116 protein-coding genes, 2 tRNA genes, 1 pseudogene and 1 riboswitch (1 of these 120 running past the window's edge) are annotated in these 109394 nt (G+C 66.0%); of the genes and pseudogenes, 38 read left to right on the top strand and 81 right to left on the bottom strand.

Annotated elements, in window-relative coordinates:
• Nucleotides 1–1153: the 3' portion of a ribonuclease D gene (rnd, locus tag BCY78_RS10855; protein ID WP_068301336.1), read on the top strand. The gene continues 11 nt to the left of window position 1, outside the view; only the last 1153 of its 1164 coding nucleotides appear in the window; its start codon lies beyond the left edge, outside the window; the stop codon is at nucleotides 1151–1153.
• A 70-nt stretch (nucleotides 1154–1223) separates the two neighbouring features.
• Here the strand turns inward: rnd and BCY78_RS10850 are convergent, their stop codons facing one another.
• The 12 genes from BCY78_RS10850 to BCY78_RS10795 form a co-directional block, all read right to left on the bottom strand.
• Nucleotides 1224–4982, bottom strand: a complete 3759-nt coding sequence (locus BCY78_RS10850) for a hypothetical protein (RefSeq protein WP_068301333.1) — start codon at nucleotides 4980–4982, stop codon at nucleotides 1224–1226.
• A 153-nt stretch (nucleotides 4983–5135) separates the two neighbouring features.
• Complete coding sequence (locus BCY78_RS10845) at nucleotides 5136–6419, bottom strand: O-acetylhomoserine aminocarboxypropyltransferase/cysteine synthase family protein (protein ID WP_068301330.1); 1284 nt, start codon at nucleotides 6417–6419, stop codon at nucleotides 5136–5138.
• Between the two features lie 523 nt (nucleotides 6420–6942).
• The gene (locus tag BCY78_RS10840; protein WP_068301327.1) at nucleotides 6943–7440 is read right to left on the bottom strand and encodes a hypothetical protein; all 498 of its coding nucleotides are present in this window, start codon (nucleotides 7438–7440) and stop codon (nucleotides 6943–6945) included.
• A gap of 376 nt (nucleotides 7441–7816) precedes the next feature.
• Nucleotides 7817–9079 (bottom strand): S8 family serine peptidase, encoded by a 1263-nt coding sequence (locus tag BCY78_RS10835; protein ID WP_068301325.1) that lies wholly within the window; start codon nucleotides 9077–9079, stop codon nucleotides 7817–7819.
• On the bottom strand, nucleotides 9066–9689 hold the full coding sequence (locus BCY78_RS10830) for a hypothetical protein (protein ID WP_068301323.1): 624 nt from the start codon (nucleotides 9687–9689) through the stop codon (nucleotides 9066–9068). Before BCY78_RS10830 ends, BCY78_RS10835 begins: the two co-directional genes overlap by 14 nt.
• Nucleotides 9686–10240, bottom strand: a complete 555-nt coding sequence (locus tag BCY78_RS10825) for an RNA polymerase sigma factor (protein ID WP_068301320.1) — start codon at nucleotides 10238–10240, stop codon at nucleotides 9686–9688. Before BCY78_RS10825 ends, BCY78_RS10830 begins: the two co-directional genes overlap by 4 nt.
• Nucleotides 10241–10312: 72 nt before the next feature.
• Entirely contained in the window at nucleotides 10313–11119 is an 807-nt protein-coding gene (hpaH, locus tag BCY78_RS10820; RefSeq protein ID WP_068301317.1) for a 2-oxo-hept-4-ene-1,7-dioate hydratase, read from the bottom strand.
• Nucleotides 11116–11976 (bottom strand): fumarylacetoacetate hydrolase family protein, encoded by an 861-nt coding sequence (locus tag BCY78_RS10815; protein ID WP_068301314.1) that lies wholly within the window; start codon nucleotides 11974–11976, stop codon nucleotides 11116–11118. The genes hpaH and BCY78_RS10815 overlap by 4 nt, the downstream gene beginning before the upstream one ends.
• A gap of 61 nt (nucleotides 11977–12037) precedes the next feature.
• Entirely contained in the window at nucleotides 12038–13018 is a 981-nt protein-coding gene (gene hpaD / locus BCY78_RS10810; protein WP_068301311.1) for a 3,4-dihydroxyphenylacetate 2,3-dioxygenase, read from the bottom strand.
• 10 nt (nucleotides 13019–13028) lie between these two features.
• Nucleotides 13029–13880 carry a 3,4-dihydroxyphenylacetate 2,3-dioxygenase gene (gene hpaD / locus BCY78_RS10805; protein WP_068301308.1) on the bottom strand — a complete coding sequence of 284 codons (852 nt, stop codon included), beginning with the start codon at nucleotides 13878–13880 and terminating at the stop codon, nucleotides 13029–13031.
• Between the two features lie 17 nt (nucleotides 13881–13897).
• Nucleotides 13898–15406 carry a 5-carboxymethyl-2-hydroxymuconate semialdehyde dehydrogenase gene (gene hpaE, locus BCY78_RS10800; protein WP_068301306.1) on the bottom strand — a complete coding sequence of 503 codons (1509 nt, stop codon included), beginning with the start codon at nucleotides 15404–15406 and terminating at the stop codon, nucleotides 13898–13900.
• The gene (locus BCY78_RS10795; protein WP_068301303.1) at nucleotides 15403–15798 is read right to left on the bottom strand and encodes a 5-carboxymethyl-2-hydroxymuconate Delta-isomerase; all 396 of its coding nucleotides are present in this window, start codon (nucleotides 15796–15798) and stop codon (nucleotides 15403–15405) included. The genes hpaE and BCY78_RS10795 overlap by 4 nt, the downstream gene beginning before the upstream one ends.
• Nucleotides 15799–15948: 150 nt before the next feature.
• Here BCY78_RS10795 and hpaR point away from each other — a divergent pair, with 150 nt between their 5' ends.
• Complete coding sequence (hpaR, locus tag BCY78_RS10790; protein WP_068301300.1) at nucleotides 15949–16395, top strand: homoprotocatechuate degradation operon regulator HpaR; 447 nt, start codon at nucleotides 15949–15951, stop codon at nucleotides 16393–16395.
• 3 nt (nucleotides 16396–16398) lie between these two features.
• Here hpaR and ruvB read toward each other — a convergent pair whose 3' ends face one another.
• From ruvB to ruvC, 3 genes are all read right to left on the bottom strand, one after another.
• Nucleotides 16399–17430, bottom strand: a complete 1032-nt coding sequence (gene ruvB / locus BCY78_RS10785) for a Holliday junction branch migration DNA helicase RuvB (RefSeq protein WP_068301299.1) — start codon at nucleotides 17428–17430, stop codon at nucleotides 16399–16401.
• An 86-nt stretch (nucleotides 17431–17516) separates the two neighbouring features.
• Nucleotides 17517–18197: a Holliday junction branch migration protein RuvA gene (gene ruvA, locus BCY78_RS10780; RefSeq protein ID WP_068301294.1), complete on the bottom strand. Its 681-nt coding sequence runs from the start codon at nucleotides 18195–18197 to the stop codon at nucleotides 17517–17519.
• Between the two features lie 10 nt (nucleotides 18198–18207).
• Nucleotides 18208–18714: a crossover junction endodeoxyribonuclease RuvC gene (gene ruvC, locus BCY78_RS10775; RefSeq protein ID WP_068301290.1), complete on the bottom strand. Its 507-nt coding sequence runs from the start codon at nucleotides 18712–18714 to the stop codon at nucleotides 18208–18210.
• Between the two features lie 332 nt (nucleotides 18715–19046).
• On the opposite strand from ruvC, the gene BCY78_RS10770 reads away from it, so the two are divergent.
• Nucleotides 19047–19256 carry a DUF1127 domain-containing protein gene (locus BCY78_RS10770; RefSeq protein WP_068301287.1) on the top strand — a complete coding sequence of 70 codons (210 nt, stop codon included), beginning with the start codon at nucleotides 19047–19049 and terminating at the stop codon, nucleotides 19254–19256.
• 134 nt (nucleotides 19257–19390) lie between these two features.
• On the opposite strand, the gene BCY78_RS10765 is transcribed toward BCY78_RS10770, so the two are convergent.
• The 19 genes from BCY78_RS10765 to folK form a co-directional block, all read right to left on the bottom strand.
• Nucleotides 19391–19762 carry a hypothetical protein gene (locus BCY78_RS10765; protein ID WP_139103141.1) on the bottom strand — a complete coding sequence of 124 codons (372 nt, stop codon included), beginning with the start codon at nucleotides 19760–19762 and terminating at the stop codon, nucleotides 19391–19393.
• 59 nt (nucleotides 19763–19821) lie between these two features.
• The gene (locus BCY78_RS10760; RefSeq protein WP_068301282.1) at nucleotides 19822–20691 is read right to left on the bottom strand and encodes a 50S ribosomal protein L11 methyltransferase; all 870 of its coding nucleotides are present in this window, start codon (nucleotides 20689–20691) and stop codon (nucleotides 19822–19824) included.
• 45 nt (nucleotides 20692–20736) lie between these two features.
• Entirely contained in the window at nucleotides 20737–21384 is a 648-nt protein-coding gene (msrA, locus tag BCY78_RS10755) for a peptide-methionine (S)-S-oxide reductase MsrA (protein WP_068301279.1), read from the bottom strand.
• Between the two features lie 164 nt (nucleotides 21385–21548).
• Complete coding sequence (locus tag BCY78_RS10750) at nucleotides 21549–23372, bottom strand: methyl-accepting chemotaxis protein (protein WP_068301276.1); 1824 nt, start codon at nucleotides 23370–23372, stop codon at nucleotides 21549–21551.
• Nucleotides 23369–23677 carry a hypothetical protein gene (locus tag BCY78_RS10745; RefSeq protein WP_068301272.1) on the bottom strand — a complete coding sequence of 103 codons (309 nt, stop codon included), beginning with the start codon at nucleotides 23675–23677 and terminating at the stop codon, nucleotides 23369–23371. Before BCY78_RS10745 ends, BCY78_RS10750 begins: the two co-directional genes overlap by 4 nt.
• 105 nt (nucleotides 23678–23782) lie before the next feature.
• Nucleotides 23783–24118 carry a DUF1491 family protein gene (locus tag BCY78_RS10740; protein ID WP_068301270.1) on the bottom strand — a complete coding sequence of 112 codons (336 nt, stop codon included), beginning with the start codon at nucleotides 24116–24118 and terminating at the stop codon, nucleotides 23783–23785.
• Nucleotides 24119–24121: 3 nt separating this feature from the next.
• Complete coding sequence (era, locus tag BCY78_RS10735; RefSeq protein ID WP_068301268.1) at nucleotides 24122–25033, bottom strand: GTPase Era; 912 nt, start codon at nucleotides 25031–25033, stop codon at nucleotides 24122–24124.
• 63 nt (nucleotides 25034–25096) lie between these two features.
• Nucleotides 25097–25960 carry a DMT family transporter gene (locus BCY78_RS10730; protein ID WP_255402858.1) on the bottom strand — a complete coding sequence of 288 codons (864 nt, stop codon included), beginning with the start codon at nucleotides 25958–25960 and terminating at the stop codon, nucleotides 25097–25099.
• On the bottom strand, nucleotides 25957–26652 hold the full coding sequence (gene rnc / locus BCY78_RS10725) for a ribonuclease III (RefSeq protein WP_068301259.1): 696 nt from the start codon (nucleotides 26650–26652) through the stop codon (nucleotides 25957–25959). Before rnc ends, BCY78_RS10730 begins: the two co-directional genes overlap by 4 nt.
• Entirely contained in the window at nucleotides 26649–27395 is a 747-nt protein-coding gene (lepB, locus tag BCY78_RS10720) for a signal peptidase I (RefSeq protein ID WP_233499385.1), read from the bottom strand. The genes rnc and lepB (BCY78_RS10720) overlap by 4 nt, the downstream gene beginning before the upstream one ends.
• A 184-nt stretch (nucleotides 27396–27579) precedes the next feature.
• On the bottom strand, nucleotides 27580–28377 hold the full coding sequence (lepB, locus tag BCY78_RS10715; protein WP_068301256.1) for a signal peptidase I: 798 nt from the start codon (nucleotides 28375–28377) through the stop codon (nucleotides 27580–27582).
• A gap of 206 nt (nucleotides 28378–28583) precedes the next feature.
• Nucleotides 28584–28985: a holo-ACP synthase gene (acpS, locus tag BCY78_RS10710; RefSeq protein ID WP_068301253.1), complete on the bottom strand. Its 402-nt coding sequence runs from the start codon at nucleotides 28983–28985 to the stop codon at nucleotides 28584–28586.
• 21 nt (nucleotides 28986–29006) lie between these two features.
• Entirely contained in the window at nucleotides 29007–29468 is a 462-nt protein-coding gene (locus BCY78_RS10705) for a hypothetical protein (RefSeq protein ID WP_068301251.1), read from the bottom strand.
• Between the two features lie 77 nt (nucleotides 29469–29545).
• Nucleotides 29546–30169 (bottom strand): LysE family translocator, encoded by a 624-nt coding sequence (locus BCY78_RS10700; RefSeq protein ID WP_068301244.1) that lies wholly within the window; start codon nucleotides 30167–30169, stop codon nucleotides 29546–29548.
• Between the two features lie 107 nt (nucleotides 30170–30276).
• The gene (locus BCY78_RS10695) at nucleotides 30277–31023 is read right to left on the bottom strand and encodes a pyridoxine 5'-phosphate synthase (protein ID WP_068301241.1); all 747 of its coding nucleotides are present in this window, start codon (nucleotides 31021–31023) and stop codon (nucleotides 30277–30279) included.
• On the bottom strand, nucleotides 31020–31667 hold the full coding sequence (locus BCY78_RS10690) for a DUF2062 domain-containing protein (RefSeq protein WP_068301239.1): 648 nt from the start codon (nucleotides 31665–31667) through the stop codon (nucleotides 31020–31022). Before BCY78_RS10690 ends, BCY78_RS10695 begins: the two co-directional genes overlap by 4 nt.
• A gap of 43 nt (nucleotides 31668–31710) precedes the next feature.
• On the bottom strand, nucleotides 31711–33873 hold the full coding sequence (locus BCY78_RS10685; protein WP_068301237.1) for a bifunctional (p)ppGpp synthetase/guanosine-3',5'-bis(diphosphate) 3'-pyrophosphohydrolase: 2163 nt from the start codon (nucleotides 33871–33873) through the stop codon (nucleotides 31711–31713).
• 24 nt (nucleotides 33874–33897) lie between these two features.
• On the bottom strand, nucleotides 33898–34254 hold the full coding sequence (gene rpoZ / locus BCY78_RS10680) for a DNA-directed RNA polymerase subunit omega (RefSeq protein WP_068301234.1): 357 nt from the start codon (nucleotides 34252–34254) through the stop codon (nucleotides 33898–33900).
• 103 nt (nucleotides 34255–34357) lie between these two features.
• The gene (gene folK, locus BCY78_RS10675) at nucleotides 34358–34909 is read right to left on the bottom strand and encodes a 2-amino-4-hydroxy-6-hydroxymethyldihydropteridine diphosphokinase (protein WP_233499384.1); all 552 of its coding nucleotides are present in this window, start codon (nucleotides 34907–34909) and stop codon (nucleotides 34358–34360) included.
• Between the two features lie 150 nt (nucleotides 34910–35059).
• Between folK and BCY78_RS10670 the strand changes: the two genes are divergently transcribed.
• The gene (locus BCY78_RS10670; RefSeq protein ID WP_225298333.1) at nucleotides 35060–35686 is read left to right on the top strand and encodes an NYN domain-containing protein; all 627 of its coding nucleotides are present in this window, start codon (nucleotides 35060–35062) and stop codon (nucleotides 35684–35686) included.
• 41 nt (nucleotides 35687–35727) lie between these two features.
• The gene (locus BCY78_RS10665; protein WP_233499383.1) at nucleotides 35728–36120 is read left to right on the top strand and encodes a YqaA family protein; all 393 of its coding nucleotides are present in this window, start codon (nucleotides 35728–35730) and stop codon (nucleotides 36118–36120) included.
• 6 nt (nucleotides 36121–36126) lie between these two features.
• Here BCY78_RS10665 and BCY78_RS10660 read toward each other — a convergent pair whose 3' ends face one another.
• The gene (locus BCY78_RS10660; protein WP_233499390.1) at nucleotides 36127–38316 is read right to left on the bottom strand and encodes an ATP-binding protein; all 2190 of its coding nucleotides are present in this window, start codon (nucleotides 38314–38316) and stop codon (nucleotides 36127–36129) included.
• Between the two features lie 257 nt (nucleotides 38317–38573).
• Here BCY78_RS10660 and ispH point away from each other — a divergent pair, with 257 nt between their 5' ends.
• Genes ispH through BCY78_RS10635 form a run of 5 tightly spaced genes read left to right on the top strand, consistent with a single transcriptional unit; the run spans nucleotide 38574 to nucleotide 41843 of the window.
• Nucleotides 38574–39524 carry a 4-hydroxy-3-methylbut-2-enyl diphosphate reductase gene (gene ispH, locus BCY78_RS10655; RefSeq protein WP_068301223.1) on the top strand — a complete coding sequence of 317 codons (951 nt, stop codon included), beginning with the start codon at nucleotides 38574–38576 and terminating at the stop codon, nucleotides 39522–39524.
• A complete protein-coding gene (locus BCY78_RS10650; RefSeq protein ID WP_068301221.1) occupies nucleotides 39521–40132 on the top strand; it encodes a LysE family translocator in 612 nt (203 codons plus the stop codon). Before ispH ends, BCY78_RS10650 begins: the two co-directional genes overlap by 4 nt.
• The gene (locus BCY78_RS10645; protein WP_068301215.1) at nucleotides 40129–40716 is read left to right on the top strand and encodes a class I SAM-dependent methyltransferase; all 588 of its coding nucleotides are present in this window, start codon (nucleotides 40129–40131) and stop codon (nucleotides 40714–40716) included. The genes BCY78_RS10650 and BCY78_RS10645 overlap by 4 nt, the downstream gene beginning before the upstream one ends.
• Before the next feature lie 18 nt (nucleotides 40717–40734).
• On the top strand, nucleotides 40735–41187 hold the full coding sequence (rnhA, locus tag BCY78_RS10640; protein WP_068301212.1) for a ribonuclease HI: 453 nt from the start codon (nucleotides 40735–40737) through the stop codon (nucleotides 41185–41187).
• Nucleotides 41188–41213: 26 nt separating this feature from the next.
• On the top strand, nucleotides 41214–41843 hold the full coding sequence (locus BCY78_RS10635; protein WP_068301210.1) for a trimeric intracellular cation channel family protein: 630 nt from the start codon (nucleotides 41214–41216) through the stop codon (nucleotides 41841–41843).
• A gap of 4 nt (nucleotides 41844–41847) precedes the next feature.
• On the opposite strand, the gene BCY78_RS10630 is transcribed toward BCY78_RS10635, so the two are convergent.
• Nucleotides 41848–42414 carry a TetR/AcrR family transcriptional regulator gene (locus BCY78_RS10630; RefSeq protein WP_068301503.1) on the bottom strand — a complete coding sequence of 189 codons (567 nt, stop codon included), beginning with the start codon at nucleotides 42412–42414 and terminating at the stop codon, nucleotides 41848–41850.
• Nucleotides 42415–42497: 83 nt separating this feature from the next.
• Here BCY78_RS10630 and BCY78_RS10625 point away from each other — a divergent pair, with 83 nt between their 5' ends.
• Both BCY78_RS10625 and trxC read left to right on the top strand, forming a co-directional pair.
• The gene (locus BCY78_RS10625) at nucleotides 42498–42899 is read left to right on the top strand and encodes a hypothetical protein (protein ID WP_068301207.1); all 402 of its coding nucleotides are present in this window, start codon (nucleotides 42498–42500) and stop codon (nucleotides 42897–42899) included.
• A gap of 56 nt (nucleotides 42900–42955) precedes the next feature.
• Nucleotides 42956–43402 (top strand): thioredoxin TrxC, encoded by a 447-nt coding sequence (gene trxC / locus BCY78_RS10620; protein ID WP_068301205.1) that lies wholly within the window; start codon nucleotides 42956–42958, stop codon nucleotides 43400–43402.
• 86 nt (nucleotides 43403–43488) lie between these two features.
• Here the strand turns inward: trxC and BCY78_RS10615 are convergent, their stop codons facing one another.
• The 8 genes from BCY78_RS10615 to BCY78_RS10580 all read right to left on the bottom strand — a co-directional run bounded on the left by BCY78_RS10615 (nucleotide 43489) and on the right by BCY78_RS10580 (nucleotide 51180).
• Nucleotides 43489–44340: an ABC transporter permease gene (locus BCY78_RS10615; protein ID WP_068301202.1), complete on the bottom strand. Its 852-nt coding sequence runs from the start codon at nucleotides 44338–44340 to the stop codon at nucleotides 43489–43491.
• Nucleotides 44341–44346: 6 nt separating this feature from the next.
• Complete coding sequence (locus BCY78_RS10610) at nucleotides 44347–45615, bottom strand: ABC transporter permease (protein ID WP_068301199.1); 1269 nt, start codon at nucleotides 45613–45615, stop codon at nucleotides 44347–44349.
• Nucleotides 45616–45711: 96 nt separating this feature from the next.
• A complete protein-coding gene (locus BCY78_RS10605) occupies nucleotides 45712–46827 on the bottom strand; it encodes an extracellular solute-binding protein (RefSeq protein ID WP_083194958.1) in 1116 nt (371 codons plus the stop codon).
• Nucleotides 46828–46952: 125 nt separating this feature from the next.
• Nucleotides 46953–48050 (bottom strand): ABC transporter ATP-binding protein, encoded by a 1098-nt coding sequence (locus BCY78_RS10600; protein WP_068301196.1) that lies wholly within the window; start codon nucleotides 48048–48050, stop codon nucleotides 46953–46955.
• A gap of 290 nt (nucleotides 48051–48340) precedes the next feature.
• Complete coding sequence (locus BCY78_RS10595; protein ID WP_068301193.1) at nucleotides 48341–49729, bottom strand: 5'-nucleotidase C-terminal domain-containing protein; 1389 nt, start codon at nucleotides 49727–49729, stop codon at nucleotides 48341–48343.
• A gap of 185 nt (nucleotides 49730–49914) precedes the next feature.
• Complete coding sequence (locus BCY78_RS10590) at nucleotides 49915–50145, bottom strand: Flp family type IVb pilin (RefSeq protein WP_068301190.1); 231 nt, start codon at nucleotides 50143–50145, stop codon at nucleotides 49915–49917.
• Between the two features lie 386 nt (nucleotides 50146–50531).
• Nucleotides 50532–50618, bottom strand: a tRNA-Leu gene (locus tag BCY78_RS10585).
• Nucleotides 50619–50682: 64 nt separating this feature from the next.
• Entirely contained in the window at nucleotides 50683–51180 is a 498-nt protein-coding gene (locus BCY78_RS10580; protein ID WP_068301189.1) for a DUF2306 domain-containing protein, read from the bottom strand.
• 88 nt (nucleotides 51181–51268) lie between these two features.
• Here BCY78_RS10580 and BCY78_RS10575 point away from each other — a divergent pair, with 88 nt between their 5' ends.
• The gene (locus tag BCY78_RS10575; RefSeq protein ID WP_083194956.1) at nucleotides 51269–52057 is read left to right on the top strand and encodes a LytTR family DNA-binding domain-containing protein; all 789 of its coding nucleotides are present in this window, start codon (nucleotides 51269–51271) and stop codon (nucleotides 52055–52057) included.
• Nucleotides 52058–52087: 30 nt separating this feature from the next.
• On the opposite strand, the gene BCY78_RS10570 is transcribed toward BCY78_RS10575, so the two are convergent.
• The gene (locus BCY78_RS10570) at nucleotides 52088–53722 is read right to left on the bottom strand and encodes a peptidoglycan-binding protein (RefSeq protein WP_068301188.1); all 1635 of its coding nucleotides are present in this window, start codon (nucleotides 53720–53722) and stop codon (nucleotides 52088–52090) included.
• 336 nt (nucleotides 53723–54058) lie between these two features.
• Between BCY78_RS10570 and lipB the strand changes: the two genes are divergently transcribed.
• Nucleotides 54059–54727 carry a lipoyl(octanoyl) transferase LipB gene (lipB, locus tag BCY78_RS10565; RefSeq protein ID WP_068301185.1) on the top strand — a complete coding sequence of 223 codons (669 nt, stop codon included), beginning with the start codon at nucleotides 54059–54061 and terminating at the stop codon, nucleotides 54725–54727.
• Here lipB and BCY78_RS10560 read toward each other — a convergent pair.
• Nucleotides 54688–55221: a hypothetical protein gene (locus tag BCY78_RS10560; protein WP_068301182.1), complete on the bottom strand. Its 534-nt coding sequence runs from the start codon at nucleotides 55219–55221 to the stop codon at nucleotides 54688–54690. The two genes, lipB and BCY78_RS10560, sit on opposite strands and share 40 nt — an antisense overlap.
• A gap of 21 nt (nucleotides 55222–55242) precedes the next feature.
• On the bottom strand, nucleotides 55243–56484 hold the full coding sequence (locus BCY78_RS10555) for a PLP-dependent aminotransferase family protein (protein WP_068301495.1): 1242 nt from the start codon (nucleotides 56482–56484) through the stop codon (nucleotides 55243–55245).
• 386 nt (nucleotides 56485–56870) lie between these two features.
• On the opposite strand from BCY78_RS10555, the gene ctaD reads away from it, so the two are divergent.
• Genes ctaD through BCY78_RS10540 form a run of 3 tightly spaced genes read left to right on the top strand, consistent with a single transcriptional unit; the run spans nucleotide 56871 to nucleotide 59757 of the window.
• Entirely contained in the window at nucleotides 56871–58526 is a 1656-nt protein-coding gene (ctaD, locus tag BCY78_RS10550) for a cytochrome c oxidase subunit I (RefSeq protein ID WP_068301181.1), read from the top strand.
• A 47-nt stretch (nucleotides 58527–58573) separates the two neighbouring features.
• Nucleotides 58574–59248 carry a glutathione S-transferase family protein gene (locus BCY78_RS10545; protein ID WP_255402856.1) on the top strand — a complete coding sequence of 225 codons (675 nt, stop codon included), beginning with the start codon at nucleotides 58574–58576 and terminating at the stop codon, nucleotides 59246–59248.
• An 8-nt stretch (nucleotides 59249–59256) separates the two neighbouring features.
• Complete coding sequence (locus BCY78_RS10540; protein WP_068301178.1) at nucleotides 59257–59757, top strand: DUF2244 domain-containing protein; 501 nt, start codon at nucleotides 59257–59259, stop codon at nucleotides 59755–59757.
• Nucleotides 59758–59772: 15 nt separating this feature from the next.
• Here BCY78_RS10540 and BCY78_RS10535 read toward each other — a convergent pair whose 3' ends face one another.
• Complete coding sequence (locus BCY78_RS10535; RefSeq protein WP_068301175.1) at nucleotides 59773–60231, bottom strand: GatB/YqeY domain-containing protein; 459 nt, start codon at nucleotides 60229–60231, stop codon at nucleotides 59773–59775.
• Nucleotides 60232–60392: 161 nt separating this feature from the next.
• On the opposite strand from BCY78_RS10535, the gene BCY78_RS10530 reads away from it, so the two are divergent.
• Nucleotides 60393–60468: transfer RNA gene (locus BCY78_RS10530), tRNA-Ala, on the top strand.
• Nucleotides 60469–61272: 804 nt separating this feature from the next.
• On the opposite strand, the gene BCY78_RS24600 is transcribed toward BCY78_RS10530, so the two are convergent.
• The 9 genes from BCY78_RS24600 to BCY78_RS10490 all read right to left on the bottom strand — a co-directional run bounded on the left by BCY78_RS24600 (nucleotide 61273) and on the right by BCY78_RS10490 (nucleotide 69300).
• Nucleotides 61273–62094, bottom strand: a complete 822-nt coding sequence (locus BCY78_RS24600) for a Stf0 family sulfotransferase (RefSeq protein WP_158515918.1) — start codon at nucleotides 62092–62094, stop codon at nucleotides 61273–61275.
• Between the two features lie 320 nt (nucleotides 62095–62414).
• Entirely contained in the window at nucleotides 62415–62867 is a 453-nt protein-coding gene (locus BCY78_RS24595) for a helix-turn-helix transcriptional regulator (RefSeq protein ID WP_139103138.1), read from the bottom strand.
• A 516-nt stretch (nucleotides 62868–63383) separates the two neighbouring features.
• Complete coding sequence (locus BCY78_RS10515; protein ID WP_233499389.1) at nucleotides 63384–64832, bottom strand: DUF3987 domain-containing protein; 1449 nt, start codon at nucleotides 64830–64832, stop codon at nucleotides 63384–63386.
• A 71-nt stretch (nucleotides 64833–64903) separates the two neighbouring features.
• Nucleotides 64904–65788, bottom strand: a complete 885-nt coding sequence (locus tag BCY78_RS10510) for a toprim domain-containing protein (RefSeq protein ID WP_068301171.1) — start codon at nucleotides 65786–65788, stop codon at nucleotides 64904–64906.
• The gene (locus BCY78_RS10505; RefSeq protein WP_068301168.1) at nucleotides 65781–66359 is read right to left on the bottom strand and encodes a DUF3102 domain-containing protein; all 579 of its coding nucleotides are present in this window, start codon (nucleotides 66357–66359) and stop codon (nucleotides 65781–65783) included. Before BCY78_RS10505 ends, BCY78_RS10510 begins: the two co-directional genes overlap by 8 nt.
• A 91-nt stretch (nucleotides 66360–66450) precedes the next feature.
• Nucleotides 66451–66750, bottom strand: a complete 300-nt coding sequence (locus BCY78_RS10500) for a hypothetical protein (RefSeq protein WP_068301165.1) — start codon at nucleotides 66748–66750, stop codon at nucleotides 66451–66453.
• 106 nt (nucleotides 66751–66856) lie between these two features.
• Nucleotides 66857–67039, bottom strand: coding sequence for an AlpA family transcriptional regulator (locus BCY78_RS24590; RefSeq protein WP_083194952.1), 183 nt, complete (start codon nucleotides 67037–67039; stop codon nucleotides 66857–66859).
• A gap of 512 nt (nucleotides 67040–67551) precedes the next feature.
• On the bottom strand, nucleotides 67552–68748 hold the full coding sequence (locus tag BCY78_RS10495) for a site-specific integrase (RefSeq protein ID WP_068301489.1): 1197 nt from the start codon (nucleotides 68746–68748) through the stop codon (nucleotides 67552–67554).
• Between the two features lie 201 nt (nucleotides 68749–68949).
• Nucleotides 68950–69300: a helix-turn-helix domain-containing protein gene (locus tag BCY78_RS10490; protein WP_068301162.1), complete on the bottom strand. Its 351-nt coding sequence runs from the start codon at nucleotides 69298–69300 to the stop codon at nucleotides 68950–68952.
• 81 nt (nucleotides 69301–69381) lie between these two features.
• Between BCY78_RS10490 and BCY78_RS10485 the strand changes: the two genes are divergently transcribed.
• Nucleotides 69382–70377, top strand: coding sequence for a saccharopine dehydrogenase family protein (locus BCY78_RS10485; protein ID WP_068301161.1), 996 nt, complete (start codon nucleotides 69382–69384; stop codon nucleotides 70375–70377).
• A 36-nt stretch (nucleotides 70378–70413) separates the two neighbouring features.
• Here BCY78_RS10485 and BCY78_RS10480 read toward each other — a convergent pair whose 3' ends face one another.
• The 11 genes from BCY78_RS10480 to BCY78_RS10430 all read right to left on the bottom strand — a co-directional run bounded on the left by BCY78_RS10480 (nucleotide 70414) and on the right by BCY78_RS10430 (nucleotide 79258).
• Nucleotides 70414–70857 carry a 6,7-dimethyl-8-ribityllumazine synthase gene (locus BCY78_RS10480; protein WP_068301158.1) on the bottom strand — a complete coding sequence of 148 codons (444 nt, stop codon included), beginning with the start codon at nucleotides 70855–70857 and terminating at the stop codon, nucleotides 70414–70416.
• A 76-nt stretch (nucleotides 70858–70933) separates the two neighbouring features.
• A riboswitch (FMN riboswitch) is annotated at nucleotides 70934–71079 on the bottom strand.
• Between the two features lie 56 nt (nucleotides 71080–71135).
• Complete coding sequence (locus BCY78_RS10475; RefSeq protein WP_068301157.1) at nucleotides 71136–72935, bottom strand: acetate/propionate family kinase; 1800 nt, start codon at nucleotides 72933–72935, stop codon at nucleotides 71136–71138.
• A gap of 63 nt (nucleotides 72936–72998) precedes the next feature.
• A complete protein-coding gene (locus BCY78_RS10470) occupies nucleotides 72999–74210 on the bottom strand; it encodes an MFS transporter (RefSeq protein ID WP_068301155.1) in 1212 nt (403 codons plus the stop codon).
• Nucleotides 74211–74311: 101 nt separating this feature from the next.
• Nucleotides 74312–74470, bottom strand: coding sequence for a DNA gyrase inhibitor YacG (locus tag BCY78_RS10465; protein ID WP_068301153.1), 159 nt, complete (start codon nucleotides 74468–74470; stop codon nucleotides 74312–74314).
• The gene (locus tag BCY78_RS10460; RefSeq protein WP_068301151.1) at nucleotides 74467–75501 is read right to left on the bottom strand and encodes a ribonuclease E/G; all 1035 of its coding nucleotides are present in this window, start codon (nucleotides 75499–75501) and stop codon (nucleotides 74467–74469) included. The genes BCY78_RS10465 and BCY78_RS10460 overlap by 4 nt, the downstream gene beginning before the upstream one ends.
• Complete coding sequence (locus tag BCY78_RS10455; RefSeq protein ID WP_068301150.1) at nucleotides 75498–76070, bottom strand: nucleoside triphosphate pyrophosphatase; 573 nt, start codon at nucleotides 76068–76070, stop codon at nucleotides 75498–75500. The genes BCY78_RS10460 and BCY78_RS10455 overlap by 4 nt, the downstream gene beginning before the upstream one ends.
• Nucleotides 76070–76288: a translation initiation factor IF-1 gene (infA, locus tag BCY78_RS10450; protein WP_068301149.1), complete on the bottom strand. Its 219-nt coding sequence runs from the start codon at nucleotides 76286–76288 to the stop codon at nucleotides 76070–76072. Before infA ends, BCY78_RS10455 begins: the two co-directional genes overlap by 1 nt.
• A gap of 89 nt (nucleotides 76289–76377) precedes the next feature.
• Nucleotides 76378–77289, bottom strand: coding sequence for a carbon-nitrogen hydrolase family protein (locus BCY78_RS10445; RefSeq protein ID WP_068301141.1), 912 nt, complete (start codon nucleotides 77287–77289; stop codon nucleotides 76378–76380).
• A complete protein-coding gene (locus BCY78_RS10440) occupies nucleotides 77286–77870 on the bottom strand; it encodes a GNAT family N-acetyltransferase (protein ID WP_068301138.1) in 585 nt (194 codons plus the stop codon). Before BCY78_RS10440 ends, BCY78_RS10445 begins: the two co-directional genes overlap by 4 nt.
• Nucleotides 77867–78283 (bottom strand): ketosteroid isomerase-related protein, encoded by a 417-nt coding sequence (locus BCY78_RS10435; protein WP_255402855.1) that lies wholly within the window; start codon nucleotides 78281–78283, stop codon nucleotides 77867–77869. Before BCY78_RS10435 ends, BCY78_RS10440 begins: the two co-directional genes overlap by 4 nt.
• A 111-nt stretch (nucleotides 78284–78394) precedes the next feature.
• The gene (locus BCY78_RS10430) at nucleotides 78395–79258 is read right to left on the bottom strand and encodes an SDR family oxidoreductase (protein ID WP_068301135.1); all 864 of its coding nucleotides are present in this window, start codon (nucleotides 79256–79258) and stop codon (nucleotides 78395–78397) included.
• Between the two features lie 110 nt (nucleotides 79259–79368).
• On the opposite strand from BCY78_RS10430, the gene BCY78_RS10425 reads away from it, so the two are divergent.
• Nucleotides 79369–79818, top strand: coding sequence for a helix-turn-helix domain-containing protein (locus BCY78_RS10425; protein ID WP_068301132.1), 450 nt, complete (start codon nucleotides 79369–79371; stop codon nucleotides 79816–79818).
• Here the strand turns inward: BCY78_RS10425 and BCY78_RS10420 are convergent.
• The 3 genes from BCY78_RS10420 to BCY78_RS10410 all read right to left on the bottom strand — a co-directional run bounded on the left by BCY78_RS10420 (nucleotide 79778) and on the right by BCY78_RS10410 (nucleotide 82476).
• Nucleotides 79778–80170, bottom strand: a complete 393-nt coding sequence (locus tag BCY78_RS10420; RefSeq protein WP_233499387.1) for a low molecular weight phosphatase family protein — start codon at nucleotides 80168–80170, stop codon at nucleotides 79778–79780. The genes BCY78_RS10425 and BCY78_RS10420 overlap by 41 nt on opposite strands.
• 65 nt (nucleotides 80171–80235) lie before the next feature.
• Nucleotides 80236–80715, bottom strand: coding sequence for a UPF0262 family protein (locus tag BCY78_RS10415; RefSeq protein ID WP_068301126.1), 480 nt, complete (start codon nucleotides 80713–80715; stop codon nucleotides 80236–80238).
• Between the two features lie 141 nt (nucleotides 80716–80856).
• Nucleotides 80857–82476, bottom strand: a complete 1620-nt coding sequence (locus BCY78_RS10410; RefSeq protein ID WP_068301124.1) for a bifunctional UDP-sugar hydrolase/5'-nucleotidase — start codon at nucleotides 82474–82476, stop codon at nucleotides 80857–80859.
• Nucleotides 82477–82653: 177 nt separating this feature from the next.
• Here BCY78_RS10410 and BCY78_RS10405 point away from each other — a divergent pair, with 177 nt between their 5' ends.
• From BCY78_RS10405 to arsC, 3 genes are read left to right on the top strand one after another with little or no spacing between them, the layout of a single operon-like run.
• Nucleotides 82654–82992: a DUF952 domain-containing protein gene (locus BCY78_RS10405; RefSeq protein WP_068301123.1), complete on the top strand. Its 339-nt coding sequence runs from the start codon at nucleotides 82654–82656 to the stop codon at nucleotides 82990–82992.
• Nucleotides 82992–84044 (top strand): quinone-dependent dihydroorotate dehydrogenase, encoded by a 1053-nt coding sequence (locus BCY78_RS10400; protein ID WP_068301119.1) that lies wholly within the window; start codon nucleotides 82992–82994, stop codon nucleotides 84042–84044. Before BCY78_RS10405 ends, BCY78_RS10400 begins: the two co-directional genes overlap by 1 nt.
• Nucleotides 84035–84376, top strand: coding sequence for an arsenate reductase (glutaredoxin) (gene arsC / locus BCY78_RS10395; protein WP_068301117.1), 342 nt, complete (start codon nucleotides 84035–84037; stop codon nucleotides 84374–84376). Before BCY78_RS10400 ends, arsC begins: the two co-directional genes overlap by 10 nt.
• On the opposite strand, the gene BCY78_RS10390 is transcribed toward arsC, so the two are convergent.
• The gene (locus BCY78_RS10390; protein WP_233499381.1) at nucleotides 84373–85209 is read right to left on the bottom strand and encodes a lytic transglycosylase domain-containing protein; all 837 of its coding nucleotides are present in this window, start codon (nucleotides 85207–85209) and stop codon (nucleotides 84373–84375) included. The two genes, arsC and BCY78_RS10390, sit on opposite strands and share 4 nt — an antisense overlap.
• 338 nt (nucleotides 85210–85547) lie before the next feature.
• On the opposite strand from BCY78_RS10390, the gene BCY78_RS10385 reads away from it, so the two are divergent.
• From BCY78_RS10385 to BCY78_RS10315, 15 genes are all read left to right on the top strand, one after another.
• Complete coding sequence (locus BCY78_RS10385) at nucleotides 85548–85754, top strand: Flp family type IVb pilin (RefSeq protein WP_068301480.1); 207 nt, start codon at nucleotides 85548–85550, stop codon at nucleotides 85752–85754.
• Between the two features lie 618 nt (nucleotides 85755–86372).
• On the top strand, nucleotides 86373–86585 hold the full coding sequence (locus BCY78_RS10380; RefSeq protein WP_068301116.1) for a Flp family type IVb pilin: 213 nt from the start codon (nucleotides 86373–86375) through the stop codon (nucleotides 86583–86585).
• 191 nt (nucleotides 86586–86776) lie between these two features.
• Entirely contained in the window at nucleotides 86777–87610 is an 834-nt protein-coding gene (cpaB, locus tag BCY78_RS10375; RefSeq protein ID WP_068301113.1) for a Flp pilus assembly protein CpaB, read from the top strand.
• 280 nt (nucleotides 87611–87890) lie between these two features.
• On the top strand, nucleotides 87891–89300 hold the full coding sequence (locus tag BCY78_RS10370; protein ID WP_068301110.1) for a type II and III secretion system protein family protein: 1410 nt from the start codon (nucleotides 87891–87893) through the stop codon (nucleotides 89298–89300).
• Between the two features lie 4 nt (nucleotides 89301–89304).
• The gene (locus tag BCY78_RS10365; RefSeq protein WP_083194948.1) at nucleotides 89305–89958 is read left to right on the top strand and encodes an OmpA family protein; all 654 of its coding nucleotides are present in this window, start codon (nucleotides 89305–89307) and stop codon (nucleotides 89956–89958) included.
• 231 nt (nucleotides 89959–90189) lie between these two features.
• On the top strand, nucleotides 90190–91431 hold the full coding sequence (locus tag BCY78_RS10360; protein WP_068301108.1) for an AAA family ATPase: 1242 nt from the start codon (nucleotides 90190–90192) through the stop codon (nucleotides 91429–91431).
• 10 nt (nucleotides 91432–91441) lie between these two features.
• Entirely contained in the window at nucleotides 91442–92926 is a 1485-nt protein-coding gene (locus tag BCY78_RS10355) for a CpaF family protein (protein ID WP_068301105.1), read from the top strand.
• Nucleotides 92927–92930: 4 nt separating this feature from the next.
• Nucleotides 92931–93902 (top strand): type II secretion system F family protein, encoded by a 972-nt coding sequence (locus tag BCY78_RS10350; RefSeq protein WP_068301102.1) that lies wholly within the window; start codon nucleotides 92931–92933, stop codon nucleotides 93900–93902.
• A gap of 12 nt (nucleotides 93903–93914) precedes the next feature.
• Nucleotides 93915–94901 (top strand): type II secretion system F family protein, encoded by a 987-nt coding sequence (locus BCY78_RS10345; protein WP_068301100.1) that lies wholly within the window; start codon nucleotides 93915–93917, stop codon nucleotides 94899–94901.
• Nucleotides 94898–95446, top strand: coding sequence for a tetratricopeptide repeat protein (locus BCY78_RS10340; RefSeq protein ID WP_068301097.1), 549 nt, complete (start codon nucleotides 94898–94900; stop codon nucleotides 95444–95446). Before BCY78_RS10345 ends, BCY78_RS10340 begins: the two co-directional genes overlap by 4 nt.
• A gap of 26 nt (nucleotides 95447–95472) precedes the next feature.
• The gene (locus BCY78_RS10335; RefSeq protein WP_068301094.1) at nucleotides 95473–96315 is read left to right on the top strand and encodes a lipopolysaccharide assembly protein LapB; all 843 of its coding nucleotides are present in this window, start codon (nucleotides 95473–95475) and stop codon (nucleotides 96313–96315) included.
• Nucleotides 96316–96323: 8 nt separating this feature from the next.
• Nucleotides 96324–96821 (top strand): prepilin peptidase, encoded by a 498-nt coding sequence (locus tag BCY78_RS10330; RefSeq protein WP_068301091.1) that lies wholly within the window; start codon nucleotides 96324–96326, stop codon nucleotides 96819–96821.
• 18 nt (nucleotides 96822–96839) lie between these two features.
• Nucleotides 96840–98159, top strand: coding sequence for an ATPase (locus tag BCY78_RS10325; RefSeq protein WP_068301088.1), 1320 nt, complete (start codon nucleotides 96840–96842; stop codon nucleotides 98157–98159).
• An 86-nt stretch (nucleotides 98160–98245) separates the two neighbouring features.
• Nucleotides 98246–98674, top strand: coding sequence for a PaaI family thioesterase (locus tag BCY78_RS10320; RefSeq protein ID WP_068301085.1), 429 nt, complete (start codon nucleotides 98246–98248; stop codon nucleotides 98672–98674).
• A gap of 65 nt (nucleotides 98675–98739) precedes the next feature.
• Complete coding sequence (locus BCY78_RS10315) at nucleotides 98740–99213, top strand: SRPBCC domain-containing protein (RefSeq protein WP_068301082.1); 474 nt, start codon at nucleotides 98740–98742, stop codon at nucleotides 99211–99213.
• Nucleotides 99214–99281: 68 nt separating this feature from the next.
• Here BCY78_RS10315 and folD read toward each other — a convergent pair whose 3' ends face one another.
• From folD to BCY78_RS25555, 9 genes and pseudogenes are all read right to left on the bottom strand, one after another.
• Nucleotides 99282–100172, bottom strand: coding sequence for a bifunctional methylenetetrahydrofolate dehydrogenase/methenyltetrahydrofolate cyclohydrolase FolD (folD, locus tag BCY78_RS10310; RefSeq protein ID WP_068301080.1), 891 nt, complete (start codon nucleotides 100170–100172; stop codon nucleotides 99282–99284).
• Between the two features lie 2 nt (nucleotides 100173–100174).
• Nucleotides 100175–101056 (bottom strand): bifunctional 5,10-methylenetetrahydrofolate dehydrogenase/5,10-methenyltetrahydrofolate cyclohydrolase, encoded by an 882-nt coding sequence (locus BCY78_RS10305; protein ID WP_139103136.1) that lies wholly within the window; start codon nucleotides 101054–101056, stop codon nucleotides 100175–100177.
• A 102-nt stretch (nucleotides 101057–101158) separates the two neighbouring features.
• Entirely contained in the window at nucleotides 101159–102835 is a 1677-nt protein-coding gene (locus BCY78_RS10300; RefSeq protein ID WP_068301077.1) for a formate--tetrahydrofolate ligase, read from the bottom strand.
• A 128-nt stretch (nucleotides 102836–102963) separates the two neighbouring features.
• On the bottom strand, nucleotides 102964–103563 hold the full coding sequence (locus tag BCY78_RS10295; protein WP_068301074.1) for an MOSC domain-containing protein: 600 nt from the start codon (nucleotides 103561–103563) through the stop codon (nucleotides 102964–102966).
• An 80-nt stretch (nucleotides 103564–103643) separates the two neighbouring features.
• The gene (ftsH, locus tag BCY78_RS10290; RefSeq protein ID WP_068301071.1) at nucleotides 103644–105551 is read right to left on the bottom strand and encodes an ATP-dependent zinc metalloprotease FtsH; all 1908 of its coding nucleotides are present in this window, start codon (nucleotides 105549–105551) and stop codon (nucleotides 103644–103646) included.
• A gap of 67 nt (nucleotides 105552–105618) precedes the next feature.
• A complete protein-coding gene (gene tilS, locus BCY78_RS10285) occupies nucleotides 105619–106860 on the bottom strand; it encodes a tRNA lysidine(34) synthetase TilS (protein WP_139103135.1) in 1242 nt (413 codons plus the stop codon).
• A gap of 127 nt (nucleotides 106861–106987) precedes the next feature.
• Entirely contained in the window at nucleotides 106988–107494 is a 507-nt protein-coding gene (gene pal / locus BCY78_RS10280; RefSeq protein WP_068301064.1) for a peptidoglycan-associated lipoprotein Pal, read from the bottom strand.
• Between the two features lie 133 nt (nucleotides 107495–107627).
• A complete protein-coding gene (tolB, locus tag BCY78_RS10275) occupies nucleotides 107628–108950 on the bottom strand; it encodes a Tol-Pal system beta propeller repeat protein TolB (protein WP_068301061.1) in 1323 nt (440 codons plus the stop codon).
• Nucleotides 108947–109394: pseudogene (locus BCY78_RS25555) on the bottom strand (energy transducer TonB); the annotation flags it as partial. The gene tolB and the pseudogene BCY78_RS25555, both read right to left, overlap by 4 nt.

Below are 109394 nucleotides of genomic sequence, written 5' to 3'. Positions count from 1 at the left end.
TACCACGACCGAGGCCCTTGCCGCAGTTTGCGACGAGGCGGCGAACGAGCCCTACGTCACCCTCGACACCGAATTCCTCCGCGAACGCACCTATTACGCCAAGCTCTGCCTCGTGCAGATGGCGCTGCCCGGCAAGGGGCCCGATCGCGCCTATATCATCGACCCGCTGGCCGAGGGCCTGTCCCTCGATCCGCTCTTGGAGTTGATGCGCAATCCTGACGTGGTGAAGGTGTTCCACGCCGCCCGTCAGGATCTGGAGATCTTCTTCATCGACGGTGGCGTGATCCCGCAGCCCCTGTTCGACACCCAGATCGCCGCGATGGTTTGCGGCTTCGGTGAACAGGTCGGCTACGAGACGCTGGTCAAGAAGATCGCCCGCGCGCCCTTGGACAAGACCTCGCGCTTCACCGACTGGTCGCAGCGCCCCTTGTCCGACGCCCAGCTGCGCTATGCGCTGGATGACGTGACCCACCTTCGCCAGATCTACGAGCATCTGAAGAAGGATATCGAGAAGAGCGGCCGCGCCGCCTGGGTGGCCGAGGAAATGGCCGTCCTGACCTCGCCCGACACCTATGTGACCCATCCCGAGGACGCCTGGCAGAAGGTCCGCACCCGCGGCCAGTCCGGCAAGTTCATGGCGATGGTCAAGGAACTGGCCCGCTTCCGCGAGGATTACGCCCAGACCCGCAACGTGCCGCGGTCCCGCGTGTACAAGGACGATGCGCTGCTGGAACTGGCCTCGACCAAGCCCGACAGTCTCGAAGCCCTGGGCCGTTCGCGGCTGCTTCTGCGGGAGGCCCGTCGCGGTGAGATCGCCGATGGCATCCTTGAGGCGGTGCAGCATGCGCTGGCGCTGAACCCCAAGGACTGGCCCCGCACCACGGCCGAGGAAGCGCCGCTGCAGGTGAACCCGGCCCTGGCCGACCTGCTGCGCGTCCTGCTGAAGGCCAAGGCCGACAGCGCGGGCGTGGCGCAGAAGCTGATTGCCCCGACCTCAGATCTGGATGCGATTGCCGCGGGCAAGCGGGATGTCGATTGCCTGAAAGGCTGGCGGCGCGAGCTGTTCGGGGCCGATGCCCTGCGCCTCTGCGCCGGTGAGCTGGCCCTCGCGGCTAAGGGGCAGCAGGTCCAGGTCATCGAACTGCAGGCCTGACCCTGCCCATCACCCATAGAAAAAGGGCGCCCCGCAAGGAGCGCCCTTTTTCCATGACCTGTGACACGGATCAGCCGCCGATGCGCAGAACCTCGTTGCGGCCCCGGACGACGTAGCGCAGCTCGCTCTCACCGATAGCGGCGACCTGACCGCCTTCCAGCCGGTCGCCGACGCGCAGACGTACCACGCGACCACTGGCCAGACGCACCAGCGCCCGACGGTCGTTCTCGGATCCGAAGACGCCGATGAGGTTCACGTCGCGCAGGCGGATCGCGTTCTCATCGGTCGCCTGTTCGGCCACGCTGGCTGAGGTCGGGATCGACGGCTCACGCGAGCCGGTTGCGGCCGGCGCGGCAGGTGCCGGCGCGGTGCTGGCCGCCGAGGCGAGGATCTCACGCGCGCGCTCGGCGATGTCGCCCGGACGCTCGCCCGGCACCGGCGAGGCGGCAACAGCCTCAGGCGTGGCACCGGCGAGGTCGATTTCCGGCTCGCTGTCCGCCTCGGTTGTGTCGGTCGCAGCGGCCGGCGCGCCCTCAGGCACCAGGTCCGTGGGACGGCGCTGCGGGCGGAAGCCCGACAGGGCCAGACCACCCGGCGTGGTGCCATCGACGGCGGTCTCGTCCAGCGCGGCGCCATCCAGCGCGGCCAATTCGGTCACCGGCGTGCTGTCGCTGGCCCGCGTCGCGGCGGCATTCGCAGGCGCAATGGCGCCGGCGGTCGAGGCCGCGGCGATCAACGTCGCGTCGTCGCCCCCCGTCAGCGCGGCTTGGTCGCCATCGATCGTCGGCTCGTCGGGCAGCGCCGGGGCGGGTTCCTCTTGCGGCTGCTGCGCGGCGCGCTCGGCCTCAAGCTGTTCACCGATGGCGCTGATCCGCTCAGGCCGCGGCAGCGGGCGGAACTCGGCCAGCGCGGGATCGGCACGCGGGGTGTCATCGGGGACAGCAGGCGTCTCGGGCGCGGCCACGGCGCCGGCAGCATCTCCACCCACCGCTTCGGCAATCGCGCTCTCAATGGCGGCGGCGACCGGTTCGGTCGAGGGTTCCGGGGCGACCACGGCTTCCGGCGCGGCTTCAACCGTTTCCGCGGGGGCCGTTTCCTCGGGCGCGGGCGCAGGCTCAGCCACCGGGGCCAGCACGGTGCCCGGACGCGGCGCCGGGGCCACCTCGGGACGACCGGCGTAGACGGTGACACCCGACGGGGTCAGCGCGCCGTCCGGCGTGGCCTCGACCAGACCGCGGTCATCGAAGGTGAATTCGGTGCCATAGGGCGGCGGCGGAGCCGGGGTGACGAAGGCGGTTTCGCTGACCGACGGAACCGAGATCTGGCTCGGCAGCGACAGGCGCTGTTCCGGCGTTGCGGCACTGGCCAGATCGGGCGCTTCGCTGGCCGGGGTTGCGGCCACGGCCTCGGGCGCGCCACCGGCCTGTGGTTCCCCCTCGACGGCGGTGCCCGCATCAGGCTCGGCCTGTGCGAGAGCCGTTTCAGCCGCCGCATCAGCGGTTTCCGTCGCCGGGGCTTCGACAACCTCGGGCGCAGCCGTTTCCGGGGCGGTTTCGGTCGCGGCAACCTCTGCCGGGGCGCCACCATCGGGCAGCGCATCGGCCGGCAGCGCTTCTTGCAGCGCTTCCTGCACCAGCGTTTCCAGCATCTGGTCCGGATCGGTGGTTTCCGGCGCGGTCACAGGCTCTTCGGGTTCCGTCGCGGCCAGTTCGCCAACGGTCTCGTCACCCGCCACTACTCCAGCGTCTTCCGGCGTGGCCGGGCCCGACAGAGCAGGCGGCACGATGCTGTCCGAAGACCCGGCCTCGGCCAGAGTCGACGGCGCCTCGATCTGCGCCAGAGCCCCCTGTTCAAGCGGGGCCTCGACAGGCGCATTGGCGGCAAGCTGCGTGTTGTCGGTGCCGCCCGAGAAATAGACGGCCCAGATCGCCACGGCGACCAGCAGGAGCAATGCGCCCCCGGCCGCCATCAGGCCCCGGCGCGCCATCCCGCCCGAGCTGCGCTGCGTTCCGCGCGCGCCGAAGATGGTCAGCGCTTCGGCTTCGCGGTTCTTCTCGCTTTCGGTCGCAGGCGGGCGCGAGGAGGCGACGATGGCCTCGGGCGGTGCGGGACGGCGGTTCTTGCCTCCAGCAGCCAACGGCGCCGTGGTCGCATCCTCGGTCGGGGTAACCGGCGCGGCGGCCTTTTCGGCGCGGCGCGCTTTCAGCGTCGCAGCCCCCGCCGCGGCGCTGGCGCCGGCACCGGCGAAGGCCGCACGGGCGCGCGCCATCAGGCGGTTCGGGCCGGTTTCTTCCTTGCTGCCGGGCAGCACGGCGATGCGGCCGCCCGGGTTGGCCTCGGCCTTCGGGGCGTCGCTGGTCGAGGCGATGACGGGACGCGGCACCGGACGGGCCGCAGGCGTCGCGGCGGTCGGTGCCGGGCGCGGTGCAGGCTCGCTCGGGGCGCGGCGGCGGGTCGAGAAGGCGACGGCACCGTCGGATTTGGAGACGTCGGACTTTGCGCCTTCCTGCTCGGGCTTCGGATCGGCAGCCTTCGCCTCGGACGCGGGAGCGTCGGCCTTGGCGTCGACCGGCTTCGGCGTCTCGACCTTCGGAGCCACGCCGGGCGCCGGGCGCGGGGCGGGCGTGGTCGAAGCCTTGCCGGGCTCGGTCTTGGCTGCGGTCGGCGCACGATGGCTGAAGGCCGGAGCCGGGGTGTCATCGCCCGTGGGCACCGGCTTTGCGGACAGCACCGGAGACGGCCCCGCACCGGCCGGACGGGCCGGCGGCGTGTCGGAGGGCTTGGCGGGCGAGAAGGTCGCGGCGCCTTTCAGACCCGGCGGGGCGGGCGGGATATCATCGGGCAGAGGCCCGGCGGCAGCAGGGCGCTGCGGGACGGCGGCAGCCTCTTCCCGCGCGGCTTCGGCCTGTTCGCGGCGCAGGCGGGTGCCCATCCGACGCACGAGGCTGCCAACGCGGGCGCCCATGCCCTCGGGCTCGGCCGGGACGGGAACCCCGCCGAGGCCGGGAATGCCGTTCGGGATGGCGCGCGGCGACGGACGACGCTCGGTCGCCGCGGCGGCGGATCCGATGGCGACCTTCGGCTGCGCGGGTGCGGTGGCGGGAGTGCTCGTCGGGGCTTCGGCTTTCGGCTCGGCCTTGGGGGCCTCAGGCGTGGCCGGTTTGGCTTCAGGCTTGGCGACCTCGGCCTTCGGGGCCTCAGCCGGCTTGGGCTCAGGCGTCGGTTCCGCCTTGGGCTCAGCTTTCGGCACTTCCGCGACCGGGGCTGCGGCCTTGGCGGGCTTGTTGCGCAGGATGCGGATCGGCTCGGCATCCGGCTGCACGTGCTTGCCCGCGGGCAGCAGCGTCGGCGCCACCATCGTCTCGCCGAAGAAGGGCTCGCCGCCGAACTGGCCGGGCTCGGGCTGCGCCACGAAAGCCACCGGGTTAAACCCGTAGCCATCGGCGAAGGTCTCGGCCTCGATCAGGGTCTCACGCGCGGCGATCACCACCAGCGCGTAATCGTCCTCGACCGACCAGTCATAGGCCAGTTCCTCGATCCGATAGGGCGTCAGGCGCTCGATCTCGTCTTCGATCTGGAAGCGCCGGGCTTCATCGGTCGGTCCGGGCGCGACGATCGAGGTATAGCGGACCTCTGAGTCAGGCAGCACCAGCTTGGTGCGCAGGCCACCCGGCTCCAGCGATTCGGCTTTGGCAACCAAATCGGCACAGGCCTGGGCCACATCGTCATTCTCGAAATCCACCGACCCCACCGGGGACCAGCCGCCGGAGGCACGATGGAGCAGCTCGACGCCGTCATTGGACAGCTTCAGGGCGAAATTTGGTTTCATACCGCGCGTTTATCACAGCCACCGGGGATGAGCCGAGTCACCGGCTCGTGCTTAACCATGCGTATAGCAGGAATCCGCCGATGAAAACAAAAAGCCCGGCAGTGATGCTGCCGGGCCACAATTCATCGGTCAAAAAGCTGTCAGCACGCGGATTTAAGCCGAGGCTTTGTCCAGCGCCTGTGCCAGATCGGCGATGATGTCCTCGCCATCCTCGATCCCGATGGACAGACGCACCACGTTCGGCGCGGCACCGGCAGCCACCTGCTGTTCCGGCGTCAGCTGGCGGTGCGTGGTCGAGGCCGAATGGATGATCAAACTACGCGCATCGCCGAGGTTGGCGACATGGCTGAACAGCTCCAGCGAATCGACCATCTTCACGCAGGCCTCGTAGCCCCCCTTCAGCGCCACGGTGAACAGCGCGCCCGCGCCTTTCGGCAGCAGCTTCTCGGCCCGCGCCTTGTAGGGCGAGCTGTCGAGGCCGGGATAGGTGACTGCTTCGACCGCCGGATGCGTCTCCAGCCAGGCCGCGACCTTGCCGGCGTTGGCGACGTGCTTTTGCATGCGCAGGCTCAGGGTCTCGATGCCCATCAGCGTGTAATGCGCGGCCTGCGGGTTCATCGTCATGCCGAGGTCGCGCAGACCGATGGCGATGCCGAAGAAGGTATAGGCCAGCGCGCCGAAGGTCTCATGGAACTTCAGGCCGTGATAGGCGGGCTCCGGCTCGGCCAGCGAGGGGAATTTGCCGTTCGACCAGTTGAACTTGCCCGAATCGATGATCGCGCCGCCGGTGACCGTGCCATTGCCGGTCAGGTATTTGGTGGTCGAATGCACCACCAAGGTCGCGCCCATCTCGATGGGCTTGGCCAGATAGGGCGTCGCGGTGGTGTTGTCGACGACGAGCGGGATGCCGTGCTTGTCGGCAATCGCCGCCAGCGCCGGGATGTCCGAGACATAGCCGCCGGGGTTGGCGATCGTCTCGCAGAACAGGGCGCGGGTGTTGTCGTCGATGGCGGCCTCGACAGCGGCGAGGTCATCGGTGTCGACGAAGGTGCAGGACCAGCCGAAACGTTTGAACACCTGCGTGAACTGGGTGATCGTGCCCCCATAGAGGCGGGTCGAGGCGACGATGTTCTTGCCCGGCCCCATCAGCGGGTACAGCGCCATCAGCTGCGCGGCATGGCCCGACGAGGTGCAGACCGCGCCCACGCCGCCTTCCAGCGCGGCCAGACGCTCGCCCAGCGCGGCAACGGTCGGGTTGGTGAGGCGGGAATAGATGTAGCCCACCTCCTGCAGGTTGAAAAGCGCGGCCGCGTGATCGGCATCGCGGAAGACATAGGCGGTGGTCTGGTAGATCGGCACCTGACGCGCGCCGGTGGCCGGATCGGGCCGTGCGCCGGCGTGGATCTGAAGGGTGTCGAAACCGATATCCTGAGTCATGAAATGCCTCCCTCTGACAAACTGCGCCGGACGCTAAGCCATCGCAGGAGGGCAAGCAACAGAGCCGGATAGCCGCGCCGTGCGAGGCCGATGAACAGGGTTTCGTCCTGGCGACATCCGGCGGGAGGGCGTTCGCGCGGGCCGGCGCCGTCAGGGTGATCTTTCCGGTGCGAGACGCCTTGGTCGACAGATCGTCCTTCCCGTCGGACAAAAAGACGCCCCGGTGGAAACCGGGGCGCCGTGGGTGCTTAAACGATCAGATCTAAGGTTTGGTCATGAAATCCCGTGAAAGAATGCCGGGAAAATCGTACGTCACTTCAATGTCTTGCGCGGATCGTCCGCTTTCTATGTTGGTAGGTCGGACAAGCCGCCTGATGGGTTCAAAGAAAATGCGAGAAGCGTGATCTTTTTTCAGTCGGGTCGCAGGCTCTGCCACTCTGGCGTCATGCTCATGCAGATCGCCGCCATCAAGGTTGATGGCGGCGGATCGTATCAAGACAGCCCTGTCTCAGTTGGTTGAGGTTCAAACGGCGGCGGAATCCGAGTTATTGCCGCCATTGCACTCATTGTTCCGCAGATTACCGTCGGTACGGGTGATAGGGCTCATGTACAGGCTCGCCTGCCCTTGCCAGCCGCTGCCTTGACGCGCGACGCTCCAGGTACGGGACTGACCCGCGTTAAGCTGGGTGAAAGGCAGCTGCACCGCTTCGGTCGCACCAAAAGCGCTGGTGATAGACACATCGACCCATTGCAGCCCGTTCGAACTGACAAAATTGATCGACGAAGTATTGGTCAACGTGACTGTAAAGGTCGACTGCCCGTCACGGTCGTGCGCCGCATTGACGCTCATGTCGACGCCGAGGTCGACGCAAGCGCGCACGCCGGGCACCAACACTTGCGGACCGGGTTGGATGGCATGCTGACCGGGCAGCAAAAGGCGAGGGGTCTGGGCCGACACGAACGAAGTGGCGACAGGCGACAGGGCTAGGGTAGCGACGAGGGCAACGAGGCGGGCTTTCATGATCTGGCTCCTATAGAATTGCGTGGTTGAAAAGATTGAGCGTTGGGAACTGATCATGGGTCGCGCGGCTGCCCCCTCGGGTTCAAAAGAAAATTGCCGGCAGGAGAAGCGCAAAAAAAGACCCCGGAGCAAGCTCCGGGGCAGGTATGGGACAGTCGGACAATGGCAGCGCCGGCACCGACGGAAACGAGGGAAAATCCGGGGTCAGGCAGCTGTCCTGAGCCTGCGGGCCCTGCGCATTGTAGCTATAGGTCGCACGAGGGTACGCCCCGGTTCAAAGATTCTCCGAACAGATGACAGACGCGCGACAGGGGCAGGAAAAAGGGCCGCGGGAGTCCCTCCCACGGCCCCTATCGGCAAGATCATGCGCGCGGCCTCAGCAGCCGCCCTGCACCAGCCCGTAACCGAAATCGGTGTTGCGCGCGCCTGGGCCGAGGGGTTCGACGCCGGCCCGCAGCGCCCCCCGGATGGCCGCAGCGGAACCACGGCCCGCCGCCATGTGGCGCGCCGCCAGCGCGGTGACGATCGGCGCGGCGAAGGATGTGCCGCTGACATAGCCAGCCCCGCGCGCCCGGGCGGCGTAGATGTCGACGCCGGGGGCCGAGAATTCCAGTTCTGCCCCGGTGTTGGCCCGACGGAACAAGCGTCTGCCCGCGTCCACGGCGGTGACGGCGATCACCTCGGGCGCGGCCGCCGGCCAGGCGACGACCGGGCGGCGATCATTGCCCGAGGCCGCGACCAGCACGATCCCCCGCGCCGCCGCAGCGGAAATGGCCCGGCCCAGCGCCGCATTCTCAGGCCCGGCAATCGACAGGTTGATGAGACGAACGCCCCGCCCCGCCAGCCGGTCGATGGCCTGAGCGATCCGTTCGACCGAGGCTTCCTCGCCCTGCTCACGCTCGGCAAAGACGGAAATCGCGTGCAGACGAGCGCCGCGGGCAAAGCCGGACAACAGCCCGGACGGGTCTTCGCCAACCAGCAGGGCAGCGACGGCCGTTGCGTGATCCTCGGACGGCAGGTTGTTGCTGGTGACCAAGGTCTCGAAGGTGACGTTGACGCCACGCAAGGCCGGGTGGTCGGTGTTGACCGGGCCGTCGATCATGCCGATGGTCATCGGCCGCGGCAACCGGCAGCGCCCTGCACCCGTCGCTGCGTCAGGCGCCGTATCGCCGATCAGCGCCGGTGCGTAGATGCGCGGGGTCGACTGGGCGAAGTTATACAGATGGTGCCAGGAAAGCGATGAGTCCGGCGCCTGCAGCGTGAGCTCCGCCTGCGCCTGCCGACGTGCGGCTTCGGTGGGGAAGGTTGCGATGGTTGTGGTGTCACCAAGGTTCGGCAACTCGGTCGCGCGGATGACCGATCCCCCTGCGGCGTCGATGACGGCGGCCACGGCAGCGCCCTCGCCGGCGGGCCCGACCACGATCCATTCATAGCGCGCGCCTTCCGTGCGTTGAACGCGCGGTGCGCGGCCTTGACCAGGCACCTGGGGCCGCTCGTAACCGCCGGGTTCGTCATAGCCGTATTCCGGATACTCTGGATACTCGCCGTTCTGCGCCGAAGCAGACACGACCGACGCCACCACCAGCAGCCCCGCCGCGATCAGCCCCCGGCCTGCCGCCCGTAGGTCAGTTCTGAACATTCTCCACACTCTCCACAATATCGTCGGCCGCGCGCAGCGAACGGGCCGCCGCATCCAGCGCCGCGCCATCCAGCACATCCAGACGGTACAGCCCCAACGAGGACGGGCCGGCGACGATCTCCAACTCGGCTCTCAGCAAAAGGTCACGGATCTGCGCCTCAGTGGCGCCGGGGCGGAAGGCCACCAGCAGCGCACCCGCGCTCTCGGCCCCGGCCATGACATAGCCGGCGGGCGCGACGTTGATCTCCACATTTGCAGGCGGGCGAACGAAATAGGCCTGTGCCACAAGACCGATCACGGCCACGGCAGCCACGGCCTGCCACATCCGGTTGCGGCCGGGGAAGCGGGCGACAGTCGACGCCGGGGCGACAGGCGCAGCTGCCGTTTCACGGTCGACATCGCGCATCAGCCGGGCCAGGCCGAACTCACCGGGCGAGCCAATGTCCTCGGCCTGCATCTCGGCGCGGATCACGGCCAGCGCATCACGCTCGGCGGCCAGTTGCGGGTCTTCGGCCAGCAGGAATTCCAGCTCGGCCCGCTCGGCGTCGGACAGAGTTCCATTCACCAGGAACGGCAGATCCAGTTCCATCTCTTCGCGCGACCGGGTCATGCCACCGCCCTCCCCTTCAGACGGCCGGACAGGCAGTGCAGGAGCAGCTTCTTGGCATGGTGCAGGCGCGACTTGATCGTGCCCTCGGGCACACCGGCGATCTCGGCGATCTCGGCGCAGGTCATGTCCTCGTAGAAGGCCAGCGAGATGGCGCTGCGATGCTCGTCGGACAGGGTGGTCATGCAGACGCGCAGATGTTCCGCTTCCTGCTGGGCCGCATAGCCCGCATCAGCCGCATCCGCGACATCGCCGGTTTCCGGGACTTCATCGGTGAGCGTCACGCGCCCGCGCTTGCGATGGGCGTCGATCACCTTGCGATAGGCTATGCCAAAGATCCAGGTACGCACTTGACTTCTCCCCTCGAAGCTGGCGGCGACCCGCCAAATGTCCATGAAGACTTCGTGGAGTATGTCGGCGGCCTCGTGGGGATCGTTCAATCGCGAGCAGATAAATTTGTAGACCGGGCGTTCATAGGCGCGATAAAGCGCCGCGAGGGCCTGCTTGTCCCCCCCGGCGATCTGCTGAACCAGAAAATGGTGGTTCTCGGACATCTGCCAACGTGCCTTAAGTCAATGATCCGGACGCTACACCATCGCTTTGCGGCAGGGAAGCGCCCGAACCGATCAACCTTTGGCAAAGCTGACGGAAACCTGTCCGAAGCCTCCGAAATCAGCATCGAAGCGGCTGCCCGGAGGCGCCTCGACCGGCCGCACGAACGAGCCCGACAGCACAACCTCGCCCGCCGACAGCCCCTGCCCGTATTGCGCAAGCCGCCGCACCAGCCAGACGATGCCCGTCACCGGGTCGTCGAGCACCCCGGCGCCGAGGCCCGTTTCCTCGACCACACCGTCGCGCTTCAGGATCGCCCCCGCCCAGCGCAGGTCAACGTCGCGCGGGTCATGGCGCTGCTGGCCCAACACGATGCCCGCATTCGCCGCATTATCGCTGATCGTGTCGGTGATGATCCGCGCCCTGCCCGTCACTGGGTCGGCGCGCAGGATACGGGTGTCGAGGATCTCCAGCGAGGGCGCGACGCTCTCGGTCGCGTCCAAGACCTGCTCGCGGGTCACATCGGCGCCCGAAAGGGGCGCCTTCATCAGAAAGGCGATCTCGGCTTCGATGCGCGGCTGGATATAGCGGCCGGCCGGCACCTCGGCCCCGTCGGCAAACAACATGTCGTCGAACAGCACCCCCGAATCCGGTGTGTCGATCTTCAGCGCGTCCTGCATGGCGCGACTGGTGAGGCCGATCTTCCAGCCGATCACCCGCCCCCCGGCGGCCTTCCGATGCGCGACCAAGGCCGCCTGCACGGCATAAGCGTCGTCCAGCGTCATGCCCGGATAGGCGAGCGACAGAAGCCCGATCTGCCGCCCGTCCCTCTCGGCCTCGAACAGCGCGAGGCCGGCGGCTTTGTGATCCTCGGGCGTCATTCGTCCACCACTCCGTTCGTGAGCGTGCCGATCCCCTCGACCTCGACCTCGACCACATCGCCGGGCTTGAGGTATTTCGGCGGATCGAACCGCGCCCCCGCGCCCGTGGGCGTGCCGGTGATGATGATGTCGCCGGGCACAAGGGTGGTGAAGGTCGAGATATAGGCAATCTCCTCGCGGATGGGGAACATCATCCGGGACAGCACATCGTCCTGCCGCACCTCGCCATTCACCCGGGTGACGATCCGCGCCTCATCGAGCTGCGCGGCGTCTTCGAACGGCACCAGCCAAGGCCCGATGGCGCCCGAGTTGTCCCAGTTCTTGCCCTGCGTCACGTTGAACTTCGCGTGCCGCACCCAGTCGCGGATCGTGCCCTCGTTGCAGAGCGTCAACGCGGCGATGTGGTCATAGGCGTCCTCGGGTTTAATCCGCCGCCCGCCCTTGCCGATGACAATCGCCACCTCGCCCTCGTAGTCGAGCGTGTGGTTCTCCGGCGGCCGCACCAGCGGGTTGCCATGCCCGGTGAAGCTGCGCGCGAAACGGGGGAACAGCGACATGTATTTCGGCTGATCCGAGCCATCCTTGTACTCGGCGTTGCGGTCGGGGAAGTTCACCCCGACGCAGAGGATTTTCTCGGCATCCGGCACCGGAATCGCATGGGAAAAACTCCCCTCAGGATGCGTCACCGCCCGCCCCGCGCCCGCCTTGACCAGCTCCGGCAGCGCCCCCGCCGCGATCACCGCCCGCAGGCTCGGCCATTGCGGAAAGTCATCCGACAGCGCCACGAAGCCGCCCTCGACCACCAGCCCATATACCTGCCGCCCCCCGGCCTCCACCGTTGCGATCCGTGCTCTCATCTTTACTCTCCAAATATCCCGGGGGTCCGGGGGCTGGCCCCCGGTCCGACGCCTGCCAAACTCACGGCGCGATGATCGGCTGCGCCTTCAGCGCGCTCTCGACCAGTTCCGCCCCCTCGAACACCGACCCTTCCTCGAACCACGAGCGCGGCGCGGGCGAACCCCAGAGCGTCTGGCGCTGGGGATCCTTGAGGTCCCATTTGATCGGCTCCAGATCCGGATCGACGGTCATGTAATCCGAGCAATAGATCTCGATCCGATGCCCGTCCGGGTCGCGGATATAGAGGAAGAAGGCGTTGGAGATGCCATGCCGCCCCGGCCCGCGCTCGATATTGCCGACATAGCCGGTGGTCGCCATCAGATCCAAAAGGTCGATGATGTTCAGCGGCGTCGGCACCCAGAAGGCAGTGTGGTGCAGGCGCGGTCCGGTGCCGTTGGTAAAGGCCACGTCATGCACGCCACCCTTGCGGTGCATCCATGCCGCCCAGCATCTGCCGGTCTCGGCATCCTCGGTGTATTCCGTCACCCGGAAGCCGATCGAATTGTAGAACGCGACCGAGGCATCGACGTCCGACGAGAACATGTTGAAATGGTCGATGCGCAGGGGCTTCACGCCCCGGTACAGCTTGTATTGCTGATGGATCGGCGGCAGGCGGTCCATGCGGCAGTAGAATTCCAGCGGGATGCCATAGGGATCGCGGGTGCGGAAGCAGCGGCCGATGAAGGGCCGCTCGACCCATTCGACGCCCAGCCCCTGCCCGTCGAACCAGGCGGCGGCCTTGTCCAGTTCGGCCTCGTCATAGACCTTGAAACCGAGACACCCGACCGAGGCCGCGTCGGCCTTCACCAGCGCGATGCAATGATGGCCGCGCTCCTCCATCGCCCGCAGGTAGATGGCCGTGTCGTCCTCATCGGTGACCTGCAGGCCCAAGGTGTCGACATAGAAGGCGCGCGAGGCGGCGAGGTCGGTCACCCGGTATTCGACATGGCTCAGGCGCACGATGTTGAAGGGCGGGTAGAGATTTGCTTCGGGGATCGGCATCGGGCCCTCCTCAGACCGGGAAAATCACGTTGACCTGTCCGGTGCCGGACGAGGGGAAATAGGGCGTCACGATCTCGCATCGGCCGGAGTATTGATCCCAGCCCAGCGCGCCGTACAGCATCGCCGTGTCATGCATCGAGCCCTCGCCCGAGCAGTGATGCGCGTAATCGCCCAGCATCTTCAGGAAGGTCGCATGGTCGCCGCGCTGCCACATCTCCAGGACCATCAGATCCACCTGCCGGTTGAACTCCGAGCTGATGGTGAAGGTGCCGTTGTTGGGCGCATACTCCTTGTTCGACCAGATTTTATGGCTCAGCGAGCCCGAGGCGACCAGCAGCACGCGGCTGTCGCTCTCCTCGATCGCCTTGCGGATCGCCTGGCCCAGAACCCGGCTCTCGTCATGGCCATGCACGGTGCAGAAGGCCGCGACCGAGACGACCTTCATGTCGTGTTCGCGCGCCATGAAGCTCATCGGCACCAGCGTGCCATATTCCAGATCCAGACTGTCGAGGTGATGCGCCAGCGTGTAGACGCCCATGTCGGTCGCGGCCTTGGCGATGGCGTCGCCCAGCTCGGGATTGCCCCGGTGGGAATAGGGCATGTCCTTGATGAACTGCGGAAATTCCGACGAAGTCAGCAGCCCTTCGAAATGGTCATTGGCGTTGACGTGGAAGCCCGCGTTCACCAGCCAATGCGTGTCGCAGATCACCACCGTGTCGACGCCCAAGGCCTTTGCCCGGCGCGCGATCTCCAGATGGCCGTCGATGGCCGGCTGACGCTTGCCCTTCAGCGCCCCTTCCTGCTCCGACATCTGCAACGTCGGCACATGCGTCATCTTCGCGGCGAGAACCAGCTCTCCCATGCTCCTCCCCTTCCCGCTCAGGCGCCGAGGCGCTGGATCTTGTGGGCGCCCAAGGCGAACGAGGTGTTCTTCGTCTCCATGTAGAAGTCGAAGGACCAATCCCCGCCGTCACGCCCCACGCCCGAGGCCTTCACGCCACCGAACGGCGTCGGCAGGTGGCGGACGTTCTCCGAATTCACCCAGATCATCCCGGCCTCCAGCTTGTCCGAGAAGTTCAGCGCGCGGGTCAGGTCGTTGGTCCAGAGATAGCCGGTCAGACCGTAGGCCACGTTGTTGGCGATGCTCAGTGCCTCGGCATCGTCCTTGAAGCGGATCGAGGTCAGGAAGGGCCCGAAGACTTCTTCCTGCGCGATGCGCATGTCGGGCGTGGCGTCGGTGAACAGCGTTGGGCGCACGAACCAGCCCTCCTCGCCCACCCGCGAGCCGCCGGCGCGGCAGGTCGCGCCCTCGGATTTGCCGATTTCGACATAGGACATGACCTTGTCGTAGTGGACCTTGTGGATCAGCGGCCCGATCTCGGTCGCCGGGTCCAAGGGATGGCCGACCTTGAGGTTCTTGACGCGCGCTTCCAGCTTCGCGTGGAAGTCGTCGGCGATGCTGTCATGCACCAGAAGCCGCGAGGACGAGGTGCAACGCTCGCCGTTCAGCGAGTAGATCATGAAGACCACCGCATCGAGGGCGCGCTCGATCTCGGCATCCTCGAAGACAATGACCGGGTTCTTGCCGCCCAGTTCGAAATGCACGCGCTTCAGCGTATCGGCGCCCTGCTTCATGATCATCGAGCCGGTCTTCGACTCGCCCACAAAGGCAATCGCCTTGATATCCGGGTGCTCGGTCAGGGCCTTGCCCGCATCCTCGCCAAAGCCGTTGACGAGGTTCAGCACCCCGTCCGGCAGGCCCGCGTCGCGGCAGATCTCGGACAGAACGCGCGCGGTCAGGGGGCTGAACTCGGCCGGCTTGTGAACGACCGTGCAACCCGCGGCCAAGGCGGGCGCGATCTTCCAGGTCGAGAGCATAAAGGGCGTGTTCCAGGGCGTGATCACCCCCACCGGGCCGATCGGATGGCGCGAGGTCACGTTCAGCTGGCCCGGCGCATGCAGGGTCTGGCCGTCGCGCGCGCCCGGGGCCTGATCGGCGAAGAAGCGGAAATTCTCGGCCCCGCGCAGGGCGGCCTTGGACATGAAGCGCCAGGCCTGGCCGGTGTCCCAGCATTCGCAGAGCGCGATTTCCTCGGCCCGTTCGACGATCAGATCGGCGATGCGGTGCAGGATCGCCTTGCGCTTGGTGCCGTCCATTGCGGCCCAGGCGGGGAACGCGGCCTTGGCGGCCTTGGCGGCGGCGTCCACATCGGCGGCGGTCGAGCGCGAGACGGCGCAGATCAGGCTGTCATCGACCGGCGAACGGGTCTCGAACGAACCGCCCGAGCCCGGGACATCCTGCCCGTTGATCAGGTTGACGATGCCACCCTCGCGGAACCGGGCGAGATGGGCGTCGAGCTGCGAGAGGCGGGTGGCGAGGTCACTCATGCTTGCATGTCCTTCGGCAGGAAACGGCGGATGGAGCTGGTCTTGGGGCTCAGCTCCGGGTCGATGTCGCGCATTTCCAGCGAGAGCATCAGCGAATTCTGGGCGAGGTCTTCGGCGCAGAAGGCCTCGGCGGCGGCGAAGACATGGGCGGTGGCGCGGGCCTTGTCCTCGGGCGAGCGGCCGCCGCGCAGGCGGATGCCGATGTCGATGAAGGCGTGCTTCGGATCACCATCGGCGATCAGCACATGATCGGCTGCAAAGGCCCGGACGCGGATGCCGGCCGCCGGGAACACCCCCGTCTCGACCGCCGCATCGCGCAACACGCGCAGGAAGCCGGGCATGTCGAGGCGCGCCTCAAGGTTGCGCGAATATTGGATGTCGAGATGCGGCACCGAACCCCTCCCCGGCTGGCTATTGATTGCTTTGTTAAGCGTTATGGCGAGACCTGTCAATCGCTCAATCGACAGGCGCTTCGGAATCCGGGGACGCCGGCGGGTGCAAATCGCTTGATTTGTTCAGCGTGATCGGTGACAGGATCGGCAATGAGCAAGACAACCATGCGCAAAACCGGCCGCTCGCTGCCCATCACCCTGCTACGGGCGCGGGAAACGGTGATGGGACCGGTGCGGGAGATGCTCGCCGCCTCAGGCGTGAACGAGCAAAAATGGCGCGTGCTGCGCGTGCTGGATGAAACTGGGCCGATGGACCAGAGCTTGCTGGCCGAAAAGGCCTGCCTGCAGCTGCCGTCCCTGACCCGCATCCTGCGCGCGATGGAAGAGCAGGATCTGGTGAGCCGGGCGACCGATCCCGCCGATCGCCGCCGTTCGATCGTGACGATTTCCGACACCGGCCAGAAGGTGATCGAGGATCATGCCGACGCGAACCGGCACCTCTTCGCCCGGCTTGAGACGGCTTATGGGGCCGAGCGGCTGGAAACGCTGCTCGACCTGCTGGAAGACCTCACCCAGACGGATTTCCGCGAAGGCTGAAGCTCAATCGGGATCGAAAAGTTCGGCCTGACTGCCCGAGCGCGGCGGCTCCAACCCGAGGTGCCGCCAACTGGCCTGCGTCAGCATCCGCCCGCGCGGGGTCCGCGCCAGAAGGCCCTGCTGCAGCAGATAGGGCTCGATCACCTCCTCGATCGCATCGCGGCTTTCCGATAAGGCAGCAGCGATGGTCTCCACCCCCACCGGCCCGCCGCCATAGCTGTCCGCAAGAAGCCGCAGATAACGCCGGTCGGCGCCGTCGAGCCCGAGATGATCGACCCCGAGCCGCGTCAGCGCGCTGTCGGCCAGCTTGCGGTGCAAGGTGCCGTCGCCCTCGACCAGCGCGAAGTCGACAACTCGGCGCAGCAGACGCCCGGCGATCCGCGGGGTGCCACGCGCCCGGCGGGCAATCTCACGCACGCCGTCCTCGTCCGAGCCGACACCCAAGAGCCGCGCCCCGCGAGAGACGATCTGGCAGAGCTCGGCCTCAGTGTAGAATTGGAGCCGAGTCGGGATACCGAAACGGTCCCGCAGCGGCGTTGTCAGCAGGCCCATCCGCGTCGTCGCGCCGACCAGCGTGAAAGGCTGCAGCTCGATCCGCACGGTGCGCGCGGCCGGACCCTCGCCGATCACGAGGTCGAGCTGGAAATCCTCCATCGCCGGATAGAGCACTTCCTCGACGGCGGGGTTCAGGCGGTGGATCTCGTCGATGAAGAGCACATCGCGGGCTTCGAGATTGGTCAGGATCGCCGCGAGGTCACCGGCCTTGGCAAGCACCGGACCCGAGGTCATGCGGAAGCCCACGCCCAATTCGCGCGCCATGATCTGCGCCAGCGTCGTCTTGCCCAGACCGGGGGGGCCGTAGAACAGCGTGTGGTCCATCGCCTCGCCGCGCATCTTGGCGGATTGGATGAAGACCTTGAGGTTCGCCCGTGCCTCGTGCTGGCCGATGAATTCATCGAGCATCTGCGGCCGCAAGGCGCGGTCGGTATCCTCGGGCTGGCGGTCGGGACGGAGCGTGGGATCGGGTTCGGTCATGTCAGAGGTCTAGCGCCCAGCGGTAAGGGGCGGAAGCGGGGCTCTGCCCCGCACCCCGGAGTATTTGGGACAAAGTGAAACGCAGGTCACTTGGGTGCCAGCAATTTAAGGGCGGCGCGAATAAGGCCGGAGGTTTCGTTTTCCGTCTCGGCGGCGGTAGCAACGGCCTGCGCGGCGTCCGAGGGGCCGTAGCCCAGGTTCGTCAGCGCCGACAGAGCGTCGGCCTGAGCCTGTTGCGCCTGCCGGCGGGCGGAGGCCTTGGGCTTTGCCGGGGTCTCGACCGGCGCGGCGGCGGGTGCCTCGACCGGCTCGATCACCTCGGTGTCACCATCAAGATCCGGCGCCGTCCCGCCCATTGCCATGACGGCGGGCGCCTTGTTCTTCAGCTCCAGCACCACGCGCTCTGCCAGTTTCGGGCCGACGCCCGGCGCCTTGCGGATTGCCGCGGAATCGCCGATCGCCAGCGCGCGCGAGACGCCCTCCGGCCCCAATGTGCCCAGAATGGCCATCGCCGCCTTGGCACCCACCCCCTGCACCGAGGTCAGGAGCCGGTGCCATTCCTTCTCCATCAGCGTCTGGAAGCCGAACAGCTGTAGCAAATCCTCGCGCACGAGAAGCTCGGTATAGAGCGCGGCCATGCCGCCCGGACCAGGCAGTGCCATGCGCGTCCGCTCGGACACATAAACGAGGTAGCCCACCCCGCGCACATCCAGCAGGATGTGGTCCGTCGCCTTGTAGTCGATCCGACCCGAGAGTTTCCCGATCATCCTGCGGCCCTCACCCGGCGGCTTTCAGCGCGGCCTGCAGGCGCCCGCTGCTTTGCATGTGGAAGGCGTGGCAAATGGCGACGGCCAAGGCATCGGCGGCGTCGGGCCCCACGATCTGCACCCCCGGAAGCTGCATCTTCACCATGTGATCGACCTGCACCTTGGCCGCCTTGCCCACACCCACGACGGCTTTCTTCACCGCGTTCGGCGCATATTCCCCGACCGTCAGACCGGCCTGCGAGGGCACCAGCAGCGCGATCGCCCGGGCATGGCCCAGCTTCAGCGTGGCGACGGCGTCCTTGTTGACGAAGGTCTGCTCCACCGCGGCGCAATCGGGGACTTGTGCCCGCACGACCGCCTCAAGCTGCTGATGAAGATCCAGAAGGCGCGAGGCGAGATCCGCCTTTCCGTCCGAATGCAGGACACCATTGGCGATGTGGCGCAGGCGCGTGCCCTGCACATCGATGATTCCCCAGCCCATGTTCCGCAAACCGGGGTCGATTCCCATCACGCGCATTGCCGATTCTGCCCTGATTCTGGCCCGAAAGGGCCTGCGCCGGTTGGCCCGGCCGTTCAGATTCGAATTAGCACGAAAAGTGAACATTGACCAGCACTAAGGGCCCACCGAGCATCGCGACTTCACAAAGCTGTTGCATCCTTCGCAAACGGCGATAAAAACGTCGCATTCCCACTCGGATCGTCGTGATGGGCGGCTTCGTGCTGCCTCAGGCCATGTCAATGCTGCATGGCGGCATTGCAGTTGCGCTATCTTCTCGATGCCCCTGTCCTCAGCTATTTCACCGCTCGAAGCACAAAGCTTCGGCAGTTTGTAAACGACAGGAGCCTCCGATGGCATTCTTCACTTCCGCCCGCCCCGTCGCCGACGGCGTGTTCGGCCGTAGCCTCGGGTTCTCGTTCACTGATCTGTTCGCCCGCGTCGCCGCGTGGAACGACCAGCGTGTCACCCGCCGCGAGCTGGCTAAGCTCTCGGACCGCGAACTCGAAGATATCGGCCTTTGCCGTGGCGATATCGAAGCCGTTGTCAACGCTCTGCGCTGACCTCTTCGACATCGATGCCAATGCAGCGCCGCCCGGGAAACCGGAGCGGCGCTTTCATTTATTGTAAGCTGAATTTTCGAAACGCAGGGTTGTCCGGGTTGGGTCCAGGACGGACCGGCGCTGCCCTGCCCGCCTTACGGCGCGGCCGTGGTGGTGCCGGTCTCAGGAATGAGCGTCGGTAGCGGCGCGGCCGACTGTTGTGCGGCCGGAGAGAGGTCGGGGTTGATCGCGGCGGCAAGCAGGCTGCTGACGGGATCGGCCCCGGCAAACCAGTGGTAGACGGCGGTGCCGATGCCGGCTTCCGACAGGTCCGCCACTTCAGAGACCAACGGGCCGCCATTCTGCGCCATCGCCATCGCCTTGAGGACGAAGAAGCACACCACCGTCCCGACGATCACGCTGCCCACCTGCCAGATCCGGCGCGGTCGCGCTTCGCGGGCTTTGACGGCCTCGACACGGGACGACAGAACGCGCTCCATTCGGCGCGAAAAATCAGGGCTTTGCATCGCATACTCGCAGGCTGAACCGACTTCGCGTCGATCCTGCCTGACGAGTGGGGCGAAAATCAGGCGCGGCGCAGGACCAGCGTGGTCCAGTCGCCGATTTCCTCACGCTCGACCTCGGCGAAGCCCGCGGCGACATAGGCCGCCAGCACATCCGCCGCCTGCGTGTTCAGCAGGCCCGAGAGGATGGCGAGGCTGCCGGTCGTGGTGTGCTTGGCCATGTCGGGCGCGATCATGATCAACGGGCCCTTCAGGATATTGGCGAACACCAAATCGAAGGGAGCGCGGGCGTGGATCACCTCATGTTCGAAGCCCACGGCCTCAAGGCATTCGACGCGTCCATCGAGGCCGTTGGCCACGACATTCGCCTCGGCCACATCAACGGCGACCTCGTCGATATCCGAGGCCAGCACTGTATCCGGCCAGATCTTCGCCGCCGCCATCGCCAGAACTGCCGTGCCGCAACCCACGTCGATGACGTTCTTGCCGGTGAAGCCGCCCGTTGCGATCCGGTCCAGCGCTTTCAGGCAGCCGAGCGTCGTCCCGTGGTGGCCGGTGCCGAAGGCCATCGCCGCCTCGATGAGCAGGCCAATGCGGTCCGTCGGCAGCTTGTCAGCGTCATGGCTGCCGTAGACGAAGAAGCGCCCGGCCTCGACCGGCTTCAGCTCACGGCGGACATGGGCAACCCAGTCGATCTCCGGCAGCTCGGAGATGGCGAATTCCGCCGCGCCAAAGGCCGCCGCCATCAGCGTGAGGGCGATCTCATCAGGCACTTCGGTGAAATAGGCGCCCACTTCCCACAGGCCAGAATCGTCCTCGACCTCGAACACACCGACGCCGACCGGCGCGGGATCCAGTTCTTCCAGAGCCTCCCCCAGCGCTTGAGCGCGGGTTTCATCGGCAAGGGTCGTCAGAGCGGTATAGGTGGGCATGGGCGGCCTCCGGATGGGTTGCGACCGCCCTAGCCCGAAAGGGGTTCAGACCGCAAGGCCAACCGGGCAGGTCACACCCGTACCGCCGATGCCGCAATAGCCATCGGGATTCTTGGCGAGGTATTGCTGGTGGTAATCCTCGGCCATGAAGAAGGGGGCCGCATCGACGATTTCCGTGGTGATCCCGCCGAAGCCCTTGGCACGCAGACGCTCTTGATACAGGGCCAGGCTGGCCGCAGCTGCCTCGCGCTGCTCGGGCGAGGTCGGGTAGATGCCGCTGCGATACTGCGTGCCCCGGTCATTGCCCTGACGCATGCCCTGGGTCGGATCATGGTTCTCCCAGAACACCTTGAGCAGTGCCTCGTAGCTGATCACAGCCGGGTCGTAGACCACGCGCACCAATTCGTTGTGGCCGGTGCGGCCGGTGCACACTTCCTGATAGGTCGGGTTCGGGGTGTAGCCCGCGCCGTAGCCGACCATCGTCACCCAGACCCCGTCCAGCTGCCAGAAGATGCGCTCGACACCCCAGAAACAGCCCATGCCGAAGATCGCCACCTCCATGCCGGCCGGCACATCGCCGTCGAGCCGCCGCCCCGAAAGGAAATGCGTCTCGGCGGTGGGGATCGGGGCATTGCGGCCTGGCAGTGCCTCGGCTTGGGGAATCATATCGTAGGTTTTCGAGGAAAACAGCATCGCGGGGTCCTCCGTTGGATGGGCCTGAGATAGTCATTTTCCGCCGCCTGACAACTGGGCTGGGCGGTGATCGGCTCGGCCCGCCGCATCTGGTTTCGGCAAACGGGCCGCGCAGGAATAGAGAGAGGGCGCCGAAGCGCCCTCGTCAGATTGTCATGCCATCGTTACCCGGTCTTGCGCGCGCTGCGCGGAAGGTCCGGGATATCCTCGAAATCGGACCAATCGACGTTGTTCGGATCCTCGACCCAACCACCGTTGCTGGTGGCGGCAGAGAAGGCGTCCGCGTTCTTGGTCAGCTTCTTGGCGGCCGGCGCGGGGGCGGGCTTCGCGGGAGCGAAGTCAAAGTCGTCGTCGAGCCCTTCAAGCGGCGCGGGGATCGGCGCGGAGAGGTCGATCTCGGGCGCGGCCCAATCCCTCGCCTCACCGAAGTCCATCGCGAAATCGTCCTCCGGCATCGCACCAGTCGAAACGGCACCAGCGCCATTGCCCGTGCGGAAGCTGGCCGTCGCGGCGATCATCGCCTCGGCATCCGAGCGCAGGGCGCTGCTCATCTGCGAGGATTGATCGGCAACCGAGGCCGTCTCGCGCGCGGCGCCGTCCAGCAGGCGCAGCTTCTCGGACAGATCCCCGAGGCTGGCCGATTGCGTACCCATGGCGCGGGCGATCTCGGCCACGGTGCCGGCATTCTCGGCCGAGCGGGTGATCAGTTTGGCCAGCGATCCGTTGGTGCGCTGCACCAGATCCGAGCCTTCAGCAACGTTGTCACGGCTCTCCTGCACGAGGGTTCGGATCTCCTTGGCCGAGGTGCTGGCCCGTTGCGCCAGCGCCCGAACCTCGGTCGCGACGACGGCGAAGCCATTGCCGGCCGCCCCGGCCCGCGCAGCCTCAACGCCCGCGTTCAGCGCCAGCAGGTTAGTCTGGAAGGCGATGTCTTCCATCACTTCGGAGATACGGCCGATCTGGTTGGCGCTGTCCTCGATCCGGCGCATGGCTTCGACGGCGCGAGCGAGAATGGCGCCCCCTTCCTCGGATTCGCGGCGGCTGTCGCCCACGCTTGCCTCGGCCGAGCGGGCCATGTCGGTGGTCTTGCGCACACCGGCGACCAGCCCCTCAAGCGTGCCGAGCGATTGCTGCAGCGTGCCTGATTGCTCACCGGCACTGTCGGCGCTGCGGCGGGCAGCCAGGGACATCGCGTCCGAGGAAGAGAATAGCCCTTCGGCCTTGTCCGAAATCTGCCCGACCAAGGATTCCATCCCGGCGACGAAGGCGTTGAACTGATCGATCAGCACCGTGTAGCGATCGGCGACAGGCTCTTCGACACGGGTCTTCAGGTCGCCGTCCGACAGGCGGGTCATGGCGTCGCCCAGCAGATCGACAACGGCAGCGCTTTCGGCACGTTCATTGTTTTGCTGTGCCGCGACTTCCTCGGCCTCGGCATGGGCGGCTTGCGCATCCTCCAGCGCATCGGCCGAACGCTGGAACAGCGCGGCCAGCACACGGGCGAGCCAGATCATCGGCACGGCCTGAAGCACAAGAATGACGGCATGCATCAGAACCCGCTCCAGCGAGGCTTCGCCGGGGAAGACGGCCTCGGTTAGCAGGTAGTTCAGGGCGAGGTGATGCACCGCGGTGACGCCCGCGAACATGACGATCGGTCGCCAGTCACAGAAGGCGGCGGTCAGCGCGAAAGTCGCGAAGAACAGCATGTGGCCGTCGATCTGCCAGGCGTGACCGCGCAGCAGCCAGACGATACCGGCGACGCCCACGGCCATCCCGGCGGAGGCGACCATCTGCACGCCCAGACCGGCCGGCGCGCGACGGCGCTGGATTTCCGCCAGCACCATGGCGACCAGAAGCACACCGGCCTCCGTCAGACCACCTGTGCCGCGTGTGACGCCGAGGACGGCCAGCGTCACCGCCATGCCCGCCATCAACATCACCGAATATTTCGCCACGCTTGCGCGCAATTCGCCAACTGTCCGGATCATCCGTTCAAGTCTCCACTGTCAGGCGTGGTCAGGCAGGTTGCCGGAGCCACGGCCGCAAGGGGCAGAAGCCCCGCATGCCACACCTGGCTGGCGCCCCCGGGGCCGGCATCGACCACCACGAGACGCCCGCCCCATCGGATATCCAGAATTGGCAGATTCAGCGCCGCGATCCGCGCCGCACCATCATCGCGCCACGGCGGCAGCACGGCCGCGACCGGGCCGTCCCCAACGGGCAGAAGCTGTTTCCCGGCCAACAGGCCAAGCCCCAGAACCGCCACCCCCATTGCCGACATCATGCCTTCCATCCGGATACCTCCGGCAAACAGCATCGCGGCAGCAATTGAAGCGCCGGTTAACATCCGCGGCGGCTTCGGGGTCAGATCGTCACAATTTTAACGGAAATCGGGCCCTCAGCCCTCGAATCCGGGTTCATCGAGCAGCGAGCGGCGTTGCCGGTCCTCGATCTCGATCACCCAGAGGTCCGGATCGCGCGCGCGTTCCCGCGCGATCCTTGCGTCCACATCCGATTCGGGCGCGTCTTCGACGGCCTCCCAGCGGCGGGTATCGGCCATCAGGTCGAACTGGCGCTGGTACAGCACCGCCGAGCCATCGAGGGGGTTCAGCTTGACCAGAACCGCCCCCGCCGTCGCATCTCCGCGCGCGATCACATAGGCCGGGATATCCGCCAGCCGCAGCCGCGCCAGATAGGCATGGACCCAGAAATCGGCCGTGAGGCGCGCGCTCATGCCTCAGGCGTCGCCGTCGCGGAAATCGAGACCCATCTCGCCGTAGCGCTCGGCCTCGTTCAGCCAGTTCTCCCGCACGCGGACGGTCAGGAACAGGTGCACCTTACGGCCGAGGAACTCGGTGATCTCGGCGCGGGCCTGTTGGCCGATGGCCTTTACCGTCTCGCCCTTGTGGCCCAGCACGATGCCCTTGTGGCCGTCGCGCGCGACGAAGATCACCTGATCGATGCGGACGGACCCGTCTTCACGCTCGGCCCAAGCCTCGGTCTCGACGGTCAGCTCGTAGGGCAGCTCCTGATGCAGGCGCAGGGTGCATTTCTCGCGCGTCATCTCGGCGGCGATCATGCGCATCGGCAGGTCGGCAATCTGGTCCTCAGGGTAAAGCCACGGCCCCTCGGGCAGCTCCTGCCCCAGCCATGCCTTCAGGTCAGCGGCGCCATAGCCGCGCTCGGCCGAGATGAGGAAGGTCTGCTCGAAGGGATAGGCCTCGTTCATTTGCTCGGTCAGGGCGAGCAGCACCTCGGCCTTCACCTTGTCGATCTTGTTGATCGCCAAGGCGACCTTCTGGCCATCGCGGCTGCGTTCCTTCAGCGCGTCGATGATCGCCTGCGCGCCGTCGGTCAGGCCGCGATGGGCCTCGATCAGGAGGACTACGATATCGGCGTCGGCCGCCCCGCCCCAGGCCGCGGCGACCATCGCCCGGTCCAGACGGCGGCGCGGGCGGAACAGGCCCGGCGTGTCGACGAAAACGATCTGGGCATCCCCTTCGAGGGCGATGCCGCGGATGCGGGCCCTCGTGGTCTGCACCTTGTGAGTGACGATCGATACCTTCGCCCCAACCATCCGGTTGGTGAGGGTCGACTTGCCCGCATTGGGCTCTCCGATCAGGGCAACGAAGCCCGCGCGCGTGGTCATTGAGAGATCTCCAGCTGAAGCCCCGGCCCTTATATCATGGAACGCGGCAAGGCCAGAGGGGCGTCATGCGGCCTTGCGCGACCGGGCCAGCGTGAACAGCCCCGAACCGACGATCAGCGCCGAACCGGCCAGCATCCAGCCGTCCGGCACCTCGCCGAACCAGACCCAGGCCAGCACCAGCGCGAAGACCAGACGGGTATAGCGGAAGGGCGTCACGACGGAGACCTCGCCCGAGCGCATCGCCTGCGTCAACAAGCCATAGGCCACCACCCCGAACAGCGCCGCACCGAGGATCTTCAGCGCCCCGGTGCCATCCGGGATCACCGGCAGCGACAGGCTGGCCGCCTGAACGACGACGCCGGCCAGGGCCAGCACACTCATGCCCAGCACGCCGAGTTGCGCGTTGGTCACCGTCAGGGGCGCGGCACGGGTGGCCAGATCGCGACCAGCGAAGCCCGCCATCCCGAGGAGCGCGAAGATCATCGCGGGCTCGAACCCGGCGCCGGTCGGGCGCAGGACCAGCATCACGCCGATCAGGCCAACCCCGATCGCCAGCCAGCGCCGCCAGCCGACCGTCTCACCGAAGACCACGACGGCCCCGGCGACGACCACCAGCGGGGTCGCCTGCAGGATGGCCGAGGTCAGACCCAAGCCGGTGAAGGCCAGCGCGAGGGAATAGAACAGCCGACCGCAAAGCTCGATGGCGGAGCGGATCGCCAAGCCGCGCGTGAGGCGGGGCATCGGGCGTTCGCCGCGCGACAGGGCCATCAGCGCAAAGAGACAGGCGCCGATCACGCCGAAGCCGATCATTACCGTGCCCGGGGGGACATGGGTGGTCGCGGCTTTGAAAAAGGCGTCCTCGCCCGCGAAAGCGGCCATCGACAGGACCATGAGCGCCGCACCACGGCGGTTGAGAGCGGGTGTCACGTGGACTTCACCTGTGCCAGCAGCGCCTTCGCCGCATCCTGTTCCGCCGCCCGCTTAGAGCCGGCGCGCGCCACGGCCGAACGGCCATCTTCCAGCCGGACTTCGATGGTGAAGATCGGCGCATGGGGCGGGCCCTCGCGGGTGATCTCGGCGTAGCGCGGGGGCTGCTCGCCCCGGCCCTGCGCCCATTCCTGCAGCGCGGTCTTGGGATCGCGGGCGTCGTCGTCGACCGTCTCGATCGCCTCGGCCCAATGGCGCAGGATGACGGCGCGGGCAGCCTCGAGCCCGGCATCGAGATAGACCGCGGCCAGCACCGCCTCCATCGCGTCGCCCAGAAGCGCCTCCTTGCGCCGCCCGCCCGAGAGCATCTCGGACCGCCCAAGCCGCAGCACCGCGCCGAGGTCGATCTTGCGGGCGATCTCGGCGCAGGCCTCCTTGCGCACCAGCGCGTTGAAGCGCGGCGCCAGCTGGCCCTCGGTCGCCTTGCGGTCGGCGGCAAACAGCGTCTCGGCCATCACGAGGCCCAGCACCCGGTCGCCAAGGAACTCCAACCGTTGGTTATGCGGGCGCGACACCGATCCGGCCGAGGCATGGGTCAGCGCCCGTTGCAGCAGCTCGGGGCGGGTGAAGTCATGGCCAAGGCGGGACGCGAAGGCGCGCATCTCGGCCGAGAGGGACTTGTCGTTGGTCATTGTTGCAGCGCGTGGAAATAGCGGCCTTCGCGCCAGGTCCAGAAGGCCAGAAGCGAGGTGCCGGAAGACGAGAACAACACCCGGTCGGCGCGGCCGATCAGGTTCTCGACGGGAACGAAGCCGACCCCGCCGCGCGATTGCGCGTAGCGCGAGTCGAGCGAGTTGTCGCGGTTGTCACCCATCACGAAGAGATGGTCTTCGGGGACGATGAACTCGACGGTGGTATCGGCAAAGCCGAGGTCCGAGATATTGAGGATCGGGTAGCTGACGCCGTTGGGCAGGGTCTCGATCTCGCGATCCTTGCGGCAATCCCCGCCCGGCCGGGGCCGGTTGGCGCAGCGCGGCTCGGAATGGTTGGCGCCTTGCGGCGCGTTGACCTCGTGGAAGGCGCCGGCGGGACGGCGCTGCACCGAGGTGCCGTTGATGAACAGCAGACCGTCCTGCATGCGGATCCGGTCGCCGGGCAGCCCGATCAGCCGCTTGATGTAATCCTCACCGGTGACGGGATGGCGGAAGACAACGATATCGCCGCGCTCGGGCATGGCGCCCCAGAGGCGGCCGTCGATCGGGCACAGCCCCCAGGGGCAGGACCAGCGCGACCAGCCATAGGCGAATTTGTTGACGAAGAGGAAGTCGCCGACCAACAGCGTCTCTTTCATCGACCCCGAGGGGATCCAAAACGGCTGAAAGAACACGGTGCGGAAGCCCAGCGCCAGCAACAGGGCCAGGAGGACGGTCTTCACCGTCTCCCACCAGCTATGCCTGCGATGCAATTCCGTCGTCGCCACAGCGCCCCGCGCTCCTCAGGCCAGTCTGCCGCCTGTCGCGGCGATCCGGGAGGGGTTCTGGGACGAAGCGCGAGCCAAGTCAAGAAGCGCGCCTGCCGCAGGGAGCGGAGGCGCGCTGGAAGTCGGGGAAAGGCCGGTTTTACTCGCCGTAATGCAGCGAGTGGAAGAAGCGATCCGAACGCCAGGTCCAGAAGGCCAGCATCGACGTTCCGGCCGAGGAGAACATCACCCGGTCCGCGCGGCCGATCAGGTTCTCGAAGGGAACGAAGCCGACGCCGCCCGAGGCCTGCGCGAAGCGCGAGTCGATCGAGTTGTCGCGGTTGTCGCCCATGAAGAAGAAATGACCTTCGGGGACTGTGTAGACCGGCGTGTTGTCGGCGAAGGAATTGTCGTCGATGTTCAGAACTGGGTAGCTGACGCCGTTCGGAAGGGTCTCGATCTCACGCCCCTTGAGGCACTGCCCCCCCTGCCCCACCGGCGCATTCTCGCAGCGCGGCGGTTGGCCGGCGGAACCCTGACGTTCATAGACCTCGGCGAAATCGCCGGCAGGCTCACGGCCGACGGGTTCGTCGTTGATGTACAGAAGGCCGTCACGCACCTGAATGCGGTCGCCGGGCAGGCCAACGAGGCGCTTGATCAGGTCGTCGCCCGAAACGGGGTGGCGGAACACGACGATGTCGCCGCGTTCAGGGTCCGAGGCGAAGATCCGGCCGGTGATCGGGCACAGCGCGAAGGGGCAGGAATAGCGCGAATAGCCATAGGCCCATTTGTTCACGAACAGGAAATCGCCGATCAGCAGCGTCTCCTTCATCGAGCCCGAGGGGATCCAGAACGGCTGGAAGAACAGGGTGCGGAAGATGCCGGCGATCAGCAGCGCCCAGACGACGGTCTTTACGGTCTCCCAGAGACCTTCCTTCTTCTCGGCACTGGCAGCCATGTCCGCTCCTTGCGTTTGCATGCAGGCGGTTTCTGGCCCGCGCCCGCGCCCCTGTCAAGCGCAGCTCCGGCACGGATGCTGCAGGGCAGCGAGGGGTTTCGCCCTCGGCCTTGGCCTCGGGCGACCGAAAGGGGGGCGCTGCCCCCCTCGCCCTGCGGGCTCACCCCCCGGGATATTTAGGGAGTAAAGATGGGTATGGGGGCCGATCAGGCCTTTGGGCGGGCTTCGATGACGACGAAGGCCTGCGCCCAAGGGTGGTCGTCGGTCAAGGAGACGTGAACGACGGCCTCGTGGCCGGGCGGGGTCATCTCGGCCAGCCGCTCGGCGGCCCAGCCGGTCAGGATCATGGTCGGCTGGCCGCCCCGGCGGTTGACCACGCCCATGTCCTTCCACGAGATGCCCATGGCAAGGCCCGTGCCGAGCGCTTTCGAGCAGGCCTCCTTCGCGGCCCAGCGTTTGGCCAATGTGCCAGCTTCGTCCTTGCGACGGGCGGCCTTGGCCAGCTCCAGCTCGGTAAAGACACGATTGCGGAAGCGGTCGCCGAACCGCTCCAGCGTGCCCGCGATCCGCTCGATATTGGCGAGGTCGGTGCCCACCCCGAGGATCATGTCGTCGTGCCTTTCTGTGGCCTATTCGACCCGGACCTCGCCTGTCGACTGGTTGATGCGGATCTCCATCCTCTCCCAGATCGGCGGCTGACCCTGCTCGATGCCCTGATGCCAATGCCCCACCGGGACGGACAGAAGCAAGCCCTTGGCCGGGTCATAGCTGGCGGTGATGCCGGGCACATCGACGGAATAGAAGCCTTCGTTCGGGCGGGCCGAGGCCTCGTGGCACATCCGGAAGACCGGCTCGTCCGAGCCATCGCCCGAGGGCGAGAGGATCATCAGATGCGAGGAACAGCAGGCCGGCTCGCCGCCGGTATCGACCCAGGCCACGCGGATCGCGCCATTGGCGAAGGTGCGGGTCGTTTCGGACCAGGGTTCGACGATATTGGACGCGGTGGCCGCCCATTGGCAGTCGCCGATCACCTGCGCGGTGGCGGCAAGCGGCAAGGCGGAGAACATCAGGGCGGCGGCAAAGGTCTTCATGGCAATCTCCTTGGGGCTGAATGGCGCCATCTTCGGCCAGCCCCGCCGCTGCGACAAGCCGTCCCGCGAAAGCGTGATCAGCTCAGGCGGGCGGTGAGCAGCCGGATGGCAGCCAGCCCGAACAGCGCCGCGAACGCCGCGTCGAACAGGCGCCGCGCCCGCAGATAGGCCGAGGCGACGGGACGAGCCGAGAAGGCGAGCGCCATGCCGGTGAAGGTCAGCACCGAAGTGGCGAGGCAGGCAAGCCCCACTTCCCACAGCACCCAGACGGGCGCGCCCTGCGGGATCACGAGTGCGAAGATCGCGCCCCAGAACAAGACGGCTTTGGGGTTGGTGAGGTGGATCAGCGCCCCGCGGGCCCAGGTGCGCCGCGAGGTTTCGGCCGGGACGGCGCGGGCCGCGGCATCGCCGGGGCGGAGAGCCGAGCGGGCCGATTTCCAGGCAAGGAACAGCAGATAGGCGGCCCCGGCCCAACGCAGGATTTCAAGGATCCAGGCGTGGCTCATCATAGCGGCGCCGAGCCCCATGCCGGCCACGAGGCCCCAGACGGCCGATCCCGAGACGACGCCCCAAGCCATTGCCAGCCCTCGTGCGCGACCGCCCTCCATCGCCGCACCGGTGATGGCGAGGGTGGCAGGACCGGGCGAGGAGATGGCGATCACCCAGCCGATCAGGACAGGCAGCAGCTCGGACAGGGGCATGGCGGGACCTTGCGGCGGGAAAGCTGGTGCAACGGTGGGATGAAATCCCACCCTACGCAAGCGGCGCGAAACCTGTAGGGTGGGATTTCACCCCACCATCCGCGCCCTCAGCCGCGCGCGGCGTCCATCAGGCGGCGCATCTCGCGGATTGCGGGCTCCAACCCCAGGAAAACCGCCTCGGAGATCAGGAAATGCCCGATGTTCAGCTCACGGATTTCCTCGGTCGCCGCGAAGGGCGCGACGGTGGCGTAGCTCAACCCGTGGCCGGCATGGACCTCGAGCCCCAGCTCATGACCCATGCGGGCACCCTTGAGCAGCTCGGCCAACTCCAGTGCCGCGGCTTCGGCCTCGCCCTCGGCCACGAGGTCGCAATATCGTCCGGTGTGCAGTTCGATCACCGGGGCGGCGACCCGCACCGCGGCTTCGATCTGCCGGGGATCATGACCAATGAACAGCGATACGCGGCTGCCGGCCTCGGTCAGCGGGGCGATGAAATCCGCCAGCCGGTTCATGTCCCCCGCCACGTCGAGCCCGCCCTCGGTCGTGCGCTCCTCGCGCTTTTCGGGCACGATGCAGACCGCGTGGGGCTTGTGACGCAGGGCGATCGCCTGCATCTCGGCCGTAGCGGCCATCTCGAAATTCAGGGGAACGCGGATCGAGGCCATCAGCGCCTCGATATCCGCGTCCATGATGTGGCGGCGGTCTTCGCGCAGATGGGCGGTGATGCCGTCGGCCCCGGCCTCCTGCGCCAGAAGGGCTGCGCGCACCGGGTCGGGATAGGCCCCGCCACGCGCGTTGCGCAGGGTGGCCACGTGGTCGATGTTCACCCCCAGGCGCTGGCGGATCTGGCTCATGTCTCGTCTCCCGCATCTCGCGTGCGCTGCCGCAGCCGCGCCGCCTCGAACCGCGCCTTGAGGCGCTTTTGCCGGCTGCGCTGATAGGCGCGCACCAGCGGCAGGTGCACAAAATACGCCGCCACCGCGAAGGGCAAGCCCAGAAGCAATCCGCCGACCATGTAGGGCAGATAGACATCGGCGTAGAAGCCGATCAGCCGGCCCCAATGCACGGGATCGCCCGTCACCACCGTGGCGAGGTTGTGCATCAGCTCGCCCCCGGCACGGCCGATGGCCTCCATCACGCCGCCCACCGACATGCGGACTTCCTTGCCCAGAAGCCAGCCGCCCAGCTCCATGCCCCCGGCCGCCATCAACGGGAAGGTCAGCGGGTTGCCATAGAAGGTCGCCAGAAGCGCCGCGAGGATATTGCCGCGCAACACCCAGGCGACCAGTGCCGCGCTGAGGAAATGCAGCCCGTAGAGCGGCAGGAACGAGACATAGAGCCCGGCCGCGATGCCGATGCAGATCCGCTCGGGCGAATCAGGCAGGCGGCGCATGCGGTGCAGGATGTAGGTGGCCGCCCGACGCCAGCCGCCACGGGGCCAGAAGAATTCTCCAACGGCCCGAAGCAGGGGTCTGGGATCTCGGCGCTTGAAGATCACGTGCGGCTTCCGTTCCTGGTGGCCGTCTTCCGGAGGTCCGGTCTCAGGGTTTGCGGTTCGGGTCTCGGGCCCGGATGACTTGCGCCACGTCGCTCTCGGCTGACAGGATCGTCAGGATGCGGTGCAGGTGCTCCACATCTGACACTTCGATCTCGACGAAAATACGGAAATAGTCGGGCTTGCGATCCAGAAAATGCAAATCCGAGATATTTGCCTTCTGCTCGCCGACCAGACTGCACACCCGCCCCAGCACCCCGGCGCTGTTGGTGATGGTCAGGTTGAGCGACACGGCATGCACGGCGGCATGGCGCCCCTCGTGCCAATGGATATCGACCCAGCGTTCCGACTGGTCATCCAGCGTGGCCAACACGTCGCAATCGATGGCATGCGCGACGACGCCCTTGCCGCGATAGGTGATGCCGACGATCCGCTCACCGGGGACCGGCTGGCAGCAATTGGCGCGGCGGAAGGGGATATCCGGGTCCAGCCCGACAACCGGGCGTGCGGCGTCCACCTCGGCGGTGGTCATCGTCGCGGTCTCGGGGAACAGCTGCTCCACGACCGAGCGCGCGCTGATCTCGGCCGAGCCGATTCGCGCCAGCAGATCGGTGCCGCTTTTCAGCGCCATCGAGCGCGCGGCGGTATCCAGCGCCTTGTCGGTGACCTTGCGGCCCGCCTTCTCGAAAGCGACGCGGCTCAGCTCACGGCCCAGCCGGACGAACCGCTCGCGGTCTTCCTCACGCAGGGAGCGCCGTATCGCCGCCTTGGCGCGGCCGGTATGCACCAGCTCGATCCACGAGGTCTGCGGGCGCTGGCCGTCGGCGGTGATGATCTCCACCTGCTGGCCGTTGCGCAGCCGGGTCCAGAGCGGCACGCGCAACCCGTCGACCTTGGCCGAGACGGTGGCATTGCCGATCCGCGTGTGGATCGCATAGGCGAAATCGAGGGGCGTCGCGCCTTTCGGCAGCTGGATCACGTCACCCTTGGGCGTGAAGCAGAACACCTGATCGGCGTACATTTCCAGCTTCACATGCTCGAGGAATTCGGCGTGATCCTCGTCCTTGTCCAGCCGCGCGGTCAGGTTCTCGATCCACTTGGCCGGGTCGATGGCGAAGGGGTTCACCGAGCGCGCGCCGTCCTTGTAGGCCCAATGCGCGGCCACGCCGGCCTCGGCGACCTCGTGCATCTCACGGGTGCGGATCTGCACCTCGACGCGCTTGCCGTCGCGCCCCGACACCGTGGTGTGGATCGAGCGGTAGCCGTTCTGCTTCGGCTGGCTGATGTAATCCTTGAACCGTCCCGGCACCGCGCGCCAACGCTGATGGATCAGCCCCAGCGCCTGATAGCATTCGTGCACTTCGTCGACGATGATGCGGAAGCCGTAGATGTCGGAGAGGCGGCTGAACTCCAGCTCCTTCTCCTGCATCTTGCGCCAGACGGAATAGGGCTTCTTCGCCCGGCCATAAACCGTGCCATCAAGGTTCGCCTTCTCCAGCTCGAAGCGGATATCGGCAGTGATGCGGGCAATCACGTCGCCGGATTCGCGCTGCAGGGTGATGAAGCGGCGCAGGATCGCATTGCGGCGGTCGGGGTCGAGGACGCGGAAGGACAGATCCTCCAGCTCCTCGCGCATCCATTGCATCCCCATCCGGCCTGCGAGCGGCGCGAAGATCTCCATCGTCTCGCGCGCCTTCTGGGCCTGCTTTTCCGGCCGCATCGAGCGGATCGTGCGCATGTTGTGCAGACGGTCGGCCAGCTTCACGAGGATCACGCGCAGATCGCGCGACATCGCCATCAGCAGCTTGCGGAAGTTCTCGGCCTGCTTGGCCTGCGGTGAAGGCTTGCCGGGCTTGCCCTCATCGGGCCCCGGTTCGCCGGCGGTCAGCTGCAGGTTGGTCAGCTTGGTGACGCCATCGACCAGCTCCGCCACTTCATGCGTGAACAGGCGCTCGACCTCGGCATAGGTCGAGCGGGTGTCTTCGATCGTATCGTGCAGAAGGGCGGTGACGATGGTCGCATCGTCGAGACGCATCTCGGTCAGGATCGAGGCGACCGCGACGGGATGCGTGAAATACGGCTCGCCGGAATGCCGCATCTGACCCGCGTGCATGGAGTCACCATACTCCCACGCACGGCGGATCAGCGCTTCGTCGCAATCCGGGTTGTAGTTGCGGATCAGGGCAACGAGATCATCGGGCGTGATCACGACGCAAATCCGCCTGTCTACAAATCAGTCGTTATCGATCTGGGCAGCGACCAGCTGACGCAGCATCTGCTCTTCGGTCATGTCGTCCAGTTCCGGACGATCAGCCTGCGAGCCCATGCGCGACGCCATGTCGTCTTCCTCGGGCATGTCGACCTCGTTCTGGGTCCGCATGCTCTCGATCAGACGCTCACGCAGCGGATCGGCACCTTGGGTCTCATCCGCGATCTCGCGCAGGGCGACGACCGGGTCCTTGTCATTGTCGCGATCGACGGTGAGTCCGGAACCGGCACCGATCTCACGCGCCCGGTGGGCAGCGAGGATCACCAGCTCGAAGCGGTTCGGAACCTTGTCAACGCAATCTTCGACCGTCACGCGGGCCATGAAGCACTCCATCTGCGGCAAAGGGGAGGATCAGCCTGTGGCATGTAACGGCATTCGGCGGGATTGACAAGCGTGCCAAGCCCCGTTCCGCCCCAAGGGAAGGTCAAATTGGCCGGATCTCGGCAATTTCTGCCGGATCCAACGCTTCCAGCATCGCCCGAACACTCTGTCCGGTCAAGGGATGGACCCAATCGGGGGCCACGTCGGCCAAGGGAACCAGCACGAATCCGCGCTGATGCAGGCGGGGATGTGGCAGGAGCAAATGCTCAGGCGCCAGACGCATCTGGTCCTCCAGCGGCAGCTCCATCCAATGCGTCACCGTCGCCCGGTCCGGCAGGATCTGATCGCCGACCGCCAGCAGGTCGATGTCGATCACCCGCTGCCCCCATCGCCGGGTGCGGACGCGGCCCATTTCGGCCTCGATCCTGTGGCACAGGGCCAGCATAGCCTCGGGTGAGAGGTCGCTTTCCACCACGGCGCAGGCGTTCACGAAATCGGGACCGCTTCCCTTAGGGAAGGCAGGGGTTGAAAACAAACGGCTCGAACGCAACGTTCCAGAGAGGCCGGCCTTGATTGCGTCATACGCCTGTGCAAGTAGCCCTGCGTTCGAGGATGATTCCCCCGTCGCGTTGCTGCCCAGCGCCAGAAGGTGCATGTTGCGGTGGACGGAGTGCATAAATTTGTCCAATCTGGTGTCGGTCGCGTTTCGTTCGACCCGCCAGACCAAGACACCACAAAACAAGAGTGCGCAAGCCGGTCGTGGCAACCCATATTTCGATGACGCTGCGATTTGAAAGGAATGACGATGTTTTACAAGGATGAGCGTCTCGCCCTGTTTATCGACGGCGCGAACCTCTTCGCCGCAGGCAAGGCCCTGGGGTTCGACATCGACTACAAGCTGCTGCGGCAGGAATTCATGCGCCGCGGCAAGCTGCTGCGCGCCTTCTACTACACCGCCCTGCTGGAGAACGACGATTATTCGCCGATTCGCCCGCTCATCGACTGGCTGAACTACAACGGCTACACGATGGTGACCAAGCCCGCCAAAGAGTACACGGACTCGATGGGTCGCAGGAAAGTGAAGGGCAACATGGATATCGAGCTGACGGTCAACGCGATGGAAATCGCGCACCGGCTTGATCATGCCGTGCTGTTCTCGGGTGACGGGGATTTCCGGCCGCTGGTGGAATCGCTGCAGCGTCAGGGCGTGCGCGTGTCGGTCGTGTCGACCATCCGCTCGCAGCCGCCGATGATCGCCGACGAGCTCCGCCGTCAGGCCGACAATTTCATCGAGCTCGACGAGCTGCGCGATGTCATCGGTCGCCCGCCCCGGGAACCGCGCGAGCCGCGTGACCACCGTGCCCCGCGTGAGGATGGCCAACCCGAGGCCGCCGATCAAGGCGCCAACAGCGGCGCGAACGGCGCAGACTGACCCTGATCGCCGCGCTTGCCGGGCTTTTCGCCGCCGCCTTCGTGGCGGCGACGGTCCTCCCCTTCCAATCCGAAATCATCTTTGCGGGCCTTCAGGTCGCGGGCATGGCCCCGGTCTGGCTTCTGGTCGTGGTGGCCTCGATCGGGAACACGCTGGGCACCTATGTCAATTATTGGCTGGGCTGGCGGTTGGAGACAGCTGGCGGGCATCGCTGGCTGAAGATCCCCGATGACAAATTCGCCCGCGCCCGCCGCTGGTGGGATCGCTGGGGCGTGTGGATGCTGCTGGCCTCGTGGCTGCCGATCGGGGATTTGACCACCGTCATCGCCGGCGCGATGCGCACACCGCTGTGGCTGTTCACGCTGATGGTCGCCGTGGCCAAGACCGGCCGCTATATCGGGCTGGCGCTGATCACCGCCGGGCTGTTCGGCTGACACCGTTCAATCGGGCAGCCGGATCTCCATCGGCGCGGCCCCAAGGACATCGGCTTCGTCCGCGCCCCCGGCCCAGCGCAGGACCGCCTCACGCAGGGTCGCAACGCGCACCGGCTTCGACAGGTAATCGTCCATCCCGTGCGACAGGCAGCGCTGCGCTTCGCCGGCAAGGGTGTTCGCGGTGATAGCGACGATGGCGGTGCGCGGACGCCCTTCGCGCTCTTCGATCTCGCGGATGCGGGTGGTCATCTCGAAGCCGTCCATCAGCGGCATGTGGCAATCCGTCAGCACCAGCGGGAAGTTCCCCTCGCGCCAATACTGCAGCCCCTCGGCCCCGTTGACGGCGGTGACGACCTGCAGGCCGATGCGTTTCAGCTGCTGGCCCAGAACCTCGCGGTTGATCTCATTGTCTTCGACCAGCAGGACGGGCGGCAGATCCTCGGCGCGGTCCAGCGCCGAGACGACCGTATCCGCCAGCGCCACCGAGGCGTTGGGCAGCGACCGGCCGGCCGCAGCGGCCATGCCTGCCCACAGCTCGCTCAGGCGCATAGGCCCCCAATGGACGCGCACCGTGGTCGGCGAGATCATCCCGTAGCGGTCCGAGGGCCGGGCCGAGAAGGTCACGCAATGCGCCGTCGGGAAGGCCTGCTGGAAGCGCAGGACAGCGGCGTCATCGACATCGAGCCCCGCTTGACGCGGGCCGATCAGGAAGACGGCCTCGGGATGCTCTGCCGCCAGTTCGAACAAACGCTCCTCGGTAGGCGCCTCCATCAACGTGGCGCCGGTCGAGCGCACATAGACCCCGTCATCCAGCCGTGTCCCGGCCGCGTCCATGCGCAGGATCACCGTCACGCCGGACAGGTCGGGCGGCGTGATCTCACCCTCCCGCTCGGCCATCGGCAGGCGGACGGTGAAGGTCGCGCCCTGTCCCAGCGTACTCTCGACCGATATTTCACCGCCCATCTTCTCGACCAACCGCTTGGTGATCGTCAGGCCAAGACCGGTGCCCCCGAACCGCGCGCTGCCATGACCCGAGGCTTGGGCGAAGGGGTCGAAGATGCTGTCGAGCTGATGCTCGGCAATGCCGATCCCGTTGTCGGAGACCTTCAGCAGGATCCAGCCGTCATCGTCCAACCGGGCCGTGAATTCGACGATGGCAGGGCGATCATCCCCTTCCTCGCGCCGAGTGAACTTGATGGCGTTGCCGATCAGGTTCACGAGGATCTGCCGCAAACGCCCGGAATCGACGGTGACATTATGCGGCATGCCGGGCTTGAAGAACTGCACCAGCCGCACCTGATTGCGCAGGGCGTAGGAGCCCATGGCCTCGGTCATCGACTCGAGGAACTCCAGCCAGTCGGTCCGGGTGGGATGCAGCTCGATCTGGCCGGCATCGGCTTTGGACACATCGAGGATGTCGTCGATGATCCGCAGAAGCGCGAAGGCCGACTGGCGCACGGTGCGCAGCATCCGGCGTTGCTGGTCGTCCATGTCAGTGGCTTCCAGAAGCTCCACCATGCCGACGACCCCGTTCATCGGCGTGCGGATCTCATGGCTCATGGCGGCGAGGAAATGCCCCTTGGCCTGAGTGGCGACCATCGCCTCCTGCCGGGCCCGGTCCATCACGTCATGCTTGGCAAACAACACATAGGTCACCACGGTCATCTCCGTCAGCACGATGGCGACACCGCTGACACCGGCGAGGAGGCTGTAGATCATCGAGTCCGAATGGCTCAGCCGCGGATCGACGAAATTGTGCCCGAAGGCCCAGGTGCAGACATAAGACCCCATGGCAAGGCCGCACATGAGGATGACGCTGCCTCGCTCGCCACGCCAGTTGAACAGCAGGAAAGGAAAGGCGACGACGCCGGGATAGAGCGCATCCATATGCCCATCCGCGCCGATCAGCATATCGATCACGGCAAGACCGATCAAACCGATGCCATAGCCAACATGGCGGGCGTAGCGGAAGCGGCCCGTCCGCTCCAGCCAGAAGAAGGGCATCGCGCCGAGCAGCGTCAAGGCGCAGGCAAAGGCGATGGCATCGTGTCCGTTGAGCCAGGCGAATGCGGACCACCCGGCGATGGAACACGACATCAACAGGATCGCGACAACCATCTGCGGCCCGGCATAGGTCGGCACGTCGTCGGGCTGCGGTTGGCTGTCAGGCAGACCAGCCGAGTAGTTGCGGAACATCTCCAGCAAGCTGTGCTCTTCCTTCCCTTCCCTCGTCCGGGTCTGTCCCGGCGTCCCCCGGCCGTTTCCGGCTGCATGCGTCATTGTGCACCCGAACTTGTCACCACATTGTTTACCGGCGCGCGTTTCCGGTTACGGTGTGACGGACGGTCGCGTGACCGCCTCCGACTTCAATTCCTCGCCCCCGGGGTTGCGCTCGCCCCCCTTGCGGGGCACATCCGTTGCAGACCCAAGGCCCAACCGGGACGATGCCTCACATGTCCAAGCCTCCCCTGACCCTGTATCTCGCCGCACCGCGCGGCTTCTGCGCCGGCGTCGACCGCGCGATCAAGATCGTCGAGATGGCCCTCACCAAATGGGGTGCCCCGGTCTATGTCCGTCACGAGATTGTACACAACCGTTTTGTCGTAGATAGCCTTCGTGACAAGGGCGCCGTCTTCGTCGAGGAGCTGGACGAATGCCCCGATGACCGGCCGGTGATCTTCTCGGCGCATGGCGTGCCGAAATCCGTCCCCTCGGCCGCGCAGGCGCGCAACATGACCTTCGTCGACGCCACCTGCCCGCTTGTGTCCAAGGTTCATATCGAAGCCGAGCGTCATCATCAGGCCGGGCTGCAGATGGTGATGATCGGCCATGAGGGCCACCCCGAGACCATCGGCACCATGGGCCAGTTGCCCGAGGGCGAGGTCCTGCTGGTCGAGACCGTCGCCGATGTCGCCACCATCACCCCGCGCGATCCCGCGAAGCTGGCCTTCATCACCCAGACCACGCTCTCGGTCGATGACACGATCGACATCGTCGCCGCCCTGCGCGCGCGGTTCCCCGCCATTGTCGGGCCGCACAAGGAAGACATCTGCTACGCCACCACCAACCGGCAGGAGGCCGTGAAGGCCATCGCCGGGCGCATCGACGCGCTTCTGGTGATCGGCGCGCCGAACTCGTCCAACTCCAAGCGGCTGGTCGAGGTCGGCAAGGCCAATGGCTGCGCCTATTCGCAGCTGATCCAGCGCGCCGCGGATATCGACTGGCGCGCATTGGAGGGGGCGACCCATGTCGGCGTAACAGCCGGCGCCTCGGCCCCCGAGGTGCTGATCCAAGAGGTGCTCGACGCCTTCGCGGACCGCTTCGACCTGACCCAGGAGATCGTCGAGACGGCGGTCGAAAATGTAGAGTTCAAAGTCCCCCGCGTTCTCAGGGAGCCCGCATGACCCCCGAATTCCTGCTCACCGCCTTCATCGTCTGCCTCGCCCCCGGTGTGGGGATCATCTACACGCTGTCGACCACGCTGGGGCGTGGGTTGGTGGCCGGCCTCTGGGCGGTCCTCGGCTGCACCTTGGCCACGCTGGTGCATCTGGGCTTCGCGATGGCCGGGCTTGCCGCCGTACTGCAGACCTCGGCCACGCTGTTCACCGCGATCAAATTCGCGGGCGTCGCCTATCTGCTGTGGATGGCCTGGGGCACGTTGAAGGGCACCGGCGCCTTGCAGGTGACGCCCGACACGCGCGCGCAATCGCCGCTGGTGCTGATCCGGCGCGGTGTGCTGCTGAACCTGCTGAACCCGAAGCTGCCGATGTTCTTCGTGGCCTTCCTGCCGCAGTTCATCCCGGCCGGGGCGCCCGATGCGACCGCACTGCTGATCCAGCTCGGCCTCGGCTTCGTGGCGATGACCGCCGGTGTCTTCCTCCTCTATGCGCTGGCGGCTGGCTGGTTGCGCAGCCGCGTGCTGGGCTCGGAACGCGCGATGACCTGGATGCGCCGCGCCTTCGCCGCCTCCTTCGCGGCGCTGGGGGCCAAGCTGGCGTTGGAGCGCGCATGAGCGAGGATCCCCAGACGCTGGCCGTCTACGCTGCCCGCGCCGGGGATTACGCGCGCCTCTTCGCCGAGGGGCCGCCCTCGGTTCCGCTGTTGGCCTTCATTGCTGCCCTGCCCCCCTCGGCCCGTGTGCTGGATCTTGGCTGCGGACCGGGCGGCGACAGCGCGCATATGGCTGCCGCCGGTCATCGGCCCGACCCCGTCGATGCCGCGCCCCAGATGGTGGCGCTGGCCTGCGCGCGGGGCCTGCCTGCCCGGGAAGGCAGCTTCGACACGCCCCTGACCGAGGTCTACGACGCCGCTTGGGCCAGCTTCTCGTTGCTGCATGCCACGCGCGCCGAGCTGCCGCGCCATCTGGCCGCGATCCATGCCGCGCTGAAACCCGGCGGGCTGTTTCACATCGGCCTCAAGGAAGGTCAGGGCGAGGAGCGCGATGCCCTCGGCCGTTTCTACACCTATTACACCCGACCCGAGCTGACGGGCCTGCTGGAACAGGCCGGCTTCACCATCACCGAGGTCACCGAGCAGGTGGACACCGGGCTGGCCGGCACGCCTGCCCTCGGCCTGCTTGTCACCGCCCGCGCCTGAAGACGAAAGACCCCTGACATGACCGAACTCTTTGCCTGGACCGATGGCGCCTGTTCCGGAAACCCCGGCCCCGGCGGCTGGGGCGTGCTGATGCGCGCGATGGAGGGCGAGACCCTGCTGAAGGAACGCACCCTGCAGGGCGGCGAGGCACAGACCACCAACAACCGCATGGAGCTGATGGCGGCGATCTCGGCGCTTGAGGCCCTGACGCGACCGACGACGATCACCATCACCACCGACTCGGCCTATGTGAAGAACGGCGTGACGCAGTGGATCCACGGCTGGAAGCGCAACGGCTGGAAGACCGCCGACAAGAAGCCGGTGAAGAATGCCGAGCTGTGGCAGCGCCTCGATGGTGCGCAAAAGACCCATTCGGTGACGTGGAAATGGATCAAGGGCCACGCCGGCCATGCCGAGAACGAGAAGGCCGACGAACTCGCGCGCGCGGGCATGGCGCCCTATAAGGGCTGAAGCGGACCACAGGGGAGGACGGGCCGATGACGCTGCTTCAGGGGCTCGACTACCTGTCGGTCTTCATCTTCGCGCTGACCGGCGCGCTGGTGGCCAGCCGCGCCCAGCTGGACCTTCTGGGATTCGCGTTCATCGCCGCGCTGACCGCTGTCGGCGGCGGGACGATCCGTGACGTGCTGCTCAACCGCGAGGCCGTCTTCTGGATCGCCAACCCGTGGTACATCGGCATCACCTCCGTCGCGGCGCTGATCGTCTTCTTCACCGCCCATCTGCTGGAGAACCGCCGCCGCGCCATCGATTGGCTCGACGCCGGTGCCTTGGCCGTCGCGGTTCCCGCCGGGGTCGGCGTGGCGCTGAGCCTCGATCACAGCCCGGCGGTGGTGGTGATGATGGGCATGATCACCGGGGCCTTCGGTGGCCTGATGCGCGACGTGGTCTGCAACGAGGTGCCGCTGGTGCTGCGGCAGGGCGAGCTCTACCTCTCCGCCGCCTTCGCCGGGGCAGTGACGGCCCTGCTGGTGCGCTGGGGGATCGGCCCCTCGCCGCTGGCCTTGATCGGCTGCGCGGCGGTGACCTTCCTGTTGCGCGCGGGCTCCATGGCCTTTGGCTGGAAGCTGCCGGTCTACAAGTCGCGCCCGCCCAAGCGCCGGATCTGACCCCTCAGCGCCGCAGGACCCGCGCCACCAGATCGCGCAGATCCTCGGCCTGTGTCCCTGCCCCGTCCGGCGCCAGCAATTGTGCGCCCAGATAGCAACCATAGATCTGCCGCGCGCCCCGCTCTGCCTCGGCCCGCGTCAGCCCCGCCTGCTGCAACAACCCGGTAAGAAACGCCAACCGCGCCGTATCCGCCGCGCGCTGCGCCTCGCCCGCGCCCGGCTCCAGCCGCGCCCAATCCCGGATCGCCAGCTCGGCCCTCGGCCCGCCATAACGCTCGGACAGGTCGGAGCTGGCGAGGTCCGTCAGCCGCTCCAGCCGTGCGGTGGCATCGCCGCCGCCCTCAACCGTCAGGGCCATCACCTGCTCGGTCGCCCGATCCAGCCAATGCGCCAGCATTCGCGCTTTCAGGTCCGGCAGATCCTTGAAGTGCCAGTAGAAACTGCCCTTCGACACGCCAAGGTCGCGGGCAATCGCCTCGGCCCGGACGGCCGCCAGCCCCCCCTGCGCCAACCGCCGAAAGGCGGCAGCGATCCAGTCCTCCGGTGAGAGCGAGGGGCGAGGCGCGGTCATGCGCCGCACCATACGGCAGCGTATTGACTCCAGCAAGGCACAGGCGCATCCATACGCCACCGTATGCAACCTCAGGAGCCCCCATGTCCCTATCGCCCCGCCTGATGACCGCCGCCGCTCTCCTCGCCCTGACCGGCGTGGTCCATGTGACCTTGGGCGGCACCGCCGTCTACGAGCCCCTCCTCGCCGTCAGCCCCACGACCGAGTTGACGCTGTACCTCGCCCTGCTGTGGCATTTCGTGACCGTCTATTTCGCGCTTGGCGCCCTCGGCATGGGCTGGGCCGCCCTCGCCCCGACCGCCCGGCGGCAAACGGCAGCGGTGATCGCGATCCTCGGACTTGGCATGGGCGCGCTGTTCCTCGCCTTCGGCCTGACGATGCTGGGCGAGCCTTGGACCGCCCCGCAATGGATCATCACGCTGGTGATCGCGGGTCTCGCACTCTGGCCGCCGCGCGGCCCGTCGATTTCACGCGCTCAGGCTTGACTTGCCCGCCGCCCTCCCCCATCTCACATTCAGCCCAATGAATGCGAGGTGCCGAGATGGCCGCGAAGATCAAACTGACCTGCCCGGAATGCGCCCAGGTGAACCAGTTCCCGGCCGACAAGGCCGGGGCCGTGCCGAAATGCGGGATCTGCGGCCACGCGCTGAATGACGGCAAGGTCGCGAAGCTGGATCTCAAGACGCTGGAGAAGATGGCGCGCAACGACGAGATGCCCCTGCTGGTCGACTTCTGGGCCCCTTGGTGCGGCCCCTGCCGCCAGATGGCGCCCGAGTTCGAGAAGGCCGCGCGCCAGCTGAAAGGCAAGGTGCGGCTGGCGAAGATCGACACGCAGTCGAACCCGGATGCGACCGTGCGCTACAATATCCGCGGCATTCCGGCCTTCATCCTCTTCCACCGCGGCCGCGAGGTCGCCCGCCTCGCCGGCGCCCGCCCGGCCTCGGACCTGATCCGCTTCGTCGAGGAAAAAGTCGCGCTCGTCGGCTGACGAGAAAGGGCGCCCCCTCCCGGCGGCGCCCCTCATCTTTACTCTCAAAATATCCCGGGGGGTTTGGGGGGCAGCGCCCCCCTTTCTCACGCCGGGCTCATGCCCCGCATCTTTTCGTTGCGCCGACGCAGCATCTCCAGTGTTGCCAGCAGCAGGATCGACAACCCCACCATCAGTGTCGCCACCGCGAGGATCGTCGGCGAGATCTGCTCACGCAGGCCGATGAACATCTGCCACGGCAGGGTCTGCTGCGCGGCCGAGCCAACGAAGATCACCACCACCACCTCGTCGAACGACGTGATGAAGGCGAACAGCGAGCCCGAAATCACGCCCGGCAGGATCAGCGGCAGCTGCACCTTGAAGAAGGTCTTCACCGGCCCCGCGCCCATCGAGGCCGCCGCCCGCGTCAGCGACCGGTCGAAGCCCACCATGGTCGCGGTCACGGTGATGATGACGAAGGGAATGCCCAGAATGGCATGCGCCAGCACGACGCCCCAGTAGGTCCCCTGCAAGCCGATGGCCGAGAAGAAGAAATACATGCCGGCGGCCGAGATGATCAGCGGCACGATCATCGGCGAGATCAGGATCGCCATGATCGCGCGCTTGAAGGGGACGTGGCTCTGGCTCAGGCCGATGGCCGCAAGCGTCCCCAGCGAGACCGAGATCAGCGTCGCCATCGGCGCGATGGTCAGCGAGTTACGGGTCGCCTGCTGCCAGTCGCTGTTGGTGAAGAAATCCTCGTAATGCTTCAACGAGAAGCCGGCGGGATCCAGCGCCAGCATCTCGGGCGTGAAGGTGAAGAAGTCCTGCGCGTTGAAGCTCAGCGGGATGATCACCAGGATCGGGAACATCAGGTAGAAGAAGATGATCCCGCAGATCACGCGGAAGGTGTAGTACCAGATCCGCTGCAGGGGCGAGGCATAGGTGGGAAGGGCCATGTCTGATTACCCCAGCTTCACGTTGTCGATGCCCACGACCTTGTCGTAGACCCAATACAGCACCAGAACCGCCAGCAGCAGGATGGTGCCCAGCGCGCCCACGAGGCCCCAGTTGCCTGACACATACCATTGGTGCGCAATCCGGTTCGAGATGAACATGCCCGAGGGGCCGCCTACCAGTTCCGGCGTGATGTAGTAGCCGACGGCCATGATGAACACGAGGATCGCGCCCGCGCCGATGCCGGGCACCGATTGCGGGAAATACACGCGCCAGAAGGCGGTCCAGTCGGTCGCGCCCAGCGATTTCGCGGCACGGACATAGCTCGGCGGGATGGTCTTCATCACCGAATAGAGCGGCAGGATCATGAAGGGCAGCAGGATCTGCGTCATCGCGACGATCACGCCGAACTTGTTGTTGATCATCGTCAGCCGGTTGTCGTCCGCGACCAGCCCGATCCAGACGAGGAACTGGTTCACCACACCCTGATCCTGCAGCAGCACCTTCCACGACGAGGTCCGGACCAGAAGCGAGGTCCAGAACGGCAGAAGCACGAGGATCAGCAGCAGGTTGGCATGCCGCTCCTTGATGTTGGCCAGCAGGAAGGCGACCGGATAGCCAAGCAGCAACGCGAGGAAGCAGATCAGCCCCGACATCCAGGCCGTGCGCCAGAACAGCATCAGGTGCAGCGATTGGTTGTCCGGCAAGGGCTCCACATGGCCCGAGACCATCGTGCGGTCCACGGCGGCGAGGTAGTAGCCGGTGGTATATTCCGAGCTATAGGCCTTCAGCGCGCGCCAGGTCTCGAGCGAGCCCCAATCGCGGTGCAGGTCAAGGAAGCGCTCGCGGAACGGGCCGTCCGTCTCCAGATCCCAATCCGGCACGGCGCGCAGCGCGCGGCGCATCATCGTCGTCCAGCCGGCAGCCTCGAAGTTCATGCGGCGCGCGACCTGAAGGGCGGTCCGATCGGGGATGGCGATCTGAAGATCGGCGGCCATGGCGCGGAACACGGCCTCGGGCGGCAGATCCTCGGAATCGATGTCCCAATCCTGCAGCGCCGCCACGGTCTGCGGCAGCGTGTCCTGCACGATGTTGTTCTCGACGGAGCGGGTCAGCATCGAGACGATGGGCATCAGGAAGCCCACGAAGATGAAGATCAGCAGCGGCGCGATCAGCAGCAGCGCGCGCATCTTCTGGCGGCGCAGGGCGCGGGCAAGGGATCGCTTGAGCGGTTCGCCGCCGCGGACTGCGTCGGCCTCCAGATCGGTGGTGGTCATCAGGACTTCCCCGTGGGTTCCGGTCCCCGTCTTCGCGCGGGGAGCCGGAGGTCATTCGAAAGCGGCCGGCCCGTCAGGGGGCCGGCCGTCAGGCTCTTATTGTGCCAGCCAGGCCTGGAAGCGGGCGTCGATCTCGTCGCGATAGTCAGCCCACCACAGGTAGTTGGTGACGAAAGCGCCGGTCATGTTGGCCGGGTCGGTCGGCATGTGCGGCGCCATCTCGATACCGAGGGTCTCGTGGGTGCCAACCATCGGCGCCGACGAGGCGCGGGCCGGACCATACGAGATGTACTTGGCCTGATCGGCCAGACGCTGGGTGTCGGTGGCGAAGTTCAGGAACGCCATCACGCGGGCCAGACGGTCTTCCGGCAGGCCGGCGGGAACGATCCAGCCGTCGATGTCCAGCATCTGATAGCCCCAGGCCATGCCGATCGGCTGGTCCTGCTCGGCGATGGCCGAGAACAGACGACCGTTGTAGGTCGAGCCCATGAAGATCTCGCCATCGGCCAGCAGCTGCGGGGTTTCGGCAGCAGCCGACCACCAGATGGTCTGGTCCTTGATGGTGTCGAGCATCGCGAAGGCGCGCTCGAGGCCTTCTTCGGTTTCGAGGGTCTCGTAGACTTCCTCGTAGGGCACGCCGTCGCACAGCAGGGCCCATTCCATGTTACCGACCGGACGACGGTTCAGCGCGCGGCGGCCCGGATAGGTCTCAAGGTCGAAGACGGCGCAGGCATCGGTCGGCGCGTCGACGCCTTCCGGCACCATGTCGGTGCGGTAGCCGAAGGTGGTCGAGAACACGATCTGCGGGATGAAGCATTCCGACACGATCATCGGGCCGAAGTCTTCGGTCGCCGAGGTGCCATCGGGCGCGGCGGCCAGAACGGCATCGTGATCGATCGGCATCGCCAGACCCTCGTCGCACAGGCGCAGCGAGTCGGCGGCCTCGACGTCGACCAGATCCCAAGTGACGTTGTTGGCTTCGGTCATCGCGCGCAGACGGGCCACGGCGTCGGCCGAGCTTTCATCGGTGATGATGGTGACGTCGGAATGGTCCGACAGATAGGGCTGGAAATAGGCATTGTCCTGCGACGCCTGGTAGGCACCACCCCAGGAGACGATGGTCATTTCATTGGCCATGTCCTGCGCGACGGCACCACCGGCGGTGAGCGCGACGATACCGGCGGCCCCCATCATTGCGGTTTTCAGTTTCATTGCATTACTCCCTGGTCGTTGGACCCGCTGTTGTTTCACATCGCCCCGCGGGCCGGGGGTTGATGTGCATTGCACTGTCGCTCGGCCAGCCGGGCCCGCCTTGGGGTCCGACTGACGCGCGCCACTCAGGCGTCGAGCGCGCGGCAATCCTCGGGGCGCCAGCCGATGCGGATCTTGTCCCCCGCAGACAGCCGACGCTGATCCTGAGCGTTGCGGTATTTCATTACGAAATCGTCACGACCCGCCACCCGAAGGCGGAAGCGGAACGTGTCGCCCATGTAGATGAACTCCAGCACCTCGGCGTCGATCAGATGCGCATCGGGCGCCAGACGCTCAGGGTTCGATTCCACCCGCTCAGGGCGGATCGAGACGCGGGTGCGCTCGCCGGGCTGCGAGACGTTGACCGGCTTCGCGTCGATCACGCTGCCATCGTCCAGACGCACCGTGCAGCGGTCGCCCGAAATGGTCTCGACCACGCCTTCCAGCTTGTTGTTCTCGCCGATGAACTGGGCGACGAAGCTGTTTTCAGGACGCTCGTACAGATCCTCGGGCGGGGCCAGCTGCTGGATGCGGCCGTCGTTGAACACGGCGACGCGGTCCGACATGGTCAGCGCCTCGGTCTGGTCGTGGGTGACGTAGACCGTGGTGATGCCCAGCGTATGCGCGAGGTTGGTGATCTCGAACTGCATATGCTCGCGCAGCTGCTTGTCGAGCGCGCCGAGCGGCTCGTCCATCAGCACCAGCTCCGGCTCGAACACCAGCGCGCGGGCCAGGGCGACCCGTTGCTGCTGGCCGCCCGAAAGCTGGGCCGGGCGACGGTTGCCGAAGGCGCCCATCTGAACCATGTCGAGCGCGCGCTTGATCTTCGCCTCACGCTCGGATTTGCCCATCCCCCGCACTTCCAAGGGGAAGGAGAGGTTCTCGGCAATCGTCATGTGCGGAAAGAGAGCGTAGTTCTGGAAGACCATGCCGATCCCGCGCTTGTGCGGCGGGATGTTGTTGATGGGCTTGCCGTCGAGCAGGATCTCGCCATGGGTGGCGGTCTCGAAGCCTGCGAGCATCATCAGGCAGGTGGTCTTGCCAGAGCCCGACGGGCCGAGCATGGTCAGGAATTCACCCTTCGGCATGCTCAGGTTCAGGTCTTTCACGACCAGAACCTCGCCATCATAGCTTTTTTGCACGCGGTCGAATACGACGAAACCGTCGGTGCGACTTTGGGACACGTAGCTTCCCCCTGTTGGTGGGTCGTCTTTGTTTTTTGTTTTGTAGAGCCAGTAAAACGACCGCCCGGCCCTAATTCAAGCGATTATCCGCCAGATCGACCAGGACAAGGGTCAAACGCGACAAAACGCCGGCGATTTGCGTCATCGCCGGACGATAGGACCGTCACAGGCCCTCTTGCGGGCCGTCGTCCTGCCCCAAGGGAAGCAAAGTTGCCTCAGCAAGTGGCGGAAAGCGCCTAACATGCGCGCTTTCCGCATATATTTTCACGGATTTTCGGGCGTCGCGCCTATCAAAGCGCCGCCAGCGCGTCGGCCGTCACGGCCTTCAGCCTGAGTCCCTCGACCCGTTCGAACGCCAGATCCTGCGTCCCCAGATAGGCCGCCTGATTGGTCGCCGTCCAATCGTTGACCGCCAGACGGTATTGCGCCTGCGGATCGATCTGCAGGGTGGCCGCATGAACGAAATCGCCGGTTCGCTGATCGAGGCTCACGGCGTGATGCTGGTTCGCGCGCTGCAGGATCGAGGCCAGCTGTTCCCCGCTAACCGTGGCGACGGTCAGGTCGCCGTCAAAGCGGATGAAGGCGTCGAAATCATAGCGCGTGACCGGCCCCTGCGGCAGCGGCTGGCCGAAGGTTGTGTGGCCCAGCATCGCGAGGTCCGCCTCGGTCGCCGCGCGCACGGCCTCCGCCGCGAAGAGGATCGATTCGGGCAGGTCGCGCGCGGTCTGGGTGACGCCAACCACGGCGCGTTCCTCGTCCGTCAGATGGGTGTCGAGCTGGCTTTGCACCTCGGCCGCCAGCGCCTCGTCGGCGGGCATCCCGGCAGTAATCACCCGGCGCTCCAAGGTCGCGCGTTGGCCGGGGGCGAGGCCGATGAGCGTCAGCTCGCCACCCCAGCTGCCGCCGTGGAAGAAGGGGGCCTCGGCCTCGTCATGCTGGAAGGACAGGTGGTCATGGGCGCCGATCAGCACCGACTTGGCGGTAAGTCCGGGCAGGATCGCGCGGTCGGCCATCACGCCGGCATGGTTCAGCACCAGCGCCGCGTCATTCGCTGCCTCAAGCTGCGGGACGGTATCGGCCGCGAATTGAGCCGGATCGAGGAAGCCCAGCGTCTCGCGCACCGGAGCGCGGTAGGTGAAGGGGTTGGTCGTCGCCAACCCGGTCACGCCGATGCGCATGCCGTTCAGGCTGAGGCGCGTCTGCGCGGAGGTGAAGAAGCGCCCGGTGCGGCGGTCCAGCAGGTTCGAGACGACCTCGATCCCCATGCCTTGCAGGCGGGCGACGGTGCTGGCCATGTCGTCGACCAGCGCGGTCTCGTGGTTGCCGAGGTTCAGCACCACCGGCGCGCGGCGGCTCAGGGCCTCAAGGAACGCCAGATCCGCCGCCCCGCCCGAGCGCAGGGCCACGGCATTGCCGCGCTCGAACACGTCGCCGTTGAGGGTGATCATCACCGGCACCGGGCTGTCGGCGATCACCCTGTCGACCTCGGCCAGAATCTGCGGCAGGCGGGCGTAGCCGGAATGCAGGTCGGCCAGCGCGATGACCAGAGCCTCGGCCCCCTGCTGCTGCGCCGACAGCGCCGAGGGCAGGATCGCCGCGGCCGGCAGGGCGGCCATGGTGCGCAGAAGAAGGCGGCGGGACAGCGCGACCTGGGTGCGGGGAGCGTGACGAAGTTTCATAGTAAGTCCTTGACGTGTATCCGGTTCCGGGATGCCTCGCGATAGGCCGGCGGCCATGACGCGGGCATGACAGAGGCCGGGGTTTCCTCGGTGACGCAGGGTCACCACGGGCAGGGTCAGGACAGCAGAAAGGGCCGCCGGTAAGGGCGACCCTGAGATCGTGTCACACGATGTCCGGCGTCAGATCAGTCCGGATCGGCGACCACTTCGGTGTAGCCAAGCGTGCCCAGCGATGCCACCGAAGCCGCTTCGAGCGAGCTCTGGATGTCGCCGCCGAGGCTGACAACGCCCGTGCGGACCGAGGTGATGACGGCAAGGCCGAGACCCACGATGGCGGCGGTCAGGACGACCCAATCGACGGTGACCGCACCGGATTCGTCTTTCGCGAAGGACATCAGAGCTTTGTTAAGGGACATGGAGGCTACTCCTACAGGGTTACTGGTTAGATCCGGGGCCGCGCCTGCGAGGGTTGAATGCATGAACGCCGTTTGCCCGAATGGTTAGCTTTTCCCTAACAACCGCGGCTCAATCTCGCCCGGGAACTGACCATTTCACGTCGGAAATCGCGCTATTTCAAGGAATTAACACGGATCAGCGACAGTAGGCTTAACAGCCATTAACTGATCCAGTTGTCGCGACAATTTGCCTTCCAGTTCCGCCCAGTTTTTCACGAACGGGAGCGAACCGCTTGAGACCCCGCCCTGCGCGAACGCGCTCCGACGGGAACCGGCGGTGGGCTGGAGGGGGCTGGAACGAAAAAACCCCCGAGGCCAAAGCAAGCTTTGATCTCGGGGGTGTTTTTTGGTGCGGTCGAGAAGACTCGAACTTCCACGGGGGTTAGCCCACAGCGACCTCAACGCTGCGCGTCTACCAATTCCGCCACGACCGCACTGGATTGGTGCGGTGCGTGTAGCCGGTTCGAAAACGGATGTGAAGAGGGAAAGCGGAGAAACTCACGCATTTCTGCGGACATCGAAGCGCCTGTTGCGGCGGTACAGCCAAAGCCCCGTCGCGATCAGCGCGGCAATGAGGAAAAGCCCCGCCTGCGTGTCCTCGCCAAACAGGACACGGTGCATGATCCGGCCCGGCAGCAGGGTGAAAATGGCCGCTGCCGACAGCCCGAACAGGTAGAGCGAGCGCATGATCCGGGCATGTCCCCGGTGATTGCCGCGAATCGCTTCGGTCAGGCCCCAGGTCAGCGAACACAGCGTCCACAGCGACAGGGCATGGATCGGGCCGAAGGGGCCGATCATCGGCATCGAATGGATCCAGAAGCTGGACAGCGCGGTCGCCGCCATGAGGGTAATCCACACGTAGCCCGTCACCTTGTGCCAGCGGTCGCGGCGACGGCGCCACAGCGCGACAGGCCCCAAGGCCAGCGCCAACAGGGCCGCGAATGCGTGCAGCTGGATCACCATCGGGGCCTGAAGCAGGGGAGAAAGGCTTGTCATCGGGGCATCTCCTCGTGTTGTTAGGACCAGACCGAGATGCCCTGCCCTGCCCGGCCGGGTCCAAGCCCGATCCGTGAACGAGGCCGGAATGACCGTGAAAGACAGCGCCTTGCGCCTTGCGATGCGTGAGTTGCAATCGCTCCTGCGGCGTCCCGGCACGCCGGTGATCGTCGCTGCCGTGATCGGCGTGCTGGCGATCTCGGGCCCGTTCGGCACCCTCGAGTCGATGGGCTTCGCCACGCGGCTTCTGTACTGGGCGGTGATCGTCGGCGTAACGCTGTTGTCCGGCTGGTTCGTCAGCCTCTGGTTGGTGCATGTGATGATCCGGCGCGGCTGGGGCAAACCGGCGATCTGGGCGCTGGTCAGCTTAGTGGTCGCCGTGATCGTCGCCGTCGAGGTGGCGCTGGTGAACATCGTGGCTTTCGGGATCTGGCCGGTGACCGGCGAGGCGATCCTGAGCCTGCTCCTGTCCACCGTGCCCATCGCGCTGATCGTCACCGCTGTCTTCACCTGGGGCCCGACCGTGGCGGAGCCTGACGAGGCCCCGGCCACCGCCGTGCCGCAACCGCCGCGCCTGTTGTCGCGCCTGCCGCTGGACAAGCGCGGGCCGCTGATCGCGCTGTCGGTGCAGGACCATTATGTCGAGGTCGTCACAGCCAAGGGGCGCGAGCTTCTGCTGATGCGCCTCGGCGACGCGATGGCCGAGACCGAGGGGTGCGCCGGGCTTCAGGTCCACCGCTCGCATTGGGTGGCGCTGGGTCAGGTTCGGGCCGCCCGGCGCGAAGGCGCGCGCGGGGTGCTGACCATGTCCGACGGGCGCGAGATCCCCGTCAGCCGCACCTATCTGCCGGATGCAAAAGAGGCCGGGCTGCTGTGAGCCCGGCCTCCGATTATCGTGTCAGCGCGGTTACTTGCTGTTGGGGTCCGCCGCCGGGGCGGGTGCGGGCGCCACGGGCGTGACCACCGGCGCGGCCGGCATGCCGGTGCCGTTCGCCGCATGCGCCGCCGCCAGCACCAGCGCATTGCGCGAGGCCGGGCCGGGCTGGAAGGCGACTTCGGTCGTCAGCGCCACCGGGACCGAGGCGTCGAACCACGCCCCAGCCAGATCACGTCGCTGCACCGCACCGATGCCCTGCATCAGGTGGTGCGCCGGCAGCTCGCCATAGGCGCTCTCGCCCAGCGCGGTCAGGATCAGGGCCGAACCGATGGCCACCGGCAGGTTGTCGGTCGAATAGCCGGACGAGAGACAGATCCGGGCGTTGGTCGCCAGATCCGCGGTGTTCATCCCCGAGGTCAGCATCCATTGCGTCATCGAGGCCAGCACGACCTCCCGCGATTGCAGCGACAGCGCGGCGACCTGCGCCTGCAGCGCATCCGCCAGCCCGGCGCATTGCCCGGCCACATCGCTTGAGGCCACGCCCAGCTGCGCCATCAGCGCCTCACCATCGGCGATGGCATAGCCCCGTGCCAGGCAGAACTGCTCGTTCAGGGTGAAGACCGGGTCGCTCATCGAGCCCAGATCGGTGTAGCCCCCGTTGGCCGAGGTCACGAGGCCCACGCGGTTGCAATGCGAGGCCAGCGACGCCGTCTGCGCGCGACCGGCACCGCCAAGGAAGTTCGGCATGGCGCCCGAAGCCGCCGGGGCGGCGCCGGGGTTCGGCACCATCGGCTGGGCCGCGGCGACCGGAGCTGCCAGCGCGCCCGAGGGGGCCGTGGCCGGCGCGGCGGCGACAAGGGTCGTGGTCCCCTCCGACAGGCGGCAGGCCGATTGCAGGCAATCGAAGGCCGCCGGGGTCGAATCGTTCGACTGGAAGTCGTTGCGGGCATAGCCATCGGGCGTCGAGACGAAGACCTGCACCGTGCAGGCCTGCGCGTTGCACCAGAAGGCCGAGCCGGTGACCGAGGTATCGATGATGTAATCGGTGCGCCCGTCGCCGTTCAGATCCGCCAGCTGCACGAAGCCCGACCGTTGGACCAGCTGTTCCGCCGTCGGATCGGCGGCTGCGGCGATCTCGTCGACGGCATCGGCGACCTCGGGCGGCAGGCCATAGGCCCCGGCCGTGCGGGTCCCGCCGCCGCGCATCTCGTCACGGACGGCTTCCAGCAGGCCGCGCTGGCCGTCGCGATGGCGCTGGGTGATCCGCGTCACCTCGGCCCCGCCGGCAATGGCGCGCTGATAGGCGGTGACCAGCACCAGACGCTCGAACTCCAGCAACTGGCCGGTGGCCGGGAACTGGAGATAGGCCTGATAATTGGTGATACCGCGGCGCGAGGCCGGCCCCAGCGAGCCATCGACCCCGCCGACGTTCCAGCCGAAATGGTTCAGCGCGGTCTGGATCTCCCGCGCTTGCTGACGGGCGGTGTTGTCGACGACGACCGTGCGCTGAACGACGCGGGGACGCTGCGACTGGATGCCCCCCATGATGATGCCGCCCAGAACGGCGCCGGCGATGGCGTCACCGATGTCGGCATTGGCGCGCCCGGTCTGCCCGACGATCAGGGCCGCGACGAGGGCGGTGGACGTAAGGATTTTGGTATTCATGACTGAAATCCCGCACTGAAACACTGAATAGTGAAAAGGCTATCCGCAGGGATGATTCGCGCCAACCCGCCATGAGTCGGCAACCCGCACTAATTTGCGTCGAATCAGTCTCAGATCGGCCAGGAGGCGACGATCGGCAGCGCGGTCAGCGTGAGGACCAGCACCAAGGCGGCAACGGCACTGGGCTTGTCCGAGCGGATGAGGGTGGTCATGTCTGTCTCCCCGTGTTGCGGCCCTTGGTCTGCGCTCTCGGCGGCCGGGCCTTCTTGATCCCTGCCCGTTAGTCGCTAGGTTGCGCGCAACGGTTCAAACACGGCTCGAAGAAAGTTGTGCGACATGGAATGGCGCGTCCTGCCGGGCCTTCAGCCCTACCCCGAGACACTCGCCGCGATGGAAGCGCGCGTCGCCGCCATCGCCAAGGGCGAGGCTGACGAGGCCGTCTGGCTGCTGGAGCATCCGCCCCTCTACACCGCCGGCACCTCGGCCCGGGCCGAAGATCTGACCGCCCCGGACCGCTTCCCGGTCTTCACCGCCGGTCGCGGCGGGCAATACACCTACCACGGGCCCGGCCAGCGCGTGGCCTATGTCATGCTGGACCTCAACAAACGTGGCCGCGACGTGCGCTGCTTCGTGCACAAGCTGGAAGACTGGGTGATCCGCACCTTGGGCGAGTTCAACGTCACCGGGGAGCGGCGCGAAGGGCGCGTCGGCGTCTGGGTCACCCGCCCCGAGAAGGCGCCCAATCTCGACGGCACCCCGCGGGAGGACAAGATCGCCGCGATTGGCGTGAAGCTGCGCCGCTGGGTCAGCTTTCACGGCATCTCGATCAACGTGGAGCCCGAGCTGGAGCATTTCTCGGGCATCGTCCCCTGCGGCATCCGCGAGCATGGGGTGACCAGCCTCGTGGATCTGGGCCTGCCGGTGACGATGGACGATCTGGACGTCGCCCTGAAGCGGCAGTTCGATCAGGTGTTCGAAGAAGGCGTGGCCTGCACAAGCCGCTGAGCCGCGCGCTGAGCCGAGGCCTCCTCCTGCGCGCGCCGCAGGGTCACACGTTCCATCAGCCGGGTTTCGAAATTCCAGATCCCGCCCCTTAGCTTGCCCACCCGCACCCAATAGGGCGCCGGTCGCAGGCGGGTCTGGATCAGCAGGAACGGCTGCTTGTGGCGCGGCATGTTGGTTGTGGCGGGGCGGGCCTCCTCGCCGCCCAAAACCGCGATGATGTCGCTGTATTGGAACTCTTGCCGGCCGATGCGGACGTGATTGTCATAGAGCGCGGCGCAGACATGGGTGGTCATGTACATCGCGCCCGCCGCCGTCAGCAGCCCGATCCCGGCAAAGGCCGGGCCGACGAATTCTTCGGGCTCGCCCAGCACCCCGCGCTCGGCCAGAAGGCCGAACACCAGCATTCCCACCGCCGCGAGGGCGACAAGGATCGGCAGGCGGCGATCGAGGGGGAAGATCTCGGGCGGCAGGGTCTTGGCACGGTCATCCGTCATGCCAAGACCTTGCCCCGTCGGTCAGCCTGCCGCAACCGCCGTTGCCGATTGCGTCACGCGCGCCAGAAGACGACCGAGGCGCTTCATGCCCTCCTCGATCATCGCCTCGTCCGCGCAGGAGAAGCTCAGCCGCAGCGTGTTGCCGTTCGAGCCATCCGCAAAGAAGGCGCGGCCCGGCACGAAGGCGACTTTCTCGGTCTGCAGGGACTGTGCCAGCAGATCCGCGCCGTCGATGCCCTCGGGCACCGTGACCCAGACGAACATCCCACCCTCGGGCTTGGTCCAGCGCACGCCGTCAGGCATGTGGCGCTTCAACGCCGCCAGCATCGCGTCGCGACGGGCCGAATAGGTCGCGCGCAGCTTGGCGACATGCGGCTCGAAGATCGCGCGGGCGACATGGTCGGTGGCGATTTGGTTCAACGTTGGCGAATGCAGATCGGCCGCCTGCTTCATCAGCACCAGCCGCGCAATCACCGGCTTCGAGGCCACGACCCAGCCCACGCGCAGCCCCGGCGCCAGCACCTTGGAGAACGAGCCGCAATAGATCGTGCGGCAGGCCTCCAGATCGCCGCCCTTGCGCGCCAGCTCCAGCGCGAGGATCGGCGGCACCGGCTCGCCGTCGTAGCGCAGGGTCTGATAGGCCGCATCCTCGATCACCGCGCAATCGAGCGCGTCGGCCATGTCCAGCAGGGCCTCGCGCCCGGTGCGGTCCAGCGTCTCGCCCGTCGGGTTGGCGAAATCGGCCGAGAGATAGGCAAATTTCACCTTCCCGCCCGCATCGGCCGCGGCGTCGGCAATGGCCGAGGCCGGGCGGTTCGACTTGGGATCGAGCCGGTCATAGCGAGGCTCATAGGCGTTGAACGCGCCCAAGGCGCCCATATAGGTCGGCCAGGTGACCAGCGCCGTATCCTCAGGGTTCAGCATCAGCTTGCCGAGGTAATCCAGCGCCTGCTGCGAGCCCGAGGTGATGAACACGTTCTCGGCCGCGCAGGGCACGCCGATCGACGCCATGTGTTCGGCCAGCCATTCGCGCAAAGGCTTGTAGCCCTCGGACACCGAGTATTGCAGAGCCGCCCCCGCCGAGGGGCCGGTGAGCGCTGCATCCATCGCATCGCGGTAGGCCTGAGCCGGGAAAAGCTTCGGATCCGGAATGCCGCCGGCGAAGGAAAGAATGTCGGGCTGATCCAGAAGTTTCAAAAGTTCGCGGATTTCGGATGCTTTCATGCGTCCGTTGCGGTCTGCGAGCACGTTTTGCCAATCCATCGTCATTCTCCACGTCTGGTCGGAGGACAGAGCGCCCGGCCTCGATATAAGTCAACCGTACTGACCAAAATGTTTCAGACACCGCCTGTTTTGTGATCATTCCGCGTGAGAAAGAGCCGCAGAGCCTACCGAAAGCCGCGTCCGGCCGGGGCGAACGCCCGTGGTGATTCGCCTGCAGCGGGCCGGATCACCGGGTTGTCAGCGCAAACCCGCCGCGCGACGGGTTGCCGTCCTTGACTTGGGTCAATTTTTTCCAGTCTGCGACAACAGGCCCGTTGCCGCGGCGGCCCCATCATTCTAGAACGACCCTAAGTCACGCCGGATTCCATGGAATCCCGGCCAGACCGTGCGTGAGAAAAAAGTTCGCAAGGGAACGGGAGCAACGAATGGCCAACGCAGCCGCTCACGGACACGAAGACCAGCGCGGGTTCTTCACCCGCTGGTTCATGTCCACCAACCACAAGGATATCGGGATCCTTTACCTGTTCACGGCAGGGATCGTCGGTTTCGTCGCGGTGGCCTTCACCGTCTACATGCGCCTGGAGCTGATGGAGCCGGGCGTGCAATACATGTGCGCGCAATGGGCCGAAGACGGCACCTGCGCCACGCCGGATGGCCACCTGTGGAACGTGCTCGTCACCGCCCACGGCGTGCTGATGATGTTCTTCGTCATCATCCCGGCCCTGTTCGGCGGTTTCGGCAACTACTTCATGCCGCTCCAGATCGGCGCGCCGGACATGGCGTTCCCCCGTCTGAACAACCTGTCCTACTGGCTGTACGTCGCCGGCGCCTCGCTCGCCGTCGTCTCGCTGCTGGTTCCGGGTGGTGAAGGCGGTCGCGGTGCGGGTACCGGCTGGGTTCTGTACCCGCCGCTCTCGACCCGTGAATCGGGCTTCTCGATGGACTTCGCGATCTTCGCCGTCCACCTCTCGGGCGCCTCGTCGATCCTCGGTGCGATCAACATCATCACCACCTTCCTCAACATGCGTGCCCCCGGCATGACCATGCACAAGGTGCCGCTGTTCGCCTGGTCGGTGTTCATCACCGCCTGGATGATCCTGCTGGCCCTGCCGGTGCTGGCCGGCGCCATCACCATGCTGCTGACGGACCGTAACTTCGGCACGACCTTCTTCGACCCGGCCGGTGGCGGTGACCCGATCCTGTACCAGCACATCCTGTGGTTCTTCGGCCACCCGGAAGTGTACATCATCATCGTTCCGGGCTTCGGCATCGTCAGCCACGTCATCGCGACCTTCTCGCGCAAGCCGGTCTTCGGCTACCTGCCGATGGTCTACGCGATGGTCGCCATCGCGGTGCTGGGCTTCGTCGTCTGGGCGCACCACATGTACACCGTCGGCATGTCGCTGACCCAGCAGACCTACTTCATGCTGGCCACCATGACGATCGCCGTGCCCACGGGCGTGAAGATCTTCTCGTGGATCGCCACCATGTGGCGCGGGTCGCTCTCGTTCGAGACCCCGATGCTCTGGGCCTTCGGCTTCCTGTTCCTCTTCACGGTGGGCGGTGTGACCGGCATCGTGCTGTCGCAGGCGCCGCTGGACCGCATCTATCACGACACCTACTTCGTCGTGGCGCACTTCCACTACGTGATGTCGCTGGGCGCCGTGTTCGCGCTGTTCGCCGGCATCTACTACTGGATCGGCAAGATGTCGGGCCGTCAGTACCCGGAATGGGCCGGCAAGGTGCACTTCTGGACCATGTTCATCGGTGCCAACCTGACCTTCTTCCCGCAGCACTTCCTGGGCCGTCAGGGCATGCCGCGCCGCTACATCGACTATCCGGAGGCCTTCGCCTACTGGAACTGGTTCTCGTCGATCGGCGCCTTCCTGTCGTTCGCGTCGTTCCTCTTCTTCCTCGGCGTGATGTACTACACCCTGACCCGCGGCAAGCGCGTGACCGAAGCCAACTACTGGAACGAGCACGCCGACACGCTGGAATGGACCCTGCCCTGCCCGCCGCCGGAGCACACCTTCGAGCAGCTGCCGAAGCGTGAGGACTGGGACCACGCCCGCGCTCACTGAGCCTGAGACACTCCAGAAGGCCCCGGTTCACGCCGGGGCCTTTTTCTATGCCAACACCCTTGTCGACGAGAGACACCAAGATGCTGACACTTTGGGGCCGCGCGGATTCATCGAATGTCCAGGCCGTGACCTGGACCCTGGCCGAGCTGGGCCTGCCGTTCGAGCGTCACGATATCGGCCACCGCTTCGGCGGCACCGACACACCTGACTACATCGCCATGAACCCCAACCGGACCGTGCCCGTGCTGCAGGACGGCGACGGCCCGGCGCTGTGGGAATCGGCGGCCATCGTGCGCTACCTCGCCAACCGCTACGCGCCCGAGGCCTTCTGGCCTGCCGATCCCCTCGCCCGCGCCGATGTCGACCGCTGGGCGGAATGGGCCAAGGTGAACATCAACCTGCCCTTCGGCGGCTCCGTCTTCTACCCGATGGTCTTCCAACCCGCCGAGGCGCGCGATGACGCCGCCATCGCCCGCGCCATGACTGGCATCACCGCCAAACTGCAGATCGCCGAGGACCGGCTGAAGACTCGCCGCTGGATGATGGGCGACGCGCTGACGCTGGCCGACATTCACATGGGCAACCTGCTCTATCGCTACCACACGCTGGAGATCGACCGCCCGGCCCTGCCGGCGCTCAGCGCCTACTATCAGCGCCTGTGCGACCGCCCTGCCTATGCCGAACACGTCATGGTCTCCTTCGACGCCCTGCGCCCGCGCTGAGGCCCGGCATGCCCTGGACCCTGACCCTCGACAGCCCCACCGAGGCCCGGCTCACCGCCCGGCCTCACAACGCGCTCAACCCGCGGGGCTTTGCCATGACCATCGGCATGACGGCAGCAACGCTGGCCCTGCCGCTGATCGCGGTTCTGGGCTCGCCGGTGCTGTGGGGGCTTTTGCCCTTCGCCGGCGTGGCGCTGTGGGGGCTGTGGCTGGGGCTGGACCGCAACTGGCGCGACCGCCAGATCCTTGAGGAGATGACCCTGTCACGCCGTGGCATCGCGCTGGTGCGGCACAACCCGCGCAGCCCCAAGCAGGAGTGGCAGGCCGACCCGCATTGGGTCACCCTGCGCCTCGTGCCAAGGGGAGGCCCGGTCGAAAACTATCTGGTCTTGGGCGGCGGCGGGCGCGAGGTCGAGCTGGGCAGCTACCTCACACCGGACGAGCGCGCCGAGCTGCATGACGCCCTCGCCGCCCTCCTGATCCGTCTGAAAAGCTATCAGCAGCCCTGAAACGGGCCCCGCAGCTCAGCTGAGGCGCGCTTTGACCTTCGGACCAACGGCGCCGAAATCCATCTGCCCGGCATAGCGGGTCTTCAGCGCGTTCATCACCGGCCCCATATCACGGATCGTGCTGGCCTCCAGTTCGGCCACGACGGCGTCGATGGCGGCGGCGACCTCGTCCTCGGTCAGCTGGCGCGGCAGGTAGGTCTCGATCACCTTGATCTCGGCCTCTTCGCGTTCGACCAGCTCCAGCCGCCCGCCCTCTTCATAGGCGCGCGCGCTTTCCTGACGCTGCTTGACCATGCGCGACAGCACGGTGGTGATCTCGGCCTCGGACATTTCCCGATCCTCGCCCTCGCCCCGCAACGCGATGTCGCGGTCCTTGATGGCGGCATTGATCAGGCGGAGCGTCGACAGACGCAGCGCGTCCTTGTCTTTCATCGCTCGCTTGAGGTCCTCGGAGATCCGGCTGCGCAGGGTCATCGGCACGTCCTGTGGTGGTCAACGGTCGCGCACCTTACCCGGCCCCGGGCAAGGAGGCAATCGCCGCCGGCGACGGCCCGCCGCCGGGCAGATTTTCCCAGCGGGCCTGCGGTCACACGCCCTTGACACTGTTGAGCGAATGCCGCAAAAACCGCCGCGTGGGGGCTGTAGCTCAGATGGGAGAGCGCGTCGTTCGCAATGACGAGGTCAGGGGTTCGATCCCCCTCAGCTCCACCAAACTTCCCAGACAACCTATTGAAATGATTGCTGAATTTTTCGGCATTAGTCGATCTGACCCACGCGCTACCCCACACAGTGAAAAAGAATGCCGTGAACGGTGATGGTCCCCTTAGGACTTCGCGTAGTCATATCTTGCCCGGTATTTTTCGCGACTCACGGCAGGCAGGGGCTCTTGGTTCGGGCGGATAGTCACGCGCAGCCGCTTTCCCACCCAAAATTCCTTGCGCATTCAACGGACAGCGGAGCTAACTTGTCTCAGGGTTGTGTCCCTCGCGCGCGCGTATCTCTGCGCGTTCGGCTTAGAAGCCAAACCGATTTAGTTCCGGTCACACAGGGCATGAAAGCAAATGAAAGCAACCTTGCGCGTGGCTGGGTGACATATTCCGGCTAGGCCTTACACCGCGTGGGGGCGGGCGGACTGCGCTGGGCGGATCAACATTCCTATACATCGACTCAGGTCGGTTTGCGGTGCGCGTGATGACTTCGGACAAATCGCTGCAATGGACGCCGTGAAGCCATGGGTGCGGATCAAGGGCGTAGGACCCCCAGCCACTCGATAGCCCCCTATCTCGGCAATAGAAAAGGCGGCGCACCTCGCGGGGTGATCCGTTACCGATCTGTGTGCGGGCCTCAGCCGACTTGGGATTTCTATCGCTGCACGCCTAACCCTCTGCCTACTCGGCCAAGATTGCGCCCTACGCTTTGAAGCGCCAGATAGGAATGGTAGCGACCTAAGTCATATGTTGTATGCTCGGGAATGCCAACCGGCTCCTTCCCTATCAGAAGAGGTTATCGGATGGATTATTTCGGGAGGCGAGCACCGCGGCCTTCAAGTATCCATTGAGAATACTCTGGAAAATCTTCTTGAAACTGCAGCACAAACTCATCGGACTTTGCGCCGGAGACTTTCGAAAATTCAGTTTCTTCAAGGTTTCCATCGGGGAGCGTGATTGCCAGTGCATTAGAAATCGCCTCCAATGCTGAGCGACCCTGTGTCTCCAACATGCTTTCATAAGAAAGTCGGACTGGGACAACGCCCTTTTCGAGCAAGCTTTCTTCGATTTGCTCTTCTTGCCAACGAAGGGAAAGTACAGCGTTCTTAATCGCTTTGGGGTCGTAGAAAAAGCTTTTCTCTGCGTTTCGTAGCTCACTCTCTCCAACAATTGGAGTGTGGGAAACTCGTGTCTGGGCCATCCGACTAAGCGAAACCGCCTGCGAAACCAAGTCTTCCCTGAAAAGAGTGAAGATGGCATCTGGCTGGATCAATTCCAACATTTTTCCGACCCCCCCAAGAGTATTATTCATGTGACTCCATGTCATTTCACAGCCAAATACGTGTTTCATGCTTTGTCGTCGCATGCAGATATCAACGTAGCTAATCAAGTCATCTGCCATAAAACGTGCGGCCATCCTAGGCACGAAGGCCGGATTAAACGGCTCCCCAGGCCTACCCAAGCAACCAGTGCCCCTAAGCAGGTCCCCAATCCAAGAACTACCAGACCGCGGAGTGAAAATGATGACATAGCGCGTTTTGGGCGCTGCTAAATTGGCGAACTGTTCCTTCACTTCTTTATTCACGACAACTCTTGAAAAGAGGCTCGTGTCTTGAACAGTGGTGTGCATGAAACGCCGGCGGAGCCGTTCGTCTGAAAAACTAGTCAGCGCTTTCAAATCGGAAATCCTTCACAAGTGCAAAAACAAATTGCCACAGCAACAATAAGCGCAGAACTTGGCTCGTGCGCCACATTGTTGGGGTGCAGCGCCTGCCTAACACCTCTACCGAAGAGCCTCAACCTTAGGGTCATCTTAGGGTGATTCCGGCATGGGTGCGGGCCGTGAAGGTATGGCGACCGTCACCATCCCTTCGCAGTATTCCATGCAGCCCTCGGGCGCTGGGCGTGACCTTGGCAAGGTCAACTTTTGTCAACAAGCCCGGCAAGCTGCTATTCAGGCACCCCAACATTCCCCAACAGGCGCGGCCCGGCTTGATCCGCCCGCCAGCGCGCCCAGCGCCGCCGCTGTGCTTCGGCAATGCGTTCCCGGCCCTCTGGCGTCTTGGCCCCCGTCGAGCGCCCGCCGTGAAGCTTGCAGCGTCCCTTTCCGGGTTCTGCCTTCCAAGTGCAGGGCGTGCCCTTCCGCGTCTTGGCCCCACAGGCAGGGCGGCGCGGCGTGATGGTTCGCACCCGGTTGACGATGGAAACGCCCAGAGGAATGCCGCCTGCAAGCTGGGCAAGCCGTTCCTGGGCGCTGGGCACCGGGGCGGGTTCCAGAGGCCCCAGCACCGCCGCCATGCGCTTCACAGCCCATGCGCTGCCGTCTACCTGCCGCTTGCCTTCCCAATAGCCCACAGCGTGCCGCCCGATGCCCGCCGCCGTGGCAAGCTCGGCCTGCGTCATGCCCTTACTGCGGCGCTGGGCGGCAAGGTCTCTCCCTGTGACAGTCACCAGCGGCCTATCCTGCATCGCAGCCGTTCCAGCATCCCGGCTCACGGCACCGGCCATCCTGCGCCACCCATGCGCGGCAGATGCCACAGAACAGCCGCCCAGCCGGGCCTTCGCGCTCCCAATCGGACAGCCGCCGCCAGTCTTCCAGCGACACGACTTTGCCCGTCCATGTGCGCGGCCTTCCCGTGAAGCGACAGACGCCATTGGGGAAGGTCTCAGGGTCATGCGTCGGTCGGGCCGGGACAACCGCCAGCCGAGGCGCTGGGCGCGGTTCCGGTTGGGCGGGCTGAGGCTCCGGGATGGCTGGGCAATCGGACTTCGGGCCTACTGACAAAACTGACTCAACTGACAAAACCTCCGACTGCGGTTGTTCAACTGCGCCATGCACACGCATAGCGTGGGTTTCGTCAGTTGTGTCAGTTTTGTCAGATGGGGGTAGGGCCGCTTTGGCTGCCTGCAACCAACGGGTCATGCCTGCACCTTGTGAACTATCGGATTGACGGCAAAGAGGCGCTGCGGACGCCCGCCTTTCGGGTTCCCGTCCATTTCCAAAGGCCGGATCAAGTCGCCTTCGGTCAATGCCTCTATTCCGGGGTTAATGTCTTCCATCCGGGCCAATCCTTGCCGCTCTATGCGGCGAACATCACGGGCGTAGAAGCGGGTCCAACCCTGTTCACGGATCAATGCGACCAGCCGCCGCCCAGCGCGTTCGCCTTTAGTGCCTGCGGCATCGGCATATGCGCGCCGCGCCATCGGCAGCAGGTAGCTTTCCACCAGATGCGCCGCGCGCCCAAAGTGGTACGGGGTGACATTGTGCGGCTCGGCGTCCGCATCACCCGCCGCCCAATCGAGCATCCCCAGCACCAGCGACATGCGCACCGCCAAACCGGGCAGCTTGCCAATGAACGATAGCAGCAGGCCCTCCGCTTCTCCTTCCCAGTCTCGCACCTGCTTCCTGAAATCGTCCAAGAGGTCGCGGGCTTCGTCCGTGAAGGGAACAAACCACGGGCGCTTATTGCCTTCGTCATCGGTCGGCATTTCGAGCGCCCAAAGCCGTTCAATCGCCCTTTCAATCAAGCCCTCATCATAGGCACGGGTCGGTCGCTGGATTGGCGCGGGATTGGGCCAAACTGGAAAGAACCGCGCCAGAAGGCCATCGTCATCCGCCTTCAACAGCAAGGTGCGAAGCCGGTCAGGCTGGGTGCCGCCCAGTACGCCTACCGCCAGCCTATCGACGTAGACGGATTCCCTACCCATGCGCTCAACAGAGTGCGGACGCCCGCCATAGGCTTCTAACCAGAATGGGCGGTCAGAGCCGCCGCCAGAGTAGCGCGACATGCTTTGCAACCAGCCGGCAAGTTCGTCGCGCGCCACCAATGTACCGCGTGGCTGCGCAGCGAGGATGACAGCCAACTTCTCTACCGTGATGTCTGTCACATGAAGGCGGGGCATGATTGGTTCCGGGCCGGGGTTCGCTGAGGCTGGGCGCTTGGGCGGTTCGGCCCCATCCTTTACCGCCGCCTTCACGGCCTCTTTCCATGTGCTTTCAACCAGCTTCGCTACCTCAGCCCGGGCTTTCCATTCCGTCAGCGCGGCTTGCGCTTTGGCGCGCTTCCCGTCCTGCACTGACTTCAGCGGGATAAGCACAGCATCGAGGCCCGGGGACTTGTTCATGGAAGGGGTTCCAATGGTAACGGCCCAAAGGACGGGGGGTTCTGCCCAGCCCTGCCAAGGTGAAGGCCAGCGAGTATTCCCGACAAGTGCGCCACATACGGACAGCAGAGCGGCGAAAACATAGTCCGCAGGCGCGCCCTTAGCCTCGGCTGCGGCCCTTATCCATGATGCCCAAGTCGAAGACAGCACGTCGCCCAAGGGCAGGGCCGGAGGCGGTGGAAGCTCGGTGCGTAGAAATCGCATGTCCGGGTGGGGCCATTCTGCCGTGAAGGGCTGGGCGTTCGCGGCGAAGTTCGGGTTGACGTTGGGCGCGTTCATGCTGCGGCCCCTTTCGTGTCTCGGATTACATCGTTCCAGTCACGCCCTTCCGGGGCGGGGAGAAGGGTCACGGCCCAGCCCAGCGCGGCGGCGCGTTCGGCTAAGGCAGTGCCTGCGGCGGTCCCGGCTGCATCGCCATCCGTGGCGACAATGAGCTTTCCGGGGGCGCTGGGCAGGTGCAGGCGGGCGAAGCCGGAAGACGACAGCGCAGCCCAGACAGCCACAGGGCCGCTCAGGACGCCGCACAGCAGGCTAAGGGCGGTTTCTATGCCCTCGGCCACGGCCAGCACGCTTTGCCCGCCAGCGAGTCGCACAGAGCCGCCAGCGGTGGCCCCCAGCATGGCCTTATCCGGGGTCAGATCCGCTTTGCCGCTGCCGTCCGGGCGCAGGTAGGTGCGATGCACCGCGAAGCCCGCGCCGCCGTCCACCCTTGCCACCAGAGCCGGGGAACGGGTCGAGGTTGCCCCGTGCCAGCAAGCCGGGTGAAAGCGCAGGGTCTCAGGCAAGGCACAGGTGATAGCCCGCCCGCGAAGGTAGGCCTCAGCGGCGGTTCCTCCGATGGGCACCGCCTCGGCCCAGAGCGCGCGGGCCTGCCGTTCCCGCTTCTCGGCCTCGCGCCGCTGTTCCGCTTCGCGCTGGGCGATGGTCGCGGCATCCGGGGGCGCATAGTCCCCCGGCATCACACCTGCCGCCGCCAGTATGTCGCGGAAGCTGCAACCGGCCTTCTTGCAGGACAGCAACAGCCCCGCCGCGCCATCGGCCAGCGTCAGGGCGTCTTGCCCCTTCCGCCGTTCGGGTTGGCAGATCGGGCAAGGCGACACGCCATAGCGGCCATGCCAGCGCCCGCCCAGGGCAAGGGTCAGGGTGCGCGCGTCAGTCATGGGGCACCCCCAGTTCCGCTTGCGCTGCCGCCGTTTCCTCGGCGCTCATGCGGCGAAGGACATAGCGGTCAAACGCCTCCGCATCGCTTTCGTGAAGGACGCCCAGCGCCACCGGCTTGCCACACCGCTTCGCCACCATGAAATCAAGGTCAGGCGTCGGGAACAGGTAGGCGGCGCTGTATCGCACCAAGCCCTCACCTTCCGGCAGGACTACGGCATAGAAGCGCGCGCCGGTTTCATCTTCGCCGGTTGCCTCAACCCCGGCCCCGTTTTGGGGCCAGAGTTTCAGCCCAAGGGATGCAAGACGCTCGGCGCGGGCGATGCCCATTTCCGCCACCGTGGCGGATTTGCAGCCTGCCCGGTGCAGCTTCATGTATCGCTGCGCCGTGCGTTCGGGGATGCCGGTTTCGGCAAGCCATGCAGCCCACTGTCCGTGCGCGCACAGGCCTTTCGCCTCGGCCAGAGCTTCACCGGCCTTGAGGGCGTTCTGCGCGGCCCACTTGCTGTGCTGCGCGCTTTCCTTGTGAGCCACAAGGGCGGCGTTCTGAAGGATGGGAAGGCGATTGCTCATTCGCGGCCCTCCCCTTGAATGAGCGCGGCCAGAGCGGCAGCGACAGCACCGGACAGGCCCCAGCTACGGGCAAGGCGTCGGGAATACCGGCTCATGCGGCACCGCCTTTCAGCAGCGGGCCTTGCCGCGTCACCTGTGAACGCAGGACGTAGCGCGCGTGATGCCCGCTGAATTCGCCCCCGTGCGGTTCGGTGATGGTCTCAATGTCCAAGCCAAGCTTGCGCAGGTTGAACACATAGGCAGACCAGCGCGGGCCGGGTGTCGTGATGGGGGTGCAGCCCTTGGCCTTCGCGGCCATTAGGCATTCAAGCGCCCAGCGGTCGCGGCCTTTGACCATGAAGTGCAAAGGCCCGTTCGGCGCGTTGTGGTTGATGTAAGCGCATTGGCTCATTTTATGCCTCGGCATTGAACCGGGCAGGCAGGCGGGCTATATTGCCAGTGTAATCATTGTCATTCTGACAGCCTTAAAGCCCCGCCTGACCCGGCGGGGTTTCTCTTTAGGCGGCAGAAGAAGGCCGGGTGTTCACCCAGTCTTCAATGACCTGTTGAGGCCAGCCAACGGCACGCTCGCCCAGCTTCACGGGTGCCGGGAATGTGCCTTTTTTGATGCCCAGATAAACCGATGCCTTGGACAGACCGGTTGCCTGCATAACAGCAGGTAGTCGCAGAATTGCAGCCATTGGTTGCGTCGCTCCTTTAGCCTCGCGCGAAATCCCCAGTTGCGGAAATCGCTGCTCGTGGTGTAGGAACGGGGGTGTGAGGTGACCAATTTGGTCATTCCCCGGCTCCCGTCGCTGGCTTGGACTTGGCGGTTTGGCCAGCGGCGGAAGCCGCCCAACACTCCACAACTAGATAGAGTACCGGGCCGTTCTGCACGGGACTATACGGCATTTTTCAGGCACTACACCCCTGGTTCGTAAGACTTTCCACAGCTTTTCGCAGTTTAATCGCACCCAGTAGCGTGCGAAGGGAAATTTCCCCTCGATACAAGGGGTTTAGTGGACAAATGTCCACTCCATCGAACCTGTTGAAAACCCGTCATTTCTGGAACATCTATCGAACGCAGCGGCGTGCATCACTCAAATCTTGTCGCGCTCCACCGCACTAGATGCTGTGGCTGGGCAGCAGGGCGAACCTTGCAGAGAAATACCTCGGGCATCTTCACATAGGGCTCCTTTACGCCGTTCCAGCCCTATTGCCTGAGTCGAATCACCTTCCCTTCCGCCCCCGCCAAGTACCCTGCCCAACGGTCCATGAGGTCGCGGCGCTTCTCGAACATGTCACTTCGCGCGTAGGCCTGTGACACACTGTTCCCCACAGTGTGAGCAAGCGCGGCCTCGGCCACCTCATGCGCCGCCGTTGTCTTCTCTTGCGCCCAAGTGCGAAAGCTCGTGCGGAAGCCGTGAACATCAACGGGGAAGCCCAGCGCCTTCGTGAGCTTTGACAGAGCTACATCCGACAGCGGACGGCCTGCCTTTAGTCCGGGGAAGAGGAAGGGGTCAGGCTCCGAATTCCGCTTGTGTGCAGCGGCCTCGCGAAGGATGGCCATTGCCCGGGGCGACAGAGGCACCTTGTGGTCGCGCTTCATCTTCATGCGCTGGGCAGGCACCGTCCAAACCTTCGCGTCCATGTCGATTTCAGACCAACGCGCCTCTCTCGCCTCGATAGAGCGCGCAGCGGTAAGAATGAGAAATTCCAGCGCCTGCTTGGTGGACGGCCCTGCGCCAGATGCCGCCAGAGCCTCCAAATAGGTCGATACCTCGGCGTAGGGCAGCGCCACCCTATGCGCCTTCAAGCGGGGCACCTTGGGCAGGGCTTTCGATATGCTGGCGGCGGGGTTGTCTTGCCGCCAACCCTTCGCAACCGCCCATTCCATTACCGTACCAATCCGTTGCCGAACGCGACGGGCCGTCTCGGGCTTCGCTGTCCAGATGGGCGATAGCACCGCCAGCACATCGGCGGGCGTCACGTCCTGCACCTTTAGCGCGCCGATCCTGTCGAAGGCGTGCATTTGCAGCGAGGAAAGAAAATCCTGCCCGTGCTTGGCGCTTCTCCAAGTGGGCAGGTAGCTTTCATGCACAGCGCGTGCGGCTTCCTCGAACGTCATAGCTGCCTGCGCCTCACGCTTAGCCCTCAGCGGGTCGCCACCTGTCCGGGCTTCTCGGAAGTTCTTCGCGGCCAGTTCGCGGGCCTCCGCCAGCGACACAGCCGCCAGTGGCCCAAGGCCCAAGTCCACCCGCTTGCCGCGAATAGTGATGCGCTGAATCCAACGCTTCGCCCCGGCAGGTGACACGACAAGGTTTAGGCCCAGCGCATCCCCATATCGCCCCGGCTCAGACACTGTGCGGACGAAGGCCGCCGTCAGTCCCTTCTTTGCCTTCGCGGTCATGTTCACCCCACACCTTGGCCCACGGATAATGTGGGACTGCATGAGACTTCATTAGACGCTACCAACCCACGTTGGCAATAGATACTCAGCAATTACAGGCTTCTTTGCACTGCCGTGGACCGCCTAAAACTAAGGTTTGGCTTCCCTCAGCTCCACCAATCCCCTCGAAACGCCGCGCCGCTCAGCGCGGCGTTTCGCGTTTCACGCCCCCTCCTGCGCCGCCGCCTCCGCCCAATCATAGACCGGACGCAGCACCTGCCGCAGGGCCTCGCCGCGCGCGGTCAGACCATAGGTCACCGCGGCCGGGTAGCTGTTGACCGCCTCGCGCCGGATCAGGGCACGCGCCTGCAACCCGGCCAGCCGTTCGGTCAACACCTTGGGCGAAATCCCCGGCAATTGCGCCTGCAGTTCCGAGAACCGGAGCGGCCCGGCCTCCAGCTGCCAAAGCACCAGCGCGTTCCAGCGATGGCCGAGGAAGGACAGCCAATCCTCCAGCAGGCATTGATCCGGGCGGCAGGGATCGGCGGTGAGAAAGGGCAGGTCTTCAGCCATGGGCTTCCCGTTTGGAAAGGAACGATTCGGTGTGTTTCAAGCGCCCGGCAGCGGCACGGGGCCGCGACGGACACAGGTTTCATGACACATATCACCATCATCGGCGGCTATGGCCATGTCGGCAAGAAGATCGCCCGCAGGCTGGCCGCCAACCCCGGTCTCACCCCCCGGCTGGCGGGGCGGGATCTGACCCGCGCCCGCGTCGCCGCGGCCGAGATCCCGGGGGCCGAGGTCGCCTATCTCGACCTTGCGCGCCCGGAGAGTTGGGACGCGGCGCTGGCGGGCACGCAGATCGTCGTCTCCTGCCTCGACACGCCGGATGACCGCTTCGCGCGGGCGGTGCTGTCGCGGGGGCTCGGCTATGCGGATATCTCGGCCACCGACGCGGTGCTGCGGCGGATCGAAGGGCTCGATGCCCTCGCCCGGAGTGCTGGCGCGCTGGCGGTGCTGTCGCTTGGCCTCGCGCCCGGCCTCACGAACCTGATGGCGGCCGAGGCCGTGCGCCGGCTCGACCGGGTCGACAGCGTCAGCATCGGTGTGCTGCTCGGCCTCGGCGACAGCCATGGCACGGCGGCGATCGACTGGACGCTCGACACCCTGCGCCCGCTTGCGCCGGGGGATATCCGCAGGCTCGATTTTGCCTCGGGGTCGGTACCGACGATCCCCTTCGACTTCGCCGATCAACACGCGCTGACCCGCGCCGGGCTGCCCGGCGTGACCACGCGGCTGGGCCTCGATTCGCCCCTGGTGACGCCGCTGTCCCTGCGCCTTCTGGCCGCGATGGCGCAACGACCGTGGCTGAAGGCGCTACTGCGCTGGAGCCTGCCGAGGTTCCGCGTGGGGTCGGATCGGACGGGATTGGTGGTGACGGCCGAGGGCTGGCGCGACGGGCGGCCTGCCCGCGAACGCCTGACGCTCGATGGGCGCGGCGAGGCCGAGATCACCGCGCTCGTCGCCGCCGAGATCCTCGCCCGCATGGCCGAGCGGCGGGAAACCGGCGTGCATCACCTGCAGGCGCGCTGGCGGCTGGACGATCTGGCCCCGGCGCTGACCGCCGAAGGCATCCGTCTGGCCTGACGGAACGGGGAGGGCCAGCGCCCTCCCCTGCCGGTCTCAGGCCAGGGCCTTGCGCGCCTCGGTGATCTTCAGCGCGGCATTCGCTGCCTCGCGGCCCTTCTGGACGAAATGCGCGCGGTAGATCGCGTTGTGGTGGTCGGTTTCTTGATAGTGATGCGGCGTCAGCGAGACCGACAGTACCGGCACGCCGGTATCAAGGCCCGCGCGCATCAGCCCGTCGACCACGGCCTGCGCCACGAAGTCATGGCGGTAGATGCCACCATCGACGACGAAGGCCGCACAAGCCACGGCGGCGTAGCGCCCGGTCGTGGCCAGATCGCGTGCCATCAGCGGCATCTCGAAGGCGCCGGGCACCTCGAAGACATCGACCTGCTCAGCCGGGATCAGTTCGAGGAACCCTTCCAGCGCGCGATCGACGATATCCGCGTGCCAGCCAGCCTTGATGAAGGCGAAACGGGGGGTGGTGAGGGTGTGTGTCATGGAATCTCCCTTTCAGCGACACGTCACCCAAGGCGATCCCATGCCCGCCGGACCCGCCTGATTGCGGACCGGAAGCCATGGTTCTCTTTCATCCGGACTGTGACCGTCGGCTCAGGAGTTGCACCTGATCTGCTGACCCTTCCAAGCGGGGAAGGCGCTCGCGGGCTTGCGGGAGGCCCGCTTACCGCCGGTGGGGAATTTCGCCCCGCCCTGAGAACAGCGTGTTTGTTCCATGCACTGCGCCCCGCCGCAAGCCCGCAAACGGCAAACCGACAGGCCTAAACGGCATCGAGATGGGCTTCCAGATCGATCACTTCGCCCTCCCAATCCGGGCCGATGCCGGCGGCGTTGGCTTCGTCGGTGTCGATATGCATCTCGGTGAAGGCATTGGGCTGCACGCGGATCAGCGTGTGGCCGAAGGTCAGCGCCCGATCCCCCTGCCCGATCCGCACCGCCACGTTCTGCCCGTCCTCAAGGCCCATCGCTGCCGCGTCGTCCGGGTGCATATGCACATGGCGCGAGGCGACGATCAGCCCGTCCGTGTCGATCTGCCCATGGGGCCCGACCAGCCGGATCTTCGGCGTGCCGTCCAGCTGCCCCGAATCGCGCACCGGCACGTCGATGCCCAGCGCGAAGCTGTCGGTGCGCGACACCTCGATCTGCGTGCGCTTGCGCAAGGGCCCGAGGATCGCCACATGCTCGATCTGCCCCTTGGGGCCGACCAGCGTCACCCGCTCCTCGGCCGCCCAGTTCCCCGGCTGGCGCAGCGGCTTCTTCACCGTCAGCTCATAGCCCGGCCCGAACAGCGCCTTCAGCGAATCCTCGGCCAGGTGCACATGCCGCCCGGACACGGCAACCGGGATCGGCACCGCCCGCGCCATGGGCCGGTCCAGATATGCCGCCACCTCACGCGCGATCTGCAATTGCTCGGCCGTCTCGGTCACCAGCACCGCCACGCGCGAGCCATAAGACTGGATCTGCGGCGCGGCGCGGTCCTTCAGCCGGACCTGCTGGTTGCGGTCGAAATCGACATGCAGGCCCATGAAATCGAGCCCGTCGCAGATCCGCCGCCGCATCGAGGGGGAGTTCTCGCCGATGCCGCCGGTGAAGACGACCGCATCCACCCCGCCCATCCCCGCCGCATAGGCGCCGATATATTTGCGCACCCGGTGGGCATAGAGGTTGATCGCCATCTGCGCAGCCGGGTCGCCCTGCGCCGCGCGTTCCTCGACGTCGCGCATGTCGGCCGAGCCCGTCAGCCCCTTCAACCCGCTGTCCTTGTTCAGCGCCTCCTCGATCTCGGCAATCGACAGGCCCAGCTGGCGGTTCAGATAGCCGAAGGCGCCGGGGTCCACATCGCCCGAGCGCGTGCCCATCACCAGCCCCTCCAGCGGCGTCAGCCCCATCGAGGACTCGAGGCTCTTGCCCAGCGAGATCGCACAGACCGAGGCGCCATTGCCCAGATGCACCGAGATGATCTTCAGCTCGGCCAGAGGCCGGCCCAGGGCCTCGGCCGCCCGCTCGGCCACGTATTTGTGCGAGGTGCCGTGGAAGCCGAAACGCCGCAGCCCGGCATCCCGCCACGCCTGCGGCACGGCATAGGTATGGACCCGCGGCGGGTTCGACAGATGGAACGAGGTATCGAACACGCCCACTTGCGGTAGATCCGGCCAGACCCGCCGCGCCACCCGCACCGCCTGCAGATTGGCCGGGTTGTGCAGCGGCGCCAGCGGCGTCAGCGCCTCGACCTTCGCCAGCGCCGGCCCGTCCAGCGTCGCGGGTGCCGCGAAATCGGGGCCGCCATGGGCGATGCGATGGCCCACCGCCTCGATCCCCTTGATGTCGTGATCGGCCAGCAGCTGCGGCACCGCCTCGATCGCCGCGGCGATGTCGGCATGGTCGATCTGGCCTCCCTCGGTATGGCTGCCCACCTCCAGCGAATAGGCGCAGGCACCGTCGCGGAACCGCTCGAACGAGCCCTTGAGGATCTGCGTGGTCTCGTGCCCCGCCCCGCGCGCGCGGTCGAAGACACCGAATTTCAGGCTCGAGGAGCCCGCGTTGAAGACGAGAATGCGCATCCGGTCCCTCCTGTTTGCCCGCAGGATATGGCCCGCCGGAGGATCACGAAACCATGACGCGGATCAACTTCCGGCCATTCGCCGCGCTGCCGCAGCGGCAAGCAGCGTGGCGATCAGGAAATAGGCGCTCACGCCCCAACCCTGCTGTGCATAGTCCACCCCTTGGTCGATCAACGCGCCCGTCAGCCCCGGCCCGATGGCCGAGCCCAGCACCATCACCCCGCCCAGCAGCGCCCGGATCGAGCCGATATGCCGTGTGCCATAGGCGTCGGCCCAGAGCGTCGACATTATCGTGCCATGCATGCCGACGCTGACGCCCATCAGCATCAACCCCAGCGCGCCCATGAGCGGCGTCTCGGCCATCGCGAAGACGGCGTAACCGGCGGCGAGGCCCAGCAGGTAGAAGGGCAGCATCCGCGCCGTGCCGATCCGGTCGATCAACCAGCCCGAGCCCAACGCCGCCGCCACCCCGGTCGCGGTGTAGAAGGGAAAGAGGCTCACCAAGGTCGCATGGCCCCAATCTTTCACCTCGGCCAGATGGACCTGATGGAAGAAGAAGGCGGTGTTCCAGGTCGGCGGGCCCATCAGCGCGGGGATCATCAGCCAGAACAGCGGATCGCGCAGCACCTCGGCGCGGGTCCACATCCGCCCGCCCATGCCGCTGGCGCCCTCCTGCGCGGCGAAGCTTTGCGGTGTGCGCTCGCGGCTCAGAAGCGCCCAGATCACCGGCGCCATCAGCGCCAACGCGATCGCCGCGCCCACCCAGAGCAGCCGCCAGTCGTAGAGGCCCTTCAGCGCGACGAAGCTCATCGGCAGGAAGGCCTCGCCGATGGCAAAGCCCAGCGTCACCACCGCCACCGCCCGCCCACGTGAGGCGACGAACCAGCGCGCGACGGCGGTCAATGCCGTGTGGCTCATCATCCCTTGCCCCAGGAAGCGCAGGAAGAACACCGTCACGCCCAGCGCCCAGAGCGCGCTCACCTGCGACATGGCCAAAGCTGCCGCAGAAAGCGCCAGCAGCACCAAGGGCCCGAGGTAGCGCACCCGCAGCCAGTCCGAGACGCCGCCCGCGAAGACCATGACCAGCGCCGAAACCGTGGTCGCGGTCGCATAGACCCCGCCCCACCCGGCATGGCTGAGGCCGAATTCGGCGCGGATATCGCCGGCGAAAACAGAGATGAAGAAGGTCTGCCCGAAACTCGACAGGAACGAGATCAGCGCACAGCACCCCAGCCAAAGCGCGTTCTCACGCAGGAAGCTCCCGATCCGTGCCATGCCTGCCCCCTGCGCGTTGTTAGCGCAAGGGATCAGGAATGACAGAGCGCCGCAAGTCCCCCATCACCTTGTCGAAAATACTCCCTTCGGGAGCAACGCTATTAGACCTCGTCATCCTCGCCCGGAAGCTCATCGACGACCGGGATGCGGTAATCCTCGCGCAGCCACCGCGCGAGGTCGACATCGGCGCAACGCTTGGAGCAGAAGGGCTTGTAGTCCGGGTCCGTCGGCTTCCCGCATTGCGGGCATTTGGCACTCATGCCACCCAACCCGGCAGCGCCGCCCGGTCGCGACGGCGCGCGAGTTCGAAATTGCCCAAGGGCGTCCAACCGGCCATCGAGGCCTCGCCCGCATCCGCGCGGAAGGCCTTGTTCAGCACCTGCTCCAATACATGGCGGTCCCGCTTCGGGCAGGGCGCGAAATCGACCAGCACCATGCCACCGAGACCGCGCAGACGCAGCTGACGCGGCAGGTCGCGCGCGGCGGCGATCGAGGCCTTCAGCCCCGCCGCCGGCGAGGTATCCGGGCCGGTGTTCACATCGACCGCGACGAAGGCGCGGGTCGCTTCGATCCACATCGAGGCGCCGCCTTCCAGCCTCACCTCAGGCCCCGACAGCGCGGCCAGTTGGTCCAGAACGCCGTGATGGTCCAGTGCCTCGGGGCTCTCGTCGACCTCGTCGGCATCGCCCCAGTCGCGCCAGGCCAGCTCATGCGGACCCGGAGCATCGACCAGCAGCTCGGGCTTGCCGTCCACATCCTTCAACACCGCCTCGGCCAGCCCGCGCACTTGCAGGATGTCGTCGGCGATCTCGTCCTCGGCGGCCTCTTCGCAAACAGAGCGCAGGATCAGGCCCAAGCTTTCATCGGCGCCGGTCATCGCCTCGGTGGCGAGGTCGGTCAGGTCCTTGCGGATATCCTCATCCCGGATCGCGCGCGAGACGTTGAGGCCCGGCGCGTCGGGTGTAACGATGGCATAGCGGCTCTTGAACAGCAGGCGCTGGGTCAGCGGGAAGGCCTTGCCCTCCTCGGCGACGCCGGTGATCTGCACGAGGATCGACTGGCCCGGGCGCAGGCCCTTGGGCGCGCGCAGGAAGCCGGACTGGCCCTCGGGCAGGTCGACGAAGACGCCGCCCAGCCCCTTGACCGGCCGCCCGACCGTGCCGCGCAGGATCGACCCCGGCGTGAACGCCGCGTCGTCGTCCAGCGCGAGGTCCTCCAGCCGCCCGTCTTCGAGCAAGGCGGCGACCTCGTGGCCCTCGATCTCGCCCAATACGATCACGCGTCCCTTCATGCGATATCCTCGCGATAGCCGGCGGCGTTCAGCAACACCGCGGTTTCCGCCAGCGGCAGGCCGACGACCGCGCTGAACGAGCCCTGAATCCACGGGATGAAGGCCCCGGCCCGGCCCTGGATGCCATAGGCCCCGGCCTTGCCCTGCCATTCACCCGAGGCGAGATAGGCGTTCAGCTCGTCATCCGACAGGCGTTTCATCTTGACCGAGGTCTCGACCACGCGTTCCCAGACCTGCGCGCCGCGCTTGACGGCGACGGCGGTGATCACGGTGTGGCGGCGACCGCCCATCATGGTGAGGAATTCCGCGGCCTCGGTCGCGCTTTCGGGCTTGCCGAGGATCCGGCGGCCCAAGGCAACAGTGGTATCCCCGCACAGGACGATCTCGTCCTCAGCGGCCTGAACGGCGGCCACCTTCTCACGCGCCATCCGCGCGCAATAGGGGCGCGGCAGCTCACGGGGATGCGGGGTTTCGTCGATATCGGCGGGACGGACGGCATCAGGCGTGATGCCGATCGTCGCCAACAGGTCCAGCCGGCGCGGGCTGGCCGAACCTAGGATTAGCTTCATCACTTGAAGCGGTAGTTGATCCGGCCCTTGGTCAGATCGTAGGGCGTCATCTCGACCTGTACACGGTCGCCGGCCAGAACACGGATGCGGTTCTTACGCATCTTGCCTGCCGTGTGCGCGATGATCTCATGGCCGTTGTCCAGCTCGACCTTGAACGTCGCATTCGGCAGGAGTTCCTTCACGACGCCGGGAAATTCGAGCAGTTCTTCCTTGGCCATGGTCTCTCCAATTGGGTATCCGCCCGCGCAATGCAGGCGATGGTCCTATGCGCCTTTGCCGGCGCTTTTTCAAGGTTTAAGTTTCAGGCTCAGGAAGCGGGGGCCGAAACGATCCCCTGCCCCAGTCGCGCGTCCTGTTCCGGCCAATGCGCAAGGTTCAGCACGCCGCCATCGCGCCGGGTCTCGGCGATAAGATCGCGGTGCACCGTGGCGATGGTCCAGCCCGGCGCGTTCATCGCCCCAAGGGCCAGCACCCCGTCCGAGGGCCAGTTGCGGTCGGGCGGGCCGTAAATGCCGGCGGCACCGGTGTTTTCCTCGCAGCCCGCGCACCAGGGCGCGATGCCGACCAGCGGCGAATGCACGACGGCGCATTGGTTCTCCAACGCCCGCGCCATGGAACCCACGCGCACGCGCCAATAGCCCGCGGTGGTTTCGGTGCAGGAGGGGGCCAGCAGGATCTCCACGCCTTCCTCGGCCAGCCGGCGCGAAAGCAGGGGGAATTCGCTGTCGTAGCAGATCACCACGCCCAGCTTGCCGATCGGCGTGTCGAAGACGGTGAGTCCCTCCTCGCCGGGGACGACGTCCCAATCCTCGCGCTCGAAGCGGGTCATGATCTGCTTGTCCTGATGCCCGATCACGCCCGAGGGGCCATGCAGCGTCGCGCGGTTGACCGGGCGATTGCCGGTGAAGACCGGGCCCGAGGGCGCAAGGATATAGACCCCGTGCTGCGCGGCGAGGGCCGAGAAGACGGCGTCCATCGCGGGCGTGTGCTTGGCGACCTCGGACAGCGCGCCCTCCAGATCGGCGGCGACGGACTTGCCGCCGAGGCTGGCCAGTTCCATGGCTGCGTATTCCGGGAAGACCAGCAGCTGCGCGCCGGCGCCGGCGGCATTGCCGACCCATTTCGCGGCCTTGGCCTCGAACTCGGCGAAACTGTCGAACCAGTCGAGGGGATAGGCCGCGGTGGCGACGGTGACATCGGCGGGATTGCGATCGGTCATGTCAGCTCCTTGATCCAGAATTGCAGCGGCTTTGCCGTTTCCTCGGTCTGGCCGAGGTCCTTCCAGCGGAATTCGGCGACGACGCCCGGCAGAGGCTCATAGCCCCGCGCGCGCCAGAAGCCATCGAGCGGGCGGTAGTTCACCGGCCGGGCCGGATGGTCGACCGGGCGCTGCACCCCGCAAAATGTGACGTAGCGACGCCCGAGTTCTGCGGCTTTGCCCTCTCGAATGTCGAAAAAGCGATGACCGACGCCCCGGCCCCGATAGTCAGGCAATAGAACGGATTCGGCGCAGTAAAAGATTTCCGACAGGTTAATGCCGGTCGGCGCGAAGGCGCGGGCGAAGTCGTCGGCATGGTCTTCCATCGGCATGCCGGTGGCCGCGCCGACCAGCGTCTCGCCGTCGAAAGCCCCCGCCACCACCGCGCGCGGGTTGTCGCGGTAGGGCTCCATATAGCGCCGCTCGTAGGCCAGATCGCCGTCGTAGAGATAGGGCCAGTCGCGGAACACGCGGATGCGCAGTTCCGCCACCCGGTCGAGCGCCGCCTCCAGCGCGGGGCCGGAGAGGGCGTCGACCCTCACGCGCTCACCTGCCGGATCCAGTCCTGCAGGTTGTAATAGGTGGTGACGCGGGTGATCTTGCCGTCCTTGAGGCTGAAGAAGCCGCCGGCGGGCAGGACGTATTTCTGGCCGCGCGCTTCGGGCAGGCCGGGATCGGTCTTCAGATAGGTGCCGTTCACCACGAATTCCGCCGCGCCGCGCGTGCCGTCCTCGGAGCCATAGACCACCATGTCGGTCAGCAGCTCTTTGTAGGTCTCGGACATATGCGCGCAGAACTCGGCGAAGGCCTCTTTGCCCATGCGGGCGTTACCCTCGTTGACGTTGTGAACGAAGTCGTCGTGCAGGCACTCGCCCATGGCGTCGGTATTGCCCGCGTTGAAGGCGTCGTAATAGGCCTGAATGGTGGCGCGGGCGGTCTGTTGGGCGGTGGTCACGGGGATCTCCTGTCGCTGTCGCCGGCAGATTAGCGAAGCGGCAGGCAGGGAAAAGCCCGAAAGCGGCATCGGCGGGCCGGTCTCCGCCAAAGGGACCGGCCCGCCGAAAGATCAGGCGGTTACCGGGCTCAGCGCGGCAGCCACGGCGTCTTTCAGCGGCGTGGTCGGACGGCCGATCAAGCGCGACAGGGTGTGGCTGTCGTCGAACAGGGCGCCTTCACCGGCGCGGGCGTCGCTGTCGGCAAAGATCGCGGCGACCGGCTCGGGCAGGCCGAAGCTTTTCAGCAGGTCGGCATAGGCGGCTTCCGTCATCGGCGCATGGGCGACGGGCTTGCCCGACTGACGGGCAATCTCGGCGGCGTAGTCGGCCATGGTGAAGGCCTCGTCGCCCGCGAGCTCGTAGACCTTGCCGGCATGGGCATCATCGGCGGCGGTCACCGCGATGGCCTCGGCGAAATCGGCGCGGGTGGCGGGGGCGATCTTGGCCGAGGCATTGGCGCCCGCAACCGCGCCCGAGGCCAGCACGCCGGCGATGTTGCCGGTGTAGTTCTCGGTGTACCAGCCGTTGCGCAGGATGGTCGCGGGGATGCCCGAAGCGGCCAGCGCTTCCTCGGTGGCGATATGGTCACCGGCGAGGATCATCGGCGAGGCGTCGCCCTTCAGGATCGAGGTATAGACGATGCGCTTCACGCCCGCCTCCTTGGCGGCGGCGATCACGTTGCGATGCTGGCCGGCGCGGTCGTTGAAGTCGTTCGACGAGATCAGCACCAGCACGTCTACGCCCTTCAGCGCTTCGGGCAGCGCGGCGGTGGCGTGATAGTCGAAGGCGCGGGTCTCGATACCCAGATCGGCGGCCTTGGCGGGATCGCGCACCAGCGCGACCAGAGTGTCGCCGGCGGCGCGGGTTTTCAGGGCGGCGACGGCGAGGCGGCCGAGTTGGCCGGTGGCGCCGGTGATGGCGATGGTCTTGGTCATGTCCGTGTTCCTTGTCAGCGGGTGTTTTCCGGTGGTGGAGCAGACATGAACCCTTTACTTACGAAAAGTAAGTACGTACATTTTTGTAAGTGTTAAAAAGTGAGTCCCCGATGGAAACCGCCGTCCGCGCCCAGAAGATGCTCGACAGTTTCGCCCGTGCCAACGTGCTGGCCAGCGAATGCCCCTCACGGCAGGTGTTGCAGCACCTGACCAGCCGCTGGGGCGTTCTGGTGATGGCAGTGCTGGCGACCGGGACCTTCCGCTTCGCACAGCTGCGCCGGAAGATCGACGGGGTGAGCGAGCGGATGCTGGCGCAGACCCTGCAACAGCTGGAGCAGGATGGTTTTGTCCTGCGCCACGATCATGGCGAAGTACCGCCACGGGTGGATTACACCCTGACCCCGCTGGGCGAGGAAGCCGCCGGGCATCTTGTCGGGCTGGTCGCCTGGATCGAGGAGAGCATGCCGCGCGTGAAAGCCGCGCAGGCTGCCGCCGCGCCGGACGGCGACGCAGACGCCATCACGCCGTCGGTGGGCCGAAGCGTTCCTGCAACCGCTTGAGGATCTGGTCACGGGTCTGGCGATAGGCCTGCAACTTCGTCTCGCGCGACTCGCCCAGACCGGTCGGGTCCATGATCGGCCAATATTCCACGTCGATATGGGCGTAGCGTGTCAACTCCAGCGCCGCACGCTGGCTGGCGGGCGACAGCGCGACGATCAGGTCGAAGCCCGACAGGTCATCGCCCCATTCGATCATCTCGTCGAACGAGCGCGAGCGATGGCGCGACAACTCCACCCCCATCTCGCTGCTGACCGCGATGGCGAAGCCGTCGATCTCGATGTCATTATGGACACCGGCCGACTGGATATAGGCCCGCTGGCCGTAAAGCTTCTTCATGAAGCCCTCGGCCATGGGCGACCGCACGGCATTGTGGTCGCAACAGAACAGAATGGAACTGGGAAAACCCTGACCCAAGATCACGCCCCGCGATTGAGGACGCTGATCAGGGTGAACAGGCGGCGCGCGGTGTCGAGGTCGATCTCGGCCTTGCCCTCCAGCCGTTCCTGCAGAACGCGCGCCCCCTCGTTGTGGATGCCGCGACGGGCCATGTCGATGGCCTCGATCTGGCTGGGCGGCAGGCGTTTGACGGCCTCGAAATAGCTCGCGCAGATCTGGTCGTAATCCTTCACCACCTGCCGGAACGGCCCCAGCGACAGGTGCAGCTCGCCGACGCGCCCGCCGTCCTCCTGAGCGATCTCCACCACCAGCCGACGCTCCCGGATCGCCATGGCCAGCCGGTAGGGGCCGGTCGGAACCTCGCGGTCGTCGCGGGTGGGAAGGGTGAAGCTGTTGTCCTCGAGAAGGTCGAATACCGCCACCTTTCGCTCCTGCTCCATTTCGGGCGTGGCAGGAGGAAGACCGGAATCGTCGATATCGATATGGCAGATGCGGCTCATGCGGGATCTCTCAGGACTGATCCCGTGGTGATGCAACACCCCTGCCCCGCGATCAAGCCGCTTGTCCGGGGGCCTTGCCGGAAGGTCGCAACGGAAACGGGGGCCCGAAGGCCCCCGTCCGATCATCGCAGCGATGGCTGATCACTCGCCGAGGCGGGTGATGCGGCCGTCGGTATAGGGCTCGTAAGGCGCGTTTTCCTGCAGGTAGGCGGCCAGAACATCGGCCAGATCCGGGCCGAAGTCATAGGCGTTCATGCCGCTGTCGCGGAAGATCGCGTAGCCGTCGCCCCCGTTGCGCATGTAGTCGTTGGTCACGACGCCATAGGTCGCGGCAGGGTCGATCGGCACCCATTCGTCACCCGACTGCACCATCACGTCGCTGACACGGCTGCCGGCTTCGGCGGCGGGGTCGAAGGTGTAGTGCAGACCGGCGACCTGCGCGAAGCGGCCCGCGCCGTCTTCCAGCTGGCTCACGCCGTTCTCCAGCGCGGCAACCACGTCGGCGCCGGTCAGCTGGAAGGTGGCCAGCGTGTTCTGGAAGGGCAGGACGGTGTAGACCTCACCCATGGTGACCATGCCCTCGTCGATCGAGGCGCGCAGACCGCCCCCGTTCTGGATGGCGATGGTCACGCCCTGATCGGCGGTACGCGCCAGCATGGCATCCGCCACCAGCGTGCCCATCGAGCATTCCATCTGACGGCAGACCGCGCGGTCGCCCTCGATCATGGCGCTGGTTTCGGCGACCGGCTGGTTGCGCATCTCGTCGATCGGGCCGGCAAGGCTGGCCACCCATTCCAGCACCTCGGCGTCGGGCTCGACTTCCGAGTTGATGGTGATCGCATCGCCCGAGGCATAGACGACGTTCATCTCGTCATCGAGTTCCAGCACCAGATGGCCGAGGTACTTGCCGAAAGCGCCCGCGGTGACGACCGGGACCATCGAACCGGCTTCGGTGTCCACCCAGGTCGGGTACGGCCCTTGGCGCGACGGATCCGAGGCCGACAGGAAGGTGTGGCTGTGGCCACCGACGACCGCGGCCAGACCCGGCACGGCGGCAGCGATTTCCTGATCCATGCGATAGCCGACATGGGTCAGCGCGATGATCGGCGCAGCGCCTTGCTCTTGCAGCTCGGCGACGGCGGCGGTCAGAGCTTCGATCTCGTCCTCGAACAGGACGGTCGGTCCGGGCGACGAGGTCTCGACGGTGTCCGTGGCGAGCGCCGAGACGATGCCGATGCGCATGTCGCCTTCTTCGACGATGGTGTAGGGCGCGACGCGACCGGCCAGCTGCTCGGCGCCCGAGACGTCGAGGTTCGACGACAGGATCGGGAAGCTCACGGTATCAAGGAACACCGCCAGACCATCCGGCCCGAGGTCGAATTCGTGGTTGCCCACGGCCATCGCATCAAGGCCGATGCGCTCCAGCAGGTCGGCTTCGGCCTGACCGCCATAGGTCGTGTAGAACAGCGAGCCCTGCGAGGCGTCGCCGGCGTCCAGCACGAGGACATTGCCGCCCTCGGCCTCGATGGCCGAGCGCATCTGGGTGACCAGCGTGTAAAGGCGCGCGGCACCGCCGAAGCACTTGCCCTCGGCGTCATCCTCGGCCGAGCAGGTCGAGTTGTAGCGGCTGATCGGTTCAATACGGCTGTGGAAATCGTTGAAATGCAGAATGTGCAATTCAGTGGCGAAACCCGGCAGGGCGCTGGCGGCGACCAGCGCGCTCGAGCCGAGCAGCGCCCGGAAATGCGGTTTGAAGGACATCTGGGTTCCCCTGTTGGATTTTTTCCCGAAGGTCAAAGAATGGCTTGGCGACAGTCCTCTGTCAAAGCCCCATCGCCCGGTTTGGCCCCGGATTATGACACTTGCGTAACGTCAGCATGACGCAGTGGCGAAAAGCTGCCCATTGACCGGCGCGCCCGCTTTCGGCATGAGCAAAGCATGCTGGTCTACAAGATTTTTCGCCGCCCCGAATGGGATGCGCTCGTCGCCGCTGGCCGCACGGCCGGTGCGCCGGTCGACCTCGCCGATGGCTATGTCCACATGTCCACGCCCACGCAGGTCGTCGAGACCGCCGCAAAGCATTTTGCCGGCGAAAGCGACCTCGTCCTGCTGGCGATCGAGACAGAGGCTCTGGGCCCGGCGCTGAAATGGGAACCCTCGCGCGGCGGGGCGTTGTTCCCGCATCTCTACCGTGAGCTGACGCTGGACGACGTGGTCTGGGACAAATCCCTGCCGCTGGGCGCCGCGGGCCACATCTTCCCGGAAGGCGTCGTCTGATGATCGAGCAACTCGGCCTCTGGGCCCTGCACCGGATCGACCCCGAGGTCGGTCACGGCCTCTCGCTGAAGGCACTGAACGCGGGCCTCGTGCCGCTGCCGGGCGAGGTCACCTCGCCCCGCCTGCGCACGCAGGTGGCGGGGCTGGAACTGCCGAACCCGGTCGGTCTGGCAGCCGGTTTCGACAAGAACGCCGTGGCACTGGCGCCTCTGGCCCGCGCGGGCTTCGGCTTCGTCGAGGTCGGCGCTGCGACGCCCCGCCCGCAGCCCGGCAACCCCAAGCCGCGCCTGTTCCGCCTGACCGAGGACCGCGCGGTGATCAACCGCTTCGGCTTCAACAACGAGGGGGCAGAGGCCGTCGCGACCCGCCTGCGCGCCCGCAGGGCGGGGCCGGTGGTCGGGCTGAACCTCGGCGCGAACAAGGACAGCACCGACCGCGCGCAGGATTTCGTCTCGGTTCTGACGACCTGTGGGCCCTTCGTCGATTTCGCCACCGTCAACGTCTCGTCGCCCAATACCGAGAAGCTGCGCGACCTGCAGGGCGCCGATGCCCTGCGCGGGTTGCTAGCCGGCGTTGTCTCCCGCCGCGATGAGCTGGAGCGCCGGATCCCGATCTTCCTGAAGATCGCCCCCGATCTGAACGCGCAGGAATTGTCCGACATTGCTGGCGTCGCGCTGGAAACGGGCATCGATGCGGTGATCGCCACCAACACCACTCTGGGCCGCGACGGTCTGAAAAGTGGCCACAAGGGCGAGATGGGCGGCCTTTCCGGTGCGCCACTGTTCGAAAAGTCCACGCGCGTACTGGCGCAATTGTCCAAGCTTCTGGACGGGCGCCTGCCGTTGATCGGCGTCGGCGGCATCGCCTCGGCCGAGGACGTCTATGCCAAGATCCGCGCGGGCGCGAGCGCCGTGCAGATCTATTCCGCGCTGGTCTACGAGGGCTTCTCGCTGGTGCCGCGCGTGGCGCGGGGCCTCGACACCCTGCTGGCACGCGACGGCTTCGCCACGGTTGCCGAGGCGGTCGGCACCGGGAGGGACGCATGGCTTTGAATTCCGGGGCTCTTACAATCTGGCACAACCCGCGCTGCACCAAGTCGCGGCAGGCTCTGGCCTATCTGGAGGAGAAGGGCCTCACCCCCGAGGTGCGTCTCTATCTGAAGGACGCGCCCTCCGAGGCCGAGATCCGCGACATGCTCTCGGCCCTTGGCATCCCGGCCGCGGATCTGCTGCGCAAGGAAGGCGCCGCGCTGAAAACCGAGGCCGAAGCCACGATCATCGCCGCAATGGTCGAGAATTCCGCCTTGATCGAGCGCCCGGTGATCCGCAACGGCGACAAGGCCGTGATCGGCCGCCCGACCGAGGCCATCGACACTCTGCTCTAACCCGCCGTCGGCACCGCACGCACCGCGAAGACGCAGCCGTCCGTCGGCAGCTCAGGCACCGTGGCGCAGAGCCCGCGCGCCACGTTCCAAGCCGCGAGCACGCGCGGGACGTAATCGCGCGTCTCGGCATAGGGTGGCACGCCATTGTTGCGCCGCACCGCCCCCTCGCCCGCATTGTAGCCCGCGAGTGCCAGCACCACATCGCCGTCGAACTCGCCCAGCAGCCAGTCCAGATAGGCGACACCGCCCCGGATATTCTGCGCCGCATCCATGGCGTCACCGACGCCGAAACGCTCGGCCGTGGCGGGGATCAACTGCATCAGACCCTGCGCGCCCGCGTGGCTGACGGCCCCCGACCGGCCCGCGCTCTCGACCGAGATCACCGCCAGTACCAGCGCCGGCGAGACCCGCGTGCCCAGCGTCGCCATCAGGATTGCCGCGTTATGCGCCGCCGCGATGTCCTGCAAATGCTGGACCGAGGGTTCGGGCACCCGCGCCGCCTCCGGGGCGTCACGAAGCGCCGCCATGGCCGAGAGGAACCGACCGGTGCCCTGCGTGATCTCGGGCGAGACCTGCTGCCAGAACCAGCCAAAGCGCGCCCCGTCATCGCCGCGCGGCGGAAGCGGGACCGCGGCCAGCAACGGCATCGGGGCGACGGGTTCCGGCGGGGCGATACGGCGGGCCTGTTCCTCAGGGTCGACCTGCACGGTGATGCGGTTACGCCCGTCCTGCGGGGCGACGCCGATGCGCCGGAAGGTGAAGTTGTCCTGCCCGTCAGAGGCGCCGGGCGTCACCACACGCGGCCCCTCCTGCGCAAGCCCGGCACCGGGCACGACGAAAGAGGCCGCCCCAATCAGGGCTGCCGATATAAGTTGTCGAGTGATGGGGTAGCTGCTCGGCATGGCCCCGGTGTTCTTTGTTTTGTTCCCGGCAGCCTGCCAGAAAACCGGCGCCGACGCAAAGGCCTCAGGCCGTGGCCGCTGCCATAAAGTGGTTAATGCAGCCTTTACGCTGACAAGAAGTCACCTCTCCCCTGCCCGCATTCTTCCTTCTTTCGCCGCAATCGGAACACCCGACGGGGTGAAAACAAGGACAGCCAGCCCGAAGCGGCCGCCTAACGGGGGCGCGTGACGGTCCGGATATATCGCAACGGCCAACCATGGAGATGACCATGACCAAGTTCTTCAAGACCTTTCTTGCCGACGAATCGGGTGCAGTGACCGTTGACTGGGTCGTGCTCACCGCTGCCATCGTGGGCCTCGGCCTCGCCGTGATCACTTCGGTCCGTTCGGGCGTCCAAAGCCTCGGCACCGATATCCAGAACTCGCTGACCTCGGCCTCGGTCGCGACTCTGGGTACGCTGGGCACCTCGAACTGATCCCAAGCCCTACCGTTCTCTCAATCGGCCGCTCCGCACGGGGCGGCCGTTTCCGTTTCCCGCCTTGTTGCTACCGGCTGCCATCCCCGGCACCCGTCTGGAGATTGCCTCGTCCGACCAACCCTGCTGATGTTGTCGGCTTCTGCCTGTTTGAAACCAGCATCCGGGTAATTGGTTAACGATAGTTTAAATTTCAGCTTATCGTTTCACAAATACGAACAATTCCAAGATTTGCGCCAAAATCAGCACAATTCCCGCGCGAGTTCATCCCAGCAGCGCCGCATCGAACCGCGAGTGTTTCCACAGGGCGAACAGGCTCAGGAACGCTTAAGAGTTCGAATCACGTCCTGCCCCAATGCGGTTAAGCCTTCGCTACCAATCGCGCCCACGTTCCCCGACCGCGAACAAGCCGCGCTTCAGCCCGCCCGCCGTTTCTCCAGTGGCGACAAATCCTGAAAACGCACCACGCTCGCCGCAATTGCGCCCGGATTGCCCCACCTTCGCGCCTGCATCCTAACAGATAAAGAATGAGCCAGACGGGAAGCGGTAAATCCCCTCAAACCCATCCGCTCTCCTGACGGCACCTCGACCCTTGTTCCTGCTGACTGGAGACAGATCATGAAATTCCTCGCTACCCTCAAGACCTTCGCTGCTGACGAATCGGGCGCCGTGACCGTTGACTGGGTCGTGCTGACCGCTGCCATCGTGGGCCTCGGCCTGGCCGTCATCACCTCGGTCCGCACGGGCGTTCAAAGCCTCGGCACCGACATCCAGAACTCGCTGACCTCGGCTTCGGTCGCGACCCTGGGCACGCTGGGCACCTCGAACTAAGAGACCCTCGCGCAAGCGATTGGACGGACCGCATCCCGGATGCGGTCCGTTCGGCGTTTCGGGACCCGGCGCTGCAAAGAACCCCCTTTGCGGCCATCATGCTGCCCGATTCAGCAAGCAGAAACCTTTTACGGTCATGGTTATTGACGATCGCAAACTGCGTGTAGTGGCAGGCTGACAGGAGCGAATTCATGCGTGTAATGCAGATAGGCATCCTTGCCGTTGGACTCGGGCTCGCCGGGTTTGGCGTGTACATGGCGCAGAATTACGTCAGCCAGACCCAAGCGGCCCTGGCCGCGGCGCAGTCACGCGGCGCCGCCGCGCCTGCCATGGAGCTTGTCCAGGTCGCCGTCACCACCCGCCCGCTGCGCTATGGCGAGCCGATCAATGCCGATGCGCTGGCGCTGGTCGCCTGGCCGGCCAATGCCGTGCCGCCGGGCGCATTCCAGACGCTGGAAGACATCGTCCCCGATGCCTCGCGCCCCCGGATCGCCCTGCGCGCGATGGAACCGATGGAGCCTGTCTTGGCCGTCAAGGTCTCGCAGCCCGGCCAACCCGCCGGTATCGCTGCGATCCTGACCCCGGGCCTGCGCGCCTTCACCATTCGCGTCGACCAGAATTCGGGCATCTCGGGCAGCCTGCGGCCGTCGAACACCGTCGACATTTATTGGACCGGCCGTGGTGCCGAAGGTGGCGAGGTCACGCGCCTGCTGTCTTCCGGCGTACGCATCATCGCGCTTGATGAAAACGCGGATCAGGACCGGAACTTCCAGGGCATCCCGCGCTCAATCACCGTCGAGGCTCCGCCCGAGACCGTGGCGACGCTGGCGCAGGGCCAATCCACGGGCCGCCTGTCGCTGTCCGTGGTCGGCCTTGATGACACATCCGACGTGGCGCAGATCCAGGTAGATGGGCGCAGCCTGCTGGGCATGGAAGCGCCACAAGAAGTCGTCCAGGAGCGTTGCACCGTGCGAACCCGCCGTGGCGCCGAAGTCGTCATGATCGAGATCCCCTGCACGAACTGAAGCGGCTGTGGAACGCGTATCCGCCGCCTGAAGCCAAGGTTTTCCGCCCAGTCCGGCGAAAGACTTGAGGCATTTCCGCCACATCCCGGCGCGTGAACAGGCCCCAGATCTGGGGTCTTTGGCGTAATAGTGAGGCAAACCTCGCGCCACCGTCGCGCCAAACGCTTCAACGACGCTCTCCAAATAATTGAATCTTGCAAAAAAAACGGGATTCCCGCATTCTGGCACGAAAGGGCCCGTCAGAGGCCATCTCAAAACGTGATCGAGAGGCAGGATCACAATGATTGCGAAACCTACGATCGTGTCGGCATTCCTGCTGGCATTCGCGGGCCTCGGGCAGGCCTTCATCACCGCGCAACCCGCCGGTGCTCAGACCCTGCGCGTCAGCTCCGGAACCGTGCGCGACACGCTCGCCGTGGCCATGAACCGCGCAGTGGTTGTCGAAACCGACACCCCCTTCGTCGAATTGTCGATCGCCAACCCGGGCATCGCCGATATCTCGACGCTGTCTGATCGCTCGATCTACGTGCTGGGCAAGGCGCCGGGGCGCACCACGCTAACCATTCTCGGCGCCAATGGTGAGCTGATTGCCAATGTCGAGGTGCAGGTCACCCCTGACATCGCCGAATTCCGCGAGCGTCTGCGCCAGATCCTGCCGGCCGAGCCGATCGAAGTCCGCACCGCCAATGACGGCATCGTGCTGTCGGGCGTCGTCTCCTCGGGCGAGCGTCTGGACGCGGCGATGCAGCTGGCCGAACGCTACGCGCCGGGCCGCGTGTCCAACCTGATGAGCGTGGGCGGCACCCAGCAGGTCATGCTGCGCGTACGCTTCTCGGAAGTTCAACGCTCCGCCGCTCAAAGCCTCGCTGCCAGCCTCGCCATCGGGCGCGGTGGTCGCAGCGTTGCCGGCTCGGGCGCGTTCAACACCCCGGCGCTTGCAGGCGCGGCCGTTGGTGGCTCGGTCACCGGATCGGGCGGCGACACCGCGGGCGTGATCACCGGCGGCGTGTCGATCGGCTCGGTGCAGTTCCAGGTGATGCTGGAAGCCATGGAATCCAACGGCTTGGCCCGGACCTTGTCCGAACCCAGCCTGACCGCCCTATCCGGCCAAGAGGCCTATTTCCTCGCCGGTGGCGACCTTCCAGTGCCGGTGATCGGCGATTCCGGGACGGTCACCATCGACTACCGACCGTTCGGCGTGGAGCTGACCTTCACCCCGCGCGTTGTCGACGGCGACATGATCAACCTGACGCTGGACGCCGCGGTCTCCAGCATCGACAGCTCGAACGGGGTCACCTCGGGCGGCGTGTCGGTGCCGGCTTTCCGGCGCCGCCAGACCTCGACCACCGTCGAGATGCGCGACGGTGAGAGCTTCGCCATCGCCGGCCTGCTTCAGGACGATTTCCAGGGCTCGATCAGCCAGGTTCCGTGGCTGGGCGACATCCCGGTGCTTGGCGCGCTGTTCCGCAGCTCGGACTATCAGCGCGACCAGAGCGAGCTGATGATCTTCGTCACCGCCCATCTGGTCACGCCGACCCGTGGCGAGGCCCTTCTGCTGCCCACCGACCGCGTGCGGCTGCCCAACGAGAGCGAGCTTTTCCTCAACGGCCGGCTGACCGGCGGATCCACCGGCGCCTCGGAAGTGGCACGGCAGGATTTCCGCGGCGGCTATGGCTATGTGATGGAGTGATCTGATGCGCGATTTGTCCAAATCCTCCCTCAGCCTGACGCGCCGGACCCTGATGATGGGCGCGGCCGGCGGGGCGCTCAGCGCCTGTACCGGCGGCTATGGCCCTGAGCTTGGCAGCCACCTCGACGAGGGCGGTTTCGGCACGGCGACGGCCCACAACATCCTGATCCAGACGGGTCAGCTGGATTACGCGGTGATCCTGGGCGAGCGTTTTGCCCGGGAAGTGCCGAACACCATCACCTTCGCCTTCGACAGCGCCGAGCTGGACGCCGGCGCGCAACAGGTGCTGATGGCGCAAGCCGCCTGGATGCGCCGCTTCCCCGAGCTGGCCTTCCGCGTCTTCGGCCACACCGATCTGGTCGGCTCCGAGCGTTACAACCGCGGCCTCGGCCTGCGTCGGGCCCGTGCCGCTGCGGCGTTCATCGTGCGTCAGGGCATCAGTCGCAGCCGTGTCCAGGGTGTGATCACAAACGGCGAGACCCAACCGCTGATCCCGACCCCGGATCGTGAGCGTCAGAACCGCCGCGCCGTGACCGAGGTTTCGGGCTTCGTGCAGAACCACCCGCGGGTTCTGAACGGCGAATACGCCCTTATCGTGCACCGCCAGTACGTTGAAAGCGCGGATCGCAACACGAACGTGCCGGCGGGTTCATTCTGATCCCATAGACGTCGGGGCCGCTTCCCTGAACAGCCTGCGGCCCGAAAGAATCGCCCTGTCGCACCCCGACAGGGCGATTTCTTTGTTCGAAAACGGCCCGATGATTACAATTTATTAGCCCCATTATTGCCAAGATTACCTCCGAGATTGGCTCGACCTCCCCTGTATTCCGGGGGTGGAAAGGTCGTCAGTGCCAAGGCCTGCAGAACGCGGGTTCGGAGGATAAGAAACATGTCGAGCGCAGTAGCCACGAACAAGCATACCGCCCCTATCCGGGCCTGCACCGTCTCGCGCGATGTGCAGAACTTCGATCTTCTGATCGAGGACATGGAGCTTGAACTCGGCGAGAGCTGGGGGGATCTGACCTTCCCCAGCGCCTTGAAGTTTCTCGACCAACCGGATGCGCGCAGCCTCGAATTCATTGCGATTGCGCTGGATGACGACGACGAATCGAACATGGCGATGGTTGAGGCGGTGATCCAGCGGGCGACCTCGCTGAACATCCGCGTCCTGCTCATCGCCGAGGAGCTGGGCCCCATTGCCCTGCACCGCCTGCTGCGCCTCGGGGCCAGCGATTTCGTCCCCTACCCGCTGCCGGAAGGCGCGCTGCACGACGCGATCCAGCGCCTGCGCCAGCCGGCGCCGGACGTCGCGAATATCTCGCCGCAATCGCGCATGCTGACCGCGTCGGCCCAGAACATGGGCACGGCCTATGCGGTTCAGGGCCTCTCGGGTGGTTCGGGTGCGACGACTTTCGCGGTGAACCTGGCCTGGGAGATCGTGAATTCCGGCAAGGAGGCCCCCACGGTCTGCCTGCTGGATTTTGACCTGCAGACCGGCTCGATCGCGACCTATCTGGACCTCGCACGGACGGAAAAGGTCTATGAGCTTCTGTCCAACACCGCCGTGATGGACCGCGATTTCTTCATGAACACGCTGCAGACCTTCAACGACAAGCTGAAGGTGCTGACCGCCGCCGCCGACATGCTGCCGCTGGACCTGATCTCGCCCGACGACATCGAGCGCGTGATCACCATGGCCCGCGCCAATTTCGACATCGTGCTGATCGACATGCCGGCGACGGTCGTCCAATGGACGGAGACGGTGCTGAACGAAGTCGACAGCTATTTCGCGACGATGGAGCTGGACATGCGCTCGGCCCAGAATGCGCTGCGCCTCATTCGCGCGCTGAAGGCTGAGGATCTACCGCTGTCGAAGCTGCGCTACATCCTGAACCGTGCGCCGAAATTCACCGATCTGTCCGGCAAGGCCCGCGCCAAGCGCATGGCCGAGAGTCTGGATATCGAGTTCGAGGTGATGCTGCCCGATGGCACCGCGCAGGTGACGCATGCCAATGACCACGGGCTGCCGCTGGCTGAAATCGCGCCGAAGAACCCGCTTTTGAAAGAAATCCGTAAGGTCGCGCAGACCATCATCGCCGCCAACCGCGACGAGAAACGCGCCGCCGCCTGAGGAGAGATCGATGTTCTCGCGCTATCGCAAGGATGCCCCGCCCCCGCCGTCGCAGCGCCCCGATTCGCGCGCGGCACCGACGCAGGAAATCGCCAAGGTTTCGCCCTCGACCCAGCCGATAGTGGCTCCGCGCCCGGCCACGCCGAAGCCCAGCTTCAAGGCGCAGTCGAGCGCCGCGCCGATCGCTGCGCAGCCCGCCGCCAACGACAAGGATCGCCGCCGCAAGCAGCGGATCCTCGAGGTGAAGTCCGAGCTGCACACCCGGCTTCTGGACAACCTGAACCTCGCCGCGCTGGACAGCGCCTCGGAAGCGGAACTGCGCGCCGAGATCGCCGCCATCTCGGCCGAGGCGCTGAGCGAAATCAACTTCGCTCTGACCTCGGAAGAGCGTCTCACGCTGAACCAGGACCTGTACTTCGAGGTCCGCGGCCTCGGCCCGCTGGAGCCGCTGCTCAAGGATGAGACCGTCAACGATATCCTCGTGAACGGGCCTAACCGGGTGTTCGTGGAACGGGGCGGCAAGCTGACGCTGACCGATGTGACCTTCAAGGATGAGCGCCACCTCTTGCGCATCATCGACAAGATCGTCTCGGCCGTGGGGCGTCGTGTTGACGAATCAAACCCCTATGTCGACGCCCGTCTGGCCGATGGCTCGCGTTTCAACGCCATGGTGCCGCCGGTCGCCGTCGACGGCTCGCTGGTGTCGATCCGGAAATTCAAGAAGGACAAGCTGGGGATCGAGGATCTCGTGGGCTTCGGCGCCTTCTCGGAAGAGATGGCGATGTATCTCGAAGCCGCGGTCGCGACGCGGCTCAACGTGATCGTCTCGGGCGGTACGGGTTCGGGCAAGACGACCACGCTGAACGCGCTGTCGTCCTTCATCGACAACTCGGAACGCATCCTCACCATCGAGGACACGGCCGAACTTCAGCTACAGCAGACCCATGTCGGCCGGATGGAAAGCCGCCCCGCCAACGTTGAGGGCAAGGGCGCGGTGACCCAGCGCGACTGTTTGCGCAACGCGCTGCGGATGCGTCCGGACCGGATCATCGTCGGCGAAACGCGTGGCGAGGAAGTCATCGACATGCTGCAGGCCATGAACACCGGCCACGACGGCTCGATGACCACGATCCACGCCAACTCGGCCCGCGACGGTGTCAGCCGTCTGGAAAACATGGTCGCCATGGCCGGGATCGAGATGCCGCTGCGCGCCGTTCGCAGCCAGATTTCCAGCGCTGTGAACCTGATCGTGCAGGCCTCGCGTCTGCAGGACGGCTCGCGCCGGATGGTCTCGATCACCGAGGTGACCGGCATGGAGGGTGACATCATCACCATGCAGGAAGTCTTCCGGTTCGAGCGGACCGGGCTGGAGCCGAACGGCAAGATCATCGGCCATTTCACCGGCTGCGGCATCCGTTCGCATTATTCGGATCGCTTCCGCCGCTGGGGCTATGACCTGCCGCCCAGCCTTTACGACGTCGTGCAGGGGGAGTGAGCGCATGAGCATTGACCCCATGGTCATCATCTATGTCGCCATCTTCGGCGGCATCCTGCTTCTGGTCGAGGCGCTGTACCTTCTGGTCTTCGGTCGCTCGATCCGTCTCGGCAGCCGGATGAACCGCCGGCTGGAGATGCTGGACAAGAAGAACGCCGACCGCACCGAAGTGATCGACCGCCTGCGCAAGGAGGCGACGCAGCACACGAAGTCGACCGCGATCCCCTTCTATTCCCTGCTGGCCGAAAAGGCCGAAAAGGCGCAGATCGCCTTCTCGCCGGTGATGCTGATCCTGGTGATGGTGCTGCTGGCGACCGTCGGTTACCTCGCGCTGACGATCTTCACCGCGGCGCCGCTGGCCGTCCGCGTGGGTGTGGCCTCGGTCATGGGCGTGGGCGCGGTGTGGTTCTGGGTCTCGAACAAGGCGAAGAAGCGCTTCTCGCTGATCGAAGAGCAGCTGCCTGACGCCATCGACCTGATCGTGCGCGGCCTGCGCGTGGGTCACCCCTTCGTGCACGCCCTGTCCTCGGCCGCGAAGGAGATCCCCGATCCCCTCGGCACCGAGCTGGGCCTGATTGCCGACGAAGCCGCCTATGGCCGCGACATGGGCGAGGCACTGATGGCCTTCGCCGAACGGATGGACATGCAGGATCTGCGCTTCCTCGCCGTGTCGGTGACGATTCAGGCGCAATCGGGCGGCAACCTTGCCGAGATCCTCGATGGCCTGTCGAAAGTGGTCCGCGCGCGCTTCAAGCTGTTCCGCCGGGTGAAGGCGATCACCGCCGAAGCCAAATGGTCGGGCATGTTCCTGTCGGGCTTCCCGATCGTCGCCATGCTGCTGATCAGCGTTGTGAAGCCGGATTATTACGACGAGGTCAAGGAAACGGCCTATTTCATTCCGACCGCGCTGGTGGTGTTCACCTTCTTGGTGATCAACGTCCTGTACATGCGCAAGATGGTCAATATTCAGGTGTAAGGGACGCGTCTCATGAATCCCGATTTTCTCGCCACCCTGACCTCGCCCCCGGTGCTGATCGCGCTGATGGTGGCGGCCGGCGTAACGCTGGTCCTGATGATGCTGATGGGCCGGGGCAAGGAAAAGCCCGACCCCCTCGCCCGTCTCAAGGCCGAGGTCCGTCAGGGCCATGCCGGCGAGGCGTCGCGCCTGACGCGCAAATCGGCGATGTCGGACACCGCGCTCGACAAGCGTCTGGACAAGTACAAGGCCTTCCTTGAGCCGACCGACAGCGCCCAGATGGGCGAGGCGCGGCTGAAGATGATCCAGGCCGGCTATCACGGCAAAAACGCGGTGCGCGACTTCCATGCCGCCAAGCTGATCCTCGGCATGGGCGGGCTGCTCATTGGCCTCGCCTATATCCTGCTGCTGCCGCCGCCCGAGGGGGCCTCGATCTTCGCCACGGCGATGCCGATTCTGGTACCGACTCTGCTGGGCTATTACTTCCCGATCTATTGGGTGAACAAGCGCCACGGCGAGCGGCAGGACCAGATTGCCCGCGGCTTCCCTGATGCGCTGGACATGCTGCTCATCTGCACCGAGGCCGGGCAATCAATGGACCAGTCGATCAGCCGTGTCGCCAAGGAATTGCGCGCGGGCTACCCCGCCCTGTCCGAGGAATTCGACACCGTCTCGCACGAGACCAAGGCCGGCAAGGACCGCCTTGAGGTGCTGAAGGACATGGGCGTGCGCTGCGGCAATGCCGACATCCGCTCCTTCGTGACGGTGCTGATCCAGTCGGCGACCTACGGCACCTCGGTGGCGGATGCGCTGCGCGTCTATGCGGCCGAAATGCGTGACAAGCGCGTGATGCTGGCCGAAGAAAAGGCGAACGTCTTGCCGACCAAGCTGACACTGGGCACAATGATGTTCACCGTGCCGCCGTTGCTGATCATCCTGATCGGTCCGTCGGTCTACGGCGTGATGAAGATGCTCAGTACGGCAGATTTCGGTCTATGATCCGACTTATCGGCGTGGCGGCGCTGCTTGCGTTGTCCGCCTGTCAAAGCAGCGGCGAGTTCTCGCCCGATGGTCTTCCCGGCCGCGCCGTCAGCGCGGCCGAGGACGTTGATGGCCTGATCGTCGGCCACCGCCTGATGCAGGGCGGCGAATATGAGCTGGCGCTTCGGGCCTATTACCGCTCCATGGCCGAGAATGGCCCCACGGTCGACGCGCTCTCGGCCATCGGCTCGGCCAATCTGCGGCTGGGACGGCTGGGTCAGGCCGAACAGATGCTGCGCCGGGCCATCGAATTCGACCCGCAATTCGTCCCGGCGATCAACAATCTCGGCGTGGTGATGATCGAAAACCGCGACTGGGGTCAGGCCGCCCATCTGTTCCGCACCGCCTTTGCCCTCGATTCGGGCCGGTCCGAAGAAATCCGCGAGAACCTGCGCCTTGCTCTCGCAAATCTCGAGGATTCGGGCTATACTGGGGAAAACAACGATAATTTCGCCCTGGTGCGGCGCGGCAATGGACGCTTCCTTCTGCTCGCGACGAATTAAGGGCGGCGAGCAGTAAGGACAGGATCATGCGCAAGGTGTGGATGGCACCGTTGTGCCTTGCAGGCGTCGCCCTGCTTGGCGGCTGCGGTGAATCGATGCGGGCCCAAACGGCGCGTGCGATCGATTCCGTACAATCGATCGATCAGGAAAACATGGCCGAGATGATGCTGGCCGTCGCCGATCCGGCCGAGGCGATCCAGTATTTCACCGCCCAGTCGCAGCAGCATCCCGACCGCATCATCTTCCGCCGCGGTCTGGCGCGCTCGCTGATGCGGGCCGGACGCGCCGAGGATTCGATCGCCGTCTGGCAGCAGGTGCTGGCCCATCCCGAAGCCACGCTCGACGACCGCGTCGACATGGCCGAGGCCTATATCCGCGCCAACAACTGGCCGCAGGCCGAGGCCACGCTCAACGCCATCCCCCCCACGCACGAGACCTATTCGCGTTATCGGCTGGAGGCCATGGTCGCCGATTCCCGCCAGCAATGGGACCGCGCCGACAGCTTCTACGAGATCGCCGTCGGCCTGACGCCGACCCCGGCTTCCACCCTGAACAACTGGGGTTACTCCAAACTGACGCGCGGCGATGCCCGCGGCGCCGAGCGGCTGTTCCTTGAGGCCCTGCAGCATGACAGCACGCTGTTCCCGGCCAAGAACAACCTCGTGCTGGCCCGTGCCTCGCGCCGGATCTACGAACTCCCGCTGATCGAGATGACCCAGATCGAGCGCGCCGAGCTGTTGCACACCATGGCGCTGGCAGCGATCCGTCAGGGCGACGTGCAGACCGGCCGCGGCCTGCTGGAAGACGCCATCGCCACCCATCCCCAGCATTTCGAGGCCGCCGCCAACGCCCTCGCCGCGTTGCAGTAAGGACGACAATGCTGACGCAATCCGCCCATGCCGCGGTGTGGCTTCTGATCTTCGCCACACCCATCTGCCTCTACGTTGCATGGAGCGACCTCAAGGCGATGCGCATCCCCAATCTGGCGGTGCTGGCGCTGATAATCGTCTATGCCATCGTCGGCGCGCTGACCCTGCCTTTGGGTGAATGGGGCTGGTCGTGGCTGCATTTCCTCGTCGTGCTGGTGATCGGTTTCGTCCTCAGCCTGTCGGGCACCTTCGGCGCGGGGGATGCGAAATTCGCCGCGGCCATGGCGCCCTTCGTGGCGCTGGGGGACCTGCGGCTGTTTCTGGTGTTGCTGTCGGCGGTGACGCTGGCCGCCTTCGTCGTGCACCGGGTGATGCGCGCGATCCCGGCGATCCGCCGCGCGACCCCGGACTGGGCCAGCTGGCAGCGCAAGGAATTCCCCTTCGGCATGGCCCTGGCGCCGGCGTTAATCTTTTATCTGGTTTTGGCCAGCATCTATGGACGCTGACGCCGCAGAGGTCCGCGCATGAACGATCAATCCACCGATTCCCGTATCCTGCCGCCCCCGCCGCCCGCCTCGCTGGACGACACCGGCCTGCCGCAGACCCTGATGCGGGATATTCTGCTGAAGACCATGTTCCGCATGTCGCTGACCTATGTGTCCGACATCGCGCGGGTGGTCTGCCTGTCCTTCGCACAGGTCCAGCAGTTGATCGACGCCGCGCGCGGTGAGCGTCTGCTGGAGGCGATGGGCACTATGCATGCCGGCGCCCAATCCACCGAGATGGGCTTCCAGCTGACCGATGCGGGCCGCCAGCGCGCGCAGCAGGCCTTGGCGATTTCGGAATACTATGGCGCCATGCCGGTCCCGCTGGAACTCTATGGCGAGCAAGTGCGTCGCCAGTCGATCCGCAAGGTGAAGATCACCCGCGAGCAATTGACCGCCGCCATGGGCGACCTGATCCTGCCGGAGGACCTGTTGGCCAACCTCGGCCCCGCCGTGACTTCGGGCCGGTCGATCCTGATGTACGGGCCGCCGGGCAACGGGAAGTCCTCGATCTCGAACGGGATCCGCGACGCGCTGGGGGATCACGTCTATGTCCCCCATGCCGTGGTGCATTCGGGTCAGGTGATTGCCGTCTTCGACCCCATCGTCCACCGCCGGATCGAGCAGGCGCCGCAGGGCGGCAGCCAGCTGCGCATTCAGGGCGCCCGCTTCGACCCGCGCTATGTGCTCTGTGAGCGTCCCACGGTGATCACCGGCGGCGAGCTGAAGCTCGAGATGCTGGAGCTGAAATACAACCCGGTCGCCCGCACCTATCAGGCGCCCCTGCAGTTCAAGGCCATGGGCGGCGTGTTCATCGTCGACGACCTCGGTCGCCAGGAGGAGCCGCCGCAGGCGCTGGTGAACCGCTGGATCGTGCCGCTCGAGATGAATTACGACATCCTGTCGCTGGTCTCGGGCGAGAAGTTCATCGTGCCCTTCGACACGCTGGTGATCTTCTCGACGAACTTCCACCCGAACACGATCTTCGATCAGGCGGCGCTGCGGCGGATCTTCTTCAAGATCAAGATCGACGGTCCCAATCAGGCGGATTTCCTGAAGATCTTCGCGCTTGTCGCCCGGAAGCGGCGCGTCCCCCTGAACGAGGATGCGCTGATCCACCTGCTGCAGAGCAAGTATCCGACGATCGACAACGTCTATTCGAACTATCAGCCGATCTTCCTGATCGACCAGATGATGGCGATCTGCGACTACGAGGGGAAGCCCTACCACATGTCGCCCGACCTGATCGATCGCGCGTGGTCGAACATGTTCGTCAAGGATGAGGACATCATCCGCTGACGGCGGCCATGACGTAACGAAACTTCCGCGGGTGCTGGCCCCTCTCCCCCGGACGCGCTTTCCTGTCCTCGGACAGGGAGGACAACATGGACGATTTCACCGCGACCGAGGCGAGGGTGCGCGACAGCTTTGCCCGGCAGACGATGATGGACACGCTGGGCGCCACGCTGACCGCGCTGGCGCCGGGTCGCTGCGTGATCCGCGCGCCGATTGCCCCGCATCTCAAGCAGCAGCACGGTGCGGCGCATGCCGGGCTGGCCTTCACGCTGGGCGATACGGCCGCGGGGTACTCGGCGCTGTCGACCATGGCGGGCGATACCGACGTGATGACGGTCGAGATGAAGATCAACCTCCTCTCCCCTGCTGTGGGCGAGGCACTGGAGGCCGTGGGCGAGGTCGTACGCGCCGGCAAGCGGCTGACCGTGGTCAAGGCCGAGGTCTTCGCGCTGCAGGGCGACAGCCGCAAGCCGGTGGCCCTGCTGCAGGGCACGATGATCCCGGTGGCGCAGCGCTGAGGTGAACCGCTTGCCGGGTTGCGCGTTGACTGGGATGATCCGGTTCCCGTCGGAAAGGAAGTGCCATGTCCCTGACGCTTGAACGCACCGGCCCGGCCACCTGCGTCGTCCGCCGCCACTTCGCTGCCCCGCCCGAGCGCCTCTACGCCGCCCATACAGAGCCCGAGACCCTGCGACAATGGCTGACCGGCCCCGATGGCTGGATGATGGTCCGCTGCGAAGTCGATCTACGGCCCGGCGGGCATATGCGCTACGACTGGCAGGCCGAGGATGGCAGCCACGGCTTCCACCTGACCGCCGAAGTGCTGGAGGTCGAGGCCCCGCAGCGCATCCTGCATGTCGAGCGGATGTTCCTTCCAGACCAGACCCCTGACAACCGGGTCGAGACGCTGTTCCAGCCGCAGGGCGAGGGCACGTTGATGGTGATGACCATGCAGGTCGCGGATGCCGAGACGATGGACGCGATGCTCTCCACCGGCATGACCGACGGCATGGAAGCCAGCTACGCACGGCTCGAACGAAGCGGCCTCATGGCATGAAAAAGGGCGGGTCGAACCCCGCCCCTCACAACCCGTAGGGTGGGGTTTCACCCCACCTTTGCGCCGCCTTAGGCGGTCAGGCCCTTCGGCTCCGACAGCCCATTGGCGCGGCAGCAGGCGGTCAGCGTGTTGGCCAGCAGGCACGCGATGGTCATCGGCCCCACCCCGCCCGGCACCGGCGTGATCGCGCCCGCGACCTCGGCGGCCGAGGCGAATTCCACGTCACCCACCAGCTTGTTCTTGCCGTCGCGCTCGATGCGGTTGATGCCCACGTCGATCACCGTCGCGCCCGGCTTCACCCAATCGCCCGGGATCATCTCGGGCCGGCCCACGGCGGCGACGAGGATATCGGCCGAACGGCAGACCGCCGCCAGATCCTTGGTGCGCGAATGCGCGATGGTCACGGTGCAGCTATCGCCCAGAAGCAGCTGCGCCATCGGCTTGCCGACGATGTTCGAGCGGCCCACGACCACCGCGTTCATCCCCGAGAGCGAGCCATGATGGTCGCGCAGCATCATCAGGCAGCCCAGCGGCGTGCAAGGCACCATCGACTTCTGCCCGGTGCCCAGAAGACCCACGTTCGAGATGTGGAAGCCGTCCACATCCTTCGCCGGGTCGATCGAATTGATCACCAGATCCGAATTCAGATGCCCCGGCAGCGGCAGCTGCACGAGGATGCCATGCACCGACTGGTCCTTGTTCAACTGGTCGATCAGCGCCAGCAGATCGGCCTCCGAGGTATCGGCGGGCAGCTTGTGCTCGTAGGAGTTCATGCCGACCTCGACGGTCTGCTTGCCCTTCGAGCGGACATAGACCTGGCTCGCCGGGTCCTCGCCGACCAGCACCACGGCCAGACCTGGGGTCAGGCCGTTCTCGTCCTTCAGCCGCGCCACATGCTCGGCCACCTGCTCGCGGACCTTCGCCGCAAACGCCTTCCCGTCGATGATCGTTGCCGTCACCCTCAGACCTCCGTATCCGCGTATTGGGCGCGGTAATGCGCCATCTGCAACCGTGTCGCCAACACGGCGTTCTTCATCAGCGTGGCCACCGTCACCGGCCCCACGCCCCCCGGCACCGGGGTGATCCAACCGGCCACTTCGGCACAGCTGTCGAAATCCGCGTCACCCACCGTCTTGCCCTCGACCCGGTTGATGCCGATGTCGATCAGCGCCGCGCCGGGTTTCAGCATGTCGCCGGTGACAAGGCCCGGCTTGCCCACCGCCACGAAGACCGCATCCGCCGCGCGCGAATGCATCGCCACTGAGCGGGTCATGTGGTGGCAGACCGTCACGGTCGCGCCGAGGCCCATCAGCAGGAAGGCGATGGGCTTGCCGACAATCTCGCTGTGGCCGATCACGGTCACATCGAGGCCCTCCAGCTTCAGCGGCAGGGTCTTCAGGATCTCGACGGCAGCAACGGCGGTACAGGGCCCGAGCGCGAGGTCGTTATAGACGATGTTCCCGATCGAGGCCGGGTGCATGCCTTCCACGTCCTTCAGCGGATGGACGGCCTTTTGCAGCGTCTTCACCGGGATATGGGCGGGCAGCGGGCGCTGGATGATGATGCCGTTGACGCGCGGATCGGCGTTGAGGCCGTGCAGCACGCCGACGAGCTGCTCCATCGAGATGGTTTCGGGATAGTTGCGCGCCTCGAATTCGACACCGGAATTCTCGGCCGTCTTCTGCTGGTTGCGCACATAGAGCTCGGCCGCGGCGGTATCGCCCACGGAGATGGACACAAGCCGCGGCTGCCAGCCCTGCGCGGCCAGCTCCTTGGCCTCGGCCATGTTCTCGGCGCGCATCCGCGCAGCGATGTCTTTTCCGTCGATCAATGCGGCGCGCATGGTCATCTCTCCTGCGAGGTTGCCTTTGTCCGTGCCTTACGGCGCGCCTCGCCCTGCGGCAAGAGCAAGGCCGGCGGCTTGGTTGCCGCCGGCCTGACGATCTTAGAACAGACCTTCGACGAAGCCCGATTCCGCGATGCGGATGGTTTCCGCCGCCGGGGTCTTGGGCAGGCCCGGCATGGTCATGATCTCACCGCAGATCACCACGATGAAGCCAGCCCCGGCCGAGAGGCGCACTTCGCGCACCGGCACCGAGTGGCCCGTCGGCGCGCCGCGCAGGTTCGGATCGGTCGAGAACGAGTACTGGGTCTTCGCCATGCAGACCGGGAAATGCCCGTAGCCGGCGTCTTCCCAAGCCTTCAGCTGCTGGCGGATCGACTTGTCGGCGATCACCTCGTCGGCGTGGTAGATGCGCTTGGCGACGGTCTCGATCTTCTGGAACAGGCTCATCTCGTCCGGGTAGATCGGCGCGAAATTGGCGCTGCCCGATTCCGCCATCTGCACGACCTTGTGGGCGAGATCCTCGATCCCGGCCGAGCCATGGGCCCAGTGCTTGCAGACGATGGCTTCGGCGCCCTGCTCGGCCACATAGGCCTGCACAGCGGCGATCTCGGCATCGGTATCCGAATGGAAGTGGTTCACCGCGACGACGACCGGCACGCCGAAGGATTTCACGTTGGCGATGTGACGGCCCAGGTTCGGGCAGCCCTTCTGCACGGCCTCGACATTCTCGGCGCCCAGATCGGCCTTGGCGACGCCACCGTTCATCTTCATCGCGCGCACGGTGGCGACGATAACCGCGGCGGCGGGCTTCAGACCGGCCTTGCGGCACTTGATGTCGAAGAACTTCTCGGCACCCAGATCGGCGCCGAAACCGGCTTCGGTCACCACATAGTCACCCAGCTTCAGCGCGGTGGTGGTGGCGATCACCGAGTTACAGCCGTGGGCGATGTTGGCGAAGGGGCCGCCATGCACGAAGGCCGGGTTGTTTTCCAGCGTCTGCACGAGGTTCGGCTGCATCGCGTCCTTCAGCAGCACGGTCATCGCGCCATCGGCCTTCACGTCGCGGCAATAGATCGGGCGACGATCGCGGGTATAGGCAACGACGATATCGCCGAGGCGCTTCTGCAGGTCTTCAAGGTTCTTCGACAGGCAGAGGATCGCCATGACTTCCGAAGCCACGGTGATGTCGAAGCCGGTCTGACGCGGGAAGCCGTTGGCCACGCCACCCAGCGAGGTCACGATGTCACGCAGCGCGCGGTCGTTCATATCCATGACGCGGCGCCACACCACGCGGCGCTCGTCGATCTCCAGCGAGTTGCCCCAGTAGATGTGGTTGTCGATCATCGCCGACAGCAGGTTGTGCGCCGAGGTGATCGCGTGGAAGTCGCCGGTGAAGTGGAGGTTCATCTCCTCCATCGGCACGACCTGCGCGTAACCGCCGCCCGCGGCGCCGCCCTTCATGCCGAAGTTCGGCCCAAGCGAGGCTTCGCGGATACAGATCACGGCTTTCTTGCCGATGCGGTTCAGACCGTCGCCCAGACCCACGGTGGTTGTGGTCTTGCCTTCGCCAGCCGGCGTCGGGTTGATGGCGGTCACGAGGATCAGCTTGCCATCCGGACGGCCGGCCAGCGAATTGATGAAGTCTTGGCTCACCTTGGCCTTGTCATGGCCGTAGGGCAGCAGGTGCTCGGACGGAATGCCCAGCTTGTCGCCGATCTCCATGATCGGCTTCTTGTTGGCTTCGCGAGCGATTTCGATATCTGACTTGAATGACATGCACTGCCTCCCCTGCACTGCGTTAGCTAGGGGGAAGTGTTAGCGGGCGAGTTGCAATGTATACATGCCTTTTGCGACCTCTCGGCGGCGTTTTCCGCCGCGCCGCGTTTCCCAAAGGAAACGATCGCTCACAGCAGCGACGGCGTCTCCAGACCCTGCCAGACCGGCTGATCGGGGATGAACAGCCGCAGACGGTCGCCGATGGCGACCTCGCCCTCGGCCTCGACCCAGGCGGTGACACCGCGCCGTCCGGCCGCCGCCGGCTTGAACCGCGCGCCGAAGCCGGGATGCGCCGTCTCGATAGGGCGGGCCGGCAGGGTGCAGGGGCGGTTCTCCATATCCACGGTGACCGACGCGCCCGAATCCGCCAACAGGCGCGAGGACGGCGGTACGCGGCTGAAATCGGGCAGGCCCTTCACCACCATCGTCGCGCCCAGCAGCGCGGGGTCCAGCGTGTCCAACCCCATCTCGGCGGCGATGGAGGCCAGCTCCTCCTCGGACAGGATCGACAGCTGGCGCGCGTTGCGGATCGGCGTGTTGCGCGGATAGAGGCCCAGAACGCGTGAGCACGAGGGCCGCGTCATGCCCCCATGCGATTCGCCCGAGGCGCCGTCGAAGGTCAGCTCCAGCCGTTCCATCCGGGTCGACGGCAGCGCGGCCTCGCGGTCGGCCACGATCCCCAGCCAGGTGATCGTCGCTTCCAGATTGGTCTTGGCTAGGGCGGGCATCGGGTCTCTCCAACAGAAAACCCCGGCACCGTCGCGCGGTGCCGGGGTGAATGCAAGAGATGCCGTGACGAAATCCCGAGTTATGCGCTCGGATTAGGCTCCATGCCGTCGTCGCTGCGCGGACGCGGGCGCGTTTTCGGGATCGAGGCCACCGACGGCGTGCCGGTCGAGGGCGTGTCGTCCTCGTCGCGACCCGGACCTTCGCCGCGCATCACGCGGGTGATTTCCGAACCGGTCAGCGTCTCGTATTCCAACAGGCCCTGCGCAAGGTTCTCCAGCTCGTCGGCGTGCTCGGTCAGGATCCGCTTGGCGGTCTGATAGCCCTCGTCGCCGATCTTGCGGACCTCCTGGTCGATCTTCTCTTGCGTGGCTTGGCTGGCGTTCGACCCGTTCGAGTAGTTGCCCAGATAGGACTGCTGCTCGTTGGCGTAGTCGATATGGCCCAGCTCATCCGAGAAGCCGAACTGCGTCACCATCGCGCGGGCGATCTTGGTCACCTGCTGGATGTCCGACGAGGCGCCCGAGGTCACGTTTTCCTTGCCGAAGATCAGCTCCTCGGCGACCTTGCCACCCATCGCCATGGCGATCTTGGAGGTGTACTTGGTGTAGGTCACGCTGAGCTGGTCACGTTCCGGCAGCGACAGCACCAGACCCAGCGCACGACCGCGCGGGATGATCGTCGCCTTGTGGATCGGGTCATGCTGCGGGACATGCAGACCGACGACCGCGTGACCGGCCTCGTGATAGGCCGTGAGCTTCTTCTCTTCTTCGGTCATGACCATGGAGCGACGCTCCGAGCCCATCATGACCTTGTCCTTCGCGTCTTCGAAATCCTGCATGGTCACGAAGCGGCGGTTCTTGCGCGCGGCCATCAGCGCCGCCTCGTTCACGAGGTTCGCCAGATCCGCGCCCGAGAAACCCGGCGTGCCACGCGCAATGATGCGCAGGTCCACGTTCGGGCCCAGCGGCACCTTGCGGGCATGGACGCCGAGGATGCGCTCACGGCCCTTGATGTCCGGGTTCGGCACCTGCACCTGACGGTCGAAACGGCCGGGACGCAGCAGCGCCGGGTCCAGAACGTCGGGACGGTTGGTCGCGGCGATGATGATGATGCCTTCATTGGCCTCGAAACCATCCATCTCGACCAGCAGCTGGTTCAGCGTCTGCTCGCGCTCGTCGTTGCCACCACCGTAGCCCACGCCACGCGAGCGACCGACTGCGTCGATCTCGTCGATGAAGACGATGCAAGGCGCGTTCTTCTTGGCCTGCTCGAACATGTCGCGGACACGGCTGGCGCCGACACCGACGAACATCTCGACGAAGTCCGAACCCGAGATGGTGAAGAAGGGCACACCCGCCTCACCGGCGATGGCGCGGGCGAGGAGCGTCTTACCGGTGCCCGGAGGGCCGACCAGCAGCGCGCCTTTCGGGATCTTGCCGCCGAGACGGCTGAACTTCTGCGGGTTGCGCAGGAATTCGACGATCTCTTCCAGCTCGTCCTTGGCCTCGTCGATACCGGCGACGTCGTCAAAGGTGATGCGGCCATGCTTCTCGGTCAGCAGCTTGGCCTTCGACTTGCCGAAGCCCATCGCGCCGCCGCGCCCGCCGCCCTGCATGCGGTTCATGAAGAAGATCCACACGCCGATCAGCAAGAGGAAGGGCAGCCAGACCGACAGCGCCGACATCAGGCCCGAACGCTCCTGCGCGCGGGCTTCGACGGCGACGTTGGCGTCGATCAGACGCTCGGTCGGGTTCTCGCCCGAGGGACGGATCGTCGTATAGGCCTGACCCGAACGGTCGGTGACGCGCAGCGTCTCGCCGTCGATCACGACCCGGCTGACATCGCCGGCCTCGACTCGCTGAAGGAAATCCGAATAGCCGATGGTCCGCCCGCTGGCCGTCGTCGACCCGTTGTTAAACAGGGTAAACAGGACGATCATCAGGAAGAACAGGACGATCCAGAAGGCGAAATTACGCGCGTTGCCCACGGGGCTCTCCCAAAACCACGGCCAGCTTTGGCCAGTTGGTCCTAAAATAGTGAGTGAGTGGTCGACTTCAATGCGATTGTGACGTCTTGGTGCAGATCGCGGCGAGAGGTCGCGCGCTCAGGGTCCAGCCTTGCGGCCACAACACAAGCGGCGCGGCCACCAGCGCCTCGCCCCGCCAGAGGCCGGGAAGGCCCTGCAGCAAGGATCGCGGGAGCTGCGTCTCACGCCAATGCGGGATCTCGCCCTTTGCCGCGAGGCGGCTCAGATGCGCCAACCCGGCCTCGCCCATCACGCGAATTTCACAGGCGGCGTCAGGCCCTTCGGCCTGCCAACGCCCGTCCCACGCTGCATCGGCCGCACAGACCACACCGCGCAAGGCCTGCGCCTCGCGCCCCAGAAGCAGTGCCTTGCCGCGCCGTTGCAACAGGCAGCCCATCAAGGTGCCCTGCCCTGCCGCCAGCAATCGCTGCAGATCCTCCAGCCGGGGACGATAGGGATGGCCCGACAGCTGCATCAACAGATGCGCGAAAAGCCGGTCGCGCGTCTCGCCCGGCAGGTCCAAGGCGGCAGGGTCGATTCGCAGCACCCCGCGCTCCTCGGTGACCAGCGCGTCGAGCGCCCGCTGTGCCTCGCCCTCCAGCACCTGCCGGGCGCGCCGCATCCGGTCGGCCGTTTCCGCCAGCCCCTGCGCTTCGATCCCAAGGTCTCGCAGCACCGACAGCGCCTGCCGTGCCCGCACCCTCAGGAAGCGCGGATCGGCATTGGAGGGATCCTCGACCCAGCCGATGCCCCGCGCCCGCAGCTCCGAGCGCAACGCGTCGCGCGAGACGCCAAGGAACGGCCGCAGCCACAGCAGGCCGCCGCTCTCGCGCCGTGCTTCCATGCCCGACAGGCCATCCACGCCCGAGCCCCGCGCCAGCCGCATCAGCACCGTCTCGGCCTGATCGTCCAGCGTATGCCCCAGCAAGACGGCATCCACCCGGCCCCGCGCCCAGCCGCCGATCAGCGACAACCGCGCGGCCCGGGCTTCATCCATCAGGTTGCCGCCAGCCGGGCCCTCGTCCCAGCGCAACACCTCGTGCCTGACGCCCAACCGCTGGCACAGAGCGGCCACACCCGCCGCTTCCGCCGCCGCCTCGGCCCGCAGCCCGTGATCCACCGTCACCGCCGCCACCCGCGCGGCCCCCAGCGCCTCGACCGCCAGCACCAGTAGCGCCACGGAATCCCCGCCACCCGATACGGCCACGCCGACCCGGCTCAAACCCTCGCAGGCACCACTCAACAATGAGGAAAGGGCAGCCTCGCTCACCGGGCCGCCCTTTCACCTTGTCCCAAGTACTCTCGGGGGGCGAGGCATTGTCGCGCCATTGGTCCGAGCGACAATGGCGAGGGGGCAGACAGCCCCCCGGCCTCTCCATCCGCACCCGCCATCTGGCTCAGCGCGAAACGACCGTGACCGCGCGGCGGTTCAGGTCCCAGCAGCGCTGTTCGGCGCAGACCTCGATCGGGCGCTCCTTGCCGTAGGACACGGTGCGGATGCGGCCGGGGTTCACACCTTCCTGCGCGAGGAACTGCTGCACACGGGCGGCACGACGGGCGCCCAGCGCCACGTTGTACTCACGCGTGCCGCGCTCGTCGGCATGGCCTTCGATCAGGATCTGGTATTCCGGGTAGCGGTTCAGCCAGGCGGCCTGCGTGCGCAGGATGGTGATACCCTCGGGCGAGAGGTCGCTCGAATCCACGGTGAAGTTCACGGTGTCACCGATCGTCTGGTTGAAATAGGCGATCGAGGTGGGATCGTTGGGATCACCCAGCGCGGTCGAGCCGATGCCGCCGCCGGCGCCCATGCCGGAGGTGTAATCGTCTTCGCCCCCGCGGGGGTTGTTACACGCGGCCAGTGCCAGCGAGGCGACCAGCAGCACGGCTTTGGTCAGAAGGTTCATGTCTCTCGTCCTTGTTGTCCGGTCCTGCCCGTGGCCCATCCTAGCAGAGGCCGCGGCGCGGGGGAATCGGGGGGTTATCACGTTGCGCGGCGTCCCGCGCGAAAGGGTTAACGGCGCTGGACCCAGCCTTGCGTCACGGCAGCAGCGGCGACCACGACGGGTCCGAGGCCGGACCGGGCGTGGGAATGCGGCGCAGGTTCCGCCCGGTGATGTCGACCGACATCATGCTGGCGTTGCTACCCGGCTCCTCACGCGTGAACATGATCACCCGGCCGTTGGGCGACCAGGTGGGGCCCTCGTCGAGGTAGCTCGCGGTCAGCAGGCGCTCGCTGGAGCCATCGGTGCGCATCACGCCGATGTGGAAGCGACCGTTGTGCTGCTTGGTGAAGGCGATGAGATCCCCGCGCGGCGACCAGACCGGGGTCGAATAGCGCCCCTGCCCCTGGCTGATGCGGTAGGCAACGCCGCCTTGCAGCGACATGGTGTAGATCTGCGAATTGCCCGTGCGGTCGCTCTCGAACACGATCTGCGAGCCATCCGGCGAGAAGCTGGGCGCGGTGTCGATCGCGTCGGTCGTGGTCAGCTGATAGCGCTGGCCGCTGCCGAGGTTGAGCAGGTACAGATCCGTGCGCCCGTCCACCGACAGCGAATAGACCACCGATTGCCCGTCCGGCGAGAAGCGCGGGGCGAAGGTCATCTCGCCCGGCTGGTCGCCCAGCACCTGACGCCGGCGCGAGGCGACGTCCATCAGGTAGATGCGCGGGAAGCCGGTCTCGTAGCTGGTGAACAGGATGCGGTCGCCCGAGGGCGAGAAGCGCGGCGCGAAGGCCAGCGCGGTGCCGTCGGTCAGGTACTGCACATTCTCGCCGTCCTGATCCATCATCGCCACCTGCTTGCGGCGGTTGTTGGCGGGCCCGGATTCGGCGATGAACACGACGCGGCTGTCGAAATAGCCGGTCTCGCCGGTCAGCCGCATGTAGACCTGATCCGACACGCGGTGGGCCATGCGGCGCCATGCCTGGGTCGACCCATCCAGCTGCAGGCCATCGCCCAACTGCTGACCCGACACCACGTCGAACAGGCGGAATTTCACGCTGATCTGCTGGCCGTTCACCCGCACCGCGCCGGTGATCAAGGCCCGAGCCGAGATCGCGCGCCAATCGGCGAATTGCACCGGCGCGTCGAAATTGGTGATCCGGCCGACATGGGCGGTCACCGGGATCTCGCGCAGCAGGCCAGTGTTGGTCAGGTTGTTCGCAATCACCCGCGCGATCGAGGCGGCGTATTCGGCGCCGGCCGCGTTCTCGGGGACGAAATCGGGGATCGCATAGGGCACGGGTTCGATCACGCCCTCGGTGATCTCGATCCGTAGCGGCTGCTGGGCCATCGCGACCTTGGGCGCGACGGCAAGCCCGGCCAGAAGGCCAAGCACGGGGCGGCGTTTCAGTTCGGTCATCGGGTACTCATCCGTGCGGGGTTGAAGGTAATCTCGACACTGCGCCATTGGTCATACAGGTCCTGCGGCAGGCCGTAGCCGTTGATACCACATTGAACGATGGCCTGTCGTCCGGCGTCGAAAGCGGCTTGTTGTGCCCCGACCGATCCGCCCGAGGCGCTGACGGAATGGATGGAGCTTTCGATCGGGCGGGCATCCTGCGTCATCTCGAAACCGATGGTGATGACGACGTTCAGCGCCTCGGTCGACAGGATGCCGACGTTCCAGCAGGATTCCACGCTCAAACGCAGGCCGTCCATGTCGGACTGGCTGAGGCTGGCCGTGGGCTGGTCGAACGCCCCGTCGAGCGCGCCACCCAGAGCCTGCGCCAAGGCATCCTCGACCGCCGAGGAGCTGGGGCCGTCATTCGCCGGGGCGGGTGTCGGCGCCGGCGGTGGTCCTTTC

The organism is Pararhodobacter sp. CCB-MM2 (assembly GCF_001691415.1).
Lineage (GTDB): Bacteria > Pseudomonadota > Alphaproteobacteria > Rhodobacterales > Rhodobacteraceae > Pararhodobacter.
Note: the sequence above shows the minus strand (reverse complement) of the source record. Positions and strands in the feature narration are given on the sequence as shown.

What these genes read in the sequence shown, in the direction of transcription:
- BCY78_RS10760 (WP_068301282.1), bottom strand. Translation starts at nt 20,691, where the DNA reads ATGCCCACCTATACCGCTCTGACGACCCTTGCCGATGAAACCCGCGCT.
- hpaR (WP_068301300.1), top strand. Translation starts at nt 15,949, where the DNA reads ATGAGCAAGACAACCATGCGCAAAACCGGCCGCTCGCTGCCCATCACC.
- rnc (WP_068301259.1), bottom strand. Translation starts at nt 26,652, where the DNA reads ATGACCAACGACAAGTCCCTCTCGGCCGAGATGCGCGCCTTCGCGTCC.
- ruvC (WP_068301290.1), bottom strand. Translation starts at nt 18,714, where the DNA reads ATGCGCGTGATGGGAATCGACCCCGGTTTGCGGAACATGGGCTGGGGA.
- BCY78_RS10650 (WP_068301221.1), top strand. Translation starts at nt 39,521, where the DNA reads ATGACCCCCGAATTCCTGCTCACCGCCTTCATCGTCTGCCTCGCCCCC.
- BCY78_RS10545 (WP_255402856.1), top strand. Translation starts at nt 58,574, where the DNA reads ATGCCAACACCCTTGTCGACGAGAGACACCAAGATGCTGACACTTTGG.
- BCY78_RS10350 (WP_068301102.1), top strand. Translation starts at nt 92,931, where the DNA reads ATGAGCATTGACCCCATGGTCATCATCTATGTCGCCATCTTCGGCGGC.
- BCY78_RS10610 (WP_068301199.1), bottom strand. Translation starts at nt 45,615, where the DNA reads ATGACCACCACCGATCTGGAGGCCGACGCAGTCCGCGGCGGCGAACCG.
- BCY78_RS10630 (WP_068301503.1), bottom strand. Translation starts at nt 42,414, where the DNA reads ATGACCGCGCCTCGCCCCTCGCTCTCACCGGAGGACTGGATCGCTGCC.
- folK (WP_233499384.1), bottom strand. Translation starts at nt 34,909, where the DNA reads ATGCACCTTCTGGCGCTGGGCAGCAACGCGACGGGGGAATCATCCTCG.
- BCY78_RS10740 (WP_068301270.1), bottom strand. Translation starts at nt 24,118, where the DNA reads ATGAGCGCGCGCCTCACGGCCGATTTCTGGGTCCATGCCTATCTGGCG.
- BCY78_RS10415 (WP_068301126.1), bottom strand. Translation starts at nt 80,715, where the DNA reads ATGAGCCGCATCTGCCATATCGATATCGACGATTCCGGTCTTCCTCCT.
- BCY78_RS10670 (WP_225298333.1), top strand. Translation starts at nt 35,060, where the DNA reads ATGTTTTACAAGGATGAGCGTCTCGCCCTGTTTATCGACGGCGCGAAC.
- BCY78_RS10660 (WP_233499390.1), bottom strand. Translation starts at nt 38,316, where the DNA reads ATGTTCCGCAACTACTCGGCTGGTCTGCCTGACAGCCAACCGCAGCCC.
- ispH (WP_068301223.1), top strand. Translation starts at nt 38,574, where the DNA reads ATGTCCAAGCCTCCCCTGACCCTGTATCTCGCCGCACCGCGCGGCTTC.
- BCY78_RS10615 (WP_068301202.1), bottom strand. Translation starts at nt 44,340, where the DNA reads ATGGCCCTTCCCACCTATGCCTCGCCCCTGCAGCGGATCTGGTACTAC.
- BCY78_RS10325 (WP_068301088.1), top strand. Translation starts at nt 96,840, where the DNA reads ATGAACGATCAATCCACCGATTCCCGTATCCTGCCGCCCCCGCCGCCC.
- BCY78_RS10495 (WP_068301489.1), bottom strand. Translation starts at nt 68,748, where the DNA reads ATGACCGCGAAGGCAAAGAAGGGACTGACGGCGGCCTTCGTCCGCACA.
- BCY78_RS10490 (WP_068301162.1), bottom strand. Translation starts at nt 69,300, where the DNA reads ATGGCTGAAGACCTGCCCTTTCTCACCGCCGATCCCTGCCGCCCGGAT.
- BCY78_RS10305 (WP_139103136.1), bottom strand. Translation starts at nt 101,056, where the DNA reads ATGCGCGCCGCATTGATCGACGGAAAAGACATCGCTGCGCGGATGCGC.
- BCY78_RS10380 (WP_068301116.1), top strand. Translation starts at nt 86,373, where the DNA reads ATGAAATTCCTCGCTACCCTCAAGACCTTCGCTGCTGACGAATCGGGC.
- BCY78_RS10470 (WP_068301155.1), bottom strand. Translation starts at nt 74,210, where the DNA reads ATGGCACGGATCGGGAGCTTCCTGCGTGAGAACGCGCTTTGGCTGGGG.
- BCY78_RS10355 (WP_068301105.1), top strand. Translation starts at nt 91,442, where the DNA reads ATGTTCTCGCGCTATCGCAAGGATGCCCCGCCCCCGCCGTCGCAGCGC.
- BCY78_RS10705 (WP_068301251.1), bottom strand. Translation starts at nt 29,468, where the DNA reads ATGAAGACCTTTGCCGCCGCCCTGATGTTCTCCGCCTTGCCGCTTGCC.
- BCY78_RS10535 (WP_068301175.1), bottom strand. Translation starts at nt 60,231, where the DNA reads ATGACCCTGCGCAGCCGGATCTCCGAGGACCTCAAGCGAGCGATGAAA.
- BCY78_RS10625 (WP_068301207.1), top strand. Translation starts at nt 42,498, where the DNA reads ATGTCCCTATCGCCCCGCCTGATGACCGCCGCCGCTCTCCTCGCCCTG.
- BCY78_RS10315 (WP_068301082.1), top strand. Translation starts at nt 98,740, where the DNA reads ATGTCCCTGACGCTTGAACGCACCGGCCCGGCCACCTGCGTCGTCCGC.
- BCY78_RS10840 (WP_068301327.1), bottom strand. Translation starts at nt 7,440, where the DNA reads ATGAAAGCCCGCCTCGTTGCCCTCGTCGCTACCCTAGCCCTGTCGCCT.
- BCY78_RS10460 (WP_068301151.1), bottom strand. Translation starts at nt 75,501, where the DNA reads ATGAAGGGACGCGTGATCGTATTGGGCGAGATCGAGGGCCACGAGGTC.
- BCY78_RS24600 (WP_158515918.1), bottom strand. Translation starts at nt 62,094, where the DNA reads ATGCACACCACTGTTCAAGACACGAGCCTCTTTTCAAGAGTTGTCGTG.
- BCY78_RS10485 (WP_068301161.1), top strand. Translation starts at nt 69,382, where the DNA reads ATGACACATATCACCATCATCGGCGGCTATGGCCATGTCGGCAAGAAG.
- BCY78_RS10765 (WP_139103141.1), bottom strand. Translation starts at nt 19,762, where the DNA reads ATGCAAAGCCCTGATTTTTCGCGCCGAATGGAGCGCGTTCTGTCGTCC.
- BCY78_RS10540 (WP_068301178.1), top strand. Translation starts at nt 59,257, where the DNA reads ATGCCCTGGACCCTGACCCTCGACAGCCCCACCGAGGCCCGGCTCACC.
- BCY78_RS24595 (WP_139103138.1), bottom strand. Translation starts at nt 62,867, where the DNA reads ATGACGCAGGCCGAGCTTGCCACGGCGGCGGGCATCGGGCGGCACGCT.
- rpoZ (WP_068301234.1), bottom strand. Translation starts at nt 34,254, where the DNA reads ATGGCCCGCGTGACGGTCGAAGATTGCGTTGACAAGGTTCCGAACCGC.
- BCY78_RS10360 (WP_068301108.1), top strand. Translation starts at nt 90,190, where the DNA reads ATGTCGAGCGCAGTAGCCACGAACAAGCATACCGCCCCTATCCGGGCC.
- ruvA (WP_068301294.1), bottom strand. Translation starts at nt 18,197, where the DNA reads ATGATCGGGAAACTCTCGGGTCGGATCGACTACAAGGCGACGGACCAC.
- BCY78_RS10815 (WP_068301314.1), bottom strand. Translation starts at nt 11,976, where the DNA reads ATGAGAGCACGGATCGCAACGGTGGAGGCCGGGGGGCGGCAGGTATAT.
- BCY78_RS10745 (WP_068301272.1), bottom strand. Translation starts at nt 23,677, where the DNA reads ATGGAAGGCATGATGTCGGCAATGGGGGTGGCGGTTCTGGGGCTTGGC.
- BCY78_RS10580 (WP_068301189.1), bottom strand. Translation starts at nt 51,180, where the DNA reads ATGACAAGCCTTTCTCCCCTGCTTCAGGCCCCGATGGTGATCCAGCTG.
- BCY78_RS10645 (WP_068301215.1), top strand. Translation starts at nt 40,129, where the DNA reads ATGAGCGAGGATCCCCAGACGCTGGCCGTCTACGCTGCCCGCGCCGGG.
- hpaD (WP_068301308.1), bottom strand. Translation starts at nt 13,880, where the DNA reads ATGGGAGAGCTGGTTCTCGCCGCGAAGATGACGCATGTGCCGACGTTG.
- BCY78_RS10430 (WP_068301135.1), bottom strand. Translation starts at nt 79,258, where the DNA reads ATGACCAAGACCATCGCCATCACCGGCGCCACCGGCCAACTCGGCCGC.
- acpS (WP_068301253.1), bottom strand. Translation starts at nt 28,985, where the DNA reads ATGATCCTCGGGGTGGGCACCGACCTCGCCAATATCGAGCGGATCGCG.
- pal (WP_068301064.1), bottom strand. Translation starts at nt 107,494, where the DNA reads ATGAACCTTCTGACCAAAGCCGTGCTGCTGGTCGCCTCGCTGGCACTG.
- BCY78_RS10850 (WP_068301333.1), bottom strand. Translation starts at nt 4,982, where the DNA reads ATGAAACCAAATTTCGCCCTGAAGCTGTCCAATGACGGCGTCGAGCTG.
- BCY78_RS10570 (WP_068301188.1), bottom strand. Translation starts at nt 53,722, where the DNA reads ATGAATACCAAAATCCTTACGTCCACCGCCCTCGTCGCGGCCCTGATC.
- ruvB (WP_068301299.1), bottom strand. Translation starts at nt 17,430, where the DNA reads ATGACCGAACCCGATCCCACGCTCCGTCCCGACCGCCAGCCCGAGGAT.
- BCY78_RS10455 (WP_068301150.1), bottom strand. Translation starts at nt 76,070, where the DNA reads ATGAAGCTAATCCTAGGTTCGGCCAGCCCGCGCCGGCTGGACCTGTTG.
- BCY78_RS10505 (WP_068301168.1), bottom strand. Translation starts at nt 66,359, where the DNA reads ATGAGCAATCGCCTTCCCATCCTTCAGAACGCCGCCCTTGTGGCTCAC.
- lepB (WP_068301256.1), bottom strand. Translation starts at nt 28,377, where the DNA reads ATGGCTGCCAGTGCCGAGAAGAAGGAAGGTCTCTGGGAGACCGTAAAG.
- BCY78_RS10770 (WP_068301287.1), top strand. Translation starts at nt 19,047, where the DNA reads ATGGCATTCTTCACTTCCGCCCGCCCCGTCGCCGACGGCGTGTTCGGC.
- hpaH (WP_068301317.1), bottom strand. Translation starts at nt 11,119, where the DNA reads ATGACGCCCGAGGATCACAAAGCCGCCGGCCTCGCGCTGTTCGAGGCC.
- hpaD (WP_068301311.1), bottom strand. Translation starts at nt 13,018, where the DNA reads ATGCCGATCCCCGAAGCAAATCTCTACCCGCCCTTCAACATCGTGCGC.
- infA (WP_068301149.1), bottom strand. Translation starts at nt 76,288, where the DNA reads ATGGCCAAGGAAGAACTGCTCGAATTTCCCGGCGTCGTGAAGGAACTC.
- BCY78_RS10635 (WP_068301210.1), top strand. Translation starts at nt 41,214, where the DNA reads ATGACGCTGCTTCAGGGGCTCGACTACCTGTCGGTCTTCATCTTCGCG.
- BCY78_RS10295 (WP_068301074.1), bottom strand. Translation starts at nt 103,563, where the DNA reads ATGCCCGCCCTAGCCAAGACCAATCTGGAAGCGACGATCACCTGGCTG.
- BCY78_RS10595 (WP_068301193.1), bottom strand. Translation starts at nt 49,729, where the DNA reads ATGAAACTTCGTCACGCTCCCCGCACCCAGGTCGCGCTGTCCCGCCGC.
- rnhA (WP_068301212.1), top strand. Translation starts at nt 40,735, where the DNA reads ATGACCGAACTCTTTGCCTGGACCGATGGCGCCTGTTCCGGAAACCCC.
- BCY78_RS10480 (WP_068301158.1), bottom strand. Translation starts at nt 70,857, where the DNA reads ATGACACACACCCTCACCACCCCCCGTTTCGCCTTCATCAAGGCTGGC.
- BCY78_RS10365 (WP_083194948.1), top strand. Translation starts at nt 89,305, where the DNA reads ATGCGCGATTTGTCCAAATCCTCCCTCAGCCTGACGCGCCGGACCCTG.
- BCY78_RS10345 (WP_068301100.1), top strand. Translation starts at nt 93,915, where the DNA reads ATGAATCCCGATTTTCTCGCCACCCTGACCTCGCCCCCGGTGCTGATC.
- BCY78_RS10370 (WP_068301110.1), top strand. Translation starts at nt 87,891, where the DNA reads ATGATTGCGAAACCTACGATCGTGTCGGCATTCCTGCTGGCATTCGCG.
- hpaE (WP_068301306.1), bottom strand. Translation starts at nt 15,406, where the DNA reads ATGAGTGACCTCGCCACCCGCCTCTCGCAGCTCGACGCCCATCTCGCC.
- BCY78_RS10560 (WP_068301182.1), bottom strand. Translation starts at nt 55,221, where the DNA reads ATGACGGATGACCGTGCCAAGACCCTGCCGCCCGAGATCTTCCCCCTC.
- BCY78_RS10420 (WP_233499387.1), bottom strand. Translation starts at nt 80,170, where the DNA reads ATGGCCGAGGGCTTCATGAAGAAGCTTTACGGCCAGCGGGCCTATATC.
- BCY78_RS10835 (WP_068301325.1), bottom strand. Translation starts at nt 9,079, where the DNA reads ATGTTCAGAACTGACCTACGGGCGGCAGGCCGGGGGCTGATCGCGGCG.
- BCY78_RS10700 (WP_068301244.1), bottom strand. Translation starts at nt 30,169, where the DNA reads ATGCCCCTGTCCGAGCTGCTGCCTGTCCTGATCGGCTGGGTGATCGCC.
- cpaB (WP_068301113.1), top strand. Translation starts at nt 86,777, where the DNA reads ATGCGTGTAATGCAGATAGGCATCCTTGCCGTTGGACTCGGGCTCGCC.
- ctaD (WP_068301181.1), top strand. Translation starts at nt 56,871, where the DNA reads ATGGCCAACGCAGCCGCTCACGGACACGAAGACCAGCGCGGGTTCTTC.
- BCY78_RS10385 (WP_068301480.1), top strand. Translation starts at nt 85,548, where the DNA reads ATGACCAAGTTCTTCAAGACCTTTCTTGCCGACGAATCGGGTGCAGTG.
- BCY78_RS10825 (WP_068301320.1), bottom strand. Translation starts at nt 10,240, where the DNA reads ATGTCCGAGAACCACCATTTTCTGGTTCAGCAGATCGCCGGGGGGGAC.
- BCY78_RS10500 (WP_068301165.1), bottom strand. Translation starts at nt 66,750, where the DNA reads ATGAGCCAATGCGCTTACATCAACCACAACGCGCCGAACGGGCCTTTG.
- trxC (WP_068301205.1), top strand. Translation starts at nt 42,956, where the DNA reads ATGGCCGCGAAGATCAAACTGACCTGCCCGGAATGCGCCCAGGTGAAC.
- BCY78_RS10410 (WP_068301124.1), bottom strand. Translation starts at nt 82,476, where the DNA reads ATGTCCTTCAAACCGCATTTCCGGGCGCTGCTCGGCTCGAGCGCGCTG.
- BCY78_RS10605 (WP_083194958.1), bottom strand. Translation starts at nt 46,827, where the DNA reads ATGAAACTGAAAACCGCAATGATGGGGGCCGCCGGTATCGTCGCGCTC.
- BCY78_RS10425 (WP_068301132.1), top strand. Translation starts at nt 79,369, where the DNA reads ATGGAAACCGCCGTCCGCGCCCAGAAGATGCTCGACAGTTTCGCCCGT.
- lipB (WP_068301185.1), top strand. Translation starts at nt 54,059, where the DNA reads ATGGAATGGCGCGTCCTGCCGGGCCTTCAGCCCTACCCCGAGACACTC.
- BCY78_RS10515 (WP_233499389.1), bottom strand. Translation starts at nt 64,832, where the DNA reads ATGCGATTTCTACGCACCGAGCTTCCACCGCCTCCGGCCCTGCCCTTG.
- BCY78_RS10405 (WP_068301123.1), top strand. Translation starts at nt 82,654, where the DNA reads ATGCTGGTCTACAAGATTTTTCGCCGCCCCGAATGGGATGCGCTCGTC.
- BCY78_RS10475 (WP_068301157.1), bottom strand. Translation starts at nt 72,935, where the DNA reads ATGCGCATTCTCGTCTTCAACGCGGGCTCCTCGAGCCTGAAATTCGGT.
- msrA (WP_068301279.1), bottom strand. Translation starts at nt 21,384, where the DNA reads ATGCTGTTTTCCTCGAAAACCTACGATATGATTCCCCAAGCCGAGGCA.
- BCY78_RS10555 (WP_068301495.1), bottom strand. Translation starts at nt 56,484, where the DNA reads ATGGATTGGCAAAACGTGCTCGCAGACCGCAACGGACGCATGAAAGCA.
- BCY78_RS10695 (WP_068301241.1), bottom strand. Translation starts at nt 31,023, where the DNA reads ATGAGCCAGATCCGCCAGCGCCTGGGGGTGAACATCGACCACGTGGCC.
- BCY78_RS10340 (WP_068301097.1), top strand. Translation starts at nt 94,898, where the DNA reads ATGATCCGACTTATCGGCGTGGCGGCGCTGCTTGCGTTGTCCGCCTGT.
- BCY78_RS10330 (WP_068301091.1), top strand. Translation starts at nt 96,324, where the DNA reads ATGCTGACGCAATCCGCCCATGCCGCGGTGTGGCTTCTGATCTTCGCC.
- BCY78_RS10845 (WP_068301330.1), bottom strand. Translation starts at nt 6,419, where the DNA reads ATGACTCAGGATATCGGTTTCGACACCCTTCAGATCCACGCCGGCGCA.
- BCY78_RS24590 (WP_083194952.1), bottom strand. Translation starts at nt 67,039, where the DNA reads ATGGCTGCAATTCTGCGACTACCTGCTGTTATGCAGGCAACCGGTCTG.
- tolB (WP_068301061.1), bottom strand. Translation starts at nt 108,950, where the DNA reads ATGACCGAACTGAAACGCCGCCCCGTGCTTGGCCTTCTGGCCGGGCTT.
- BCY78_RS10400 (WP_068301119.1), top strand. Translation starts at nt 82,992, where the DNA reads ATGATCGAGCAACTCGGCCTCTGGGCCCTGCACCGGATCGACCCCGAG.
- arsC (WP_068301117.1), top strand. Translation starts at nt 84,035, where the DNA reads ATGGCTTTGAATTCCGGGGCTCTTACAATCTGGCACAACCCGCGCTGC.
- BCY78_RS10320 (WP_068301085.1), top strand. Translation starts at nt 98,246, where the DNA reads ATGGACGATTTCACCGCGACCGAGGCGAGGGTGCGCGACAGCTTTGCC.
- BCY78_RS10830 (WP_068301323.1), bottom strand. Translation starts at nt 9,689, where the DNA reads ATGACCCGGTCGCGCGAAGAGATGGAACTGGATCTGCCGTTCCTGGTG.
- BCY78_RS10445 (WP_068301141.1), bottom strand. Translation starts at nt 77,289, where the DNA reads ATGACCGATCGCAATCCCGCCGATGTCACCGTCGCCACCGCGGCCTAT.
- BCY78_RS10575 (WP_083194956.1), top strand. Translation starts at nt 51,269, where the DNA reads ATGACCGTGAAAGACAGCGCCTTGCGCCTTGCGATGCGTGAGTTGCAA.
- BCY78_RS10510 (WP_068301171.1), bottom strand. Translation starts at nt 65,788, where the DNA reads ATGACTGACGCGCGCACCCTGACCCTTGCCCTGGGCGGGCGCTGGCAT.
- BCY78_RS10750 (WP_068301276.1), bottom strand. Translation starts at nt 23,372, where the DNA reads ATGATCCGGACAGTTGGCGAATTGCGCGCAAGCGTGGCGAAATATTCG.
- BCY78_RS10335 (WP_068301094.1), top strand. Translation starts at nt 95,473, where the DNA reads ATGCGCAAGGTGTGGATGGCACCGTTGTGCCTTGCAGGCGTCGCCCTG.
- BCY78_RS10300 (WP_068301077.1), bottom strand. Translation starts at nt 102,835, where the DNA reads ATGTCATTCAAGTCAGATATCGAAATCGCTCGCGAAGCCAACAAGAAG.
- BCY78_RS10465 (WP_068301153.1), bottom strand. Translation starts at nt 74,470, where the DNA reads ATGAGTGCCAAATGCCCGCAATGCGGGAAGCCGACGGACCCGGACTAC.
- BCY78_RS10590 (WP_068301190.1), bottom strand. Translation starts at nt 50,145, where the DNA reads ATGTCCCTTAACAAAGCTCTGATGTCCTTCGCGAAAGACGAATCCGGT.
- era (WP_068301268.1), bottom strand. Translation starts at nt 25,033, where the DNA reads ATGACCACGCGCGCGGGCTTCGTTGCCCTGATCGGAGAGCCCAATGCG.